Genomic DNA, 115,343 nt, shown 5'->3' with positions numbered 1-115,343 from the left:
CCCAATGTTTCAACGGTGATTGTGAAGGTTACCGTATCCCCGTCATTTACCGTATTCAGGTCAGCGTCTTTTTTCAGTACGATATCCGGGTCACAGTAATAGGCGGTCAAGGGTTGGGAATCATACGTACACCCTCCTTTGGTGACACGAACATAATAATCACCTGCATCGGTGGGTGTATAGGTGGCACTATTGGCACCGGCGATCATGCTCCCGTTTTCGAACCATTGGTAATCGTCGAAATTTGGGTCTACGACCTCTACTTGTGCAGTAGGAAGGCATCCACCTCCCGTAACCTGAAGGTCTACTTCGGGAACTGTATCGAAACCTGAGAAATACCCGGCGATACCCCTGGCACCGTTAAACCCAATGAAGCCTACTGCAATAGGACCTGTTGATTGAACACTGACATCCCCGGTCAAATTGGGAATATAAAAGGTTTTCCATAAACTTGTTCCTGCTACGGTCGAAGCAGTTGGCAGTGTTACCGGTCCAGAATCGTCGGTAACTTGAATATTGGCATCAGGGGTAGAGGTAGAAGCAATTATCGTTACCCCTCCAGAAAGGGTGAAGCCTGCTACATCGGTGATATCGGGAATATTGTCCATTACATCGGGTAGAAGACAGTTTACGGGAGCGACAAAATTCAATCCTTGGGTGTAAATAGCACTAGAACCCGCCATACATTGATATGCATAGGCATCTTTTGAAGTAGTAACATACATATTGGCTCCTACAGAATTGGAAGAATAATAGCTGCTAGGTATTTCAAAATAATCCCCATTGTTAATTGTGGCAATAGGTGTTGTGGAGCCGTTTACATATATTTCAGTACCGGTTTGGGTACCAATGATTATTGGGAATTCTGTTTCACCACCAGTTCCGCCATTACCTCTAACAAACACATATTCCTTACCTAATTTGTTTTCGGGCACTGGTTGGTCTATACCCGCATCCCTATTGGATGAGTTAGCTTGTCTACCATAATTCAGGGACCCATTACTTATTACAATGTTCTTGTCTGCTACTATCGAAGCACCGATCCAACCTTGACTTTGAGCGGTACTGAACGTATTGCCCATGTAGGCCTCGAATACAAAGGATTCATTTTCATTTAAAATTATTTGGTAGGAGTCGTCAGTTATCCCCGCTTGATTACTGCCCAACCGAAATACGCAATCTGTATCATAACCTGATAAGGTTACAGTGGTGTTATTTTCCGTGGCCATGATTCCCAAGGTATTGGATTTTGATATATGTGTTCCCAAATTTGGGACACCGCCCCACTTAAATTTGGTACCCATGGCAGCCCTACCCTTTGAGGTTAAAGAAGCGGCTTGTGAACCCGAAATACCTCTATAATTTACATAAAACTCATCACCACTGGGAGCTTCAAACCGTAACCCGCACCCCTTTAATACAACACCTGTGCTGTCATTTACAACCAAAGTTATGTTGTTGTCGCCATTGGCTAAGTTATACGTGACCGGTGTTGTTTTGGATAATGAGAAAGTTGTGAGTGGAGTGTTGGATGTTCCCAAATAAGCATTTACGGTGAAAGCAGTAGTTTCCGGAGTGGATAAATATACGGCTTGCTGTTGGATAGCCTGATTATTCCCACCCTGTTTTAATGGGGGAAGATAATGTAGATCACTCAACTGGGAATATCCCATATGAACAAAAGCCAATAGAAAAAAGGAAACAAAAAACCTGAGTTTCATTTTCATGCACTTCAAAACTTTAATCTTAATAGTTACTCATTGTACTAAATAACGGTGCTTTTACAAGGAGTGCAATTATTAGTTGTGAAACGTTGTATTGCTGTTGTAAATGCATTGTAAGTATTGTTTAGAAAAAAACCTAAGGCAGTTTTTTTGATACTGCCTTAGGGATATTTTTTCTTATAATTTAGCGATACAAGGTAAAGTGACCTACGAATTCCCTTTCGTCCGCTTCACCGTTTAATTTGATAATATACCAATAGTCACCTGTTGGTAATTCAGTATTGTTATAAAGTCCGTCCCAACCATCTTGGTTATCCTGGAACCTGTAAACCTTACGGCCATATCTATCAAAAATATGAATATAGATATCAGGGTATATCTCGATGTTGATCGGTGCCCAAATATCTTTGGTACCATCTCCATTCGGAGTAAAGAAGTTGGGTATCTCAATATCAATGAACTCCATATAAATTTCCTGGGTAACACTACAACCGTTTTCATCGGTAACACGAACTTCATAAGTATCGGTTCTATTGATCATGTATGTGTTGTCATTACCATTGTCCACACCATCAAAATAGTAGGTGTATTCTTCTTTACCTCCTGTAGCAGTGGCCGTGATTTCGTTAATGCCTTCTTGTGTTACTACAAGTGAAAGGGGTGCGTATTCAATAACTTCAAAATCAAATGTACGTATACAGCCATTTGCATGCGCTATTGTAACATAATGGTCACCAGCAGACATATTAGCGAAATCAGGTTCAAGAACAAAGTCGGCCGGATCCGTTGAATCCAATGCATAAAGCACATCATCACCAACGCTTTCATCTTCTAGGGTTATACTAAGGCTATTGTTGGGAGTATCACCGGTACATTCATATATGACCTCTGTCGTAGCATTAAGGTTAGCGCCAACTTCAACAGTAATTATGTCATTGGTTGAACATCCGTTGGCATCTTTTACAAATACAGTATAAAAGCCTGCCGAAAGGTTTTCATATAACAGTTTGTCTTCAACAAAATCACTTGATTCGTTTGAATTTAAACTTGTGAAATATGGTGCCGTTCCTCCGGTAATATCCAAGGTGATCGAACCATCACTACTCTCGAAACAAATTTCGTTCTGTACGGTGTAATCCATTTCTAAGGTAGTTGGCTCCGTTATGGTAAATTCAATCACTTCATAACAACCAAGACTGTCTTGGGCAATTACCGTATAATCCCCGGGACTTAATTCATCAAATGTATTCTCCTCAACAAATTGATTTAGATTTGGGGAAATTGCATACAAGTAATCCCCTGTACCTCCACTTAAATTAATGGTAATACTACCATCGTCCTCACCATTACAGGTGACATCCGTAATATCATAATCCAGTGCTAATGGTATAGGTTCATCAATAATTATGGCATTGGAGACGATTTCACAATCCCTACTTTGGACCCTTACATAATATGTTCCACTAGGGAGGTCCGCAAAGGTTCCATCGGTTTGGTTTGCCCTTATTTCGGTAGTGGATGCAGCATCTCCAAATAAAGCATATTGATAACTGCCAAGACCACCATCCGCGTTTGCTATTATCAATGCGGAACTATCCCCTGAGCAATTAACTTTTGCCGCTGTGGTATCCACGGTCATGGTCAAATCTTCGATAGCGTTTACTGCTATTTCGTTGGAAATAACAGAGACACAATTATAGTTGTCCTTAATGTAATACCTATAAGTGCCAACAGGCATGTTCTGGAACAAATTGGTGTCTGATCCATTGATTTCATTCATGTTGTTATAGGTAATGCCATCCTCACTCCATGTATAAGGAGCCGTTCCGCCAGAAGCAATAAGCAAAAGGTCTGCTCCTACAAGGCAACTATTCGGGTTTTCCGTGATTAATATGGCATCGACATCCGTTGGTTCTACAATTTCAACAATCGTAGTTTCAAATGAACAACCTATATCATCGGTTACACTAATGCTATAGAAGCCTGAGCCAAGTTCAGTAAAGTCTGGGCTCGTTTGTAAAGCAGAATTGCGCAACAATGTGGTACCTGAAATGTCATCATACGTATTAAGGCTGTAGCTGTAATTCGGGCTTATATTTCTTGTAGGGTCAATAATAAAAGAAATCGAAGCGTCTGTATCTCCAGTACATACTAATGTAGTATTCGTAACCGTACCTGTTAAGGCATCTGGTTCTACGAGCTCAAAGGCATCTGGAAATATTTGGGAACAACCAAGCGCATCTGTCACCTGTACATCATAATGACCAGCTTCCAATCCTTGGAAAAGATTCGTATTCACTTGAAGGGCATTGTATGTGGAACCTGTTGTGACGTTGGTTAATACAATATCATATAAAGCTTTACCTCCAAGCGGGTTAATGTTTGCTGTTCCTTCATTATTGGAACAACCTACATTGGACGTATCTATCGTATCCAAGGTTATTGTGGCAGAAGGTGTCGTAATCGTAAATGTACGCTCTTGACTACATTCCGGGAATGCAGCCTGTACCGCCCTAACAATATAATTACCTGCTGCTACTGGTATCGTTGCAGACGTTCCTGTTCCGGAGAAAGTACCTTCATCATCTATTCTGGCAGTAGGCGTGCCATCTGCATTTAAAACTTCCCAGTCAAAATCACCTGTATAGGTGGCATCTGCAAAGGTTATTTGTATGCTACCGTCGTCACCGAAGCAAACAACATTGGACAATACATCAACATTTATATCGAACGTATTGGGTTCTTCCACAACATGTTCTGTTATGATCGAACATCCCGTCGTAGTATTTGTTATTTGAATGGTATGGGTCCCGACCTGCAGATCTGCGAAAATATTTGATGTTTGGGTCGTTCCAGAAGGTAATAGCCTATACTCGTAATTTCCAGGATTCGACGTATATGTGTTATTGTTTGTTACAACATCTACCCTTATTTCTTCACCGGTATTCGTAGTAGCGCAACTGATTTGGGTAATTACATGCGTTGAAGCGGAAATGAAGGGGTCATAAGGATCCACGGTAACTGTTTGCTCGCTACTACATCCATTGTCATCAATAACACGAACGATTACATCACCACCGGCAAAATCAGTATAGTTATATGTAGCGGTTAATCCACTCTGTAAGATCGTACCTGAGGCAAAATCTTCAAATTCATATCGGGAATATGTTAAACTACCGCCTGTCAATGAAGATTCATCCAGGGTGATTATAGCATTATTTGTTGTGTTATCCGATGTACAACCAAACTGGGTTACAGTTGGCGTAGTAAATGCGATTACATTTGGCTGATCTACTACTATTGATGCCCTAGTAGTTACACAACCGTTAGGTCCTGTTCCTATAACATCATAAGATCCTGCAGATAAACCAGAGAACGAATTTGTAGTGGTGTCATATGTAGCTACATTGGGAACCAAAGAATATGATAAAGGATTATTTCCATTATTGACTTCTGCGATTTTAATAACTCCATCTGTTCCACCATTACAAGTTACATCTGTTGGTGTAGCGGTAAAGTCTGGCTGTATTGCCGCAGGCACCACAACTGTAAATACACGCTCACATTCCGGGTTCGATGTATTTGTGTCATATATGGTAACCGTATAGGTTTCAGCATTGGAAATCATCTCAGTAGCATTAGTTGTAAATGGAGTCAAAGAAGCTATAGGATTTCCTAAAGAATCTTCAATCTCATAAGCATAATTACCGGAACCAGATGATGCACTAATCAATATTTCTGCGTCATTGGTACAGCCCAAACTTTCTTCTAAAGTAGCCGTAGCCTGTAATGTAGGATATACTTCAGTTGTGTGTGAGTCTGTACAGCCATTACCATCTTTTACGAAAATGGTATATGTGTTAACAGCTACATTTGTAAAAACACCACCATTGTCTACATAAGTAGAGCCCCCATCAATCGAATACAATAAGGTTGAAGAATCGCCCACTGTGGTATTAACGGTTATTGTTGGCGATGTGCTACAATTATCAACTACGATACTATCAATGGTCGGGTTAGCAGCTAAAGACATGTTAATTGTTCCTAAGGGATACTCACAACCATATTGGTCACTGATACTTACCGCATAATCGCCTCCTACAGAACCTGCAGGAATTTCTAAAGGATTATCTGGTGTGCCAGTAGCAATTACTGTTGCAGAAGGATCTGTAAGCGTAAATGTATAGGTACCTCCGCCACCTGTGATGCCTTCTACTGCAATAAGTCCAGGACTAGCGCATGTAATATCTTCTAATTTGTTTAAAGTAGCTGAAATAGGGTCTAATTCTTCCAATAATAGATTTTCCGATGCAGAAATACATGTATCGGTAACACCATCTATTTCGGTAATCTGAATAAAGTATTCTCCTTCATCCAAAGTGTTGAAAGTTAGGGTGTGAGGGGAAGTGAAAGGGACATTTCCACCACTATCGGTTACTAGAGTTGCAGTTCCACTGGACATGTCATATAATTCCCATCTGAATTCTACTCCAAATGGACTTTGGTTGTCAGTAATTGTATAGGTAATATTTCCGTTGGATGCTCCAGAACATGTTGGTGAGGATGTAAAATCTATTTGTAAGGGTAAGGGATCAATAATATCATTTACATTTTTATCACTTTGTCTTACACATCCATTAAAGTCTTTCACATAAAAGACATACGTTCTTCCTGGAACCAAGCCCGTCCAAGTATGATTACCGTAACCCGCAGCAACGGTGACCGCAGTACCTGATGAATCATCTACTGTACCACCAGCAATCCATGTTGCGGTAGTGGGGTTAAAGTTAGCAGGATTATCAGAGTAAGCATACTCATAACCTGGAGTACCTTCTGAACCTTGGACTTTCACTTGTAATTCATTACAGTCAACCACAATAGCAGTTAACTTAATATCTAAATCGTCTAAAGGATAAGGGATAGTGAACCTTGGGAAATCGGTTTGACAAATAGTATTGCCGAAGCCATCAACTGTCCTCATGGATGGCAATACATTTTCCCCAGACAAGTATCCTGTGATAACATCCGAAGTACCGGGAACTGAATTATCCGCAACCCAAGTATTACCACCATCTGCACTGAACTCTATAGTACCTAGGGTTGTTGGGTAGTTAAAAAACTCAAAACCATATTCGTTAGCATCCGTACTAGCACAAGAAGCAGGTAGCACACCTCTGTACTCACCGATTAATTCATCAGGATTATTAATGGTTACATTAGGGGTTGATGTAACCGTACAGCCACTTGCGTCTGTAATGTTAATCGTATAATCTCCCGGATTTAAGTTGTAAAATGTTCTAGAATTACTTATTACGTTAGTAACTGTTTCATTAGAAGCGCCAGCGTTATCTATATCTATAATTTCATAGGTATATGGTGCAATGCCGGATGTTACTTCTACCTCAATTGTTCCTAATCCGTCATGACACTCTGGGTCTGTCGGCGTTGCTGTAAAAATCAAGGGTGTAGCAGGGTTTACAGTTACCGTTTCCATAAATTCACAATGTGGGTCGGCTGCACCGTTGTCCCACACATAAACATCATATGAGCCAGCATCTGCCGCTGCAACTGTAAATGAACTTGTACTACTGAAATCTACTGCTGTTACAGGGGTCGTTGTCGGAACAAAGGCGTATGCTAAGTTTCCATCACCACCACTGGCAGTAACCGTAATGTTACCATCTCCACAAGAACTAACATCCGTAACGTCTACCGTAGCATTTAAATTTGGCTGAATCACAATTGTTTCTATAGATGAGGTACAACTATAAGCATCGCTTACTTCTACATCATAACTTCCATTCGGTAAGCCTGAAAAAGTATAAGTGGTATCGGTTGTTGGGTTAGGGGTCTGCCATGCACCACCATTTATCCTGAAGGTGTAGTCACCATTACCCGAAGTTACATTAACGGTAATCGTAGCATTGTTCGCTCCATCATAACATGTTGTGAATGATGTGTCAAAACCAATGGTTTCGGGAGCTGAGACCGTTACCGGAGCTGTTGATAATACCTCACAGCCATTCGCATCTTTTATACGTATCAGGTAATCTCCGTCGGTAACGTTGTTAAAGATGGTACTGGTTTGATAGGTAACCACGGCAGTACCTGAAGTATCCTCCAATTGGTATTCGTAACCAGGAGTACCACCAGTTGCCGAAGCTTCCAAGGTTGCACCAGTGTTGAAACATGTATACTCAGCCTTTTGTTGTAAATCGGGAACTATAGTTGCCGGAGCTGTCAAAGTTACAGATGTGGCCGAAGTTGCCGTACAAGTATTATCGCTTACCTTACGAACCATAATGTCATAGGTTCCGTCCGCCAATGTTGAAGGTGTGGTAAAGATGGCCGTTGATTCTGCGGCCCAATTCGTACCGCCATCGGTAGAATATTCATAACCGGTGACCGTATCGAAATTCTTCACTTCAAAACGGATACTACCATCACTAGTACCATTACAAGTTGGGTTTGTGCTACCTAAAATACTTACACTGAATTCTTTGTTATCCTCCACAACGATTGTCAAATCCTGTGTGGTTTCACATACTTCAGGAATTTGGGAAGCCTGAATATCGTCCAAGACCAAGAAATTCCCATTGTCGCTATCCAAGTTGGTACGTAAGACAACACCAACGACGGTGTTTGATCCAGGATTGAAAGTTACTTCTCTTAAATGCCAGTCATCGGCATCATTGTTTTTAGGTATTGCCGTAGTAGCGGTACTGTTGATTACGTTACCTGAAGCATCTATAAGCTCTACAAGTACTTCAGGGTCGTTACCTGATGCACTGTTGATTAAAATATTGTAGGCATAAAAGGAGATGGTAATATCTTGGTTGGCCAAAACATCCAATCCGGTCCTGGACCATAAGACGTTATTGTTGCCAGCCGAGGTACTTACCCCTATGGCCATGAACCTGCCATCCGTTAAACCGGTACGGTCGTTAGGGCTTCTCCATGAGGTATTGGGGTTGGTAACGGTATTGGTCACTGCATATTCACCATTGACCAAAATACCTGCGGGGCCTAAGTTGCAAGCGGTGTTGGAGCCATCTTGCGGTTCAAAACAATATCCAGGGCCTATTTCTCCAATTTGAGTGGTTATACCTGTTCCAAAGTTTTCTAGGAATAAGGTGCTCTGGGTGGGTGTTATGGCGCTTGAATAGCCTATGGTCACTGTATGAGACCCGGCATTTACATTGTTGAACACATTACTGTCCTTAGGGGTATTCGTAGTACTGTCAATTGTGTAGGTGTAATCAAAGTCCGTGGTATTGCTCGGTGTAACGGTTATTGTTCCAGATCCATCACAAGCATAATCGATTGCGCTATCGAAACTTGGGTCGGCAACAGGGGCATCAACCGTTATTTCCATATCATATGTACAACCTAAATTATCTTTTATGGATAAATTATAGGTGCCAGCTGTTAATCTTTGTTCATTTACGCCGGTATATGACGAACCACCATCAAAACTATAGGAGTAAGGAGCTTGTCCACCATTGGCATTCAATATTTTCACTAAAGCTCCCGAAGGGTCGCAGGAGACATCTTCCACAATTGCCGCCGAAGCAGTCAATCTAAATGGTTGGTCAATCTCATACGTTAATGTTTCGGTACATCTTGATGTTGATGTACCACTGGAATCCCTTACTGTAATGGTATAAGATCCCGCATTCAAGTTATAAAATACATTTGTAGTTTGGAAAGTGGTACCACCATCCAAGCTGTATTCATAAGGTGCCGTACCTCCGTTTGCTGTAATTGTTAAACTCGATGTTGAAGAATCTGCACATACAATATCTGTGTGGGATGCGGAAATGGTTACTGGACCCAAATCTTGTAGGGTGACACTATTTGAAAGTGTACTACAACCATTATCATCAAAAACGATAAAAACATATGCTCCGGCATCTGTACTGTCGGGAAACAAAAAGTCATTAGTGGTTTGTAATTCAGTTGTCGGAACGTCATCCGCACTTGCGTATAACTCAACTCCATCTACACTCCATATGGCCATGTCGTAATCAGGATCTGGGTTTCCACCATTTGGTGTTAAGGTTATCAAGCCTGAATTACAAGTAATGTTTTCTGTAACGCTTGCAGATAAAACCAAGTCGGGGTATTCATCAACCGTTATGTTTTGGGTGTCTGTACATCCGTCTTCCGTTGAGGTAATTACAATATAGTCACCAGGAGGAACGCTATTAAAGGTAAAGGTGTTATCGTCAATCGCGACCTCTTCTTGAAAGAATGTTCCCGCGCCACTATTGGTGCCGTCATCTAGACGAAGTTCGTAACTATAATCAGGCAATACATTCAAGGCTTGTATTGAAATTGTTCCAAAACCAGTACAGTCGGCAAGGGTGGATTCAATATTTACTTGGTAATCCATTTCTTGGATACCGATATCCTCGGTTTCAAAAATACATGCATTATCAATCGGGTCTCCAGATATTGGGTCTAGGGTTGTGATCTGTACTTTATAAGTTCCACTGGTCGTAATATCGAAATTAGGTCCATTGTTGTCTGAAAAAGGTATTACGATATTATTGGTAGTGGCATTTACAAGTTGATAACCATAACTAGAACTTGGATTTGTAATTCTTATGTTTCCAGAAGTGTTACATAAGATATCCGAAGAAATATAATCGATATCCAATGTGTTTTTGAAAACATTGAAGTAAAAACGACTGAAGCAACCATTTTCATAATTGATCACTACTCTATATTTACCACTATCGGTTACGGTATAATTATTTTGAATGGCAAGGTTTGTCCATGAACAACCGGAGTTGGTAGTGGCGCAATCATCACCTATATCCGTACAGCTTGTTTCATCCAGTAGTTCCCACACGATACTTTCTGCATCGGTTATCCCTAATTGCAATGTGGCTTCATCATTTTCCCCACATAGGAATATATGAGGCATTTCACTACCGTCAATGGAACAGGATACGATTTCCCCTTGTAAATCATTATCTGTATTTACGTCTGAGTTTACTTGATTGAAGTATGTGATTATAGGGTTGGTCTGAGTGGATCCAAAACGTTCCACTGTAATAAGTTCAACTAAGTCGGCACATCCTGTAGCGCCACTTTTTTCTACAATGTAATTACCGATTTCAGTAATTACCAATGTACTCGGGTCACTATCGCCATCATTAATTGGTGTTTCCGTTGCATCTATTTGACCGTTACCATTGGCATCTAAGGCCCATGTGTACGTTGTAAACCCGGAACCTGCGGTCAAGGTGGCGAAATCACCACATAATTGTACGGTTCTAGCTGTATTACAGTTTTCTAAGTCAGTTAATAAACTATTCGTTGCTACGGCCGGAGTTGAACTACAACTTGGGGTATTCGTTGATCCCGGTTCGTCACTGAAAGTGTTGGTATTGGTAACCCCTTGATAGGTAGAATATGCCAGGTTCTCTATGGTTTCGGAACATGCATTTACAAATGCGGAACAGTTTGATGAAAGTGTTACCGTAATACGGATAGTGTATTTAGGGTCATTGACTTCCACAAGGTTGTCCGGTATTTCAAAAGTAATGATGTTGTTAACCGCATCATGACTGTACGTTGCAAAGTCTAAAGCGCCACTAGTATCAATATTATCAACGGTTACATTGGCTGGCAATACATCTCTAATCGTAAAGGATGTAGCATTGTCATTACCGGTATTTTGGAAACGAATTACATAATCAAAGGTTTCGCCAAGGCTAATATCCTGTCCGTTTATATCATTACCGCTCAAATCTTCGGTGGTGTTTTCCAAGTTGATTTCAGGTGAGGTGACCAGGGTATAAGACGCACCGATTACAGCTCCGGTATTCGAATCGACTACAGGGGTGCCCGTACCATATTCTCCACCATCATCACCATCTGCACTGTTATCTTTATAAAACTCATCGGCATCGGTACAACCATTATCATCACTGTCCAAATCGAGATTGTTTGGGTATCCATCACCATCTGAATCAATACAAGTCTCAGGAACTAGAATGTTTATTTTTACATCGTCGATGAAATTACCGATAGAAATACTTCCATTGGCCGTAGATACGGCTTCAAAAACGAAAACGGTATTCGTTTGACCTACAGGTACGGTATAGGTTCCTGAATATAGCACCCAAGCCGTGTTGTCCGTAGTCATTGTTTCTTGTACGGTGGCACTGGCAAGATCCGCCCCGATTCTCAATTGCATCACATCGGTGCCGGCTCTACCCCTGTGTCTTACCGACCAGCTCATTTCGGTACCTGGTGTTAAGCATAAGTTTTGGTATAGGGCACCATAATTATTGGCGTTAAGTTCTACGTGTTGGTTGCCATCATAGGAATTTACTCCCGAGTACCCTGATTCCCAGATTTCAATTTTCTTATCGGTTGCGGTTGAAAACCATCCAGGAACACTACTTTCATCAAGAATCGCCATATTTGAAATGTCCGGGTCTTCAAAACTTTCGTTCACTATGGATTCAAAACAAAACGCACCTTCGCATTCATCACTATCATAAATACCGTCATTGTCGTCATCGACATCCACAATATCCACTACACCATCATTGTCAAAATCGTTGTGTACAATAATATTGGCCGACATTATATCTTCCGTGATATTTTGATCAACTTGGTCCTGTGTATGGGTAACAGTATTGGTGACGTTGATCAATGGTGCTATGTCAATTTCATCACCCACTACTTCAAGCTCTAAAAATACAGGCTCTCCAGGTTCGAGGGTTCCAATATTCCAAACTGTGCCGTTCCAGGTTCCCGTAGTAGTAGAACCTTTGACAAGTGTTAAACCGGCAGGAATGTTATCTGTTAGTTGTAAGTTGGTAACAGGTTCAAAGTTTTGATTCTCCACCCTAATTGTAAAAGTCGCGGTCTCCCCTTCAACGATTTCGGGCTTGTCCACTGTTTTATTTACAACGATATCCCCTTCACAGTAGAAAATTGTAATGGCTTGTGAATCGTAGGTACAAGGTCCTTTTGTTCCTCGAACATAATAGTCGCCCGCGATTGTTGCGGCATATTCGAATGTATTGGCCCCTTCAATCAATTGGCCGTCAAAAAACCATTGGTATGCATCAAAATTATCATCTGAGGCCTCGAAAATGGTCGACCCAGCGAAACAATCCCCCGCTGTACCCCCATTAATTTCAAGGACTACTTCTGGTACAGTATCAAAACCTGAAAAATAACCCGCCACACCTTGGGCCCCGTTATATCCAAAAAAACCGATAGCCATTGGCCCGGTTGATGTTACGCTGATGTCACCATCTAGATTTGGAATAAAGAATGTTTTCCAATCATCGGAACCTGCCACTGCATCGGATGCTGGTTTGGTGATTTCCACCCCATCTTGGAAAACCTTAATGTTTTCATCCGGGGTATTTACCGATGCGGTAATCGTTAAACCTCCGGTAACCGTGGATCCGGCAATGTTACGAATGTCCGGGATATTGTCCATTACATCTGGCAAAAGACAGTTTACGGGAGCAACAAAATTCAGTCCTTGCGTGTACAAAGCACTTGACCCTGCCATAGATTGATAAGCATATACATCTTTTGATGTTTGTACAAGCATATTTGCACCTACTGTATTAGAAGAATAATAACTGCTCGGTATTTTATAGTACTCACCATCATCTATCGTTGCTATAGGTGTAGTACCACCATTTACGAATATTTGTGTGTTATCAGCGATGGCAATGACAAGTGGAAATTCCGTATACCCGTTCGAATTACCATTACCCCTTACGAAAACATATTCCTTACCAAGTCTGTTTTCAGGAACAGGTTGGTCAATACCGGCATCCCTATGGCTTTGGCCAGATTGACTACCGAAGTTGATCATCCCGTTACTTATAACTATATCTTTATCCGAATCGATCGATGCACCGATCCAACCATCCTCATGTGCTGAGGTCGGAGAAGTACCGATATAAGTTTCAAAAACAAAAGACTCGTTAGCATCAAGTGTTATGGTATAAGAGTCAGCAGTTATACCGGCCCTGTCGCTGCCGACCCTAAATTCACAATCAGAATCATAACCTGATAATGTTACCGTTGTATTATCCTCAGTTGCCATGATGCCCAAGGTGTTTGATTTAGAAACATGACTACCTAGGTTCGGAACACCTCCCCATTTAAACTTGGTGCCCAAGGCTTGTCGGCCCTTGGCAGTTAAAGAAGCTGCTTGTGAACTGGATTTCCCCCTGTAGTTTACATAGAATTCTTTACCACTGGGAGATTCAAATCGTAAACCACTATTGTCAAGAACGATCCCGGTATTACCATTGTCTACCAATGTAATGTTATTGTCCCCATTACCCAATGTCCAAATCACCGGATTGAGATTGTCAATATTAAAAGTGTTTATGGGAGAAGTATTTGTACCTCTGTATACATTTACCGTAAACGCGGTTGTTTCAGGAGTTGACAAATATATGGCTTGGTTCTGTATCCCTTGATTATTTGCCCCTTGCTTCAAAGGTGGTAGATAATGAAGGTCACTTAACTGGGCAGAAACCTTAATGCTTGCTAAAAGGACAAAAAGAAAAAGGAGAATACTCCTTTGATAGTTTGGTTTGGTTATAATGCTTGTATACACGAGGATATGGAATTTATACTTTACTACGAAAAAACCACCTTTTATTGGGATTTGCAGATAATTGTTGCCAATCAAAAAAAACAATAGGTAAACGCTCTTATCGGTGTGGTTATAGATTTGACCATAGCCTGAAATGTTTGGTTTAGCACAGCATATGTTTTTTGTATCTTTAAACCAAACAAAGGCTATGACAGAAGAAAAATTAATGTCGAAGAAGAAACCGGCCTATCCGGTCAGTAAGGCGTTGGATGCTTATTTGGAAAGATATAGTAGAAAAATAGTGATACCCATTTGTTATGACGATTTACTGCGTTTTATAGGTTCAGTTGTAGTTTATGACTCCAATGATGAGGACACCCTTTGGGTAAGGGTGTATTATAATGAATATGACCGTCAAGAAATAGATACGAGTTTAAAACGGGTGTATTCACTTTTGCTTTCAGATGGTAGTGGACATATTGATCAATATTTGAATGTTGATTCGGTTGATTACTGTACTTTCGGTAATTCCAAACCTTTTAGAATTAAGGTAAGGAACGTGCTCAACGATAACTTTACTTATTTCTACGTGAAGAAGGCAGATGCTTCCAGAATCTATGGTTTGGAGTTAGAGCATATGCTTTCCCCATATAACCTCAATTTTTTGGTTTATGAAGATACCTTGATCGAGGAGCATATTGCCGGCATACCCGGTGATGTGTTCATTAAGGAAATGTTGCCCAAATGCACCGAAACGGAAAAAGCCCAATTGGCGAAAGAGTTCGTAAAGTTCAATGAGCGTTGTATGATCAGGTTGTTGGGTGACATGCGTTCTTATAATTATGTTATCGTGGCCACTCATGATTTTGATCATGTGGTCTATAGGATCAGGGCCATAGATTTTGACCAACAGTCTTTTGAAGGCAAATTGAAGGTTTATCGCCCGCAGTTTTTCAAAGAGAATTTTCAAATGGTGGAGTTGGTTCGAAAGAAATTGCTCAAAGATTCCATTGATCAGTATAAGTTAGAGGAAAGATCTATTGTCGCCAAACGTATTTTGAGTTCGGGAAACCGAATTAAATTATTGGATAAAGTATGTAAAAAGGACGTAATATCATTGCCGGAAAATGTAGAAATGCTAAAAGGTCAGATTTACGAGCTTACTAAAGATATACAATTTAAAAAATGTACTACCATGGGTGAAATCCTGGATCTGGCCTTGGATTTTGTCAAGCGAAACTATAAGGGGGTAAGTATGAAGCAGATCCTAGAGCACAAGATCAAAATATAAAATGGTATCATATCCCAAATAACAATATTAAAACACATGTTAATTTGTGTCTTTTTTATTATTTGGGATTTTATAGTTTAAAAGGTCTTAGCTTTTTTCCTCTTTATTGAAGTAGACCAGATAATAATACATTTGTCTTTCCTCATCCCATCCTTTTTCAACGAACTTTTCTGCTGACTCCGGATTTATAAAGTCCATTTTTATTTGGATATTGGTGTCCAGATTAATGACGTTCTTTATCTTTTTTCGTGCATCGGATACCGCTTTATTGGCGATGTCGAATGTTGATACATCCTCTATACTGTATTTAGGTCCTTTCTCGACCTTATAGTGTTTAAATTCAGGTATAAGTTCCGGGTTCTCAAGGACCTCATTTAAAAAGTTGGTTTCTTCAAAAGCATCATTTTTGGCAAAGTGGTTAACCGCCTTGTTCATGAAGAGCACCTCTTGTTGTTTGTCTTCTGCGGGTAAAACGACATCCTTTGCAAAATTCTGACAGAATTTAAGGTAGTTCTTAGTATAGAAATTTTCATCGGCAAGGGCATCAACATCCAAGAAATTCTCTAACCAATATTTGGCATCATAACGGTTACTGTCAACAGAAAGTACCTTATAGCCTTCTTCTTTGTTGACATTGAAAATAAGACAGCCTTTGTCCAATTTATTAATATTGATCCCTTGCTGTACCACAAGGTCCAAATTGCTTTCCCTTTCTTCGAATTGAAGAAAATCTTGCTTTAATTCGCTCTTGAAAATACCTACTGCATCTACTTTTTTGTTATCCAGTACAACATCGGATAAATAGGCAACATATACTTCCCCGCTTTTTATATGTGGATGGTTTGATTGATCAAAAAGATGTGTTGCAATTCTTTTCGATTGATCGTGCACACATGCTGGATCATTAAAGATTTCAGTGACTATTTTATGTATTTCATTAAACTCCACGTCTACTTCGTTGGTAAGTTTAAAGTAGTTTTCTTCTTTTTCCCTAAATGGTTTAAAAAAATATTCTTTTAATAGTCCAGTCGTCTCATCATTTAGACTGAAAGGTTGGGCAGATAAAAATATACCTTCATTTTTATTCTTATTGCCTACTCGGTGCAAAGAAATACTTTCGATATGGGTAGGGTATAGGTTTATCATCGTAATTAAGGATTAATGGTTAAACGTTGTTTTTTGTGGGTAGATCGTTAGATATGAACGGATAGGAATTTAGTTCCAGTTTTCATCAAAATCAAGATCATCGTAGTTTTCAAAAGTGTCATCAAAATCGAAGGCCGTGTTTTCAGCCTCGAATTTTTTTTCTGGTGGTGATTCCGGTAATTCCCCAAAACTGAAAATTACATTCGGGTATGCCCGTCCCGCTTCATTCTCTGTAATATCGGCCAATTCAACAAAGAACGTCCACATATTCAAAAAATCATAAACGTAAATCAACTTGGGGGTTTTTTCGGTAAGAACATCCTCTAAAAAGGTTTCGTTCATCAATCTAACGTCATCCCCCCCTTCACTCATATCAAAAAGAGCGATTTCCTCATCCTGTTTCCAGTCTTCATCACAGGTATAAAAAGAAGCCATTTCAGTACCTAGAAACCCGAATGACTGGGCAATGGTGTTATGGAATTCTTCCATTGAATTATGTGCCTCAATTTCAATATCCCTAAAGATATCCTCATTGGCGTCCAAGATAATCCGGATTTTATATATCATTGACTCTAATTTTTGAAAGAGAGCAAAGTTACAAAGTTTTATGACTTCTATCCGCATTATAAGATTCCAATACCAAATAGAATTGGATACCGAATAAAAGAGAGGCCAAAACCAAATGCATGGTCTGACTCATAAAAGGAAAATCCCAATAGAACATGGCCATACCCGAAATAACCTCAATAAGAAGAATGCTCAATACCCAATTGATTTTGGTAAGGCCCAAATTCAAATTGTAGATTCTGTACGCTAAATAAAGATTGAACAAAACCACCAAAATGGAAAATGAACGGTGAACATAAAATGCAATAAGCGGTTTTTGCAACCATAAGTTTTTGGCCGATTCACCTACAAGCTCAACTTGCTCATCCACAAACTGCCTAACTTGTGTGCCTAAAACTATTTGAATGAGGGTTAATACAAAAACTATGGATAGCAATACCATGGTTTTAGAATCGAACCCATGGTTTTTTGGTTTGTCTTTTGATATGAAGATTAGATAAAGTAGCATGGCAACAATCAGTAATGCCATGACCATATGCACTGTAATCCTGATAGGTTCTAGTACAGAATAAACAACTGTTGCTCCTAACCAAGCCTGGAATCCCATGCCGAAAACCACTAGCCAGGATAAAAGGGTTATCCTTTTTTTACTTTTCCAATATCCGAAAGAAATAAAAGCCAATACCAAGGTGGCCAAACCAGCTAAAGCCCCGAAAAGACGATTAATGAATTCTATCCAAGTGTGCCAAGGGTTAAATTGGGCGTAGTCATGTTTCGTATAGGGTTCCCAATGATCCAAATTAAGCTTATCGCTACTGGCAAAATCCTCTTTTGCAACTTGTAATGATTCGTTCAGGATTATTACCTGTCCTTTTTGGTATACTTGTCCAGGTTTCCATTGTAGTTGGGATTCTTCAGTAGGTGGTATTAGATGACCAAAGCATTTTGGCCAATCCGGACATCCCATTCCACTTCCGGTCATACGAACAACAGCACCTGCAATTATGACCAAATAAACCAATACCAATGTGATTTTAGCTATTGAATGGTATTTTTTGAACATGTGGTAGAGTTAAGGACTACAAAATTAATGTTCTTTTCCAATTTTCATATACATTGAAGGATAATCCTATAAAAAAAGGGGCCAAATGTGCCCCTTTTTATTCTACTTATATCTGTTATTCTATGACAACAAATTCAGACCGCCTATTGGCTTGGTGTTTGACTTTTGAACAAGGTACGTTATTGCTACATTCATTCGTCAATTTGGTTTCACCAAATCCTTTTTGAGCCAATCTATCAGGATTTACCCCTTTTTGGATAAGATACTCTATGGTCGAATTCGCCCTTTTTTGGGATAGGCTTAAATTATAACTATCAATGGCCCGTGAATCTGTATGTGAACTTACTTCTATTCGTACTTCAGGGTATTCATTCAAGAAGGTGATGTTTTTCTGTAAGCTTGTTTCAGCATCCTTTCTTACATTAAATTTGTCAAAGTCAAAATATATCGGTTCAATATTCAGATATGATATAAGTTCGGTATTAATTGGGGTTTTTCTTGTCTTCTCCAAAGCAAGGTCAACACCTGAAGTATCTTGGGCTTCTAAAGTGGTAAATGTTTTATCACCCGTTTCATAATCCGATTTAGAAGCTACGATTTTATAGTCGCTACCTACACAATTGCCCTTAACCTCGAAAGAACCATCCGTTTTCGTTTCGGTAACAATTTGATCGTTACTGTCAAAAATAACTACATCTGCACTATAAAGCGCATCACCGGTTTCTTTGTCATAGGCCAAACCCAACATAAGTTTATCACTTATTTGAAAGCCGAACAAAGCACTTACAGCGGCGTCCCATCTATAGGAAGCACCAAGCGTAAATTTATCGGTCGACATAAAATTCGCGGAAACATCTATTTGTAAGGGTGCTCCTTGTACGGTTTTTACAATGCGGCCGGTTTAAATCGATGGATTGTAGTAATATTTACTTTTGGGAATATTGAAAAAAACTATTCGGATATTGGATTTAAACCTAATTCTTTTGCCTTGGTTAGCATGAATTCTTTTGCGGCCTTATGGTCGTTTGGGATTTCTCCTTCAAGAATCGCTTCCTTGATCGCAGCCTTGATAATGCCTATTTCCTTAGAAGGTCTTAGGTTAAAGGTTTTCATTATTTCTTCCCCTGAGATGGGTGGTTGAAAGTTTCTAACATGGTCGCGTTCTTCAACTTCTATGATTTTCTCTCGAACGATCTTGAAATTGTTTTTGTACTTTTTCTGCTTTTTTGTGTTTTTGGTGGTAATGTCGGCCTCACATAGTGTCATAAGGTCATCTACATAATCACCTGCATCGAAAATAAGTCTGCGAACTGCAGAATCCGTTGCGAATTCTTCGGCCAGGACAATAGGCCTGGAACTCATCAAAACCAATTTCTGGACGTATTTCATTTTGTCGTTTAAAGGAAGACGCAACCTTTTAAATAGTTTAAAGACCATTTTTGAACCCACAAATTCATGGGCATGGAATGTCCAACCGATTTTTTTATGGAATTTTTTAGTAGGCGCTTTCCCAATATCGTGTAATAGAGCGGCCCATCGTAACCAAAGGTTGTCAGTTGTTTTGGATATGTTGTCAACCACTTCAAGGGTATGCCAGAAATTATCTTTGTGGCGCTGGCCGTCAACTTCTTCAATACCTTCCAAGGCGGTTAATTCGGGTAGGATATAATCCAGAAGTCCGGTTTTGTGCAATAGGGATAAGCCAATGGACGGCTTTTTGCTAGCGATTATTTTATGGAGTTCGTCAACGATTCGTTCTTTAGACACAATCTGGATTCGATCTTTATTTTCGGTTATGGCCTGCAACGATTTCAATTCGATAATAAAATCCAATTGCGTGGCAAAACGAATGGCTCGCATCATGCGTAATGGATCATCGGAATAGGTTATTCCAGGTTCTAAGGGGGTTCTGATGATTTTGTTTTCCAGATCGGCTATTCCGTCAAAGGGATCCAAAAGATCTCCGAAATTTTTGCTAGAGAGAGAAAGGGCCATAGCATTTATGGTAAAATCACGACGCTCTTGATCCTCTTGTAATGTGCCATTTTCTACAACGGGTTTTCGACTATTTCGGTCATAGCTCTCTTTACGTGCCCCTACGAACTCCAACTCCATATCACCATACTTTATCATGGCTGTTCCGAAGTTCTTGAAAATTGATATTTTAGGATTTCCTGATAGTTTTTGTGTTACTTTCTTTGCTAATTCGATTCCACTACCAACGGCCACAACATCAATATCTTTGGGGTTGCCTCGTTGAAGAAAATAGTCACGTACAAAACCACCAATAACATAACAATCGACCCCAAGCTCATCTGCTGCCTCTGAAAGGATTCTGAAAATCGGGTTTTGTAGCGCTCGCTTATGGTTTTGTTGTGGCATTTTTGAAGGCATCTGGACTCCGCTTAATATTATAGCGAATACTGTTCGTTACTTACTCCCGGATTATTTTAACCGTTCCATCATTTCCTAATTTGATAATCGATGAAGGTGGTCCGTTTTTTTTATCGTGGTGCAAATTTACGATATAGGCGACACCTTTTAAAATAGGGTCGCCGATTTCATCGAAACTACGTGGGGTGGCTTGGCCCGCTAGATTTGCTGAAGTTGAAATAATTGGTTTTTTGAATTTGTTGATCAAATACTGACAAAATTTGTCTGAAGCTACCCGTATGGCCATGGTATTGTCTTGGGCAATGGCATTTTTTGCCAAGCCTATAGGGTTGTCATAGATGATAGTCGTAGGTTTGGTCGCTAAATCTAAAATGTCGTATGCAACATCAGGTATGTTTTCTACATGTCTTTCGAGCATGGCATCATTGGCTACCAAACAAATCAGAGCTTTGGAATCTTCACGTTGTTTTAATTCATAGACCTTTTTTACTGCGTTTTCATTCGTGGCGTCACAACCAATGCCCCAAACCGTATCGGTAGGGTAAAGGATGAGCCCACCACGTGATAGGGTTTCGATACTATTTTTGATCTCGGCACTAAAATCGGAACCCATTTATTTTTTATATTTTAGTTTCACCCTTTGTACATTTTCGATGTCCAAAATATCCTTTTGTTTATAAGTTAGGGCCTTGAACGTGGCTTGTAGGTCTCGACATAGTTTTCTAAGTCCCATTGGCTCCAATGAAGCTGAATGATCCGTGCCTTTCCACGTGCGGTCCAAGGTAAAATGCCTTTCTATAATGTGGGCACCTAATGTGTATGCGGCGATATCAACGGCGATGCCAAGATGATGCCCCGAAAAACCAATACTTTTTACTTTGGATTCGTATTTTTCTTTTAGTTTTAGAATATCAAGTAAACAGATATCCTCAAAAGGTACCGGGTAACCAGAGGTACAATTGTAGATTACTAAATCTTTATTTCTTTTGCGTTCGGTAAAAAAATCTACTAGGATTTCAATCTCACTTTTAGTAGTCATTCCAGTAGAAATATGAATTTCCCCTTTGTAGTTTTTACAAAGCCAATCCAACATTTCGAAATGGTTGTTACAAGCAGACGGGATTTTTATGAAATCGGGATTGAGACTTGCAATTTCCTCTGCTGAGGTTGTATCCCATACTGAAGTCGAATATGTAATACCGACTTCTTCACAGTAATCCTTTAAAATTCCGTGCTGGTCCAGGTCAAATTCCAAAAACTCTCGATGTTCACCATAAGTGTTGCCATAAGAATTGGCAGGATTAGGATGCGGTGTATTGTATTGTTGGTCTGTTAACAACTCTTTGTTGTTTCTTTTTTGAAATTTAACAGCATCTGCATTTCCGAATATTTTGGCCATGTAAATCATTTCTTTGGCGATTTTCATGTCACCTTTATGGTTACATCCAATTTCAGCAATAATATAAGGTTTCTTATAGTTCATCGAATCTTTGATTATAGTTTATTATAAATTCAGAAGCTTCTCTAATGGCTCCTTCGGCAGATTTATGGTTAAGTGTTATATCTGCATGGTATTTGATTGGCTTGGTGGCGTTTGAAGGGCAAAAAGACCAACCGCATCTTAACATATTGCTCAAGTCGTTAATGTCGTCCCCTATATATGCGATTTCTTTAGGGGATATATTTTTTTCGGTACAGATTTTTTCTAAAAAAGAATACTTGTCCTTTACTCCAAGATAAACATTTTTTATTTTAAGCTTTTTCATTCTTTGCTCCACGACCTTTGAATTTTCGGAAGTCATTACCATAAGTTTTACGTTATGTTGTCTTATGATTTCAAGCCCCATGCCATCTCGCATATCAAAAGTCTTGGAGAACTCACCATCTTTACTTATAACAATTTTTCCATCAGTGAAGACCCCGTCAACATCAAGGATTAAATAGTTTATTCTTTGGGCCGATTTAGAAGTCTTGAAATTTGAGATAAGCAATTGTTCTACTAACTGCCAATCTGTTTCAGAATCAATCTCTACTAATGTATCTTCCGACATTTCTAATATACCTATGTTACCACTAAGTCTGTTCTTCGATTTTAATAGAGACGTTTTTTTAGTGCAATAAACCGCCCCGTTCTCAATGAGTAATCCATCAAAATCTTGTCTTCTAGGTCTTTTGTTATAATCATAGTTAAGACTGTTTCCGTCTTTTGACCAAATGAATCTGTGTGTTTTTACAACACTCAGAACAGCATCCAAGTTATTGTTTGTAAGCTTCGCCAAGGCTTGGTTTATATCGGCCCTTTTCGTAAGGGGGGAAGTTGCCTGCAGCAAGCAAAATATATCAAATTCATTATTGATCATAGAGCTAAACTCCATTATTGCATGCTCGGTTGAGGAGGTGTCAGATGCATTTTCGGCAGAGCGCTTTACACAAGAGACTTTTGGAGACCATTTAAAATGCCGGTCAACGTAATCGATAATTTCATCATCATCCGTAAAGACAAAAACCTTATCTAGATTTGAAAATATTGCTTCTGTAAGTACCCAAGTGAATAAAGGTCGACCTAATAGTTTTTTTTTGTTCTTGTTCGGAATACCCTTAGAATTTTTCCTTAATGGTATAAACCCGATTTTATTGTTTGTTTGACCCATGAATGTTGTTTTGAGTGCTAAAAATCACCTGGACTTTATTGCCTTTGGATTTAACTTAAATGAATGATTTATTTAAATTGATTCACCGTTTGCTTAATTTTATTTTTCCATCTTTTTGTAGTGTAATAATCACTGAATTTATCACCTACGATATACTTTTCACCAATGATATCGATATTATTGATCGAAGTAGAAAAAAGTGTAAACCCCTTGTCGAAATAAACGTCTTTACCAAGGGATAAAATTTCCAAAGGAAAACTTCCGCCAAAGATAGTTATACTTTTAAAATACTTACTGTAATCCGTAGTTTCCCTTGGGTGCATCTTTAAAACAATGTGAAAACCGTCTTCAATTGAAGTAATGATTTCTTGGTAAATAGCGATCTTGTCCGTTTCTGAGGCTACAATATTGTTCTCTGAAATGGGTTGGGTAATAATTATGGCGTTTTTGCCAGGTTTTAAATCGGAAATGGGTTCGAACGCAAAAGTATAGAACACCTTTTTTTTGGCTTCATTGTTTAAGTTCGCTATGACTTTCAATGCATTTAGTTCCTTTGTTTTTTTACGAAGTTTTTTTGGTAATTTATTCGGAAATTGGGCATAAAACGTTTTGATCCTACGGTCATCCCCACCTTCCAGAGGTTTTTTTGTGATGTTGTTTCTTAAGAAAATCTTCCACGATGTATGTATTTTTCTGTAGTCCCGGGCGCCGTCCTCTATACCGTGAAAAGATTTTTTCGGATACTTATATAAAAAGTAACTCTTAGCTGAGCATGGATTGGAAACTATGATTTGGCTTTCAGTTATAAAAGATTCTTCTTTAACCAATTCGGGCATTATCTTTTCCATATAAGGTACTATCGAGTACCTCCTGAAAAAAAGGGAATTGATTTTTCCTATACCCTTTTTCTGAATATCAAAAGTTGGGATTAGATATACTTTTCTAAAAAAATGGGATTCTAGAAATGGTATCATTTTTTTGTCAATACCCTTTCTGTCCAATAAAAATAAAATGTTGTCGCCTACAGCGTTCACATCATAATTTGAATCTTTGAGGATATAGATGATCGATAGATAAATGTGGTATATTGAATTTGAAACAAAAGTCCTTTTTATAGTATTGTCCATATGTATTATTGGGGAGTCTTAAATATGTTTTGTTATCAAAGAAATACATCAATTTAATATATCGATGCCATGGTTTATTGATGTTGATTTAATTTCATCAAGGTCATTTAGCCTATTAAAAAAGGTTTTTGGTGAAATTTGAACGTGAATTGATTAAAACGCACATGAATTTATGATGTTCATGGGCAAAGATATATATTAAACTTTTATATTTTTGCAAGATGATTTCGAAGCAGACATTGACCCCGAAAATATCAATAATAATTAGCACTTATAATTCCGAAGATTGGTTGCAAAAAGTGCTTTGGGGATTTGATTGCCAAAGCTTCAAGGATTTTGAAGTAGTCATAGCCGATGATGGTTCCGGGCCAAAAACCAAGGAACTTTTGGCCAAAATGTCGGAGGAAGTGTTTTATCCTATTGTACATGTTTGGCAAGAAGACGAAGGGTTTCAGAAATCCCGAATTTTGAACAAGGCAGTAGTTGCGTGTGAAGCGGAATATATTATTATGACCGATGGTGACTGTATACCAAGGGAAGATTTTGTCCAGGTACATTATATTAATAAGGAGCCTGGATATTTTATTTCCGGAGGTTATTATATGCTGCCAATGAATATTTCCAAGATAATCGATAAAGATGATATAGAAAAACAGAACTGTTTCAATATTCAATGGTTAAAGGAAAAAGGTATCCCAAAAACTTTCAAGAACAACAAACTTACGGCAAGAGGGTTCTTATCAAAGATTTTTAACACCTTTACTCCGACCAATGCTAGTTGGAATGGTCATAATTCATCCGGTTGGAAAAAGGACATTGTAAACGTCAATGGTTTTGATGAACGAATGCAATACGGTGGTCAGGATAGGGAATTGGGTGAGCGTTTGTTTAATTTCGGTATTAAATCCAAACAATTGAGATATAGTGCCGTTTGCGTGCATCTAGATCATAAAAGAGGATACAAGACCCCGGAATCAATAGCGAAGAACATGGAAATAAGAAAAGAAACTAAAAGTAAGAAATTGGTTTGGGCACATCATGGCATTACTAAGTAGTATGCCAATTCATTCTTTTTTTCCAAACGTTTTAGTTCTTTACAGTATTCTAAAACCCCCAAAGCGTTTAAATGGCTGATTATAAAACCTTTTTTTCCATCTAAAAATCCAAGACGCAAAAAGAAATGGTTAAAAAACTTCCATGTTGGTTTGGCCAAAAGTATAAAGTAATTGAATTTCTTCTCACGATAAAATGCTTCTTTGGCCTTTAAACGACCATAACTTAGCATTTTACCTTTGTAATCTTCGTAATTCTTATAGCAGTAGTGGGTTAACCTTTCTGTGAAAATTCCAGATTTTCCTTCAACCACAAGGGTTTCATGAACTATTTTCTTGTCTGAAAACTTGGCTTTGCTTTTTCTGAATAAGCGATAATTCTTGTCGGTTTGCCAGCCACTATAACCTAGGCGTTCATTCTGAAACATAAAATCCCTGTAAAACCAATAAGCCGCAATATCATTTTCAGTTTCAACCTTTAAGGAGATTTCATTTTTTAATTTTTCGGAAACGACTTCGTCAGCGTCCAAAAATAAAACCCAATCATTACTTGCCTGTTTTAAGGCAAAGGATTTTTGAGCTGTGAAATTCGAAAATGGGTGTTGGATTACCTTCACCTTTGGATGGTTTAAAAGATACTCATACGTACCATCTGTGCTATACGAATCCACTACGATAATCTCATCTACAAAAGAAATGGATTCGATACATCTTTCAATGTAACCCACTTCATTGTAAGTAATTACTAAGGCAGTTACTTTTTTTTTGGCTATTGGCATAGGTTCGATTTTATTGGGTGGTTAGACCAATCGATATTTCTAAGTAACAGAAAAAAAACGAAAATAGTATGTGAAATACCTAAAATTCCTACAAATTTTCCTGTTTGGCCACAAAAGTACATATTATTTGAGTTATTCGTAATTGGATAAGGCCGCTTGAATCAATATATTTATTAACAACTAAAAAAACAAAAACCCTACTCTTAAGTAGGGTTTTGTAATTATAAATTTTTATGTAGGATGTTAGACCGCTACATCGTACTCACGAAGCGCATCGTTCAATGATGTCTTTTTATTGGTACTCTCCTTTCTTTTTCCAATGATCAAAGCACAAGGTACTTGAAAGTCACCTGCAGGGAATTTTTTAGTATAACTTCCTGGGATAACGACAGATCGGGTAGGAACAACACCTTTTGTTTCTACAGGTTCATCACCTGTGACATCTATAATTTTCGTGCTCATGGTCAAAACTACATTTGCGCCTAAGACGGCTTCTTTTTCTACCCGAACACCTTCGACAACAATACAACGTGACCCGATAAATGCACCATCTTCAATAATTACCGGAGCGGCTTGTAAAGGTTCGAGTACACCTCCGATACCAACGCCACCACTTAAGTGTACGTTCTTTCCGATTTGGGCACAACTACCAACAGTGGCCCATGTATCGACCATAGTGCCTTCATCTACATAGGCACCGATATTTACATAACTGGGCATTAAAATGGTCCCGGGTGAAATATATGCGCCATGTCTTGCAACGGCATGGGGAACGACACGAATGCCTTTTTCCTTATATCCTTTTTTTAATGGGATTTTATCGTGGTATTCAAAAATACCCGCTTCCAAGGTTTCCATTTTTTGAATGGGAAAATACAATACAACCCCCTTTTTTACCCATTCATTGATCTGCCAACCGTTTTCACTAGGTTCGGCACAGCGTAGTTCGCCGGCATCCAATAAATCGATTACTTGTCTAATGGCTTTTTGGGTAGCGGCCTCTTTCAGTAATGCCCTGTCTTCCCATGCTTTTTCTATTGTCTGTCTAAGTTCAGTCATTTTGCTTCTTAAAATTTTGACAAATATAAGGGCAGAAACCTTAATTGATCCTGTGTTTTTATAGTTATAACAATTTATGGTTTATTTTTGCCAAAAACTTGGATTTGGGAAGAATCGTTGCTTTGGATTATGGGAAAAAACGGACTGGAATCGCAATTACAGATGAATTACAGATAATTGCTTCTGGGCTTACTACCGTAAAAACCCCTGAACTCATTGCTTTTTTGAAAAAGTATGTTTCCGATGAGAATGTTGAGCGATTTGTGGTTGGGGAACCCAAGCAAATGGATTATACCCCTTCTGAGGCAGAGGAGTTGATTACACCTTTTTTAAAACATTTAGGAAGAACATTTCCCGATATTCCCATCGAGAGGCAAGATGAGCGTTTTACTTCAAAAATGGCTTTTCAGTCCATGATCGATGGAGGAATCAAGAAAAAACAACGCAGAAACAAAGCGTTAATCGATGAAATAAGTGCAACCCTGATTTTACAGGCTTATATAAATAGAAAATAAATGGTATTACCTATTGTCGCTTATGGTGACCCCGTGTTACGTAAAGTAGGAAAGGAAATTGAAAAGGATTTTCCCAAATTGGATGAATTGATCGAAAATATGTGGGAGACCATGTACAATGCAAGTGGAGTAGGATTGGCTGCTCCGCAAATAGGCTTGGCTTTGCGGCTTTTTATTGTCGATGCCACTCCCTTTGCTGAAGATGATGAACTCACCGAGGCCGAGCAAAACAGAATAAAAGGATTTAAGAAAGTGTTCATCAATGCCAAGATAGAAGAGGAGACAGGTAGCGAATGGAATTTTAACGAAGGTTGCCTTAGTATACCTGATATACGTGAAGATGTTTCCCGTAAGGATACGATTACCATTACTTATGTAGATGAGAATTTTAAGAAGAATACAGAAACCTTTGATGGGGTATTGGCAAGGGTCATCCAACATGAATATGATCATATTCAAGGGATCTTGTTCACCGATAAGTTATCCTCTTTGAAAAAGAGATTACTTAAAGGTCGATTGGCCAATGTATCCAAAGGAAAAGTAAATGTGGAGTATCGTATGCGATTTCCGAATATGAAAAAAGGCAGATAATTTAACGTAGTTATTTGTCTAAATGTAGCATCTTTGCAACTGAAATTTTTTTAAGGAATGAGTTTAGAGAAAATATTATCAATAGGAGGAAAACCTGGTCTATATCAATTACTGACCCAGACCCGTTCAGGTTTTGTGGCTGAATCGTTGTTGGATAATAAACGTATTACCATAAGTGCACATAGCAATGTTAGTGTATTGTCAGAAATAGCGATATATACCTTGGAAGAAGAAATACCCTTAGGCGAAGTATTTCAAAAGATACTGGTCAAAGAGAAAGGTGGTAAGACCGCGATTGGACATAAAGAGGATAAGATTAAATTGGAAGAATACTTTTTCGAGGTGTTGCCCAATTATGATGAGGACCGTGTATACCCAAGTGACATAAAAAAAGTGATACAATGGTACAATATTCTTCATGAGAACGGAATTACCGAATTTATAAAGGATACGGATTCTGAGGATTCCACGGAAGAAGAATAAAAAAGATTACATAGAAATATTAAAAAAGCCCTGACCTTATTAAGTCAGGGCTTTTTGATTTAAATAAGTCCTTGGGTACTTAGTCTTTCTTTATTTCTTTATAACTGTATTTGCTCTTTTTCCAATCGATCAATGGAGATGCATAATATTTGACATCCATACGGTCCAGATAGGGGGCTTGGTTGGCCAAGCGTAGCTTGTAGTTTTCCCAATTGCGATTTTCCTTGGATGTCCAGCTGAGTTCGGAATAACCAATAACGCGCGGGAATGCCAGATATTCCAATTCACCCATATTACTGATGGTTTCTGACCATAAAGGAGCCTCAACACCGAGAATGTTCTCCATGGGTATACCCTCGTATTCCTCGGGTGTCCAAACATAAGCGGAATCGACAGGGATATACGCTGCCCAGTGCAGCCCATGTTTTGAAAGGGTGTCATATTGCATGTCCAAATAGGCCCTTTTAGCAGGAGAGAGAATGATCTTCATGCCTCTTTTAACCGCCTTTTGGGCATTGTCTCCACTAGACCAATATTGTGATATGGAACTGGAGTCAACTTCGGCAGAAGCGATTTCATCCCAGCCGATCATTTTTTTTCCGTGCTTCTGTACAATTTTCTCTACTTTTTCAACAAAATGGATATAGTCGTTTTTTTTGGTGACGTGGCTTTCATCACCACCGATATGAAAATAGGGGCCAGGAGTTATTTCGGAAATCTCACGAACAACATCATCGATAAAAGCATACACCGTATCCTTTCTCGTGTCAAAAGTGCTAAAACCTACTCGTGTACCTTCATAAAGTTTAGGGGTTTTACCATTTCCGTTTAAAAATGGATAAGAGACCGATGCGGCATTGGTATGCCCGGGCATATCTACTTCAGGTATAATGGTCATATGATGTTTGGATGCATAGGCAACGATTTCTTTATAATCTTCTTGGGTATAAAAACCACCGGCTTCACCACCGACTTCCGTGCTTCCACCGATTTCGGTCAATTTCGGCCAAGATTTTATTTCGATTCGCCACCCTTGGTCATCGGTCAAATGTAAATGCAGGATATTGATTTTATAGTAAGCCAAAAGGTCTATGTATTTTTTTACGTCGTCAACACTGAAGAAGTGCCTGGCCACATCGAGCATTGCCCCTCTAAACCCAAAAGTTGGGTTGTCAACGATTTTTCCAGAAGGTATTGGCCAAATTCTCTGCTCTGCCAGGGTGTCATTGCTTTGCTCGGGAATAATCTGCCGTAATGTTTGGATTCCCCTAAAAGCACCTTCTGCGGTATTTGAGTTTATGATAACCGAATCCGGATTAATATAAAGCTCGTAAGATTCGGGTGCGTTAAGTTCAAGGCTATCTGATCGGTTTATGTAAATGATGCGCTCAATAGGATTGGTTCCTGCCTCATTCACCGGAACATCCAAATCTATTTTAGCTTTGATCTTGTCGGCCAAAAACTGTCCAATTTCAAAAAAACCTTCATCCTTTTGGTTGGTGTAGATAGCTGTATGGCGATCTAAACCAAAGGCTTTGTTCGTCGCAATTATCTTCAGTGGCTTTGGAATGAGGTTTTCTTTTGACAAATCGGTAGGTGGAAAATCAATTTGTTTTTTTTGTTCTTTCTGGCAAGCCGTAATGATTGCACTGATAAATAATACGGTCAAGACTCTCGTTACAATGGATCTTATCATAATGCTATTTCTAAATCTAATATTAACTTATTGGTCTACAAATGGTTTTAATGTGGAATACCAAATTTCATATCCTTTAGGGTTCATATGTAATCCGTCTTCGATAAATAAGTCAGGGATTAATTTTTTACTGTTTAACATGGGGTTCCAGATATCCGCATAACGTAATTGATCATCTTTTTTGCATAACTTTTTGAATTTTCGATTCAAACGTTTGTAATTGCGTTTTAAGAACCATCTGGATAGGCTGGGCTTGGTTGAAATAATAATAATTTGGGTCTTGGGATTGTTGACCTTGATTTTGTTTATTATCTGGGTCATCGTTTTCATTATCGCCCTTATTTTTGTTCCTGAGGCAATATCATTGTCACCTTCATAAATGAGTATTTTGTAAGGATTGAACCTAGTGATCAATTCGTCGGAATATGCCAATAGATCTTTGGCTTGTGACCCTCCAAATCCTGTGTTGACTATTTGATGTTCAGGAAACCGGTCTTGTAGATCTTTCCAGATTCTAATGCTGGAACTGCCCGTAAATAATACCGTTTCGTTACTGGGATTCCACAGGGTGTCGTATTTTTTTTGAATAAGTGCCACTTCATTTTCAAAAGGAGCGGAATCTTGGGAATTCCCTAAAAAGGCAATGAAAATAAAAATTGAAGATATCAAAAATCTCATTCCGGTAATTTGATTCCTAAAGATAGGTCTATTCTTTTAAAAATTAGATACGGAGCAATCCAATTTATCGAAAATATCCCAAAATCAAGAGGGGAATTAATGTAAATGCCGTTTGTGATTTTAAACTGATTCTAATTGTAATACCTCTTATGAGGGAGTATTTTGAAATTGGCCTTATATTTTCTATGGTTAAGAAAAAAATCCCCGCTTCATTCTATTTTATTGATCTAGAAAGCTTTAACTTTCTAGTACTATTCAAAACACAATTAATTTTAATCTAAAATTCAATTATCATGAGTGATTTAGCGGAAAAACTTGCTAAGCTTAAAGACACTGCAGAGAGTCAGTTGAAAGAATGTGGAGTTACTGATATTGACCAAGAACTATTGGAAACCTTAGTGAATCGTTTGCGAACAATGATCAACAACAAGGACGCTACATTGGTTTCTGGCAAAGATGCTTCTGAATTGGAAACAGTTCGAAGGAATTTCGTGCAAAAGAAACTTGGTATAACCGACAAGGAAAAAGCCATGGCGGCCATTCATAAAGTAGCCGAAAAAATGTCCGGAATCAGGATGAAAAGTAGACCTGCTTTTTATTATCTAGTACAACAGGAATTAAGTTAAAACGTAATTAAAGGGTTTTAATATAGGCAGTCTATATAAGGCTGCCTTTTTTTATAGGGTTGATATCGACCTTGAATGAAAATGTATGTTATTGAGTTGTTTTACACACGTGATTTACTTCTTCTCATTCTTTTGGGCCCATACCAGAGCCAAAATCCGGTAATCGTAAAAAGAAGAAGGGCAATACCCATTATTGAGGTGTAAATAACTTTTATCAATCCGCCCGAGGTATTAAAATACTTATCCAGAATAGAGCCATCGTGAATGTTCTCGATAAAATCGCTATATCTTTTGTCTACATGCAGAACATCTCCGGTAGCACCATCGAGCTGAACACCCCAAAAATGGTCGGTAAAAACGAACTTAACACTCCCTTTTTCCTTTCTTATGTCAATTCTGTCTATTTCTGTAGATATATTGGTTGATACTGAATCTCGAAGTACCAGTACGGCTTTTGTATGTAAACTATCAATAGGTAACCATTCTTTCAAATTGGTAGAAGTGCCCTTATAAGTGTCGGGGATCAACATGCCATTACTGTGTTTTTTCCAACCTAGAAGGAATCCGGTTACCGATATAAAAAAGAAAAAAATGAACAATGTGGCACCCGTGATACGGTGAATTTTTCGAAATATTCTTAAGGTCCGGGCTTGTTTTATTCTTTTATTCGGTTTGGTCATGTTTTCTTTCTCGGTAATCAATTTGGGATTGGGTGTAAACTTAATTCTTTTTTCTAATGGTGACCGCCTTGTGATTTGGTGAAGGCACAAAAATATGGTTTTGGGATGAACCGAAAAAACACGGGCCTAGAAGCCTGTGTTTTTTTAAGTAAGAGCTCTTTTCATTTAAATCTATCCTGTCGCTTTCAGGTAATATTTATTGCGTAACCAGAATGATACCCTAACCAATAGGATTAAGGCAGGAACCTCAACCAAAGGCCCAATGACCCCTGCAAAAGCTTGTCCAGAGTTTAGGCCAAAGACCGCAATGGCCACGGCAATGGCCAATTCAAAATTATTGCCCGCTGCAGTGAAAGCAACAGAGGCTGTTTTGTCATATTCCGCTCCCATTGCCTTAGTAAAGAAAAAGCCAATAATGAACATAAGGCTAAAATAGACAAGAAGCGGTATGGCTATAATAAGTACATCCATAGGGATTTGGACGATTAATTCACCTTTAAGAGAGAACATGACCACAATTGTGAATAATAGGGCGATCAATGTCAAAGGGGAAATAGTTGGAATGAATTTTTTCGTATACCATTCCTCACCTTTGAGCTTAACCAATAGTAATCTACTTAGAATACCCAATAAAAAAGGTATGCCCAAATATATCGCTACGCTTTCTGCAATAGTTCCGATAGAAATATCAACGATGGCCCCTTCGAACCCAAAATAGGGAGGAAGAACGGTAATGAAGATCCAGGCATAAAAACTGTAACCGAATACTTGGAAAATACTGTTCAAGGCTACCAATCCTGCGCCATACTCGCTACTGCCTTCTGCAAGATCGTTCCAAACAAGGACCATGGCAATACATCGGGCCAGACCAATTAAAATAAGTCCTACCATATATTCCGGATAATCCCGTAAAAAGGTAATTGCTAAAATGAACATTAAAACCGGCCCGATAATCCAATTTAATACTAGTGAGATGGACAAGATCTTGGTATTTCTAAAAACTTTTGGCAAAAGAGAATAATTCACCTTCGCCAAAGGAGGGTACATCATTAGTATCAAACCGATGGCAATGGGGATATTCGTGGTTCCACTACTGAAAGAATTTATAATATCGGGAAATGTAGGAACAAAGTAACCAATACCAACTCCTACGGCCATGGCGATAAAAATCCAAAGGGTTAAATAACTGTCGAGAAAGCTCAATTTTTTATTATGTGCCATTTTTAACAATTGATTTGGGAGAAAACATAAAATAATTCGGTGGCGATTTGAAGGCTTCTTTCAGTATATTCTTCGGCCTGCTGTGGGGTATTGTCGAAAGCCTTCGGGTCTTCAAAGGTTATGGGGATTCGCTTTTCCGCACCAGCGATAAAAGGGCAGCCCCCATCAGCTTGTGAGCAGGTCATGATTGCTGCAAACCCAGATTTCGGATTGAATTCACTATCCAATTTTTTTGAAAATCCGATGACGGGGTGTTCGTTAGCGGCATATTTAATACTATAGACCGGATTTGCCTCTTGGGAAAGTTGCTCAATTTCAAAACCTGAATTGCGTAATGTTTCAGCTACCATAGGAAAAAGGGCCGTAGCCTCTGTGCCTCCGGAATAGCATTGTACATTGGATATACCAAAATGATATGCTAGGGTTTGTGCCCAAATTTGCGATAAATGGCTTCTGCGCGAATTGTGTGTGCAGATAAAGTTTATGCGTATTGACTGGTTATCGTTGGCCTTTGATTGAATAAAATCGATCAAGGGTTGTAGGGTTTCTTTTCGTTCGATGGAAATTGTGTCGATGTCGAGCGTTGAAACAATTATCGCTATCTTTTCGAATACGGAATGTGTGGTTGTCATTTTTTATTCTGTTTTACCATTAACAGCAACCGCTATTTGGGTTGCATGATTGTTTTGCTTGAATTTCAGAAAGGTTTATTTTTTCTTTTTCTTGTGGAGTCCCATGTTTTTCAGCATAGACCGTAATACTGAAAATACCGGTTTCACCTTTATTAAAGGTTTTCACCTCTTCTGGGGAAAGATATTTGCCCAAGATATCTTCGGGAATTACTATAGGTTTTTCTTTTTGGATCGTTAAGTTTTGAAAACCTTGATCGATCATTATTTGTAGGTATTCTTTTTTCTGAATCGCACCTGCAACGCAACCGGCATACATTTCGGCATCCTCGCGAAGGGCATCTGGAAGTTCGCCGACCAAAACTATGTCGGAAACACTAAAATGCCCACCGGGTTTTAAAACCCTGTACATTTCGGAAATTACTTTTTTCTTATTGGGAACAAGGTTCAATACACAGTTACTAACAATCACATCGGCAATATTGTCGCTTACGGGCATATCATCAATATCACCCGTTCTGAACTCTACATTGTTATATCCCAATTTTTCAGCATTGATTCTTGCTTTTTCGATCATGATCGGAGTAAAGTCTATTCCGATTACCTTTCCTTCCGCTCCCGTTTCATGTCTAGCTACAAAACAATCATTTCCAGCTCCTGAACCTAAGTCGATAACGGTATCCCCTTTTTTGATTTTTGCGAATTGTGTGGGAAGTCCGCAACCTAGTCCCAAATCGGCTTCTTCGGCATAACCATTGGTTTCTGAATAATCGTCCATCATAATATTGTATACCTTATTTGATGGAGTAGTGGCCCCGCAGCATGAAGATGCATTTTCAGCTTTACCTTGTTCTGCGATTTTTGCATATCGTTCCCTAACGATATTTTTCAATTCTTGTTCTTTTTCCATGTATAATATGTTATTGCGATAAATCGATTGATTAATAAAAAAATATCAGCAACATTTTTTGTTGGCGATATCCTGGTCTAAGAATTGTAACATTACTTTCTTCATATTGGTCCAATTTTCTTCATCGATACAATAGCAGATACTTGTTCCCTCTACATTACCCTTGATTAATCCTAAAAGTTTCAATTCTTTCAAATGTTGTGAAATGGTAGGTTGGGCCAGTCCTATCTCTTCTACCAAATCCCCACAGATACAGCCTTCGATTTTAAACAAATGTTGTAAAATCGCTACTCTTGCAGGGTGTCCAAAAGCTTTGGAAAACAATGCGATTTCATTCTGAAGGTCAGTGAACATTTCAGTTTTCGTTAGTCCCATTTTTTTATTTTATAAGTTCATTGCAATATTACGATTATATATGAAAAGGGCAAAAACTATTGAACTTTTTAACTCATCTTGTTGGTTTAACTCTTCCGTTTGGTAATTAATACTACTTATACCTCTCAACAAAGCGTTTTAAAATAATCTTGGGTATCGGCGTATCGGTCTTTTTAATACGGGTGATCAGATTATTAGCTTCTTTTGCAGGGAAATAACCATGGTTTTTGTAGATATTTATACGTAATATAAATTCGTTGGCATCGGCCTCGGGATGGAATTGGGTTGCGTAGATATGCTGTTTTACCCTGAACATTTGAACAGGACAGGTTGCTGAGGTAGCCAAAAGTATTGCTCCTGGAGGTGTGTCCTCACATGCTTCTTTATGGCCTACCAGGGCGGAAAAAGTCTCAGGAAGGTTTTTGAGGAGGGGGTCTTCCTTCCCTTCTTCCGTAATCCTTACCTCAACGCTGCCTATTGGTTCTGAAAAGGTAGTTGAAATGGCGGCTCCACAATAATTACCCAAAAGGCCATTGCCGGAACATGCCCCAAGAAAAGGAAAATCCCTGTCAACAACATCATCGAATAAGGTGTTGAAGAACGCTTCTATGTTTTTCTGGAGGATGCCCTTTTGGTTGTTGGCAGTGCTAATGTCAAACGGACTGCCCCCTACAATGATTCCTGTATAATCGTTCAAGTCAATTACTGGAATGGCTTTTTCCAAGCGAATACGCTCTACATCATTGGGACTCAATCCACCCACCTGCAAAATGGCATTAAACTCACTATCGGCGGTTTCATCTTCTGGACGAAGCTGTAAAATAAGCAACTTTTTCAATAGGCTCCCTTTACATTCATATCCAGAATATAAACCGAATTCATGGCTGTAATAAAGAGCTTATTATGTTCTTTGCCACCGAAGGTTACGTTCGCTGTCCATTTTTGGTCAATGGGGATATGGAGGATCTTATCGCCTTTTGTATTGAAAACGGTAACGCCATCGCCTGTGAGATATACATTTCCTTTGTCGTCCAATGTCATTCCATCGGAACCCATGGCGGTAATAAGTTTTTTATCGGTTAGACTACTGTTCTCATTAATCGTATAGGAATAGGTCTTATCGTCTCCGATGTCCGCAATATAGAGGGTTTTGCCATCAGGGCTCCCGATAATGCCATTAGGGCGAACAAAACCATCGGCAACGATACTAAGGTCCTTTCTGTCCGGGGTTAGATAATAAACCCTACTGGCTGCTTGTTCCGGTTCCTCATGTGTCCACCATGGTCTTTTATAAAATGGATCCGTGAGGTAGATTCCACCTTTGGGGTCGATCCATAGGTCATTGGGGCCATTCATTTTTTTATTGTCGAAACCATTGACCAAGACGGTTATATTCTTTTGTTCGTCAATGTGCCATAGTTCGTTCTTTTCATCGGCACAGGCGATAAGATTACCCTCATGGTCAAAATAGAGTCCGTTTGAACGTCCTGAGGGTTTTAAGAAAACTTCCAAGGTGTTATCACTTGCAGACCATTTAATGATTTGGTCGTTGGGTTGGTCGGTAAAAAACACATTGCCTTCCTTGTCGGCAGCTGGACCTTCGGTGAATTCATAAGCAGATGCGATTAAAACAGGTTTCGCGTCATTGGCTATAATCGAATTTTCTTGGGAAGTGGCGGAAAAGCACCCAAACAAAAGAAAAAGTAATCCGTACAGCATACGGGAAGAAAAGATTTTAAAGGTTTTCATCGTTTTTTATTTAACAGGATGGTAACTCACAAATGCCAATTTTTGGCTATCGGGTGACCAAGAAGGTACGTTTATGGTTCCCTGACCTCCGAACAACTTCGCCAAGATAATTACTTCCTTGGTTTTTAAGTTCATCAATCGGAGCATAACATCTTTATTGGGAGGGTGTGCACCTGCCGGCACATCGGTATTGAACGTGACATAAGCTATCCATTTACCATCGGGAGAAGGGTGGGCAAACCAATCGTTGTAATCGTCCGTTGTAATTTGCTCCTGATTGGATCCATCGGTTTTCATTCGCCAGATTTGCATGGTACCCGTTCGTGTGGAATTGAAATAGATATACTGGCCATCAGGGGAATAATCCGGGCCATCATCGAGTCCTTCGGCATCAGTCAGGCGTGTTTCTTTTCCTCCTTTGAAGGGAATGGTATAAATATCATAATTGCCGTTGCGTTCGGCACAATAGGCCAAAATTTTCCCATCGGGAGACCATCCATGCCAGTATGAAGGGGCTAGAGGAGTGATTTTCTTGGGTTTTCCTCCTTCAATAGGAAAGGAATAGATCATTGAGTTTCCGGTTTCCGTTTGGTCACTGATGACCATTTGCGTACCGTCCGGGGATATACCATGGTCATTATTGATCCTTTTGGCAAATCCAGTTGGGATCATTTGCGGTGTACCTCCTTCAATATTGATTTTGTATAGAAGTCCGTCACTATTATAAATCAATCTTTTCCCATCCGGTGTCCAATTGGGGGCTTCGATATGGCTTTTGGTATGGTATATTTCACTTCGGTTCAAGGAAGCAATATCGAGGATTTCCAAGCTGCTTTCAACCTTCGTGACCGTATCGATTGCCTTTAAGTTTTCCTTGATCACAACGTTCTTGAATTTTATGGTTTCAAGAACTTCATTGTTGTGGGAACAAACCCCTAGGCCTACATAAAAAGGGGATGTGATCTGCAGCCGCAATGAACCTCCGGATATTTCCATTTCATTTTCGGAAGAACCAGTGTACATGGTAAAATAGTCCCCGACTTTTTTTAACTGGATCATATCGGGTGCAAGTGCATTGCATTTTATTTCATGGGTCATCCCGTCCTTGGTTTCCCTGAACTGCATTGAGGTAAGTCCGTCACCATGAACGGCAACATCAATGTAAGCGGAGTTAGGGTCAAGGTCTTGACGTATTATTAAACAGGCCTTACGGTGGGGGTCTACCCCTTCATCCATCATTTCAATGAGGGAGGAGAGCGATACGTTTCCAGACATTTTTTTCCAAACAAAGTGAAATTCATCCGTATTGAACCACATATTGGTTCCACTACCCGAAATCGTATAGGTATTATCTGATTCACTATAACTTGCCCATCCGGCATGGTGCACATTGCCGATATCATTGTGGCCATCAAAAATTCCCAACTCATTGGTCGATGGTGATTGCCCAGATGCCACGGTAGTGAAAATAGCTAAGAGTATTGGATGAAAAGGTTGAAGTTTCATTGTTTTGATTTATAATGGATTTACAGCATATAAGTTAGTTAAAAAATGTGTGCTTAAGCCCTAAGTAATAAACTAATTGTATTCGTACTTTTGCCAAAAGCAAATCAATGAATTCTAGAGCACTTCAATTAAAGGCATTCGATCGTTTATTGACCATAATGGATGAACTTCGTGAGCAATGTCCATGGGATAAAAAGCAGACTATGCAAACATTGAGGCATCTTACCATTGAAGAGACCTATGAATTGGGAGATGCTATTCTAGAGGATGATTTGGTAGAGGTTAAAAAAGAATTGGGCGATGTTTTGCTCCATATTGTTTTTTATTCTAAAATAGGATCGGAGACCAATGACTTTGATATCGCTGATGTTTGTAATAGTATCTGTGAAAAATTGATAAACAGACATCCCCATATTTATGGTGATATTACGGTAAAGGATGAGGAGGAAGTAAAACGTAATTGGGAAAACATTAAACTAAAGGAAGGCAAAAAAAGCGTTCTGGAAGGTGTGCCCAAAGGTTTGCCGGCTTTAGTGAAGGCCAATCGTGTTCAGGATAAGGTCGCTGGCGTAGGTTTTGACTGGGAGAAACCCGAACAAGTCTTCGAAAAAGTACAAGAGGAACTTTCTGAATTGCAGGAGGAAGTGAAATCAGGAAATCCCGATAAAATGGAGGCTGAATTTGGCGATGTATTGTTCTCGATGATCAATTATGCCCGTTTTCTCAATATTAACCCAGAGAATGCCTTGGAGCGTACCAATAAGAAATTCATTGGTCGTTTTCAATACTTGGAGTCCAAAGCTAAAGAAGCAGGTAAGTCTTTAAAAGAAATGACCCTTGGTGAAATGGATGTTTATTGGGAAGAGGCAAAAGGCATTGATAGAAAATAGTTGTAGACTCCTTGTCAATGAAAAGAGGGGAACGTTCTCTTCATTTGAATTAAATCATATAGCTACTTCAGCATAGGAAAAAATATCTGAAATGGTCTTTATTGGATCCGGTCTGTCCGGTAATAAAATACCTTCTGGGGTAACTGCGTTATCATCATGATTGTTTAGATAACTGTTGAAATCACCTTTGACCAATCCGTAGAGTGTTTCGGCTACAAGTTTACTGCCAACATATCCTAATCGATTTCCATCTTGCTGTACTTTACTTTCTTGTAATACATAATACCACAAGGGTGTTCTAGCAGTGAATCCTGAATCATAAAGCACACATTCTTGTTCCTCATTGAGTCCCTCTACCAGTTCCTGATGTGTTAAGGGCGTAATCCGCATAGCTTCTGCAACAGCTTGTCCCACCGGGATGCTCAACATATAACCTCTTAACAGGTTTCTTTGTGTAAGGCTCGCAAGTACATTGGGGGGCATTGGTACACCTTCACCAAGTACACTTAGGTCAAAAAGTCCCTTCGCAATAAATGGATCTATCTTTCTTGCAAGATTAGTTGGTGTAGCATTGTTGAAGCTTGAAAAATTAGACCATTTCACTACATTTTCAGGCTTTAATTTTCCAGTTCCATCTACAAGGCCATTCATGCCGGGGCCTAGAATTTCCATGATTTTCTTGGATGTGGTATCGTTGATTTGATAAAAAGGACGAATCATGGAATGTCCGAACCTAAATCCTGCTACAGAAAATTCCAAAGGCATGAAGGGGATATGGGTATTGAAAAAGAAAGGTCCATTGGATGTTACATCGCTAACTACTGCCGAATCACAAACTTGTAAGAGATAGTCATTCACAACTACATATTGATAGGCCCATCGTGTCAATTGTCTTGCTCTACAATAAGCTTCATGGTTACTTAAGCCAGGTTCAATCGCTGTATTGATCTTATTGAATAGTTTAATGAATACACCATGCAATTGACTCACAATGAGGTTTTCGTCATTTCTGGCGTCGGCGATGAGTGCTTTTTTGTTATTCCTTCTTAAATCAAGATATCCCGAAGGGGAGTCCTCTATAAATAAATTGAGGCTGGTATTGTTGAACAGTTTGTCAGCTTGGGCTGAATATTTTGAATTAAAACTTGGACCTTCACCGAAAAGGCTATCCAGATCAAGTTGGGGCCTCCTTCCGTTTTTCAGATTCGCTACTACTTCCCGAGGGTGTAACGGCTTTATTTTTTCCGGTTCATCGAGGTTTTGAAATTCAGAATCGCGGTCTGTTCTTGCGGTAATATCATGATCGATAAATTGACCTAGATAGGTGTATACCGCTGGGATTGTGGAATCAAGATTAACTTGTGGGTCTGATGGACTCCCCATATCGGCCATCATTTCACCAAGTTTTTTCAAATGTTCAATGGTTTTACAACCTTCTGGTAGCAGATGGTCGTTGCAATTGGAAAGGTATTCAAAGATATACCCAAAATTAGTGTCGTATAAAATTTCGGAGCTCTCTTTGGTACCAACGATGTGTGATACATTGTTCAACATAAGTACTTTTTTAGGGTTAATAAATAAATTAGGTATCCTTAAAAGTAGGGTGTAACTGATTTAAAAAAGTAGGAATATGTGTAAATTGTAGGGTAAAGTGTATGATTTTCAGTCATTTATAAGTTAATTGTTCTTTCCCTTTGATTGGAACGGGTAGAAATAAGGTCATCTAATTATTTTGATAATAATTTAATGGAACCAACTATCTTTGAAAGTTCAAATGAATATTTTGTTCAAACAATACACCAAAGAATTTAAATATAATATTAGATTATCGGTGCCGGTTATACTGGGTATGCTGGGGCATACCTTTGTAGCATTCGCTGATAATATTATGGTCGGACAGTTAGGAACGGCTGAACTTGCAGCTGTTTCACTGGGAAACAGTTTTGTTTTCATAGCCATGTCTTTCGGTATTGGTTTTTCCACGGCGATAACGCCTTTGGTCGCAGAAGCCGACGGGGGAGGAAATAAATCAGATGCGAAGAGTGCTTTAAAGCATGGTTTGGTTTTATGTACGGTGTTGGGGTTGTTGCTTTTCGGAATCATACTGTTGCTAAAGCCATTGATGTATTTAATGAAGCAGCCACCAGAGGTGGTTGAATTGGCCATGCCTTATCTTGATCTGGTAGCCTTTTCTTTGGTCCCTTTGATCATTTTCCAAGCTTTTAAACAATTTTCAGAAGGTCTTTCACAAACAAAGTATCCGATGTACGCCACTATAATTGCCAATGTGGTGAATATTACCTTGAATTATTTATTGATTTTCGGCTCTTTCGGGTTTCCTAAAATGGGTATTATCGGGGCGGCGATAGGCACATTGGTTTCCCGGTGTATAATGGTTTTGTATATCTGGTTTTTATTGAAGGGGAAAAAGAAATTCCATGATTATGTAACAGGGTTCAATTTCCGAGAGATTGAAAAAAAGGTGATTCAAAAAATCATAAGTTTAGGATTCCCTTCTGCATTACAAATGTTATTTGAAGTGGCCATTTTCACGGCTGCAGTTTGGTTGAGCGGAGTATTGGGGAAAAATGCGCAGGCCGCAAATCAAATAGCGTTGAACTTAAGTAGTATGACCTTTATGTTCGGTATGGGACTTGGGGTTGCAGCAATGATTCGTGTAGGTAACCAAAAAGGCTTGCGGAGTTTTAAGGAATTACGACGAATTGCCCAATCCATTTTTTTATTGACCCTAATTGTGGAAGTTGTATTCGCCGCTTTGTTCTTATGGGGTAGGCATTGGTTTCCGACCATTTACCTCGATGTCGATGATGCCCAGAATATGGCAGACAATACCGAGGTGATTTTCCTCGCGGCCCAATTGTTATTGGTAGCTGCTTTCTTTCAGATTTCTGACGGAATACAGGTTGTGGTATTAGGAGCCCTCCGTGGTTTGCAAGACGTGAAAGTACCCACATTGATCACATTTATAGCGTATTGGGTCATTGGTTTCCCAATTTCGTTTTATTATGGATTATATACAGACCTCGGGAGTACGGGTATTTGGATTGGGTTGCTAACAGGTTTGAGCGCATCGGCGATTATGTTGTATCTTCGATTTAATTATCTAACCAAAAAATTGATTACAGATTAATACATAAATACATGGAACTACCAAAATTCATTTTAGGTGATAATACCGATCTTCCCAACGCCATATTCGTAATACATACTGAATATCCTAGGTTCATTATCAATCTTGAGGATGATGAAGTGGAATGGTTTGAGGATTTTGTCAAGGAAGATGAGAAAGACCTGGAATACGAGGCAGAAAGCCTTATCGAAGCAGCTACTGCTTTTTATGACCGTGAAGTGTCCCGCTACCAAGAATAATTCCTATGCTCGACGAACTTATACAGCTGGATAAGGAAGTGTTTCTTTTTCTCAATGGCTTGGGAACCCCGACTTGGGACGGGTTTTGGATGTTCATAACCAATAAATTGAGTTCAATTCCTATTTACCTCGTACTGCTCATTTTAGCATACCGCCAATTAGGATTAAGAAAGATGTTCGTTGTATTGGCCACCGTTGCCATTTTGATATTGGTCAGTGATCAATTGGCGAATTTCTTTAAATATGGGGTTCAACGGCTTAGGCCTTGTTATGATCCAGAGGTTAGTAGCCTTATGCGTTTGGTCAAGGATTCCTGTGGTGGCAAGTTCGGGTATTTTTCTGCCCATGCTGCCAACTCATTCGCGGTGGCCTATCTCTTTACTTTTTTATTAAAATCGAAATTCAGGTTCATAGGAATCTTTTTATTCCTTTGGGCATTGATGGTGGCATATAGCCGAATATATATTGGAGTACATTTTCCGTTGGATGTGTTCACGGGCATCGTTATAGGTTTAGGTATGAGTTGGTTATTTACAAAGTTGTATATCTTTGCACTTCATAAATTTCAATTATGATTTCAAATACCAGATATTGGTTTTTGTTGATTCTTATAGTTCTGGTATATGTTGCCGGAATGTTCGTAACCCTTTTTGAAAACGATTCGGCACAGTTCGCTGTTATGGCCATGCGTATGGTCCAGGAGAATGATTTTTTGAGCCTTTTCAAAGGTCCGGAAGAATATTTGGACAAGCCGCATATGCATTATTGGTTGGCGGCTCTATCCTTTAAGATTTTCGGTTTACATGATTGGGCCTATAGAATACCTGGAATATTGGCGACCTTATTAGGGGCATATAGCTGTTTTGGCTTAGGCCGGTTGCTTTACGATAATAGGGTAGGGAAGATAGCAGCCTTGATTTTTATGACCAGTCAGACAATCGTATTGGGAGCTATTGATGTTCGTACCGATGCCGTGTTGACCGGTTTTGCGGTTTTCGCCATTTGGCATTTGGCGGCCTATATTGAAAAAAATTCCCTAAAACATATGGTTTTGGGTGCTTTTGGGGCTGCAATCGCATTTTCAACCAAAGGACAAATCGCACTTTTGGTCATTGGCCTACCTATACTCTGTCATTTGGGTTACACTCGAAAATGGAAAATGTTCCTTAATTGGAGGGTAATTATAGGACTATTGGTTTTTGCCCTTTTCATAACCCCCATGTTGTATGCGTATTATCACCAATTTGATTTGCATCCAGAAAAAATCATAAGGGGTAAAGGCAATAGGAGTGGTCTCTTCTTTATATTCTGGGAACAGAGCTTTGAACGTTTGAGTGGGGAAGGTGTAGGTAAGAACAGTAGTGATTATTTTTTCTTTTTCCATACCTTCCTTTGGGTGTTTCTACCTTGGACCATCATTGGTTTGGTGGCCTATTGGCAAAAGGCCAAATCTATGGTGAAATCGAAATTCAAGTACGTGGCTGGTCAGGAATTTTTGACTTTGGGAGGAATTACATTGATTTTCATCATAATCAGTTTTGCGCAGTTTAAATTACCGCATTACCTGAATATTACCATACCATTGTTCGCTGTGCTTTCCGCTGGGTATTTATTCGGTTTGTATACCGATAAGAAGAAAAAGCTGAAAAAGATATTGTTGGGCTTTCAGTATTTTATTCTCGGAGTAGTATTCATCGCCGCTATTTTGATCTATTTTTATGTGTTCAAGACCGAGTCGTGTTATAGCTATATCTGGCAATCGGCCATAGGTGTTTTCATCATTTATTATTGCCTAAAGCATGAGTTTTATTTTTATAAGATAATTACGATAGGAGCGATAAGTTCCGTTCTGTTAAATGGGGTATTGAATATGCATTTTTATCCTTCGTTGTTGGAATACCAAGCAGGATCAACCATGGCTAAGACCATTGAGAAGAATAATATAGACACGGATAATATTTATAAGATTTCCCAAGCACATACATGGGCGTTGGATTTTTACAACCAAGAACCGGTAAAAATTGCATCGGTAGGTGATTTAAAATATCGCAAGGATATTTGGGTGTATGCCAGCGACAAGGAATTGGATATACTGAAGGATTCCGGTTTCGATTGGGATAGGCAATTGACCGAAAAACAATTTCGAATAACGAGGTTGCAGGGCAAGTTCCTAAATCCCAATACCCGAAAGAAAGTACTCAATAAAATGCATTTGGTGCATATTTATTGATCTGCCGTTTTCAGTTTTATTTTTTTAAAGTGATAGAATATTCCGAAAAGTGAAACCAAAGCGGTGATCAGAAAGAACACCATACTTACACTTATCGATGTGTTTTCATTTAATGCGAGAAGGGTCGCCCCATAAAAGAAGGTCACTTCACGACTTCCGATACCACCTATCGTCAACGGTAATACCGATACGATTGATGAGATTAAAAAGATGAAGAGGTAAGGAATGCTGTTCGTATCGATTTTAAGGGCCAGTAAAATAAAAACTACACAGATCAATTGGGCCAATTGTACTAGTGCGGATAGACCAAAAGATTTCCAAAAAACAGGTAGGACAAAATTGAAAAAACGTTTGTTAAGGAACCAAAAAACTACAATCGATAAGACACTTAGTATCCCTATGGGAATATCGTAAGTGTTGAGCCAAGTGTTCTCCAAAAGTATTCCCAAAATACAAGCGTAGATAAATAACAATAACAAGCCACTAAGTCTGTCAAGCACCAGCACCGAAACGACTTTTTTCGTACCCACTTCGAATTCTTTTTTTATAAGGTATCCCTTGTAGGCGTCACCACCTATTCCGCCAGGAAGAAAAAGGTTGTAGAACATGCCCAAAAGGTATAATTCAAGATTGCTTTTTTGGGTGAGTTTTACGCCAAGCTCGTGAAAATACAGATTAAGACGAACAGATGCCAAAATCTTGGATGTTATAAAAAATAGAATCGCCGCGATTAAATAAACAAAGTCCGATTTCTTTACAATCTGAAGAACTTCTTTAAAGTCGACCTTCGTAAAGATGAAATAGATAAGAATTACACTTATGGCAATTTTAGCTATTGTTATCAGTTTTTTACGCAATCCCGTCTCCAACCGTTACTTTTTTAATTCTGTAAGGTCTTTTCTTTTGTGACTCGTAATAAGTGCGTATTAGGAGTTCCATAACAATACCTATGGTAAAGACCTGGATGCCTGCTAAAATGAACATTAGTCCGAAAATCAAAAGCGGGCGTGTCCCGATATCTTCTCCAAAACCATATTTTACAATAAGTAAGTAAATGTTTATCCCTACTCCCAAAAGAATCATCAAAAAGCCGAAAATTCCGAATAAGTGAATCGGTCTTTGAAAATATTTTCGGATAAATAGCAGTAACATCATGTCTGCCACGACTTTGAAAACACGCTCCAGTCCGTATTTTGAGACCCCGGCATTTCGGGCATGGTGTTTTACGGGTACTTGTTTTATCTGTGCGCCTTCCAAATGGGCTAGTAGGGTTATGAAACGGTGCATTTCCCCGTAAAGGTTCAAATCTTTTGCTATATCCCTTGTGAATACTTTTAGGGCGCAACCATTATCTTTTATGTCCAATTTGGTAACCCTCCGAACCAAGAAATTGGCAATCTTTGATGGAATTTTTTTGACCAAGGAGTCTTTTCTCTTTTGCCTGATTCCGGTGATTACATCATATTCATCATTTACGGCATATGCCAACATTTCAGGAATATCACTAGGGTCATTCTGTAAATCCCCGTCCATGGTTATGATATATTCCCCTTCGGCATAATCTAACCCAGCTGCCAAGGCCAGACTTTGGCCATAGTTTTTCTTTAGTTCAATTAGATGAACCTTGTCATCATTCATGTTTTTGACCACCTTACGGGTATCGTCTGTAGAGAAGTCGTCTATGTAGATGATTTGGTATTGGTAACCAACAAGACTTTCATGGATCTTTTGGGTCAATAAGACCACGTTATCCTCTTCATTATAAAGAGGAACAACAATAGAAAGTAAAGAATCTGTGATAGGTTGCATGCCGTTGATTTATGATGGCGCAAATTTATGCTTTTTATTAGTGAAACCCTATTCTCCCCATTTATCTTTAAAAGGGTGGGTCAAATGAAAGCACTTGATCTTCTTAGGAAATAGATTCATACCCGTAAATTGATGTCTTTTAAGGTCTTGTTGGAATTGCCATGTTTAAATTATTCATTAATGGGCACTTCTATTCTGGTTCTGTCCCATGAAAGAACAAGGTATAATTGTTCGCTGTCCTCGAATGTAATGGAGAGTTGTTCTTGAACAGTGGTCGTTTGCTCTGAAGGTACTTCGACTACAACAACATCGGTTTCAGGGTTTCTTGTCGTTTCCTTACCGCCACTTAGGATGGTAACACCCCAATCGGGGATTTCACTGTTGAAGATAACCTTCCAGCTATCCTTTCCGGGTTGGGTCCAAAAAGAATATGTTCCTGCAGCTAGGGTTTTGTCAATGATCTTAATGTCCTTGGCCGTACTGAACGTAGTTGGTTCATTGGCACCTGTACGCCATACTGCATCGTAGGGAACCAGTTCGCCGAAAATAATACGGTCCTTTTTAAAAGGTCCTGAATAATTGATAGAAAGGTCCATTCCGTTTTTTGTATAGGAATTCGTGATTTCTGGACTATTTTTTTTGGTCTGCTCTTTCATATATGGCATGCCGACAAAAATGACCAAGGCCACCAATGCTATTAGGATCAGTACAATCCATTTAAATTTTTTCATCTTGATGTTTTTTGAAATCCCTTCTAAGTTACTAAATCAAACTTAAAGACAGATGCATTTCGATAGGTTTCATTGGGCCGAAGCACACTACTGGGGAAATTGGGTTGATTGGGGGCGTCTGGAAAATTCTGGGTTTCGAAACAAATGGCAGGGAAATCCTTTGGTGTATAAACGACCAATCCACGTTGGTTGGTGTTTACTTCCATTGAAATTCCTGATTTTTTGGAATATACCATAGCTGCGAAACTGCTCTCGTCATTTGTGGCAAACGGAGTATCAAATCTCGTTTTTCCTATTTGACGCTCGGAACTAAAATCTTTTTCAGTACCCTTTACTGGTATTAATTTCCCCGTTGGTAATAGATTTTTATGGGTCTCTACGATTTTAGGGCAATTCAGTTTAAGAAAATAATGGTCAATGCTGTTTTCACCGTCCAGTTTAAAATAAGAATGGTTGGTCAGGTTAACGACTGTTGAAAGGTCGGTCTTGGCCTCGTGGATAATGTAAAGCTCGTTGTTCTTTATTTTGTAGGTTACGGTGGCTTTTAAATTTCCGGGGTAACCCTCCTCTAAATGTTTGCTGAAGTATGAAAGCCGAACAAAGGGTTCATCTCCATGGTGTACTTCTTCAATTGTCCAATATTTTTTACCGAAACCTTGTCGGCCACCATGTAAATGAATACCATCAATGGTCGGCAAAAGGTAGTTCTTGAAATCAAGGGTGAAACCACCGTTGGCGATACGTCCGGCATATCTTCCTACGCATGCCCCTAAAGAAGCCGTGTCGTAGGGATATTTACTCGGAAAGTCATATCCTACGACCACATTCGTATATCTGCCTTCATCATCTTTCACCAATAATTTTTGGATAATCGCTCCATAATCCAATACGATCAAGGTGATGAAAGGGTTGCTTATCGTAACTTGTTTCAAGAAAATTGAATTTTAAGTAGCAAAATTAACTGTTTTTGCAACATTGACCTATTAATATCGTCCTTAGGGAAACAAACGAACAAAACCAACACCGAGCACATAATGTTTCATATTGATGTGGTAGAAAAATGCAAGGCCAATAACCGGAAGGCCCAAATGCAACTTTACAAACAATATTGTGAGGGCATGTTCTGTGTGGCCATGCGCTATGTTCAAAATGCGGACGATGCCGAGGATGTTATCCAGGAGGCATTTATAAAAGCATTCCAGAAAATACATCAATTTAAAGGAGAGGTAACTTTTGGGGCCTGGTTAAAAAGGATCGTCATAAATAAGAGTATTGATTTTTTAAAAGCCAAACGACAACGTTGGGTGGAGTTGGATGAGAATATGTTAGAGATTTCAAGAGAAGATGATTGGACTGTAGATAATGAAATCGGCATTGATCAAGTGAAATCGGCAATAAGCCAACTGCCCGAGAAATATAAATATGTAGTACTGATGTTCTTGATCGAAGGTTTTGATCATAAAGAAATCTCACAAGTTTTAAAGTTGACCGAGACCACTAGTAGAACACGATTATTACGGGGCAAAAGCTATTTAAAAGAATTATTAAAAGAAAAGACCAATGGCACAAGACCTTAGAAAGTTATTCGAAGAGGAACAACGTAAAGAGCACTTTGTTATGAACAGGGGGCATGAGAAACGGTTTATGGATCGTTTGGATAAGGAGCTCGGGAAAGATAAGAAACCATCCTTCTTTTTTCTCAAGATTGCCGCCACCCTTCTTGTCTTAATAGGTTTGGGTACTATGTTTTTTATCCAAGGAAACAATGCGAACATTCCCACTACGGTTGTAGATAAGAACACGAATGTAGAAAATAGGAGCGGTATTTCTTTAGGAGACCTTTCCCCCGATTTAAAAAAAGTCGAAAGTTACTATGTGGCCCATATTAACCTGGAATTGGCAAAATTGGCGGTTTCCGATGACAATAAGGAGGTCGTGGATGGTTATATGGAACGTTTGGCCGACCTGAATTCGGAATATAAGAACTTAACGACCGAGCTCAACCAAATCGGACCTAATGATCAGACCATTTCCGCACTTATAAAAAACCTACAGTTGCGCTTACAATTATTACAACAATTAAAAATGAAGTTGAACGAATTACAATCATCAAAAAACGAGCAGTATGAAACCAATGCAATTTAAATCGATTGCCATGATTTTTCTCCTAATAACACTGGGGATTTACGGGCAAGAAAAACAGAAGACCATTAATGAAGTATTCAATGTTAATCAGGAAACGGTTCTCGATATCAATACCAGTAATGTAGATATTGAATTCGAGACTTGGAATAAGGACCAGATTGCCATAACGGCGACCATTGAGCTCGATGGGGCAACGGAAGAAGAAGCATCCGAGTACTTTGATCAAGATGCTATCGAAATTGTCGGTAACAGTAAAAGGGTATCTATTACAACCGGAGTTGAAAACACCTGGTTTTTTAAACACTCCGTTGGTGGATTGGAGCATCTTAATATAGAGATTCCCGATTTTGAGTTTGAGATGCCCGAAATTCCAGAAGTGCCGGAGATGCCAGAAATGCATTTGGATTTATCCGATATGCCGATGCCTCCTGTCCCCGAGGTTGAGTTTGATTATGAGGCTTATGAAAAGGAGGGTGAAAAATACCTTGAAAAATGGCAAAAGAAGTTTGAAAAGGGTTTTGATAAGGAATATGAGAAAAAGATGGAAGCATGGGGAGTTAAGATGGAAGCAAGGCAGGCCGCCATGGCAAAACGCCGTGAAGCGATGATGGAGAAAAGGGCCGAAGCTCACGAAAAGCGAATGGAGGTTAGGGAAGAGGCCATGGAAAAACGTGCTGAACAAATGGAAAAGCGGGCAAAAGAGATGGAAGAACGCCGAGAACGGATTATTGAAAAGCGGGAATTGCATGCAAATGAACCCCATATTTTTTATTATTCCACCGATAGGGGCAATAAACGGTTCAAGGTGAAAAAGACCATTAAAATTAAAATGCCGAAGGGAACAAAGATCAATATGAACGTACGCCATGGAGCCGTGAAATTAGCAGAGAATACAAAAAACATCAATGCAAGGTTGTCATATTCCACTTTATGGGCCACGACCATAGATGGGGAAGAGACCACGATAACCACTTCGTATTCCCCAGTGCAGGTAGAACGATGGAACTATGGGTTGTTACAGACTTCCTATTCTGAAAAAGTGGATTTGAACGAGGTGCTTAACTTAAGGTTGAGCACCACATCTTCGGATGTTACGATTCATAGGTTGTTGGAATCTGCGATAATCGACAATAAAATGGGTCCGATTAAGATAGACTGGGTTTCCAATGATTTCAAGGATATTGATATATCCTTACAGAATGGCGAGTTAAGGTGCAATTTGCCAAAAACCGATTTTGTGATTGCGGCAAAAAGTACGCGTTCTAAATTAACGTACCCCCAAAACCTAAAGTTGAACACAAGAAAAGAGAATAATACCGTTTTTTACGAAGGATATCAAAAGAAGGGGAATAGTGCCCGATCAATAAAAATCAATTCAAAATATAGCGATGTGGTTTTAAAGGAATAATCACCATTAGCTACGTTTCAAAATCAACCCAAATCTATCTTATAAATTTCCTATTCCCATACTTCATCCAATAAGAACCTTTCATTAAAGCGCTTGAACACTAGGAAGTTTTTTCCAATGTACGATTTCTTCGTTATACATGGCATCAAGTCCCATTTGAACACAAATTGCGGCATTCGCCCCTGTGGTAATGTTGGAAACCGGATCTGTATTGTTTTGAATACTATCCCTAAAATCATGTAATGCCTGTTTACTAGCATCCTCATGTTCAATATTGAGTGCATAGCCTTTTCCTTCATCCCATTTTACGGTAGCTCCGGAAACACCATCTACTTCGCCCAATTCTTTATTTTTCTTTCCTTCAGGGTAAAACCAAGCTTTGGCATAATCCAGGACAATGGTTCCTTTGTCACCTATGGCCTTAATTTGATAACCGTCCATGGCATTACTGGTTAAGCAAGTAAAGGTGGCTTTTACACCACTGGGGTAGGAGTATAGCAGGTGGATGTTGTCATAGGTTTCGCGCCCATCTTTCCAATAATCAACGCCACCCATTCCCACAACTTTATCTGGTGTGGATTCGGTTACCCAATTTGCAAAATCGATTTGATGTGAGCAAAGCTCAGCGGCCAATCCGCCTGAGAATTCACGGTACATTCGCCAGTTTATCGCGCGTTCCAATTCAGGACTGGGGACTTCCCGTCTCCAATTCCCGTTTCTGTTCCATTGGCATTCAAAGGCGGCGATCTTGCCGATCATTCCTTTTTTTATCATTTTGACCACATGGGTATATAATCTTGAGCTGTGGTATTGATGTCCCGTCTGGAATATCTTGTTAGAGGATTTCACTTTCGCGGCCAGATGTTCAATACCGTCGTATCCTTTCGCCATTGTTTTTTCACAATACACATGTTTGCCGGCATCCAATGCGTCCATTGCGATTTTTGAGTGGGTATTCAAAGGGGTAGAGACCAAAACGGCATCAATATCGGGATTGTCCAAAAGCTTGCGGTAATCCTTATAACCTTGGGCTTTTCCTTCAACTTTGCTAAGCCCGTTCTCTAAACGGAATGGCAGGGTGTCACAACAGGCGATAACATTGAATTTGTCCAATTCATTTATAAGTGGCGTAAGTCCTGTTCCTCGGTCACCAGTACCGATAATCCCAATGTTTACCGTGTCATTGGCACCCCTGAAATTATTGATGTTTCCGAATATCGATGACGATGTGGCCACTGCTGCAGTCGCCAAACTACTTTTAACTACAAATTCCCTGCGTTTCATGTATTACAATTTTGCTTAAATGCTTTTTGAAATTCCTTTTTCCTGTTTTATATACCTTTTGATTACTTAAAGCATCAGGTTTTACTGATTGTTATTTTGTTTTATTTGGTTATGAAGAATTTTTATCCATTTTAGAATGAATGAAAAAGGGCGTTTCCATTTCTGACAGATTTAGGTCGGGTGATTTGGGTTCGTGGTTTTCCATCGGAGAATCAATGATTGATGCCTTAAAGGTAGTGGCTTAAACTCAAAAATAAAAAAAAGCGACCCGTTAAAGTCACTTTTATATTCATTCAGGTAAAACTGGTAATTCAATGTCCTCCTTTTTTCATCAATTCGGGATATTTTGCTTTGAACCTTTTGTATCTTGGAATGGAAATATTGATGATATAAGGGTTGTTCGGATTTAATTTTTCATAATCTTGATGGTAATCTTCAGCGTCATAGAATTTGCGGAATTTTTCAACTTGTGTGACTATTGGTAAATTGTATACCTTATCTTTTTTCAATTGCTCTATATAGTTTTCGATAATCTTTTTTTCTTCCTCATTGGAGTAAAAAGCTATGGAACGGTACTGGGCGCCATGGTCGGGTCCTTGGCGGTTTAGTGTTGTTGGGTCATGGGAACCGAAGAATACTACGACCAAGGTATTAAAATCGACAACTTTTGGGTCGTAATAAACCTTTACGGCCTCTGCATGGGTGGTAAGTCCGCGACCAACTTGTTCATAGGTAGGGTTTTTTTCGCTTCCACCGGAATAACCGGAAATAACTTCTTTTACACCTATAACATCTTCATAAATGGCTTCTACGCACCAAAAACAGCCGCTGGCAAAATAAGCAACTTCATATTTTTGTAGATCATCAGGTGTTGGTTTACTTATTGTTTGGGCGTTGGGAGCGTCATGTGCTTGTTTACTTTTCTTTACGTTGGATTCACAGCTGGTAGAGAATAAAATGGTAAGTGTCAAAAGGATCGATTTAATCATAGTGTATCTTTTTTTTCTTTAGTTGTTGAATTTGATGGTAACTTACAAAGTCAAGATTCATTGCAGCAATGCCATAGTATGTTCAATCAAAAATCTCTTTGAAAAAAGAGGTCATTGCATGCCACGATCGCTTATTGGATTTTGGTTGAAAAAACAACCCTTTTTCGGGGAATTTGGCTTTGGGGTTCGTAAAAGCATGCCCTGTACGACCGTAAACATGAACACTCCAGTCGGCAGCAAGTCCGTTCATCTCTTGGGAGAGTTTAACCATGTCATCGGGTAAGGCCATAGGGTCTTCCCAGCCATGTAATACGAGTATCGCACTTTTTATTTTCTTATTCGGATGTGGGTTTGGGGGATCCAACAGTCCATGAAAACTTATAACCCCTTTTATGTCGGATCCTGAACGGGCAAGATCCAAAACACATTTGCCACCGAAACAGAATCCTATAGCTCCGATTTTTGAAGCATTCACCATCCCGTGTTTTTTCAATGTCTTGACCGCCAATAACATTCGGGATAGTAATAATGGCCTGTTTTGGTCAAGTTCATCCATTAGTTTTTGTGCCTCTTCAGGACCGTTGGCCCTTCGTCCTTTGCCATAATTGTCTATGGCGAACCCAACATAACCTAATTTGGCCAATGCTTCGGCTTTTTGAACTTCAAATTCTGATTGGCCACTCCACATATGGGAAACCAAAATGCCCGGTTTTTGTTCCGTATACGAATCATCCCAGGCAATGACTCCTTCAAATTCATTGTTCAGAGCATCTTTATAGATTAGCTTTTCCTTTATGATCATGAAATTGGTTTTTAAGAGAGTGAAATATAGAATAAAGTTGTTTTTATAGGCGTTGGTTTTTTCTTAAAAAATCGATGTTTATTACGTTTTTTTCAGTCAATTATGTTATAAATTTCTTAAAATCAGGATAAATAGGGGTATTGTTCATGAATACTTAATAACTATTTTGGTAATTGTTATGTTTTGGATATTTTTTGCTGTACGTTCGGCCTTTGTTTTACGACTACTATGCTACGGTGAGAGAAGTATGGAGAAAAGGAAGCACCTAACATTAACTTAGAATTTAATTAAAATTATGGGAAGACCCGCAACGAAACCGACGGAATTAAGAGACGGCTTTTATATAGAAATCAGAAATAGAGGATCAAAGACCGGAGTTAAAATCCGACGAGATACAAAGGAACAAATGCTTATGGCCATTAAAGAGTATGAGGCATCAAAAGATGTGGTTGTTATAGGCGAAGTAAGTAAAGGTAAGATTTTGGACAATGCGGTAAAATAAGACCGGTTTTCATTTCTTTATCGGATTTTCAAAATCCCGATCCATTAAAAAACCCCTTTAAATTACAAAGTATCAAAAATTGATTTTAAGTGCTGTGATGTTCAATGGACATTTTCAGCACTTAATCCTTTTTGTGCTATACCGAAATAAAGTGTATCGGTATTCATTCTAGGATATATGCACTTCCTCTAATAGCTTTAGTTTTGTAAGCCTAATATTTCCTTAAAAGGGAAGCGAACTTTTGTGGTTTATTCTGAATGAACACGATTTTCCGGAGCATTACATTTAGAGTGCCATTCGAGAATTTAAATGGTTTATGTTTATAACACCTTAGAATATCGATGAGATGGATTATTCGCTTAAAAACAGTGATTTTTTGCTTGTATTGTTCGATGAACGGCATGTAAACATCGATAAACGGTAATTGTAGAATTTGTGGTTTAGGGGTAAAGTTAGGTATTTCATCGATATTTGAGCCTTTCATCTATGAAATGCTACATTTAATCGAATAATTGGATGTAAAAATGGGGTATGTGGGTTTTCTAGGTAACCAAACTTACTATAAACTATGCGAACCCTTTTCTTACTTATAATCTTATTATTCACAGGGTCTATATCCTTTGCCCATTGTGTAGGTCCTGTTGATCAAATGAAAACAATAGAAGAGGGTTCTTCACTAACTTATTCAAATTTGACCAACGTGCAAAATCTGGTTTCCAATGTTGAGAGAACTAGACTAAGGCATCCGAAAAAGAACAATGCTATAGGTATATACAGGTTTAAGCATACTAAAGTGAAAAGGGCACTTGCCTTTAGGGCTAAAAAGGATAAGCCATTGTTGGCCTAAACCCAATAGATTTATATTGGGAAATTATAGGTCATACATACTTTCAGAACTTGTAATTTATCCTTTATTCAAACTATTGTTTATTATCCATTGGGCTTATCAAGAAAATGACGATACAGTGATTTTTTTTTAAAGCTTGTTCACTCCATATAAACTGAGAATCGATGGGACTTAATGATCCCTCAATGTAATCCAGTTTAAAGTCCCATTGGATTTTCAAAAAACACAAATCGTTGGAGGTTAGTACCAAGGTATTTCACTTCTTTCCAAGAATTTTGGGATAACTTTTCTTCCATAATACCTGCTAAAGGTATATTTAAACTATGATTGGAAATTAGGGGAAAGCCTAATTGACGGATGTGTTGTTCTTTATTTCCGTTTCCCAAAAGGTGTTTTTACTTTTATCCTTCCATAGGGTTATAAATGTTTTGATTTATAGACCTAATGAAAGTTTAGAGGGTTTTATAAATACAATTTTAGTATTATCCTATTTAATGTATTTACATACATTCTTTTTGGATTTTTTTGTCCACTGATGAATAACAAGTAATAACAGAAAGGCCGTACTATATTTAATGATGAGATCGATTTTTAATAAGTCCTGTAAGAATAAAAACAATAACGCTGGCGGCAAAAATCATTGATGCATTTGCGATAAAGTAAATAAATGGTTCCATGGGTTCTCGGTTTTTGATTAGCAATAGATCTTATAGAGGGGATGTTTTTAAGGTAAATTAATAGCTGTTCGTTGATTAATCGATCGCAATTGTATGAATTGTTGTTCTTATTGTATAAAATGTAAGAAAACGATAACCTTTTTTATACCCCATCTCTAAATTATACTACGCAATTTGATTTTTTAAAGTTTCCCCAGAAGGTATGATGATATCACTTTTCAGGTAATTATGGCAATTGAATTCAAGATTCGTATTATATTATTTTAACGGTTTTTATATCAGCCCTTGTAAAAAACCACTCACGAATACCGATTAAAAGACTATTTGTTCGGTAAGGCGTTTCAGGTGTTGAAAACGTTTGTCGAACATTTTGTGCACTTCACCCATTCTTTTTCCGATAGCCGAAAAATAAGGTGTTTTCACCGTTTTGTGAACCTGCCTCAGTGTCGTTTGGAGTTAAATTTATGTAACCCAAGTCGATATTATGAAAGCTATTTTTACCTTGATTTTCGTTCTTTTTTTCGGTCTTACCGCTTTTGCTCAAAACGCCGATGACAATGTTACAGTGGAACCTATTAAAATGGATATTGTTTTGGATAGTGGGATTATCGTTATTGATTCTGCTAAGGAAAATAAAATCACTTCGGAAAAAAGTGTTGCACGTTTATATAAATTCAAAAATTCCAGAGTAAAGAAGGCTTTGGCTTTTTCAACGAAAAAAGACAGACCTAAGTTGTCTTAATACGTTAGGGTTTTTATTGAATACAAGAAAGTTCCCCTTTTTTAATTTTTAACCTAAAATATAAAGCTTATGTTACTTTTTATTCTTTTGCTTCCGGTTGCTTTGTTAGTGTTGAATATGGTCATATTCCCTAAAACAAAAGGTTTTTTGCAGCCATTGAAAGTACGTGTTAAAAAATAGCTTTAACCGTTTTACAATGCAGCAATTAGTAACAGCTAATCATCTGCCTTTTGTTCGTAATTCCCATTTGGTTCTTGGCTCACATCGTAAATGTTGAACGTTACATTTACTTAAAAATGTGAACCGTGTACAAAAGGGCAACAGATGGTGCTTGTTTCATGGGCTGTCATTAAATGCACTTTTAGGGAGTTACGGTATGGCTCCTTAATAGAAGGGTTAATAAAATTTTGTTTTTACATAAGTATAGGGTGTTTTGGTATAAGAGCCATTGTAATTATTCCCTTGATGGGACTTCTATTTTATCTCCCAAAAACAAGGCATTCAAGAATAACCGGTTCGTCCCATACCAAGAACCCCTGAAATTTGGATTGTCGGCAAAGAGTATTACCCTGCCCGACCCAACTTTACTCACGATAAGTGATGCCGATGGTTTAACATATTGCTCCATATTTTTTGTGGTAAGAAAACCATCCATATGAGGTTCCTTCGCATATTTCCCAACAGTTGCATATTCATTTTTACTTGGCGTCAACCAGACCGTATTGTTTTTGTAAACAGGAATGGCGTTGTCATGATAGCCGAAGGCCAGAGGGTGGGTAGTGTCAATATCCATCTTCAGTATAACCCCACCTACACTTTCTTTACCTAAATTTTCGTCGGAATCTACATAAGGTTTGCGGGTAGCGATCGCTAGCGTGTCTTTTTCAGGTTTCGTCAATTTTTCTTTGACCAATTTTTTGTCAATGGCCCATTTAGAGGCTGTGCCGATGGTTATCAATGTATTGCCTTTACCTACCCAAGTTTTTATTTTATCCTGTTGCTTATCGGTAAATTTATATTTACCCGAAACCATTACTAGGGTTTTGTACGAATCCAACTTCATTTTATCAAAGTTACGCATGGGTATTTTGGATATCGGCATATGTACCCTTTTATCCAATAAATGCCAAACCTCCCCAGCTTCATATGAGCGAACCCCATCGCCAATAAGCATTGCGATCTTTGGTTTTTTTATGGGTGAAATAAAACGGCTTCCTAAGTCGATTCCTTTTAAGTTGAACCCTGAATTTACACCGAACATTGGAACTTGAAACTCTTTTTGCGCCGCTTGTACCAGTTTATATATGGCATCGGCATCCTTTTTTTGCAAGCTTACGGGAATGACCAAAGCGCCATAATTGAACGATTTGGAATCTGGGCCCACTTTTGCGGTAAAGGGTTTAAAAGACGACGATATCGTCAATCCATTTTTTTGAAGGTAATTCAGTGCGGCTGGGGCATTGTAATCATCCCAATCGATAATATAGGCATAATTGGATTTTTGAACGGGAGAAACTTGGATCAGGTCTTTTGTTGTAGTGATTCTGTCTCCTAAATTCAAGCTGGTTGTGGGCTTATACTTCATATTATAGTAATTACCTACAGACCATGCAGAAGCGTCATAATAAACACTGTCTCTATATTTGGAATAGGTCTCGAACATGGTTTGTACCATTCTATACTGTGGTTGTTTAGTAGGTACCACATATGCATCGTTAGATTTATATACTTCTATATTATGTAATAGTAACTTGTCAATGAAAGCCTTGGTTCTATTTTGGTCATGTGCATCGTTAAAAGTATATCCCTTGATTTTACTTTTACTTGCCCTGGAAATGGCACTTTTAAAGAAGTCTTGTTGGTATTTTCGCATATAGGCCTTGTTTTTAACCGCGGTTTTTACCGTGGTTATGCCCGAGGTGTATTGGTTGCGGATCGTGAACGGAAATGTAATTTCCCCAAAGGCAGTTGTTTGCTTATGCCCACGAGAGCTGGCCTGTTCGAACAAAAGACCCAACCCTCCTTGAAGATCGGGATAAGACGACCCATAACCGGGATACGTGCCGTCAAAGGCCTCCTTGGTAAAATAAAAACTACCGATACTGTCCAAAGCCTTGGCAAATTGTTCCCCGAACATATTGTTGAGGTCCTCATAATTTTCTTTGGGCATTATCGGATCTAAGGATCCATTGGCTTTCATGGGCTCAAAGAAATAGGTGCTTTGTGTGCCCATTTCGTGAAAATCGGTAACCACATTAGGATACCATTCATGGTACCATGTTAATTTACCCCTGCTTTCAGGGTTAATGCCCAATAGCCAGTCCCGATTAAGGTCAAACCAATAATGATTGGTACGACCACCAGGCCAATACTCATTATGCTCGGCATCCTGCGGGTCGGCCACAAGTGGATTTCCTTGGTAGGAATTGGCATATTGGGTATGACGATCACGACCGTCGGGATTGATTGTTGGGTCGATGAATATCACGGCATTATTTAAATATCCCAATATTTCCGGATTGTTTGAAGCGGCAAAAGTATATGCCGTTAATAAGGCAGCTTCAGAACTGGACGGTTCATTTCCATGTACATTATAAGCCAGATTGATGAAAATAGGGACATCATCGTAGTTTGAAGCATTGTTGTCAGGGTTTGTGAATGCCAAATGTTGGCGTTTCAATTCATCAAGGTTTGATAGGTTTTCCGGACTTGTAATGGTTAGGATAACCAGTTTTCTACCTTCATGGGTCTTGCCATAATAATGAATGGAGGCCCTGTCGGATACTTCCGCAAGTTTTTCCAAATAGGCCACTATTAAATCGTGCCGGGTGTGATGCTCTCCAATACCATATCCTAAAAATTCTTCGGGTGAAGGTATATCGGCATTGAAAGGATGGAATTTTTTGAAAAAGTAATCTTGACCGTAGAGTGTAGAACCACAAAACAGCACCAAAAGGAGTAATTTTTTAAGCATGGAAGGTTTTTTAATTAGTTCCTTAAATATAAGGAATAATAAGAAAAAAGAACCCTATGGTCTTTAATACCGCGGTATTCACAAAATTAGGGGTAAACCTTAAGCAACTGCATTAAAATGCTTGCCTACTTCGTAGAATTTGATAATGTAGTTTGTTCCTTTTTTCGTAGTATCCTTGATGATGCTCCCTTTAAGTTGGCGGGCAAGGTTGTGGATTAGTTTTAAACCAAGTGATTTGGTGGTTTTGTGATCAATGGTATCCGGGAAACCTACACCGTTGTCACCGATTCTTAGTTCATACCCATTCTCTTCGCCTTGCTCGATCGAGATGCTTATTTCCCCATCTTTTTGATTGCTTATGCCATATTTCAGGGCATTGGTAATTGCTTCGTTTATCAAAAGCCCCAAGGGTATGGCCGTATCAATACCTAATTTAATATCCGGTATATCTATATTTAGTTTTACTTTGTTATCGGCACCTTTTAAAGATCGTATTAGAAATTCGCTCAATTCCTGTACATAGGATTTATATTCTATTTTAGATAGATCATCGCGCATATACAGCATCTCATGCACCATTGCCATTGAGATAACCCTGTTCTGACTGCTTTTGATGATGTTTTTCATTTTCTCATCCTGTATGCTTCTTGATTGCAGGCTTAAAAGACTGGAAACGGTTTGAAGGTTGTTCTTTACCCGATGATGTACCTCGCGGAGCAAAGTTTCCTTTTCTTTGATTCGTTTTTCAATCTCATTTCTAGATTTATAAAGATTGTGGTGGGCCTTTAATAGGTTCTTGCCTAAAACCCCACCCAAAAGATAGACCGAAAAAAGAATACTGAATAGGCTAAAGAGATCTCTTGAGGCTTCCGGTACGGCATTGAAAGTGAAAGTATATGCTGGAAGGGTTTCCAGATACATTAGACATACGATCGTCAGGTTTAAGTAAAGGTATATCTTCCCGTATAGTTTTGTGGTTACATAACCGGTGAATACGATAAGTGCCAAAACGAATATAAAAGGGCTATTGATCCCTCCGCTGTAAAGTGTAATGAAAGTGCCACAAATTAATCCGATAATTGAAGTGATATTATAGGTGACCGTTATGTTGTTATGTAATTTAAAGGCTAAGGTGTTCAAAAGGTTGACAACACCAAATCCAAAAAAAGCATAAGGTAATATTTCGTTGATATTAAGGGTGTAAAGGCAAAGGAATCCAAAAATGATGGCGAATATTGAGGAGAAATAATTTACCCTCAATGTTAATTTGACTTTATCCACTAAGCGATATTCATCTTTGACGGGCATTTTCATAATCGAAACTTTTGGCTCTTTAATAGTGAATTACGATCTGGTAATGAAAGGTAATCCCTATTGGATCAGGGTTATTTATGGTAAATCTAAATATGTTTTGGGTTTAAATCAACATCAAACACGAAAATTAAGCTAGAGTGATCGATTTTAATTTAAATTATTTAACCGAATTACCATTATTGAGGGGGCGTACTTTTTTTGTAACCAAAAAAAAGCGACCGATAATGGTCGCTTGTAATTTTGTCGAATTAGGTATCAATCTTCTGTCAAGACCCATTCCCCTTTATCAAGTAATGGTTCGGCTTGTTTATACTTGACGGTTTTGCTTTGACCCGACATTACATTTTTTATGGTAACGCGTTCGTTACGTCCTATCTTAGGGCGCTCACGAACTATGGTTTCCGTTATTTGTGGTCTTTGTCCTTGGGTTTGGCCTGCGGCCCTGTTTTTAGCTGCCAATTCGTCGCTATTGGGAATTTCTTCCTTGCTGGTCTGTAAGTTTTCTTTTGGTCTTCTTAAGTTACCCGCATTTTGAATTTCATTCGGATTCTCAGTTGGTAGTTCTCCTTTGAACAAGAAAGAAACAACTTCTTTGTTGACTTTATCGATCATTTCCTTGAAAAGTTCAAATGCCTCGAACTTGTAGATCAATAAAGGATCTTTCTGCTCGTGAACGGCCAATTGTACCGATTGCTTCAATTCATCCATTTTACGTAAATGCGTTTTCCAGGAATCATCTATGATCGCTAGCGTAATGTTCTTTTCAAAATCGGTGACCAATTGTTTACCGTCAGATTCATAGGCATCTTTTAGGTTGGTCACTACATTCAAACTTTTTATTCCGTCGGTAAACGGAACTACGATACGTTCGAACTTATTGGAGTTGTCTTCGTAGACTTTCTTTATTACGGGAAATGCTGTTGCGGCATTTCGCTCCATCTTATCTTGATAGAATGCGTAGGCGCCCTTGTAAATGGCATTGGCAATCTCAGGAACGGTCATTTTTCCAAACTCTGCCTCGCTTATAGGGGAGGTGATAGAGAAGAACTTGATCAACTCAAATTCAAAGTGCTTAAAGTCCATCGCACCTTTATTGGTTTCAGCAATAACTTCACAGGTGTCATAGATCATATTGGCGATATCCACTTTTAAACGTTCACCTTGTAGGGCGTGGCGTCTTCTTTTGTATACCACCTCACGCTGAGCGTTCATAACATCATCATATTCCAATAAACGTTTACGAACACCGAAGTTGTTTTCTTCAACTTTTTTCTGGGCACGTTCAATAGATTTTGTCATCATGGAGTGTTGTATGACCTCACCGTCTTCCAAGCCCATCTTATCCATCATCTTTGCAACACGATCAGAACCGAATAGTCGCATAAGGTTATCTTCCAAGGAAACATAGAATTGAGAACTTCCTGGATCACCTTGACGACCGGAACGACCTCTTAACTGTCTGTCTACACGTCGGGAATCATGACGTTCTGTTCCTATAATGGCCAAACCACCGGCTTTTTTAACTTCATCGGTCAGTTTAATATCCGTACCACGACCCGCCATGTTGGTTGCTATGGTAACCACCCCAGGATTTCCGGCTTCAGCAACAACATCGGCTTCTTTCTTATGTAATTTCGCATTCAATACATTATGTGGTACTTTTCGGATGTTAAGCATTCGCGATAATAATTCTGAAATCTCAACTGAAGTCGTACCGATCAATACAGGTCTACCTGATTGTGACAATTTAGTGACCTCCTCGATAATGGCATTATATTTTTCGCGCTTTGTCTTATAGATCAAATCGTTTCGGTCATCTCGTGCAATGGGACGGTTTGTAGGTATCTCCATGACATCCAACTTGTAAATTTCCCAGAATTCCCCAGCTTCGGTAATAGCGGTACCTGTCATACCTGAAAGCTTTTTGTACATCCTGAAATAGTTCTGAAGGGTAACCGTGGCAAAGGTCTGTGTCAAAGCTTCGATCTTTACATTTTCCTTGGCCTCAATGGCTTGGTGTAAACCATCTGAATAACGACGACCGTCCATAATACGACCGGTCTGCTCATCAACGATCATTACTTTGTTGTCCATGACCACATATTCCACATCTTTTTCAAAAAGGGTATATGCCTTTAATAATTGGCTCATGGTATGTATACGCTCACTCTTGATCGTAAAGTCCTTAAATAGTTCTTCTTTGAGTTCGGCCTCTTTTTCAATCTCCAGGTTTTGTTTTTCGATCTTAGCTATTTCGCCGCCAATATCCGGCATTACGAAGAAATCCCTGTTTTGTTCCCCTGAGATATAATCGACCCCTTTATCGGTCAATTCAATTTGATTGTTCTTTTCATCGATAACGAACAATAGGTCTTCATCTACCTTGGGCATTTCCCTATTGTTATCTTGCATATAGAAATTCTCGGTTTTCTGCAATAATTGCTTTATACCTTCTTCACTTAAATATTTTATCAATGCCTTATTTTTAGGCAAACCTCTGTATACACGAAGTAAAAGGAATCCGCCTTCTTTGGTGTCACCTGCAGCAATAGCTTTTTTTGCCTCGGCCAATACACCGGTCAAATGTTGTCTTTGTTTTTGTACAATATCGTTGACCTTTGGCTTAAGCTCGTTAAATTCATGACGGTCACCTTCCGGTACCGGTCCCGAAATGATCAAAGGGGTACGTGCATCATCGACCAAAACTGAATCGACCTCATCCACAATGGCGTAATGATGCGGTCTTTGGACCAGGTCGGCGGGTGTATGCGCCATATTATCCCTTAGGTAATCGAAACCGAATTCGTTATTGGTGCCGTAAGTGATATCCGCGTTGTACGCAGCCCTACGACCTTCAGAATTGGGTTTATGGTGGTCTATACAATCTACTGAAAGACCATGGAATTCGAATATCGGGGCCATCCAGGCACTATCCCTTTTAGCCAGATAATCGTTCACCGTTACCAAGTGTGCACCATGGCCCGATAAGGCGTTTAGGTACATAGGTAGCGTAGCGACCAAAGTTTTACCTTCACCAGTCTGCATTTCAGCGATTTTGCCTTGGTGCAAGGCGATACCACCGATCAACTGTACGTCGTAATGTACCATATCCCATGTGACTGCCTTCCCGGCGGCATCCCAAGAGTTTTTCCAAATGGCCTTATCGCCATCTAAAGTAACATAGTCCTTGGTGCCGGATATTTTTCTATCGAATTCTGAAGCGGTAACTTCCAAATTTTCGTTTGCAACGAACCGCTTTGCCGTTTCCTTCACTACGGCGAATGCTTCTGGCAGGATATCGTTCAATGTTTTTTCGGATATTTTATAGGCCTCGTCCTGTAGTTTGTCTATCTCGGCATAAATGTCCTCGTTTTTGTCAATATCGGTTGAGGCATGCACTTGCTCGGTTAGTTCGGCGATCTTATCATCCAACTCCTTGCGGTCGGCCTTGATCTTTGCTTTGAATTCATCTGTTTTCGCCCTTAGTTCATCTAGGCTTAAACCTTCTAAAGCAGCTTCAAATGACTTTATTTGTTTAAGAATGGGTTGTAGTTCCTTTACGTCTTTTTTTGATTTGTCGCCGACAAATGCCTTAAGTACTGAATTTAATAAACTCATATTTCTTCCTATTATGGTATTGAAAGTGACGGGAAGCGTCTGCTTTCTATATTTTTATCTCCTTTATTTTAAAAAATAACCTTTTAAAGGGTTGTTGCAGGGGTAGGGCAAAAGGTGTTCCAATCTTTTGAACTTATGGGTGAAGACCTATTTTACTGCCAAATTTACCGAGAAAAATCCCAATAGGTTTTATTTTTCTGCGAAGTTAACATTTTGAATGCTAATTTCTTCCTTTTTGTATGGCCAGTGATGATAATATATTCATAAAAAAAAGTCTCCGAAGAGACTTTTTGATACATTTAACTTGTTTAATATTCATCCTCGTTCCAGAGGTAATCTTCTTCTGTAGGGTAATCTGGCCAAATTTCTTCGATGGACTCGTAAATTTCACCACCCTCTTCTTCCATAGACTGCAAATTTTCTACGACCTCTAAAGGGGCACCCGTTCTAATTGAATAATCGATTAGTTCGTCTTTTGTTGCCGGCCAAGGTGCATCACTCAAATATGATGCTAGTTCTAAAGTCCAATACATTTTAATAGATGATTTTAAATTTTTGCAAAAGTAATTTTTATCTTGAAATAGCCAAGATTTTTTACAATTATTTATGCTATAATAGTTTGATAACGAAGAAAATCGGAAATTATTAGTCCTTTTTTTCAGGAATCCATTTGATTTCCTTCGCCTTTAAGTCATTGGTCAACTTTCGTGCCAAGACAAAAAGGTAGTCAGAAAGTCTATTTATGTAAGACATCACATTCTCATCAAAAGGTTCTTTTTCGAAAAGTTCGGTGGCCATACGTTCCGCTCTACGACAAACCGTTCGTGCTATATGACAGTATGACACTGTTGTATGTCCTCCAGGGAGTATAAAATGCGTCATGGGGGGCAAGGATTCGTTCATTACGTCCATCTCGTTTTCCAAAAGTTCAATGTCCGAATCGTTTATTCTAGGAATGTTCAAGCGCTCTTTTCCGTTTTTTAAGAGGGCCTTATCTGGGTCGGTGGCCAAAATTGCCCCCAGTGTAAATAGCTTATGCTGTATAAGGGTGAGAAGGTTTTTGGTGTAAGGGTCTATTTCCTGATCCCGGATAAGGCCTATCCACGCATTCAGTTCGTCGATGGTGCCATAACTATCTATCCTTATGTGGTTTTTAGAAACCCTAGTGCCCCCAAAAAGGGCCGTAGTTCCTTTGTCACCTGTTTTAGTGTATATTTTCATAATGTACAGTATTGTTCTTAGGGTTAATTTTCTTTTTCCTTTCTGTCTTCACGGCGATAATCTTCCATGAATTTTTTTGATTTTCGCTTTTTTGATTTGTTCCTGTTCAACATCAAGAAAAACAAATAAATGATTACAAGAATCCCTAGAACTGTATAAATCGGATATTCCATAATTTTTAACTTAGATAGCCTTTCAAAAGTGGATTGGAGGTTCTTTTCTCCACATTGTTCGGCAATAAGGTAATTTCAATGATAAAGTTACGGGTTTAAATTCTAATCTTAAAATGTTCCTTTGCTTGTTCTTTCCTGAAAAATAGGGCGCCGCAGTTGAACATATCAACCGAAACCGTTACGTTTTCATTTTGTTTGAAAACTTCCCAGTCCTGGGTATTTTTCTTGTTTTTATAGAGGTCCCTAATTAGGACCATCGTGTCGTTATGATATGTTTTTTCCTTAATGATCAGTGTAAATAATTCATTGTTAGGTGAATCCATGAAGATGAGGTCTTCCGGTTGGTTGAATTTGATTTGCGGGAATGACTTAATTATCAAATTTTCAAGGAAAGGATCTTTTGGGACAATTCGAATATTTTCAACCTTAAAATACGCAAGGCTCTTGAGTAATACTTTTATATACTTAGGTCCTCTGATTTTAGATTTTTTATACAGGCATTTCGTAACGAAGTTATAAATGAAAGGTGAATGTACACCATGCTGGTTAGTGGCACTAAAAAGAAATTTGATATAGCTGATAAATCGGTACAAGATATGTTTTTTGGGGTGTTTCAGGATTATTCCATCATGGCGGAAAGTTCAAACCAACGTTCGGTCTTTGTTTCTATGGCTTCCGAAATTTCTTTCAGTTCTATGGATAACGCATCTATGTCTTCGCCCGTAAGACCGCTATCGGTGAACTTGTGTTGTACTTTTTCTTTCTTCTCCTCCAATCGTTGAATTTCTTTCTCAAGCGATTTATATTCTTTTTGTTCCAAATAGGAAAGTTTGCTACCGCTACTTTCCTCTTTCCATGAATTCTTTGGGCTATTGTTTTCAATGATCTTGTCTTTTTCCGATCTGCTTTCGGCCACTTGGCTATCCTCATAGGCTCTGTAATCAGAGTAGTTGCCTGGAAAGTCCTCGATAACCGTATCACCTCTAAAAACAAATAAGTGGTCAACGATCTTGTCCATGAAATAACGGTCATGGGATACTACCATAAGACACCCGGGAAAATCTAAAAGGAAACTTTCTAGAACATTCAGGGTCATGATGTCCAGATCGTTGGTAGGCTCGTCCAAAATCAGGAAGTTAGGGTTCTGGATAAGGACGGTACATAAGTATAAACGCTTACGTTCACCACCACTCAGTTTTTCGACAAAATCATATTGCTTCTTACGGTCGAACAGAAAACGTTCCAACAATTGTTGGGCAGATATTTGTTTTCCTTTTTTTAAGGGAATATAATCGCCGAACTCACGAATTACATCAATGACCTTTTGGCCCTGCTTGATCTCGATACCTTTTTGGGTGTAATATCCGATTTTAATGGTGTCCCCAATAACCACTTTACCACTGTCCGGTTGGTCTGCTCCCGAAAGAATATTAAGAAAAGTAGACTTTCCGGTACCGTTTTTCCCGATAATGCCAACCCGCTCACCTTTGGTGAAAGTATATTCAAATTGGTCTAAAATCGGTTTGCCGGGAAAAGATTTCGATATTTTGTGAAGTTCCAGGATCTTACTCCCGATGCGCTCCATGTTTATTTCCAATTGTACCTCATGTTCAATGCGGCGTTGGTGGGCTTTTTCCTTTATGGCTTGGAAATCATCTATTCTCGACTTTGATTTTGTTGTACGGGCCTTAGGTTGCCTACGCATCCAAGTCAATTCTTTCTTAAACAGCAACTTTGATTTATGCTGCTCAACAGCCTCTTGTTCCAATCGGGCTTCTTTTTTTTCTAGATAATAAGAATAATTACCCTTGTACGGGTATAGTTTTCCCCCATCGAGTTCAATGATCTCATTACAAACACGTTCCAAGAAATATCGGTCATGCGTAACCATGAACAGGGTTATGTTTTCCTTGGAAAAGTATTGTTCCAGCCATTCGATCATTTCCAAGTCTAAATGGTTGGTAGGTTCATCAAGAATCAAAAGGTCGGGTCTGTTGATAAGTGCATTGGCAAGTGCCAAGCGTTTTTTTTGCCCTCCGGAAAGGAGTCCCACTTTGGCATGTATGTCCTCTAGCTTAAGTTTAAAGAGAATCTGCTTGTATTGGGTTTCAAAGTCCCACGCATCATAGCGGTCCATAGCCTCAAAGGCCTTTTGGTAGGCTTCTGCCTCCTCAGGGTTTTCAAGGGCCTTTTCATAGGCCAGAATAACTTTAAGAATGTCATTGTCAGAAGCGAAAATAGTTTCTTCAATGGTTAGGTCAGGATTCATGTCAGGTTCCTGTTCAAGAAAGGAAACGCGGGTTCCCTTACGGTAATTCACCAAACCGGAGTCAGGCACGTCCTTACCGGAAAGTATATTCAGAATCGAGGTTTTCCCGTCCCCGTTCTTAGCGATCAATGCAATTTTCTGATCCTTGTTTACCCCAAAGGATATGTCTTCAAAAAGGACTAGTTCACCATATGATTTTGCTATATTTTCAACAGAGAGGAGGTTCATATTTTAGAAATGGGGTTTTGTTGGTTTTTATATCCGTATAGAAATGAATACCGGGTGCCCAAAGCCAATAAAATCGGAATAAGCACTGGTGAAAAAATCTGGACCTTCAACAGCCATAATATTATAACTGCAAAAATTAGTACTATTAAGAATAGGAAGTATTTGAAAGCCCATAATGGGAGTGGCTTTTTGCGACATACCATAAACGCGAATATCAAATTCAGGGGAAAGGCCCATAGGATGTTCAAATTATTGGCCGTTGCCGAATGGTCTGTTAAAAACCAAAGGAAGAAGATGACGATTCCCGCAATTCCAGTTAAAAGGAATAATACAAAGTCGATACTTTTGGTTCTACGGTTTTTCTTAAAATCCAAAACTGTTAAGGTAACCACGATAATCAGTAATGCCAGGGTCCAAAACAAGGGTGTACTTATAAAACTGCTTTTGTGTTCATGGGGACCGGGTTTGTAAATGCTTGTTTCTTTGGGTGCAATGGGCTTGTTGTCCAATTGGGCACTGTTCAATTGTTGCATTATATATTGTGGCAAGAACATATGTTCTTTAGGTGTGGCAACATCATCGATAACCGCACCGAGGGCTAAGTCAATACCGAAAGAGGACCATGAATTAAGTGGCATATTAAGGCGAATAAGCTCACGATGGGTGTACTGTTTATCTAAAAAACCTTCATTGAACACCAACTTTTCATGGTATACGGAATCTAGAACATCCCAAATTTTGGTAGCGCAGTTGTTATAAAAGAAATCATACGGGTAGGCCCTGTTTTCAGGAAGGTAATTGTTCTCCAAAAATTGGAGCAGTTCATTCCTTTCAAATTGGCTGAGTTGTAAAACCTGTTCGTTTACCCAACGTTTATCATTTTTGTATTCCCGTATGAAATTGGAGAACTGTTGGCGGGCCAGCATGTAATCCAATTTACCTTGTGCGAACTTTACATAAAAATTATCCGAATAAAAATCGAAAACGCCATAGTTGTATACCACATCTATACCAATGGCTGGGTCCTTAACCCTAAAAGCACTATGGCCAAAGGTCGAGTATAATTGGTCGCCCGGCCCACAGGTCAGTACGCTAATTTTAGATAATGGGGTCAGTTCCGGAGTTTGGGAGTGTGCCACCAGTGATGTCAAAAGCAAAAGGAATGTAACGAACCTTTTAAACGGCATAATTTGTTATTAAGGATTTACGGTGGCAAATATCTGAATAAATTGTTTAGAAGTAGGTTTTATGTTAACGGTTCTTAATTGGTTGAATCGTCATTACCGATTTCAAAGGGCAAATGCTTTTTTGTTATTTTTATAAGTGCTACCGATGTCTTATTTATTCCAAGGTGTTTATTATTTGAATGGGCCATCGGACAAGCTTTCATGAAATTTGTATTATTTTTACATAAACAACTTTTCATGAAACGTCATATTCCGAATTTTATCACTTTAATGAATGTTTTTTGTGGAAGTGTGGCCGCTGTATTCGCTGTTTTGAACCAGTTGGAACTCGCCGCATTTTTTGTTTTCATGGGAATTGTACTTGATTTTTTCGATGGATTTGCAGCTCGTATCCTAAATGTAAAGAGTGAATTGGGATTACAGCTAGATTCGCTCGCCGATGTCATCACCAGCGGACTTGTACCCGGAATAGTAATGTTTCAGTTATTGGGAATGTCTATGAGTGGAGGTTGGAATGTGAACCTCTCTTCTGAAGCGGCTCATGATACTTTCTGGGTAGGCCTTAAAGTTGCCCCTTTACCTTTCTTGGGGTTTTTGATCACCCTGGCATCTGCCTATCGTTTGGCCAAATTCAATATAGATGAAAACCAAAAGGAATCTTTTGTAGGATTGCCTACGCCGGCCAATGCTCTATTGATTTTGTCCTTACCCTTGATATTGCTCTACCAGAACAATGATATTTTGAACGGTATCATTCTGAATCAATGGTTTTTAATAGGCATAACCCTGTTAAGTGCATATTTGTTGAATGCCAAGATCGAGTTGTTCGCCCTAAAATTCAAGACTTGGAATTTCAAGGATAATTCACAACGTTATATTTTCCTTATCGTGAGTCTTGTGCTATTAATGACCATGAAGTTTTTGGCCATACCCGCGATTATTGCCTTTTATGTTTTAAGCTCTGCAGTCGGAAATATTTCCAGCAAAATTTAAATGGACTAAAAATCCAACTTCTTTTTACGTAGCTCAAAGTTTTGACCTAGGTATACTTTACGTACCATTTCGTCGGCTGCAAGGTCTTCGGGTACACCGGATTTTAAGATACCACCTTCGAACATCAAATAGGAACGTTCTGTAATGGCCAAGGTTTCCTGTACATTGTGGTCAGTGATCAATATTCCGATGTTCTTGTCTTTCAAATGGGCAACGATACGCTGAATATCCTCAACGGCCACAGGGTCTACCCCGGCAAAAGGTTCATCTAAAAGAATGAATTTTGGGTCGGTAGCCAAGGCCCTTGCGATTTCCGTTCTTCTGCGCTCCCCACCGGAAAGTAAATCGCCCCTGTTTTTTCGAATATGGCCAAGACCGAATTCCTCAATGAGCGATTCCATTTTCATTTGTTGTTCTTTTTTGCTCAAGTCTGTCAATTGCAAGACACTAAGGATGTTCTTTTCAATGCTCAGTTTTCGAAAGACCGAAGCTTCTTGGGCTAAATATCCAATACCGTTTTGTGCTCTTTTGTACATAGGGAAATTTGTGATTTCCATATCATCTAGATAAATATTTCCGCTATTGGGCTTTATAAGACCCACGATCATGTAGAACGATGTTGTTTTTCCTGCACCATTGGGGCCGAGAAGGCCAACGATCTCACCTTGGTTTACTTCTAGGGAAATACCTTTTACAACTTGTCGCCCACGATAGGCTTTCATTATATTATCTGCTCTGAGCTTCATATACGACTATGGATAAAATCAAACATTACTCCCCAAATCTAAATTTAAATACTGGGTGTTGGAATCTTCTTTACGGTTTTTTAACCTTTTTTATTTTTATTTGCGGCCAATTTGGCTTCCTTTTTTGCTTCGGACTTCAATACCATTTTAGATATATAGATGCTTACTTGGTATAGTATAAGTACGGGTACAGCCACTATTATCTGGCTTGCTACGTCTGGTGGTGTGATCACTGCCGATACGATCAACACGATAACCAAAGCGATCTTCCGGTATTTTTTCATGATTTCCGGAGTAACCAATCCTATTTTGGTCAAAAAGTAGATTAAAATGGGTAATTCGAAAAGTATACCACAGGCGATTACCGAAGATCGTACGGTGGCGATATAAGATCCTATATCGAATTCGTTCAGAACCAATTCACTTACTTGGTAGGTTCCCAGGAAGTTGATTGAAAGTGGTGCAACAACATAGTAACCGAAAAGTACACCCAAGAAGAACAAAAACGAGGCGATAAGGATAAAACCTCTGGAGTTCTTACGTTCCTTTTCGTACAATCCCGGACTGATGAATTTCCACATTTCATACAGTACATAAGGAAACCCAACTATGAAACCGGCCCAAATAGAGGTCCAAATATGTGCTGAAAATTGCCCCGCCATTAAACGGCTTTGAATGGTGAATGGCAGTTTTTCGGCACAAAAAGCCGAGTCTATGCCAAAGAAGGTTGCAATGTCGCAAAACAGGCGATAGGTTGGGAAATCCATTTTTGAAGGTCCAAAGATAACCGTATCAAAAATGAAACTTCTCATTACGAAAGCTACGATTCCTATTAGCACAATCGCAAAAGTACTTCGGATCAAATGCCATCTCAATTCTTCAAGATGGTCAAGAAAAGACATTTCGTTTGGACTCTTTGCAGCGGTTTTTGCCATTATAGTATGCCCTCGTTAATTAAATTATGTAAATGAACAACGCCTTCGTAATTGCCATTGTCAACAGCCAATAATTGGGAAATTTCATTCTCCTGCATTAGCTCAAGAGCTGTAATGGCCAGCTTTTTGGTTTCTATGGTTTTAGGACCATGTGTCATGATATCCTTAGCTTTTAAACCGTTTATGTTCTCGTATTTGTTCAACATTCTACGAATATCCCCATCTGTGACAACACCTACAAGTTTTCCGTTATCGATTACGGCCGAAACGCCCAACATTTTTTCTGAAATCTCCACAATGACCGTGCGAACGTCTGTTTCGATGTCTACTTGAGGTTTCATATTGGTCTGTACAATATCGCCGACAGTAAGGTAAAGTCGCTTTCCTAATGACCCGCCTGGGTGGTATTTGGCAAAATCTTTACTGCTGAATCCCTTTAGCTCTAACAAGGAAATGGCAAGGGCATCTCCCATGACCAATTGGGCCGTGGTACTTGTTGTCGGTGCCAAGTTGTTGGGGCAGGCCTCTTTCTCTACATAGGTATTCAATATGTATTTGGCTTGTTGTGCCAGAAATGATTCGGTATTGCCGGTCATCCCGATCAATATGTTTTTACCTCTTTTTATCAAGGGAACAAGCATTTTGATCTCTGGTGTATTCCCGCTTTTGGAGATACAAATAACCACATCTTCATCTTGTATGGTGCCTAAATCCCCATGTATCGCATCACCTGCATGCATAAAAACCGCCGGTGTACCCGTGGAGTTCAGGGTGGCGACTATTTTTGTGGCGATTATGGCACTTTTGCCAATGCCCGTAATAATAACCCGGCCTTTCGATTTCAAAATATGGTTTACCGCTAGTGCGAAATCCTCATTAAGCAAATGGGCCAAATTTCCAATGGCCTTACTTTCCGTCTCAACGGTCTTTCTTGCTATACTAAGTATGGTGTCAGAATTGTTCAAGGTATATTTTAGGTTAAGGATTGTAATCCTAAAAGAATGTCATATATTTAAGTTTACAAAATTACATAAACTATATTTTATAGAATAGTTATGTTTTAAAGGATGTTAGGTCATAATTTGTTTCATAGGCCAAAACACCTTATCTTGATTAAATATTGTATGATGACCTTAGGTCATTGAATTAAAAAAATAGATGGCAAAACAGGCAATGGGGCTTAATGATATGGATATACACGCCTCGTTAAAAAAGTATTTTGGTTTTTCCCAATTCAAGGGGCTCCAAGAAGATGTGATCAGTAATATCGTTCAAGGAAATAACACTTTTGTTATAATGCCGACAGGTGGAGGTAAATCGCTATGTTACCAATTACCGGCTTTAATGCAAGAAGGTACCGCTATTATCGTCTCCCCTTTGATCGCTTTGATGAAAAACCAAGTCGATGCCATTCGTGGCATTTCCGATCACCATGGCGTAGCCCATGTACTTAACTCTTCCCTGAATAAAACAGAGGTTAAGCAAGTTAAGAGCGATATAGAGGAAGGTATAACCAAGCTACTGTATGTGGCTCCGGAATCACTTACTAAAGAGGAATATGTAGATTTCTTAAAGTCGCAAAAAATTTCCTTTGTAGCGGTAGATGAGGCCCATTGTATTTCTGAATGGGGGCACGATTTTAGACCTGAATATAGGAACTTGAGGACCATTGTTAGTCGATTGGGGGAAAATATCCCCATTATTGGTCTTACGGCCACGGCTACCCCTAAGGTCCAAGAAGATATTATCAAGAATTTGGGAATCAACGATGCCAAAGTTTTCAAAGCTTCGTTCAATAGGCCCAATCTTTTCTATGAAATACGACCTAAAACGGCCAATGTGGATGCCGACATCATTAGGTTCGTAAAACAGAACGAAGGTAAATCCGGTATTATTTATTGTTTAAGTAGAAAACGGGTAGAAGAACTTGCCCAGGTGTTACAGGTTAACGGTATCAGTGCGGTTCCCTACCATGCAGGTTTTGATGCCAAGACAAGATCAAAATACCAGGATATGTTCCTTATGGAAGATGTTGATGTGGTCGTTGCGACCATCGCGTTCGGGATGGGTATAGACAAACCCGATGTACGTTTTGTTATACATCATGATATTCCTAAAAGTATAGAGAGTTATTATCAGGAAACCGGCCGAGCCGGTAGGGATGACGGCGAGGGGCATTGTTTGGCATTCTATTCTTATAAGGATATTGAGAAGTTGGAAAAATTCATGTCAGGTAAGCCAGTCGCGGAACAGGAAATCGGGAATGCACTTTTGCAAGAAGTCGTTGCCTATGCCGAAACTTCCATGTCCCGAAGAAAATTCATGCTCCATTATTTTGGGGAAGAGTTCGATGAGGTGAACGGGGATGGTGCCGATATGGATGATAATGCACGAAATCCGAAAGAGAAGCAAGAGGCCCAGGACGATGTGTTGAAGGTCTTGCGTACTGTTGAGGAAACAAGTGAAAAATTTAAATCCAAAGAGATTGTAAAAACCATAATTGGGCAGGTCAATGCCTTGATCTCTTCACACAAGGCCAATGAAAAATCGGTTTTCGGTATTGGGGCAGACCAAAGCGAAAACCACTGGATGGCACTAATACGTCAAATGTTGGTCGCAGGACTTATAAAGAAGGAAATAGAGTTATACGGTATTCTTCATTTAACCGATAAAGGGAAAGAATTTCTGGCCAAGCCCGTTTCTTTCATGATGACCAAGGACCACGAATATAGTAAGGAAAGGGATGAAGCCATTGTAAGTGCCTCTAAAGGTGGGGGAGTGGCCGATGAAAAGTTGTTGAAACTCCTAAAATCCTTACGCAAAAAACAAGCCGATTCATTAAGTGTACCTCCGTTTGTGGTGTTCCAAGATCCATCATTGCAAGATATGGCCTTGAAGTACCCTATTTCAATGGAGGAAATGTTGAATATTTATGGGGTTGGGGAAGGTAAGGCTAAAAAATACGGAAAGCCATTTATTAAGGCCATCGCGACCTATGTTGAAGAAAATGATATTATTCGACCAGATGATCTTGTGGTAAAAAGTACCGGGGCAAACTCCGGTCTAAAACTTTATATTATCCAGAATGTGGACCGTAAATTGGATTTGGAGGATATTGCCTCTGCGAAAGGACTTGAGATTCCTGATCTTATAAAGGAAATGGAACAAATCGTTTATAGTGGAACTAAGTTGAATATAGGTTATTATATTGATGAGGTTTTGGATGAGGACCAACAGGAAGAGATCCATGATTATTTTCTTGAAGCGGAAACTGATAATCTTGAAGATGCCATGCAAGAGTTCGATGGCGAATACGAAGAAGAGGATTTGCGGTTATATAGACTCAAATTCATTAGTGAGGTTGCCAATTAAATAGTCCCTCACATTATAAAATAAAAAACGCCCTGATATCTTCAGGGCGTTTTTTTATCCGTTCATATTTTATTCAAGGAGCAGGGCTTCCAGCGGCTTTGTTCTTTGATTTTTTAAGCTGGCGTTGGATTTTCTTGATGGCAGATTCTATAGATTTTTCTGGTTCAATAATGTTGTATTCGCCCCAGAAATCAGGGTCTGCAAAACCTACGGCCTCATCGCCCAAGATAATCGAGGTTTTAATTCTGTCCCTAGCCTTCGGCATTTCGTTGGTTAGGTTCTTTTCCCAATCGGTTACGGCCATTTCACAAGATAGGCTGTAAACTGAATTGAAGAGTTTTTTGTCCCAATCTATTTTGAATTCCAATAGTACATTGCTGTAACCATAATACCATTTGCCGTTTTTTTCCCGATAATCGACCCTATAGGCTATTTTATTGGGCCATACCTTGGCGTTTGCGGGTTTTTTTCTAACGAATAGTTTGGCAGCCTCGTATTTGTCGGTGATATTCAAAGAGTAAATAGCGCTGGTAAGTATCTTACGTTCGGCATCGATAAATAATTGGCCTTTATATAACTGTTCCGCAATACCCGGTTTTTGGGTAAAATTGATTACAAATATCCGGCGATCATCCACACGGGTTGAACGGTCAAAACTGAAATTGTACATACCAAGTGATTTTTCCTGGAAAATATATTCCGGATACTTCATTATATCCACATAAAGAGCGTTGAACGGTCCTCCTTGCAATTTAAGGGCTACGGTATCAAGTTTGTTGTAATCAGTGCTTTTACGGGCTTTGTATAGCTTAACCCCATCTTTTTTATTGGAGTTGTAAGGAGATTTGTAAATGTTTACTACAGCCTCGGAAAGGGAAACGTTTTTCTTTCTTTTTTTTATGGTCTCCCTATAAAAAGCGGTCATTAAAGTAGGGTCACTGAAGTAATTCTGTCCTCTACCTTTTAAGGTTTCCCGAACTAATTCCTCGGCATCCTTAGGTACGCTTAAGCTTACTTCCCCAAGCATTTCAACGAATACATCCAAATAAATCTTGTTGTTCTCTTCTTTGAATTGGGAAAGGGGGATAGATTTGTTTTTGTAGCCTAAGAAAGCCACTATGACATTGCCTTCCTTCATTGATTCGGGGACCTTTAGGGCAAATTCACCTTCGGTATTAGAAATTGTGCTAATATTGGTGTTTTCTACCGTTAATGTGGCAAAGACCAAAGGTTTTTTAGAGTCCGAATCCATTATTTTGCCTTTGTATTGGTCAAAACCGATTTCTTGCTCTTGATCCTCTTGTTGAAAAAATGCCGATGCCTTAGGAGTGCCTAACGAACCTATAAAAAACAGGGCGAAAAGGATATGTTTGAGTGTCTTCCTCGATATTTGATGTGTATGATTCCTCATGATTGACAATTTTATGTTGAGTCGTTTAATGAACTTATACAAGTTAATGATATTTAGGTAAATAAGTTGTTAAAAATTGATTATAATCAATGGGTTAAATGCGTGTTCGTTACTATTTTAAGACATTTGCCTAAAGATTCATAATTAAATATGGCCAGACAATGACTTTCGTCAGTATGTCTTAGCACTCGATATAAAATGAATAGCATTAATCATGGGGTTTTCTGAGAAGCCCTAATGGATTGTCTATTCTATGTTCAAGAAATGTCGTCATGCGTTTTAGAGGAAGAAGAAACAAGCCTGTTTATTTCCTTCAATTCTGCCTGGGTAAGATCTCTCCATTTTCCTACGGGAATATCCAACTTAACATTCATGATTCGAATGCGTTTGAGCTTTTTTACGTCGTATCCCAAATATTCGCACATGCGGCGAATTTGTCTGTTTAGACCTTGTGTAAGTATGATTTTGAATTGGTATTTGCCAAGACTTTCAACTTCACATTTACGCGTAACGGTATCCAGGATCGGTACGCCATTGCGCATTTTATTCAGAAAATCTTGTGTTATCGGTTTGTTGACGGTAACCAAATATTCTTTTTCATGATGGTTTCTCGCACGAAGTATCTTATTTACGATATCACCGTCATTGGTTAAGAAAATAAGTCCTTCACTAGGTTTGTCCAGTCTGCCAATCGGGAAAATGCGTTTTGGGTAGTTGATAAAATCTATGATATTGTCTTTTTCGACCCTAGTATCGGTGGTGCAAACAATTCCGATAGGTTTGTTAAAGACGAGGTATACGGGTTGCTCTTTCGGTTCCGATATAAGTTCCCCGTCGACGCGCACTTCATCCCCAGGTACGATTTTAGTTCCCATTTCGGGGACCGAACCGTTAATGGTGACCCTCCCCTGGTCTATTAGTTTATCCGCCGCCCTTCGGGAACAATAGCCTACTTCACTTAAATATTTATTGATTCGTGTTTGTTTGGGTGCTGACATTTGTGCCGTTATTATTTAACAATACAAATTTAGGCTTTTCAATCCCAAAAATCAGGATTCCTTTTTCGACATCATTTTTAGGGTGAAGCCCCCTATTACCAATATAACGATTGCCATAACAGACCAAAGCCAGATTTTGTTTTCGAATAAGGGGGCTATTTGTTCTATTCCGTTTTTTGGGATATGTATTTCGGGACCAAGGTCAACCCTGATCAATGAAGTAGGAATGCTTTTTGAAGTGTGCACAATATCATAGTTTGGTTTTTGGGCGTTTATATTGCCATAGACCAAAAAATAATCCCTTTTATCTGTAAACCTTACCGTTAAATAATGCTTATAGCCTTTTATTGACATGTTGGTTATGTTCAAGGACTGATTGTCATGGTCGTCAATAATGATCCGTAGATTTTTGGCCATTACCGAATTAATGTTGAATTCATTTTTTTCGATGGAGTTCAGGGTTCCTCGGAAAAGTGTACGGTAGGTGAATTTTATTCCTTTGTCAGTGGGGACACTGTCTTGGGCATATTGAACCTGAAAAGAACGATAATAGTCATAATCATTGGGGATGTCCAAGTTCAAAAAGCTGATAGGCTGTCGTTGTTTGAGGGCAATCTGAACTATGGTCTGCTTTTTTTCCTTGTTTCGGGAAATTTCATAATCCCCGATTTCGGCCATGTTGTATTGGGCTTCAATTGTTTCGTGTAAATATATTTTGGCATCAAGTAACTTGGGAGCCACATCGCTTTTGAATGAAATTCGGTAGTAACGGTATTTTGAATTAGGGAACTTTAAATGCGAAAAACGAAAATCGGTCTGCTCATTTTTTATGGATAGTATGCGGGAGTCCTCAAGAATCGTGAACCACTTAGATTGTTCTTGACTGCCTTCAAGCTTTACTTTCCAATCAAAATTTTCATTTTTGAAATTCAATGAGATTTCATTCAAGGTTTTTGTGGTAGGTACTTCGAAAGTGAAATAATGGGTATTGGCCCTAATGGCTGTATTGATCAAAGAAAAAACTACTTCTTTTTGAACGTGCTTTTCCTTTTTTACATTTAATAGGTATGGGGCTTCTATAGTGTCTTTTGTTGAGACACCATAAATTCGAAGATCCGATAAATTGTCAGATAACCCATTAAAAACAGAAGTTGGCAACTCTAGGGTGTGCCATTTTTCCGTAATACCTGAAATCTCCCTCTTTTCACTATAATCCCCAATTTGGGCAAAGGTTGTGCCGCTGATAGTGAGTAATATTGTAAGAAGAAGTTTAGTTCGTTTCTTCATCGGATATTCTGTTTTTGTACTTGTTGTATAAAAATGATATGATCAACAACAAGATACCCAAAGAAACAAAAACTATGGTTTTGGAAATGGTGTTGAGTGATGCGATATCGTAGAAAAATAATTTGATCAGGGTAAAACCGAAAAGAATCATGGCCACAAGGCGTAAGAATTTTTTGTTTTGCCAAATACCCAATATGACCATTAGTAAAGCGTATGATCCCCAGAGGATACTAAGACCTAGTTTATAACTCTGGTGTGATCCGGCCATATGCATCCAATGTAATAATTCACTACTGGCCACCCATAAGATGGTCATATGGAGTAAGATCTCGAATGGAATCTTAAAGTTTATTTTAAGGAAGGGCTCTCGAATCAATTTATAGAGGCTCACCAATAACAGGGTCAAAAAAGCAAAGGCAATATACCGTATCGTAATGTTGAAGAAACCTATTTCGTAGTATTCCGATAAGTTCTGATCAATATAACTTTCCCTCAATTCACTTAAAGTATACAAGCCCATGGTCAAGAACACAAAAATTGCGAATAGACCAGCAGTGAGCGAAACTATACCCAAAACTCGATTGTGGAGTTTCTTAATATTCGCAAAAATCAAAATTGAAATGAATAATAGGGAGTAATTAATTAGCCAAATGTTGCCGGTATCCCTCAAGTCGGTATTGTGCTTAAGATAGTCGTACCCATTTTCCTCAACTATAGGTATTTCGGAGCCTATGTACAATGTTTCCCAATAATATTGTATTTCTAAGTAGAAACCCATGAACAACACAAAAAGCAATATACTGGGTATGGCAAATGACATGATTTTTTGTATCGTATTATTTGGGGCTACTGTATTTTCTTTCTTGGTGTTTGTGTTCAACCAATTAATAAAGCTAAAAGCCCCAACGAACAACAATGAGCTTAGAAAAGTCATATTTAGGACAGGTGACATCCCTTGGTCAAGGCCTATATTATCAAAATAGCCCAGTGTCCAATCATGGAATAAACTGAATAAGGCCAATATCATGAGCGGATAAGACAGGTTCTCATAAACGATAACATTCTTCTTACGGCCTATCCAAAATAGTAAAGCGGCTTCAAAGGCCCATAAAAGGGTTACCCAGTTGCCGTCTAGTTGTATGGGGATGGCGATGGTCAAGAAAACCAACACTAATCCCGAAACCAAATAATACAGGTTATTATCGGCCAATTTTTTCTTGTGGATAATCAAACTGACCATAAAATGTAATATGGCGTTGCCGAGTGCAAATACACCTAAAAGTTGTTCCCCTGTCTCGCTTTCTGAAAGCAGTCCGTAACCCAATCCAAAAAATATGAACGAGTTGGACAAGAGTAAGACAATATCCGATTTTTTGAATTTTTCGGACGCTTTCAGTTTATATGATAAAAATGTAGCATAGAAAATAAGAAAGAAAAGGAGGGAGAACATCATTGCTATCGTACGTTGTTCGTTATAGGCATAGGAGAACGCCAGCCAGCTGCCAAAAATCAACCAAGTAATGATAAACGATGAATAATATAGGGGCTTCCAATATTTTTTATAGGCTATGAAGAGGATTCCTATATTGATTATGGCCATATAGCTAAAAAGAATCTCTGGACTGCCAGAGTCGTTGCTTAAAAGAAAAGGTACCGCATAAGCACCAACGAGCCCTATATGCGCTATGATCTGTTTGTTGTAATTCAGGGAGGCAACAACGCCGAAAACCGTAAAAATGAGCATGAGGATAAAAGTCATGATCTGCGGGAACAGCCCATAAAAACTATAGGCGGCAAAAGTTATGAAATATAGGATGGCAAGGGCTCCACTGACCAGAACGGCACTGTAATTTTCATATTTTACCTTTAGTTTAATGCCAAAACCGAGTAAGCATAAACCGGCCAAATAACCTAAAATGATTCGCGTCAACGGACTTATCAAATTATTGTCTATTGAATATTTGGCGCCAATGGCCACCCCTAAAACAGTGATGATTATGCCTACTTTGTTTATCAGGTTCTCACCAATGAATTTTTCCCAATTCGATTTTGTCTTTGGCTGCTTGAAAATACTGATGGGTTCTTCTTGCTTTGGTCGTGGTGCATCAATAGGTTCTTGTAGGTATTCCTTAATAGGTTCTTTTGTAGGGGAGTTAGCCATTTGGGGCTGTTCTTCCTTGGTCGGCGATGGGTTGATCGTCCCAACCTCTTTTATGCCGCCTCCGGCTTTTTTCAATGCCTCTATTTCCCGATAAAGGGACATGAGTTCTTTGGCAAAACCTTCTTGCTTGCCCAGAAGTATTTCTAATTTATTATTGAGCTCTTCAATGCGATTATTTTGGTCTGGCATATAGTGGATTTACTTACCCTAAAATACGTAAAATACTGGTTTCGGTTTAAGGCTAACAATCTAACGGTAATATCCTGAATTTATTGATAAAGTCTTAAGTAATGCGACTAGGTTTTGTTTGGTGTAGCCTATTTATTTTTTGCAGATACTTCAAATGAATGGATTTCCTGGCCCAATGCCGCTAAGAAAGGAATGCCGATATGGTCATATTCATACGTGTTGTCATTGAAAATTTGATTGCTGTTAACCAGTAGGGTAGCAGTGAGTAAAAATTCAACATTGTTTTTTCGGTCATTGATGTATGCACAATCCGTCAATGTGCCATATGCATAACCAACCTTGTTGAGAATATCTATGTTTTCGGGCATTTTCGACTTCTTGTCACCGAACATGAAGAACTTTACATAACTGTCATAGAATTCCTCGGAATCATATCCGGCCTCTTTAGGCAACAATTGCATGGTTTTGAGTAAAAATTCCCGTTGATCGGAACTTAAATCGAATCGTTCGTTTTCTTTGAAACAGTTAGGAAAAATAAGTCTTTTCAAAACGTTGTGTTGGGCATTGATCGGGTAATGGTTTTTTAAGCCAAAATCAAAGGGTTCATGAATCAATTCGTTTTCTTCGTAATAACCGATTCCTTTTTTAATACCATTTAGTTTTAGAGGAATGGCAGACGTATTCACGGTTTTTTCCAACATGGTCGTAGTACTGTCATTCAAATATACGATCAATGGTTTAGTGGTGATTTCATAGGGTTCGTCAGTTGACAAACGGTGTGAAATACGAATGGAGTCCAATCCTTTTTCCTTCAAGGATTTGTTGATGAAATCCTGACCTAAAAATTCGAATAAGCGATTATTGGCGGCATTGTCACTTACTACGAATATTTTTGTGATATCAGCTGCGAATGTGGTTTCGATCGTATCCCCTTCTACATAATAGTGGGTGTCCTTGTTAAGTAAATCCATTTGGTTCAATTTCTCCAATGCTAAAACTGCTATGGGTAATTTAACCGTACTGGCAGGATAGAAGTAGTTGTTGCTGTTCACTTGAAAACCATTGTCTTCAAAAATCACACTGTCCTTGGTCCTTTTTATTTTGGTGAATTTAATTTGGACCTCATATCGTTGTACGCTATCAATGATATTTTTTATTCTTGGGTCATTGGAATTCAATGCATAATCAAGGGCATTCTGGAATTGAGGTTTTTTTTCACAGGCACTTATAAGGCTAAAAAGGCATAAAAGGGATAGTAATTTTTTTGTCATTGTCGCCAGTGTTGTCTATTCTTGGAATACTTCTGCACGATGTGGTTTTAGGGAGTCCCGAACCTTGAGCATATCTGTTTCCTCTACAACCATATAGGCTAGGCTATGCATGTCATTGATTGTCTGGTGCCCAGTAATGTTAGGTTCAAATTTTTCCAGAATAATATATTCTTTTAAATGTATTTCATGGTGTTCTGCCGTTTTTGCGCCGGTTGGACCCCGAAAATCCCAGATAAGTTTAATTTTTCTGTTCATAAAGCTTTGTGCTGGTAAAAGATTTATATGTTCATTGCTCTAAATTACTTCTTTTTGGATAGTTGGTCTAGCTTTTTGGTTTTTCTACATAGAAATTGGGTTTAAGGTCTTTTTCCTTGAAAACGATTGTTGGGGAGTAGAAGTTTTAGGAATTGATATTGGTTTTTTCGATTTGACTGGTATTTATGGTTTTAGGTTTATAAAATGTGTTAATGAAAGCCTATATACCTTGTTTAACATATAGTATTTATTATTTTTGCAGGATGCATTTTAATTTCAAAATTACTCGATTGGTCAAATTTTCATGGGTGCTTTTGGCCATTTTTATTGTGTCATGTAACTCTTTGTTCAAAGAAGGTCACGATGAAGAGCCAATTGCCAGAGTAGGGGAATTGTATTTGTACAAAGATGATATAGCTCCGCTTTTGACCGCCAATATGAGTAAGGCCGATAGCACTTCTTTTGTAACTGATTATATCAATAATTGGGCATCTAAGCAATTGTTGCTTTCAAAGGCAAAGATCAACCTGTCCGAAGAGAAACTTGCCGAATTCGATGCTTTGGTGAATACTTATAGAACGGATTTGTATACCAGGGCGTATAAAGAGGCCTTGGTTCAACAAAGCAGTGATTCAGTTGTTAGCCAGGCGCAATTAGAGGCATTCTATGAGAAAGAAAAAGAGAATTTTAAACTAAAGGAAAAATTGATCAGCCTAAGGTTTGTGCACTTGCCCCTTCAATTTATGGATAAGGAAACGGTTGTTGGTAAATTGAAGAATTTCAAGAAAGATGATATTAAGTATCTTGATTCCATAGGTGTGCAATTCAAAAAATTGAATTTCAACGATTCCATTTGGGTCAGTGCCTCCAGGGTTCGAGAAGAAATACCCCCATTGACCCTTGAAAACCAAGATAGATACTTAAAAAAATCACAATTTTTTGAATTGCAGGATTCATTAGGGGTATATTTGGCAAAGATTACGGGAGTGTTGGAAATCAATGATGTTGCTCCCTTATCCTATGTGGAACCGTCCATTCGACAAGTACTTCTCAATCGCAGGAAATTGGACTATATTCGAAAATTGGAAACAGAAATAATAGATGAAGCTATTAAAGAAAAAGAATTTGAAGTCTATGTACAAGACAACTAAGATCACCCTTTTATTATTCGTATTGTTCATATCGGGAAATACCATAGCACAGGTTACCGATGAAATCCCCGATACGCAAATAGAGCCGCCACTTCCAGAATTACAGGCAGATAAGGGCGTTGTAAAAGATTCAATCTCCAAATTCAAAAAGGTTAAATTAGATGGTATTGCAGCTGTTGTGGGGGATTATGTGATTTTGGAATCGGATATCGAAAAAACCTTGATCGATCTTAAGAATCAAGGAGCCATGTCAGAGGATATCACCCGTTGCGGTTTGTTGGGTAAATTAATGGAAGATCGTTTATATGCCCACCAAGCGGTCCAGGATAGTTTGTTGGTTTCAGACGATGAAGTAAGTTTAACCACTGAAAGACAGATCCAATCCTTTGTGGCACAAATGGGTTCTATGGAGAAGTTGTTGAAATTCTATAAAAAGGAAAATGAGGCAAGTTTAAGGGAAGATATCAATAAGATCAATAAACTTCGTATGCTTTCGGAAAAAATGCAGAACAGTATCATTTCCGAAATAGAGATCACCCCTGAAGAAGTACGTCAGTTCTTCAATAAGATACCAGAAGATGAACGGCCGGTTTTCGGTGCGGAAATGGAAATCTCCCAAATAATTAAACAGCCAAAGGCAACTGAGGTAGACAAGCAAAAGGTTATTGATAAACTGAACGCCATTAAGGCAGATGTAGAGGAGAATGATGCTAAGTTCAGCGTAAAGGCCATTTTGTACTCCCAAGATCCTGGGTCTAAATCAAAAGGTGGTTTTTATAGTATTACCAAGGATACTGGTTTTGATAAAACCTTCAAAGATGTTGCATTTAGTCTTCAGGAAGGTGAAGTTTCCGAACCTTTTGAGACCATGTTCGGTTTTCACTTGATCTATATTGAAAAAATAAGGGGGCAAGAGTTGGATTTACGCCATATCTTGATTACTCCGGAAATATCCCAAGAAGCCTTGGACAGTGCTAAGAAAGAATTGGATACCATTAGAAAGCAGATAATGGATGGTAAGTACTCTTTCGCGGATGCCGCTAGAAATTTCTCCGATGAAAAAGAGACGAAATTCGATGGTGGGTTGTTACGTAATCCGATTACTTATGATTCCAGGTTTGAATTAACCAAAATGGACCCAACCCTTTATAATCAAGTCAGGAACTTAAAGGACAATGAAATTTCATATCCTATATTGGAACAGGATCCAAGAGGTGGTGGGCCCAAGTACAAAATCTTGAAGGTCACCAACAGATATGATGAACATGTCGCGGATTTTGCCAAGGATTATACAAGGATACAGCAGCTGGCATTGACGGAAAAGCAATATAATGCCATTAAAAAATGGATGGCCGAACATATAGAAGAAACCTACATTAGCGTAAATGAAGCCAATAAAGGTTGTGAATTCGCAAATAATTGGGTTAAGGAATAATTTGGATGTCAGACGTAGCCGCAATTAATAATCTTGTACAAAAACATGCAGCCCTTAAAAAGGAAATAGCAAAGATTATTATAGGTCAACAGGAAGTGATCGATTTAATACTATTGTCCGTTTATACTGGTGGGCATTCTTTATTGATCGGTGTGCCCGGGTTGGCAAAGACCTTAATGGTAAATACGATTGCCCAGACTTTGGGACTCGATTTTAAAAGAATACAGTTTACGCCCGATTTAATGCCCAGCGATATCTTGGGGAGCGAAATCCTGGATCAGAACAGGAATTTCAAATTTATAAAAGGACCTGTTTTTTCCAATATCATACTTGCAGATGAAATTAATAGGACCCCTCCGAAAACACAGGCTGCATTGTTAGAGGCCATGCAAGAAAGAGCGGTTACCATTGCAGGTCATCAACATAAATTGGAATTACCCTATTTTGTATTGGCTACCCAGAATCCTATTGAGCAGGAAGGGACTTATCCTTTGCCAGAAGCCCAATTAGATCGTTTTATGTTCGCCATTGAACTAAAATATCCATCCATAGAAGAAGAGGTAGCTGTAGTTAAGGCGACCACTTCCGATGATACGGTGGCGATAAATGCGTTATTTAACGCGGAAGAGATTCTAGAGGTCCAACATCTTATACGCCGAATACCCGTGCCTGACAATGTGGTTAATTATGCAGTTACCCTAGTGAACAAAACAAGGCCCAATCTGGATACGGCACCTGACTTCATAAAACAATACCTTGATTGGGGAGCGGGTCCAAGGGCTTCGCAGAATTTGATTTTAGGGGCAAAGGCCCATGCGGCAGTTAATGGAAAATTTTCGCCCGATATAGAGGACGTACAAGCCGTTGCCATGGGAATTCTTCGTCATAGGATCATAAAGAACTATAAGGCAGAAGCTGAAGGTATATCCGAAGAGGATATCATTAGGAAGCTTTTTTGATTTTGTTTTCTACATCGCTTATATCAATTGAATACTTTTCAATGTTTTTTTATTTAAGTTGCCATTGTTATTGGCAAATGATAAAAATCATATTAATCCTTAAATAAAAATTTTATTTGCGAGGCGGATTTTATTAATTTCGCTGAATTACTTTAATTCTAAATATTCAATATAATGGCGTTTGACATCGAGATGATCAAAAGTGTTTACTCCAAAATGGCTGAGCGGGTTGATAAGGCCCGTGAAATAGTCGGTAAACCACTTACCCTTTCTGAGAAAATTTTATACTCCCACCTTTGGGATGGTGAGCCTTCCACGGCTTTTGTTCGCGGTAAGGATTATGTAGACTTTGCCCCTGACCGTATTGCTTGCCAAGATGCGACCGCGCAGATGGCTTTATTACAGTTTATGCAAGCAGGGAAAGCCAAAGTTGCTGTGCCTACTACGGTACATTGTGATCACTTGATCCAAGCGAAGAGTGGTGCTACTGCAGATTTAAAGATTGCAAATTCAACCAGTGCAGAGGTATTTGATTTTTTAGAATCCGTTTCAAATAAATATGGAATCGGTTTTTGGAAACCGGGAGCAGGGATTATACACCAAGTAGTCTTGGAAAATTATGCCTTCCCTGGAGGAATGATGATCGGTACCGATTCACATACCGTTAATGCAGGTGGATTAGGAATGGTGGCCATTGGTGTCGGTGGTGCGGATGCTGTTGATGTAATGGCCGGTATGGCATGGGAATTGAAATTCCCAAAATTGATCGGGGTTAAATTGACAGGAAATATTTCCGGTTGGACGTCTGCCAAGGATGTCATTTTAAAAGTTGCCGGAATCCTAACGGTTAAAGGAGGAACGGGAGCAATTATCGAGTATTTTGGTGAAGGGGCGAAAAACCTATCTTGTACCGGTAAAGGTACCATCTGTAATATGGGTGCTGAAGTAGGGGCTACCACCTCAACTTTTGGTTATGATGATTCTATGGAGCGTTACCTAAGGGCAACCGATAGAAACGATGTGGCCGATGCAGCTAATGCAGTTAGGGGTTATTTGACCGCTGATGATGAGGTTTATGCAAATCCCGAACAGTATTTTGACGAGATCATAGAAATTAATCTTGATGAGTTAAGACCACATTTGAACGGACCTTTTACTCCCGATTTAGCTACGCCAGTAGGTGAATTAGGTAAAAAAGCCAGAGAGAACGATTGGCCACTTCAAGTAGATTGGGGATTGATCGGATCTTGTACCAACTCTTCTTATGAAGATTTGTCCCGTGCCGCATCAATAGCAAAACAAGCTGTTGATAAAAAAATAAAGCCTAAATCAGATTTTGGTATAAACCCAGGGTCTGAACAAATTAGATATACAGCTGAGCGTGACGGACTTCTTGAAACTTTCGAGAATCTAGGAGCGACAGTTTTCACCAATGCCTGTGGACCATGTATCGGTCAATGGGATCGTAGTGATCTTAAGGGGGAAGAGAAAAATACGATCGTCCACTCGTTTAACCGTAACTTCTCAAAAAGGGCAGATGGTAATCCAAATACCCACGCATTCGTTGGTTCACCTGAAATGGTCGCTGCCATCGCAATTTCCGGAAGATTGGATTTTGATCCCATGCACGATACTTTGATCAACGAAGATGGTGAAGAAGTTAAACTAGATGAACCAATGGGTATAGAATTGCCACCTCAAGGTTTTGCTGTTGAGGATGCAGGTTATTTAGAGCCCGATGAGGATGGTTCAGGTGTTGAGGTAAAGGTAAGTCCTACTTCAGAAAGGTTGCAATTGTTGGATCCTTTCGTGCCAATTACTCCAGAACAGTTACAAGGGATTAAATTATTGATAAAGGCATTCGGTAAATGTACTACAGACCATATTTCCATGGCCGGACCATGGTTACGTTTCCGTGGGCATTTAGACAATATCGCAAACAACACCTTGATTGGGGCCGTCAATGCCTTCAATAAGAAAACCAATTTTGTCAAAAATCAATTGACCGGGGAATACGGTGGGGTACCCGATACCCAAAGAGCTTATAAAGCCGCAGGTATTAAATCAATTGTTGTGGGTGACCATAACTATGGGGAAGGTTCCTCAAGGGAGCATGCAGCCATGCAGCCTAGACATTTGGGAGTTGCTGCTGTTTTGGTAAAATCATTTGCAAGGATCCATGAGACCAACCTTAAGAAACAAGGTATGTTGGGATTGACATTTGCCAATGAAAGTGATTATGATTTGATCCAAGAAGATGATACTTTCAACTTTGTGGATATTGCTGACTTTGCACCAGGAAAACCGTTGACCATTGAGGTGGTTCACGCAGATGGTTCAAAAGACACGATTATGGCAAACCATACGTATAATGATTCCCAGATAGGATGGTTTAAAGAAGGTTCTGCCTTGAACGTTATAAAAAGGGAGAATGCTGCCTAATCAATATACCATCAAAGGTAAATTGGTTTTATTTCGAAAAATAACTTTTTAATTGATAAAAACTCCCGATTTTAATCGGGAGTTTTTTAGTTTTGGATAAATCCCCATATAATGAAAATCAAGAGAAAAACCGTTCTTAACATCTTACTGTTTGCCATTGTCCTATCTTTCTTCGTTACTCCTTTAGGGCACTTTGGAAAGGTTTTTTTGAATCGTCTTTTTGCCTCTACACCGGACATAATCAACGAAGATAGCAGAGAGAAGATCACATCGTACAACTGGAAACTTAAAGATGCCGATTGGGATTTCTTTGATTTTGGACAATCTAAGGGAAATGTGGTTTTCATCAATTTTTGGGCATCTTGGAAACTACCCTCTGAGGCAGAATTCAATGGTATTCAGAAATTATATGATGAATATGGGGATCGTGTTGATTTTTATATCATCACCAATGAAGAAAGACAGCCCGTTGAAGAATTTATGCGGCTTAAAAATTTTACATTTCCCATTACCTACCAGATAATCGGTGAACCGGCCCCATTGGATATTTTGGAGCCGCCTGGTTCTTATATCATTGATAAAAACGGTTATATAGTTGTTAAGGAAAGTGATATAGCGGATTGGGATTCGAAAAAGGTAAGGGAATTGTTGAATGGCTTAATAAAGTAAGACTCCAATGAAGTTCAAAAAAATAAAATGGTTGAATATAATAATCATTTTAGGGATAGTCGTATTACTATTTACTCCCATTGGGCGTTATGCCCGTGGTTTTGCAGGTAGATTATTGTCTTCCGGTTCGGCAGTTGTGAAACGCGAATTGAATTTGGTTGTTGATGATTATAACTGGGAACTGACAGGTTTGGATGGTCATAGTTTTAATTTAGAAGAAGCAAAAGGTAAGGTGGTTTTTATAAATTTTTGGGCAACTTGGTGTCCGCCTTGTATTGCTGAGATGCCAAGCCTTCAAAAATTGAATGATCGTTATGGGAACAAGGTCTTTTTTTTGTTCATTGCCCAAGATGATCGTGATAAGGTTTCCGAATTTATAAAGAAAAGAGGTTACGACTTGCCTGTTTTTTATTCCAATTCCGATGCTCCCAGTTTACTTTCTTCCAAGACATTGCCCACAACATATGTTTTGGATAAAAACGGTAAAATAATTGTAGCGCAATCCGGAGCTGCCGATTGGGACAGCGAAGAAGTGCATAAAGTCCTTAATGGGTTGTTAGGGCAATAATTTATTTCTTTTTAAAATATTTAAAGGGTACGAATAACATCCCGAAACATTCCCCATGTTCTTTTCCTAAATGTTTGTGGTGCATTTTGTGCGCCCTTCGAACACCTCTTGAATACCAATTGTTCGCATTTCGGAACATTTTAAAGCGCTGGTGTATAAAAATATCATGGACCATAAAATAAGCAGCGCCATAGGCCATTATCCCAAAGCCAATAGGCCAACCATACCAGAAATCGGTATTCGCCCCTGCGTAGAAAAACGACATGCTCACTACGGCATAGAAAATGAAAAAGGCATCATTACGTTCAAACCAGGAATCATGGTCTTTTTTATGGTGGTCTTTGTGGAGACTCCACAGAAAGCCATGCATAATGTATTTATGGGTGAACCATGCCATGAACTCCATAAAACAGAAAACAGCTAAAAAAACACCTATGCCTATAATTATATTCATCTTAAACCAAATTTAGTTTAAAATTGACATAAGACTTCGCTAAAAGTCCGAATTTTTGGTAATCAGGAACCCTAATGCGCACTTGACGAATTAAGGAAGACGGAGTATTTTCCAACTTGCCCAATAATCTATTATAATATTTGTAAGCCGTATATACCCCTAATTTAGCTTCCCTAGGTAGCTGTTGGATGCCTGCATAGCTTTTTTGGAAATCTTGCTTTATTTCGTTTATGATTCTAGTTTTCGATTCTTCATCCAACTCATTTAAATTGGTGTTTGGAAAGTAAGAGCGGTGCAAGACTTCGAAATCCGCCTTTAAATCTCTTAGAAAATTCACTTTTTGAAATGCCGAGCCCAAAGACATTGCCGCATCTTTGAGTTGTTCGTACTTCTCAGTGTCCCCCTTTACAAAAACCATTAAGCACATAAGTCCGACCACGTCGGCAGAACCATAAATATAATCTTTGTATTCCCTTTCACTGTAATAGGTGTTCTTGGTTAGGTCCATTCTCATACTTTTCATGAATGATGCCACCAAATGATGTGGAATGTCATATTTATGATAAGTATGTTGAAATGAATTTAAAATTGGGTTTAAACTGATTTTGTTCGTTAGGGCAGCTTCAAGACTTTTTTCAAAATCATTTAAAAGTTCTTCACTGTTATATTCATGAAAGCTATCGACGATTTCATCTGCAAACCGTACAAAACCATAAATATTGTAGATGTCGGGGCGTATCGATGCTCCCAACATTTTTGTGGCAAGTGCAAATGAAGTACTGTAAGTCTGGGTAACGATCTTACTGCAATCATAGGATACCTTATCGAATAATGCCTTCATAATTTGCGTTATTTTTTATTTGTGATTAATTCAGAGACCAATTTACCAGAGATCAAGGATGGTGGTACACCGGGTCCTGGAACGGTCAACTGACCTGTGAAATATAAATTTTCAACCTTTTTACTTTTTAATTTTGGGCGTAAAAAAGCAGTTTGGGTCAAAGTATTTGCCATGCCATAGGCATTGCCTTTATAAGAATTGTACTTTTCAATGAAATCATTGACGCAGAACGACTCATAAAACAAGATGCCGTCATTTACCTTTTGCCCTGTCCTTGTTTCCAATCTGTCCATGATAAGGTCAAAATATTGTTTTCTCAGTTCCGGTGTATCTTCCAAACCAGGAGCAATGGGAATCAGGAAGAAACCGGTCTCAGAGTTTGGTGGAGCCATGGTCGAATCGGTTATTGAAGGAAAATTTGCATAGAACAAAGGCTCCTTTGGCCATTTTGGTTTGTCGTAAATATCGTATGTATGTTGCTCAAAATCAGTGTCGAAAAATAAATTATGATGTTCTACGTTTTTCAATTTCTTATTAAAACCCACGTAAAACAATAGAGATGAGGGGGCAAATGTTCTTTTGTCCCAATAATTTTCACTGTATTGTCTGTATTTTTTATCTAGTAATGTTTCTGAATGATGGTAATCGGCTCCGCTAAGAACAAAATCAGCATCAATATCAACTCCGTTGACCGTAATACCTATGGCTTTACCATTGTCGACGCGAATTTTTTCAACAGGATGGTTTAGATTGAAATCCACTCCTAATTCTTCTGCCAAGGAATGCATGGCTCTAATGATTTCGTACATTCCGCCTTCTGGGTGCCATGTGCCCAAACCAAAATCGGCGAAATTCATAAAACTATAGAAAGATGGGGTGTTGCTCGGTTTTGCCCCCAAGAAAAGCACCGGAAATTCTAAAGTGGATATCAACTTAGGGTTCTTGAACTTTTTTCGGACTTCCCCACTTATCGTTTTAAAAAATTGGTCTACTTTGGTAATGGTGTCCTTTGTAACTAATTCAAAGGGAGATAACCCAGGTTTCAATACGACCTTATTGATTGCGATATCATAGTTTTCTTGGGCATTGGATATGAATTTCCTTAAATGAACGGAACTCCCTTTTTCTATTCTTTCAAATTCAGTACATATTTTATCCATCGTATCCCCAATGGTTATCGTTTCGTCTTCGAAAAATATTTTATAGGCCGGACTTAATTTATGTAAGGTATAGTAGTCACTTGTTTTTTTTCCGAAATCGGAAAAGAACTTATCGAATATATCGGGCATCCAATACCAACTTGGTCCAAGATCGAAGGTGAATCCTTCCTTTGTCATTTGACTTGCCCTACCTCCTACGGATTTGTTTTTCTCGTAGATAGAAACATTATATCCCCATTTTGCCAAATAGCAAGATGCAGATAAAGAGGAGAAGCCTGAACCGATAATGACAACTTTTTTGCTCATTTATATATTAGTTTGTACTGTGGTTATTGCACCTTTTTTATCAATTCTTCTATAGAATCGAATATTTTTATGTTCGGCGCCAAGCTCTCTGTATTCAAAAGCTGTGTTTGTCTACCCATTAACCAAACTTCACAAGAGGTATCTTTTAAAATGGTATTGGACAGTTCATCAATATATTTGTATATTTTCTCCTTTGGGGGGGAAACTGTGAAGTAAGATATAAAATAAATGTTCTCAACGAAACCGAAAAGTTCTTCCAAATTGTCCAAAGGTATAGATTGTCCTAAGTATATGGTTTTGTAACCATGTAAGATCAATTCGTAATTCAGGTATAGTAACCCTATTTCATGTATTTCTCCTTCAGGAAGGTATAATACGAAAGTTTTGTTGGTTTTTACAGGTAGATTCAGTTGTAATTTTTCGATATTGACCTGTATTTTTTGTTTGATCAAACCCGTAATAAAATGCTCATGGGCAGGGTTTATGGTATCGGTTTGCCAGAGGAGGCCTAATTCGGTCAGCAAGGGGATAAAATAATTCTTGAAAATATCCCGGAATGAATGGTCTGCCAATAAATTGTTGAATGTGAGTGCGAATTGGGTTTGATCAAAATTGATCATGGCCATTTTAAATGTATTCAGCACATGGTTCTTACTGTTTTGAACGGCTACTATTTCTTGAACCTTAACAGGTATTTCGGATTCTTTCAGGTCTGCTATCTTAGAAATTTTATACCCGTTATTATACAAAAGTGTAATGTTCAATAACTTCTGTAGACTGGCAAGACTATAGGTTCTTATGTTCGTAGATGTTCTTTCAGGCGAAAGTAATTCATGTCTTTTTTCCCAGATTCGTATGGTATGGGCCTTTATTCCCGATAGGTTTTCTAAATCCCTAATGCTAAAATGTTTTTTTATATTGTTCATCTTTATAGAAAAAAGTTTAAACAAATATAAAATTTATTTAATACGAATGTTAAAAAGGAAAGTTAAATTGTTTAAATAGTGTTTTTTATAACCTTTAATATCAAGAGTAAAATGGATTGTAAAAGTTATTGGTATTATTAAAAAAGAAACTGGCAAAGTCACTTTTTATAAAAGATATAGAGTAGTTCGAACTTTTTCTTTTTCGGCTATATGGCGGTTTGGTCCTTCTTTGACATTTTTTGATTGTCCTTTGTAAAAAGTATCGAGATCCTCTGAATAAAGTATGAAAGTGAAGTATGTCAGACATAAAAAAAGCTTCCCGTAGCTTGGGAAGCTTTGTGCCCACGACTGGAGTCGAACCAGCACGTCCTTGCGAACACTACCCCCTCAAGGTAGCGTGTCTACCAATTCCACCACGTGGGCATAAAATTGGTCTGCAAATATAGGAAGGTGCAATAGAAGATAAAATTTATTGACGTTTTTATTTTATCCATCTGATGATGTAGCATTCGCCTGCGTCGACCAAAATCCCTTCATCTCGTACCTCGATTCCCGGTCTTTCGGAAATGCTACATCATCGCAGCGCTATGACAGATTGCCATCGGGATAGGATGAGAGGTCACTGGCCAATAACGCCGCTTCGGCTTTTCAACGCAACATATCAATACGCTATATGCAATCTGGTACACATGATTTTATTCCCAATATAGCCGAAAACAAAAAATGTTTTCCCTATATTTCCATAAAATAACGTGGACTTCACATAGCGCTGCGAAGAATTCAAGAATCAAGATGGTAAATGTCCTTGATCAGTAGTAGGTTAGAATCTTTACTGTCCTTTGATTTTAGGTCGTAGCGGATATGCAAAGGCGTTCCTATTGGACAATGATAGTAGATAATCCAAGCATCCCCTTCCTTAACACCGATGCAGCCGTTTGAATAGGCCTTTTCCAAGGTTTTCGGGTTTGTGGTTGGGTGTATTAATTGCCCGTTTCTTACGCCGTTTATCTCAGTTTCTATCCATGGAATTTGTGGCATTAATGTGGTCTTCCCATCATCCCTTCTGGTATATTCGAATTTTTTCCCATCCACGGGATTGTAGAAGTCCGGGTTCCTTCTAAATCCTACAATATGTCCGTAACCGGTTTTTGTCCTAAGGTCTGTAATCCGATCACCCATTTTTAAATATCTACTTCTGTTTTGGCCTATTCTGACCGGTAAAGAATGTAGCATAACCGAATCTTGATAGATCCGTAATTTAAACTCCGGTAGGTTAATGTCGATACTTGTACGGGCAAATGATGATAGAATAAGTTCAGCTTTATGGGCATCAGGGACAATTATTGTGTCGTAAGGCCGTAAAACTACCATCTTTTGTTGATCATAAACAAAAGAATCTTTTTTCTTCATGTAATAATAATCGGTATGGGAAAGAGTGTCGATAATCCATGGATTGGCCTTTACAAGCAGGTGTTCTGAAAGTGGGTAATCGGTAAGGCTGTCATAAGCCGTAACAAGGGAGTCCATAAAATTAAAATATCCGGCAATTTGAATCGTATCAGTAATCAGAATGCGTGCTACGTATTTTGGTTTTTCGAATAAGGCTATGGCCTTAAAGGTAGATTCGACCTTTTTAACGGTTCTGATTTCCAGTATTTTCGCTATTGTTATGCTAATGAGGAGTAATAACAATAAGGAAAGGGTATATGTAAGTTTTTTGGTCATTTGGTCAATGTTGTTGGGGTTCTTTTTATGGTTTCATGTTTTTATTCAAGTGTTGCGTATCATTAATCACATAAAATCCCATGTTCATGAGCTCTTTTCTTACCCTGTCAAGAACAGTATGTTGGGTGTAATCAAATGATATCAGTCCATCATTTATATCAACCTCTACATTATAAATGTTTTTAAGGGTAAGAAGTCTTTCTACGATTTCTTTGGCATTTAGTTCATGGGCCGTATGTTGAATTTCGAAAGTTGTTCTCATGGTTTCTGTATTCTGTAACGAAGTTATTTTAAGTTAAAATTTCTTGAAATGAGCTATATCATTAGTAGGCCGAAATTAATTCGACCTAAATAAAGGTATGACCGTGGTCATTTAAGAAATGTATCATTACAAGTAAATTTGATAAGTACCTTTTAAGAACATCAACTGAAATGGCCTATGTACATCATACATCCGAAAAGCTAAAACAGTTCTTTATAGAAATAGGGGAGTTGTCCTATTTTGCCATTCGGTACTTTAAGGAATTTCTGAAACCGCCGTGGGAATTCAAAGAACTGCTGCGACAATGTTATCACATGGGAAACAGGTCGCTTGTTCTGGTTGGTGTAACCGGTTTTATCATCGGTTTGGTGTTAACCTTGCAATCGAGGCCAACTTTAATGGAATTCGGTGCTGTTTCCTGGATGCCCAATATGGTGGGCATATCTATTGTTAGGGAAATAGGCCCGGTTATTACGGCCCTGATATGTGCCGGTCGAATTGCCTCTGGGATTGGGGCCGAATTAGGGTCAATGCGCGTAACAGAACAGATTGATGCCATGGAAGTCTCAGGAACCAATCCCTTTAAATATTTGGTGGTAACACGAATAACGGCGACCACCTTGATGCTACCGTTATTGGTAATTTTTGGTGATATGGTTGCCCTATATGGTTCGGCTTTGGTAGAAAACCTTAAAGGTGACGTTTCTTTTCAGCTGTATTTCAATACGGTTTTCGATGCCTTGGAATTCGGGGATTTGATACCGGCAACCGTTAAGTCTTTTTTCTTTGGATTTACGATCGGTCTAGTGGGGTGTTACAAAGGGTATTATAGTAAAAAAGGAACGGCAGGGGTCGGTGTCGCCGCAAATACGGCTGTGGTGACCGCATCATTGTTGCTTTTCGTAGTGGATTTTATAGCAGTTTTCGTATCGGATATTTTTTATGATTTATGACATGGATGAACAACATAACATTGCTAAGCAAAAAATGTCAAAGGATAAGCCCGAAGCAGTAATAGAGATTCGTGATCTATGCAAGAGCTTTGGCGATAACCATGTCCTGAACGGGTTTTCAATGACGCTTTTTAAGGGAGAAAACCTAGTGGTCATGGGAAAATCGGGGTCGGGAAAATCAGTGATGATCAAATGTTTGGTGGGGTTAATGTTGGCCGATAGCGGATTTCTTGCGGTTATGGGCAAGGAAATAAAAACTTTGGACCGAAAAACATTGGATGCCCTACGCTCGGATATCGGTTTTTTATTTCAAGGTAGTGCATTGTATGATTCCATGACCGTTCGGGAAAATTTGGAATTTCCGCTACGTAGGCATAAAGAAAAGTTGGGCAACATAAAAGATACCCTGCCATTGGTGCATGAGGCTCTGGAAAATGTGGGGTTGGCGCATACTATGGATCTTATGCCATCTGAACTATCAGGAGGAATGAAAAGGCGAGTGGCTTTGGCAAGGACATTGATCTTAAAACCAAAGATCATTTTGTATGATGAGCCAACCAGTGGGTTGGATCCCATAACCTCAAAAGAGATCATTCAACTGATGCGAAATATTCAGAAAATGTACGGCACTTCCTCATTGATCATTACACACGATGTGGATTGTGCTAGGGTAATATCGGAACGTATGGTGCTTTTGGTCGACGGGGTTAATTATGCGGAAGGTACTTTTGATGAATTATCAAAATCGACCGACCCAAAAGTAGAAGCGTTCTTTAAAAAGTAAAGTCATGGCAAAAACAACGTTGGAAAATTTAAGATTGGGAATTTTTGTGGTAATAGGCACGGCCTTACTGGTTGTTGCTGCCTACTTGATCGGAAACCGACAAAATATGTTCGGTAAAACCTTTACGATCAGTGCTGTTTTCAATAATGCAAACGGACTCCAAATAGGGAATAATGTTCGTTTTTCAGGTATCCAAGTTGGTACGGTAAAGGATATTGAAATGTTGAACGATACGACCATACAGGTTTATATGGTCATTGATAAAAAGGTGCAGCGACATATTAAAAAAGATGCCGTGGCCACTATCGGTTCCGATGGGTTAGTGGGTAGTATGATCCTTAATATCCTACCGGGAGATGGCATAGATTCAATGGTTGTAGAAGGGGATGAGCTGGAATCTTACAGTCGAATCGCCACCCAAGACATGTTGAGCACACTGAATACCACTAATGAAAATGCAGCTATTTTAACATCCAATTTGGTACATGTGACCCAAGCGTTGACCAAAGGGAAAGGCACCATGGGGCTATTATTGAACGATACACTTTTGGCGACCGATTTAACACGAACTATTGCCCACTTAAAAAATGCCAGTCTAAATGCCGATCAAACCATACGAAAACTGAACGTTCTAATGGATCAGATCGATATGGAACATAGTGTGGCCGGTTTACTTTTGACCGATTCGATCAATGGGGACAAAGTTCAAAACTCACTTACCAATTTGGAACAGTCCAGTGAAGAGATGGCCAAAATGATCAAGAATTTGAACCTGGTCGTTGATGATGTAAAAGATGGGCAAGGTACGGTGCATTATCTGGCCAATGATACAGTTCTGGTGAATACTTTGGATAATACTATCAAGAATATAGAAGAAGGGTCCATAAAATTCAATGAGAATATGGAAGCTTTGAAACATAATTTCCTTACCAGAAGGTATTTTAAGAAGTTAGAGAGAAAAGAACAAGAAATTAAAAAAGACTAAATATCATGGGACAAAACCCATGAGTATATAAAAACAAGGACAAATGGACTATTACTTTAGTAAAATGCTATCTGGTACTACTTTTGAGAGTGCAATAGAAAAAATAACGAATGCTTTGAAAGAAGAAGGATTTGGTGTACTTACCGAAATTGATCTTAAAGCAACCTTTAAGAAGAAACTGAATGTTGATTTTCCAAATTATAGGATTTTGGGAGCTTGTAATCCCGAATTTGCCCATAAGGCCCTATTGGCTGAAAATAAAATAGGGACCATGCTCCCTTGCAATGTTATTGTACGGGAAACAGAGAAGGGGGACATAGAAGTTGCCGCGGTAGATCCCATTGCTTCAATGACAGGGGTCGGAAATTTTGATTTGGCGACTATCGCAGAAGAAGTAAGGGGTAAGCTTAAAAAAGCAGTAGAAGGTTTATAGTGCGCGTATTTCGGCAATTGCCTTTTAGCTGGTTTTGTTCTGCCCTGATTAAGATCATTACAGGGTTATGGTGTTGGTCGTATTTTTAGAGAATCGCAAGTTGATTGCGTACCTATCTTAACTTAAATCTAAAATCATGAATCCACTGTATCTGTTTTCGATTATCATCGTACTATTTCTATTGGCCGGTATCCGAATAGTCTATGAATACAAAAGGGCGTTGAAATTCCGATTCGGAAAGTATGTAAGAACGCTTCAACCTGGTTTTCGATGGATCATTCCACTTGTCGAGACCATTCAGGTGGTCGATGTCAGGGTCATAACCATTAATATCGTTTCTCAAGAAGTTATGACAGAGGACAATGTGCCATGTAGTATCGACGGAGTAGTGTTTTTTAAAATAAGCGATCCCGAGAAAGCCGTTTTGGAAGTAGAGGAGTATAATTTTGCCATAACCCAACTTGCCCAAGCGGCATTGCGTGATGTATGTGGTAAGGTAGAACTGGATACGATTCTCTCCAAAAGGGAAGAAATGGGCAAGAACATCAAATCTATCGTTGAGACCGAAACCCATCATTGGGGCATTGAAATCATAGATGTAAAGATCAAGGATATTCAATTACCCGAGAATATGAGAAGAATGATGGCCAACCAGGCTGAGGCTGAACGATCCAGAAGGGCAAGGGTCATTTTGGCGGAAGCAGAAAACCAAGCGGCAGCAAAACTTTTGGAAGCCGGACTTCAAATCGATAAATCACCATCAGCCATAAAATTGAGGTTATACCAAACTTTATCGAATATTGCTGCGGAAAAAAATTCTACCATACTATTTCCATTTCCTGAAGAAGTCTTACCTAGGCCAAAGAAAAATGAAAATTAAGGTTTGGCCTTTTATTCCATTGGTTCATCCGATGGAAAGATTATAGGTCGTGGGTAAATTTTGGTCAATTGGCAACAAGAGCTATTCTTTTATACTAACGGTGATCGATGCTCCTTTTTCATCCCCAAGGACCATAACTGAAACGTTTTCTTTTTCAGCGGCAAAATGAATTCCGGAGCCAGCTATTGTTGTGAACTTGATAGTGAAGTCTTTTTCTTCCAAGTTGTCCTTGTACGCTTTGATATTGTCTTGGTTTACATCTTCAAATAGGATTGTCCAGCTTTTACCGCCAATCATTTCCTGGGTGTTTACCACTTCAATTTTGCCCGAGGTGAATTCGGGTACATGGCTAGGGATGTCATTTGGCCAATTTTGGGCAGTGGCATCGGTAGTGAAGGTTCCTTCATCGGTTTTAATTACGATTTTTTCATCATCCAAATCTACATCTGCGTCTTTGCCAATAGATTTTTCGATAAGCTTTTCCTGAGTTTTTTCCGCAGCTTGCTTGCAGGAAAGGAATAGGGCCATTGTTGATAAAAGAAAGGCCATGGATACCAATACCTTTGTTGAATGTGATAACGGATTTTTCATGAATATGGTTTTATATGAATGTGTGTTTTTTAAAGGAGATAATAGCTAAAGCGACTTTGTAGTTGGATTTTGATTGTGTTCTTAAGTAGTGTTTAAAGGTATTCCTGGAAAAGCGGGTTAGTGAATTTTATAGCTGGGTATATTCTGGTGTAAGCAAATCACCCAAAACTTTATTAGCTAAAATTAATTGGGTGCTTTGCTGTTTTTTGTATAAGTAAAAGCATGGTTTCAAAAGAATTAATGCTCTTGTTAAAGAGCTTGACTACAAGTAGGAATTTAATTTTTTGGTTTCCCATTTGTTGTCTTTCGTTTTGAATATCAGAAGGTCATCACCGAACAATTTGGCCCTTAATTCGGGAGTTTCATATCTTCTTTTGGCGGTCAAAATGTGTTCCCTTTCACATATGGGCCATATTATTTCACCGTTTGTATTTACGACTACTTCTGTAAAGATATAATCGATTACACCTAGTTTAATTTCATTTTGTCCTTGGAACGCCTCCCGAACATAGATACCGACCGCATTTTTATGATCGAATTCCGTGATATTCAGGTACTCGGGTTCTATTACGGTTTTACCCGTTTTATCAATGAATCCATAGAAAGGGATATCGTTCACTTTTAGTTTTTGGATCATACATAGCCCGTTTTTGAATTTCGGATATCTAATACCCAAAACACCCTCTTTGCCTGGGTCGGCATTTGTATTCCAGACCAAGTCATCCCTGAAATCAATGACAAGTTTGGCACTTTCGTCGATAAAGCCCCATTGGTCGCCTATACGTACTGCTGCCATACCCTCACTAAATGGGGCTATTTCATCGTATGAGGTGTTTTCTGTCTGCGCGTGTACTGCTATGGGAAAGACCAATAGCAATATAAGAAGTGAGTTAATTATTTTCATGTTGTTATATTTTAAAATTCGAATTCTTAGAACATGATATTGGAATAGATCATGGTTTTCAAATCTTTGGGCAATCCGTCCCTAATATCTTCCATTTCACCTAGTGATATATATTTTCTCAGTAAGATAAAAGTGGTGTCTATATACTGTTCTGCAACATCATCGCTATATTCAAAATCGTTGATGGCCGAAACACCATCATGTTTTCTGACCAAATCAATGAAATCGGCCATTTTTTTTATTTTGGGACGTTCCTTTCTAATCGTCCACCCATTTACGTAGACGGCTTTTAGGAACATAGGGAATTGCGCTATAAGCTGTAAAGATTCCTCGACAGGGATAATATCCCGTAGGGCATGTAAAATAGAAGATAATATTCTACCTGCTTTATCGGTGTCTTGGCCAAGGTTCATTTCCTTGGTATAGTTTTTAAGGAAGGTGTTGCCTTCTACTGCGAATTGATTGAAGTTTAGTGCCATGATCATGCTTTTTAGGATTGCATAAAGTTGGCAACTAATAGATTAATCGGAAATGACCTAGGTCATTCCAGATGGGTTATTTTAAATCGGAATTATTTGGTTTTGTGGTGTTTAAGTAATGTTCAGGGCTATCTCTATCATTTCGTTGAATGAGGATTCCCTTTCTGCCGCCGTTGACTGCTCCCCGGTAACCAAGGAATCTGAAATGGTTAGTATCGCCAGGGCCTTTACATTGTGTTTTGCCGCAAGGGTATAAAGACCGGCCGCCTCCATTTCAACACAAAGAACACCATATTTGGCCCATAGTTTATAGGCTTCCTTGTCATCTTCATAAAACTCATCTGCAGATAGGACATTACCTGCTTTGATCTGGATATTCTTTTTTCGGGCATATAAGCAGGCGTTCATGAATAGTTCAAAATCGGCAGTGGGTGAGTAATCGGCATTTACGAAACGGGAATTGTTTATTCCCGATGTGGTAGAAGCCGCCATGGCCAAAACGATGTCACGGATCTTGATGTCTTTTTGGTAAGAACCTGCAGAGCCTACCCTGATCAAGTTTTTGGCTCCATATTCACTGATCAGTTCATTGTAATAGATCATGGCCGATGGTATGCCCATACCACTACCTTGAACAGAGATTTTCTTGCCTTTATATAAGCCGGTGTAACCTAACATTCCGCGCACTTGGTTATAGCATATCGCATCATCCAAGAACGTTTCCGCAATCCATTTGGCACGTAAGGGATCGCCTGGCATTAATACTGTTTCTGCGATGTCTCCCTTTAATGCTTCGATGTGTACGCTCATATTCGATATTATTAATTTGTTGCTGCGATTGCAATTCCGGATGAGGTGCCTATTCTGGAAACCCCCAAAGAAATATATTTCAGGGCAGTAGCCCTATCTTTTACTCCACCTGAGGCCTTTATTTTTGCCTTGTCACCAACTACTTCCTTCATCAACTTTACGTCTTCGAAAGTAGCTCCACCAGTACCGAAACCAGTAGAGGTCTTAACGTAATCCGCTTTTGCCTCAACGGCCAATTTACAAGCCTTTCTCTTTTCCTCTTGGGTCAAATAACAGGTCTCGATGATCACCTTTAGGACTTTGTTCCCAATGGCTTGTTTTATTTTGGATATTTCCTGTTTTACCCATTCCGACTTACCTGATTTTAACCAGCCGACATTAATGACCATGTCAATTTCATCGGCCCCGTTCTTTATGCCTTCTGAGGCCTCAAAGACTTTTGCTTCAGTACTCATGGATCCAAGAGGAAAGCCGATGACTATGGCAAGTTGCACCTTGCTGTTCTTCAATTGTTCTTTAGCCAATTTGGTATAGCAGCCGTTTACGCAAACTGCTTTGAAACCATTTTCTTTGGCCTCTTCGCATAATTTTTCAATATCGGATGGTTGTGCGGTCGCCTTTAATACGGTATGGTCTATATAATCTTTGATTTGCATGGGAATGAAATGTTTTTTTAATCTGATGGCTCAAATGGAATCCAACCCCAAAGATACAAATACAACCATGATGTTTTCTATGATATTGGTCATTAAAATTCTTTATGTGATTGGCTGATTCATATCATGGACAAACTTTGATTTAGGCTTTACTTTTGGTTATAATAAAGGTGTTTTTTATGAAAACAATACTCATACCTACCGATTTTTCAAAAAATGCATGGAACACTATTGCCTACGCAATGGAATTTTTGAAAGAGGAACGTTGTACCTTTTACTTTCTACATACCTATACACCAGCATTCTATCGAATGGATTATATAATCGGGGGACCTGAATTCAGTGCAATACCGGATAAGGGGGTAGATGATTCGGTACAAGGGTTGGAAAGGACCTTAGAGGCCGTAAAAGCAAAATTCAATAACCCCAAACATATATATAAAACCATTTCGGCATTTAACGAACTGACCGATGAGATCAGTGACCTGAACATAAAAAAAGATATAGACCTAATCATTATGGGTACCCAAGGGGCCTCGGGGGTTAAAGAGATTTTTTTGGGTACCAATACGGTTCATGTGATAAGAAAAAGCAAGGTGCCGGTTCTTGTGATTCCTTCAGGATATTCGTATCAAGGAATTAAACATGTATTGTTCACAGCGGACTATATTTCGGATTATGATAGGAACCAATTGTATGTAGCTATAGAAATCGCTAAGATGTACGATGCGGAAATCACTGTCTTGCATATAAAAGAGGAATATGATCTAACAAAGGCCCAGGAAGAGAACAAAGCACTTCTAGGTCTTTATTTGGCCCAGATTCCCCATGTTTTCAAAGAAGAAAGGGGAACTTACATGCCAGAGGCCATTATCGATTATTTAGACCGGAACGATTATGAACTGCTTGTCATGATGAACAGAAAACATTCCTTTTTTGAACGAATGATGAAAAGACAACATGTTGACCAAGTAGGTTTTCATGTTCAGATACCGTTCTTGGTTATACCAGATGTTACGAAAAACACCAAAAAGTCCTTACAATGAAAACCGTTCTTTTACCCACCGATTTTTCAGACAATGCATGGAATGCCATTTTCACAGCCCTTAAAATTTTCGAGACTGCGGATTGTAATTTTGTGCTATTGAATTCATATGAGCCTAAAATCACGAACCTCTTGGGGAATAAGAGCAAAGAACGGTTGGGTGTTATTTATGATTCCCTATCAAAAAATTCTAAGGCACAGCTTAAGAAGACCATGGAATATTTGAACACGCACCACGCAAGAAACAACCATAGTTTTGAGTTCGAGTCCATCTCGAACAATTTGGAAAGTGCCATCAATGAAGTGGTAGGTGAAAAAGACGTAGACCTTATTGTCATGGGTACAAAGGGTGCTACCGGTGCCAAGGAAGTTTTTTTGGGCAGTAATACGGTTCGGGTCATAAAAAAAGTACGTAAGTGCCCCATAATTGCCGTTCCTGAGGATTATGACTTCAAAAAACTTAAAAAGGTGGTCTTTCCTACAGATTTTACACACACTTACCTTAAGCGGGAACTTAGGCCTTTGGTTGATTTGGTCAGTTTATGGAAGGCCGAAATATACATTCTTCAAATCGCCCAGGAAAATAAATTGGGCGAAGACCAAAGGGAACATATGAAAATGCTGTCCAAATATTTAAAAGGTGTGGATCATAGCTTCCATACCTTTGAGATGTGGAACAATGTCTCGGAAGCCACAGCGGAATTCGCTAAAAAAAACAATGCTGATTTTATCGCCCTAATACACTACCCACATACATTTATGGAAAAATTGACAAGGGAACCTGTTGTTCGAAAAATAGGTTTTCACACTAAAATACCTTTGCTCATATTACCGGATATTTAGAATTGTTGGTTTCATGTAGGTTTAATTTACTTCTTGTTAAAAAAGGTAATATTATTCTATTGATTTATGGGATAAAGTAATGAAATTCGTTAGTTTACATAATAAATAAGGTAAATTTCTTTAAAGGTTAGAGAAATCTTAAATTTGCCATAAATTTTATCATTGCTAATGAGCAAAGCGATTTATATTGCCACTACGGAGCCAAATAGTGGTAAATCAGTAGTTTCCTTAGGTTTAATGCAAATGCTTCTAGGGAAAGCGGCAAAAGTAGGTTATTTCAGACCTATTATAGATGACTATCCCAACGGGGCCAAAGACAATCATATTACAACGGTGATTTCCTATTTTAATATTCCCATGGAATATGAGGATGCCTATGCCCTTACCCGGAGTCAGGTAAACGAAAAGAATAATAAGAACAAAGAAGACGAAGTTCTCGATGCGATCATTGAGAAGTACAAGGCGATTGAAAAACGCTTTGATTTCGTTCTCGTTGAAGGTACCGATTTTTCCAGTGAAGGTTCGATCACCGAATGGGACATAAACGTTCTTATGGCCAAAAACCTTGGTATACCCACCATCATTTTAGCGAGCGGCGTTGGTAAGACCTTAGGTAAGTTGGTGAACAACCTTTATATGGCCTATGATTCTTTTAAGGATAAAGGTGTCGAGGTACTTATGGTGGTTGCCAATAAGGTGCAACCAGAAAATATTGAAATCGTTAGAAAAGGCCTTAAAGCCCAATTGCCGGATAATGTTCTGATTGGAGTGGTTCCTATGAACCCTGTTTTAAGAAACCCGACCATAAAGGAAATTGTTGAGGTGTTGGATGGGGAAGTGCTCTTCGGCGAAGAATATTTAAATAACCAAGCCGGTCATTTTGGGGTCGGGGCCATGCAGCTTCGAAACTATTTGACCCATTTGAAAAAAGATGGACTGGTAATTACACCAGGGGATAGGGCAGATATAATCCTTGGGGCGCTACAGGCAAACCTATCGGCGAATTATCCGAATGTTTCTGGTGTTATATTAACCGGAAACTTGGTGCCAGAGGATTCAATAATAAAATTGATCGAAGGTTTATCGGATATCGTTCCTATAGTTTCGGTAAACCAAGGTACATTTTCGATTACCAACAAGATAGGTGCCATTAAACCACGTATCTATGCGGAGAATTTACAGAAAATAACCGCTTCTATCAATGATTTTTCCAAACACGTTCCCGAAGAAGAGCTTGCTGAAAGGTTGATAACCTTTAAGGCAAAGGGTATTTCTCCCCGAATGTTCCAATACAACTTGTTGAGCAGGGCAAAATCGGATATTAAACATATTGTACTGGCAGAAGGTCTTGATGAACGTATATTGAATGCCACAAAACTTTTGGTAGATTCAAATGCCGTTAAGATTACCTTGATTGGGGATCCAGAAAAGATAAAAGAGAAGGTTTCCCAAATGGACCTGGATTTGGATTTAAAAAAGGTCAATATAGAAGATCCGACTTCATCCGAACATTTTAATGAATATGCAGAAGAGCTTTATAGGCTTAGAAAGCATAAAGGGGTTAATTTGGCCATGGCCGAGGATTTAATGGAAGATGTTTCCCACTTTGGTACCATGATGGTGCATAAAGGCCATGCCGATGGTATGGTTTCAGGAGCCGTGCATACCACAAAACAAACCATTCTTCCTGCATTGCAGTTGATCAAGACCCGCCCGGATGTATCCGTCGTTTCTTCGGTCTTTTTCATGTGTTTGGAGAATCGGGTAACAGTATATGGGGATTGCGCCATTAACCCTAACCCTACCGCGGAACAATTGGCAGAGATAGCAATTTCCTCCGCAGAGACCAGTACTGCTTTCGGAATAGAACCGAAGGTAGCCATGCTTTCATATTCATCTGGGGATTCAGGTGTAGGGGAAGATGTGGATCGTGTGCGTAGGGCTACCAAAATAGCGAAAGAAAGACATCCTGAACTAATACTTGAAGGTCCTATTCAGTATGATGCGGCAGTTGATGCCAAGGTAGGTAAGGTTAAATTGCCGGACTCCAAGGTAGCAGGTGAGGCCACCGTATTTATTTTTCCGGATCTGAATACAGGTAACAATACGTATAAAGCCGTTCAAAGGGAAACAGGGGCATTGGCCATTGGTCCGGTTTTACAAGGACTCAATAAACCTGTAAACGATTTGAGTAGGGGATGCACCGTAGACGATATTTTCAATACGGTAATCATAACGGCCATACAAGCACAAGATTAATCCAGTAAAAAATAATAATGAAAGTTTTAATATTGAATTCGGGAAGTTCATCGATTAAATTTCAATTGATTGAAATGCCCGAAGAAAGAGTGATCTGTTCTGGACTTGTGGAAAGAATCGGGTTGAACGATGCCGTAATTACCTATAAAACGGATGTGGATAAATATACGCAGACCCTAGCCATTGAAAACCACCATGTTGGTTTGGAAATGGTCGCTGCATTTATCATGGATCCAGAAAAAGGGGTTGTAAAGGATGCGAGTGAAATTGAAGCCGTAGGCCATAGGGTGGTTCACGGTGGCGATGCGTTCTCGGATACCACACTCATAACCTCAGAAGTAAAAGATAAAATAAAGCAATTCGAGAATTTGGCACCGTTGCACAATCCCCATAACCTAAAGGGTATTGAAATTGCAGAGGATATTTTTCCAAAAGCGAAACAGATTGCGGTTTTTGATACGGCCTTTTTCCAGACCATTCCCGTAATGGCCCGTAAATATGCCATACCAAATAAATTCTATTCGGAGCATGATATAAAAATGTACGGCTTTCATGGTACCAGCCATAAGTATGTGAGTGAAAAAGCCAAAGAATATTTAAAATCTTCTACACGTAATATCATTTCCGTTCACCTAGGTAATGGCTGTAGTATTACTGCCTTGAAAGATGGCAAAAGTATTGATCATAGCCTCGGGTTCGCACCGAGTAACGGTCTGATCATGGGGTCACGAAGTGGTGATATAGACCATTCCTTGATTTTTTACTTGGTAAATGACCTAGGGTACGATTTAGATACGGTAAATAAAATGCTTATCAATGAAAGTGGTATGTTGGGCCTTACCGGTTATAGTGACCTAAGGGATATTGAAGCTGAGGCAGAGAAAGGAAATAAAGAATGTCAACTGGCACTTGATATGAATGTTTACCGAATCAAAAAATATATGGGTTCATATGTAGCGGCTCTTAACGGTTTGGATGCCATTATATTCACAGCTGGTATAGGTGAGAATTCTGACTATATCAGAGGCCATGTGTGTAAGGATATGGATTATTTCGGCATTGCCTTGGATGAAACCAAAAATGGGGTAAGATCAAAGGAAATTCGTGAAATAAACTTGCCAACTTCAAAGGTTAAGGTTTTGGTTATACCTACCAATGAAGAACTTGAGATTGCCAAACAGAGTTATGAACTACTCCATTCTTAAGTAGCTTTATTTTTTATTCCGTAAAATACCTAAATACCCCCATGAAGGTTCAATTACTTCGTTTGGGGGTATTTTTATTGCTTCTTCCACGGTTGGCATTGTGCTCTTCGTGATATTTACGAATATTCTCCTCTTGATAATTTTTTACGCGTTCGTACCTGTGACGTGTCAAGTCTATGTTCCTATATCTGGGAGGTAGTTCCCTACGCCTCACCCAGACTCCACCATCCAAGTACAGGTATGTTTGGGCCGATAGGTCATAATAAACGCTGAATTCAGGAAAATAAACATAACGTACGACCTCTAAACGATTGGGGTAAAACCAATTGGGGGGACGATAATTTGGCCTTGATGAAATTACTACAGGGCCACAACTGAACATAAACAACAGTCCTAACAAAATGCTAAACTTTTTCATGATATTTACTTTTCTACCTTAAAATAAATCCATGTAGGGTTAAGAAGTAATGATCTACATCATTTAGATGTAAAATCCCATGAGCAGTGGGCCAAAGAAGCCTGTCAGAATGATTTAAATCATTCCGATTTGATAAATGGAGCCCTACATTCGTTATCGTAATTCAATATTCACCTTAAATATTTTAATCATGACAAACGATAGTGGAAACATCATGTTGGCCTTATTGACAGGAGCTGCGATAGGAGCAGGGTTTGGAATACTTTATGCACCTGATAAGGGTACTAAAACCCGTGAGAAAATAAGAGAAAAAGCTTTGGATACCACACACGAGATCACTGAACGTGTTACCCATGCCAAAGACGAACTGACTAAAACCGCCAACGAGAAAAAGGTTGAGTTCGAACAAAAGTTAGAGGACACTTTATCCAATATGAGTTATAAGGCCGATGATATCATCGCGACCTTGGAACGTAAGTTAGAAGAATTGAAAAAGAAAAATGCACAACTTCAGAAATAACAACATATGGGTTTTGATGATTTAAAGAAGGATCTAATAGAGGCCGATGTCGATATTAGGTCCTATCTAGAGAACAGCGAGGAATATTTTAAACTGAAAATATTCAAGGCCCTAATGCGGGCGGTAACTTCATTTACCCATTTTTTTCTTTTAGGGGCCCTTTTGGTAATGGGTCTGTTTTTTATTTCCCTAGCCCTTTCTTATGTCATCGGTGATGCAATGGGAAATACACTTTACGGCTTTTTCATTGTTGGTGCTTTTTATCTGGTGGTAGCTGTCTTATGCTATATTTTCAGGGGAAGGTTGGATCGCCCCTTACTCCGAAAATTCTCTAGATATTATTTTGAATAAAGTCAAAAGTACCCTATTTGGTATTCGAGACCCAAAAAGGTTTCAATAGCAATGGAATGGGTAAATCGATACGTTGTGGTAAATCATGAATTAAGAGTTTGAACAGATGAAGGAATACAGGTCTTTTACAGAAATAGATAGGCAATTGAAAATATTGAACCTTCAAAGGGAGATAGATTTGGAACACTTTAAATTAAGCCTGAATCGATTTAGAACCGATTTATATCCTACACAATTATTGGGAGGGTTCAAAGGGATAATACAAAAAACCGTGATTACATTTATTTTACAGAAGTTGCGAAAAATAAGGCGGTAGAAATTCGTCGGTTATCCATATACTCCCGCACCTTTCACAATTTAGATTCAAATACAATTGTAAAACTATTGACTTTCAATTTTTACAGCCGTATATTTAGTCTCTTGGCTAAATAAATGGTTATGATATGAATATTGGATTGGCGCTATCCGGAGGCGGTGTTCGAGGGATTGCCCACATCGGCGTAATAAAAGCACTGGAAGAACACGGTATTTCTCCCAATTATATTGCCGGGACAAGTGCTGGGGCCATAGTGGGAGCTCTATATGCCAATGGTAATTCCTGTAAAGAGATACTCGATTTCTTTAAATTGACCGATGTTTTCAGCATCAACAAATTTGCCCTTGGTAAACCCGGGATCATAGATACCGAGAAGTTGTATGATAGTTTTAAGGTGATTTTAGGGACCGATGATTTCCATGTCCTGAAAAAACATTTATATATAACCGCAACCAATATTATCGACGGTACGTTACATATTTTCAATGAAGGTGAGCTTATTAGACCAATTTTGGCCTCAGCCGCATTTCCTGCAGTATTTACTCCAATTCAAATAGGGGAAGACCATTTTATAGATGGCGGAACTTTGAATAATTTTCCCGTTGATCTGATTACGGAACAATGTGACAAGATCATTGGGGTTTACGTGAATCCGTTCGAGAAGAAAAACATTAAAGACCTAAAACATTCTTTCAGCGTTCTGGACAGGGCCTACAAGATACGATCGGCCCATGATTCCATATCAAAGTTCAAAGATTGCAGTGTGGTGATCAGTCCTAGGGAATTGAAGAAAGTAGGTACTTTTACCGTAAGGGATATGGATGCCGTATTCAATTTGGGTTATGAGGCGGCCATGGCCAAATTAACCAAGGAAAAGGTAGCTGAGATTCTTGGGGAATGGAAAGATCCCCGTGATGGTAAAAAATAAAACCCCTAATCCCATTTACTATAATACATGGACGCTTTTAGATTGGGAAAAGGGGCGTGATAGAAACAATCGTTGAAACTATCCTATTTCAACAACTTTAGGTTTGTGTTTTTTGGCAACCTCCTTTTTGTCGAGTTTAAAGCTTAAAATACCATCATTGTATTTCGCTTTAATTTCTTCATCCTTCACATTCTCTGGTAATTGTAGTGATCTTTCGAAGGCATTGTAACTAAATTCCCGACGGGTATAATTATCTTTTTCTTCTTCGTCTTCGGAAGTTTTTTCCGCAGAAATGTTCAAACAGCCATCATCAATGGTAATATTGAAATCTTTTTTGTCAAAACCGGGCGCTGCCAGTTCTATTTCATAATGGCCTTTATTTTCCTTTATGTTAAGGGCTGGTTCCCCTTTTCTTCCATTCCAAAAATCATCATTTATTAATCCTTGGTTCCAAAATCCCTTGTCGAAAAAATCCTCCATATCAAAGAAATCAGAGGTAACTAGATTTCGAAAAGGTCTCTTTTTGTTGAATTTTACTAGTGACATAATACTTTTTTAGGTTAAACATTCATTTGAACACAAAATTAATGGTGATAGGGAAGGTAAGGAATGATGTGGGTCAGTCGCACAAGGTTTTTCAATACTGATCTTTATCATTTTATTCGGTGATAAATGATGGTAGATTTAAGAAAGTGAAAAATGATTGTTAATTTCTAAAACAGCACATCATGATAGTAAAACAATTGGCCCAGCATAAAGAAGAGAACGATTTTGAGCAGTTCTATACTAAAATATCGACCTTGGAACCCGATTTAAAAAAATTTATGTCAAGAAGTTTAAAGGCTGCAGAGAACCAGGCAGCTGTTGACAGGGGGTTCTATAACGCAGATGAACTCTTAGATGAGATTTACCTTGAGGTTTTTAAGGAGTTCGCGGATTATATGGATGCAGATAAATTAAAAACCATTCTTTTCTCAAAAGCCATCCAGAAAATCGAGGAAAAAAAGATCATAGAACAGGAAACCCCAGAGTATGTAAGTACGGAGAAAATGCTTAAGGACGAGATGAATGCCTTGGATGAAAAATTTACCACACAGGCAGATGGAGATTTGATATTGAACACCGAACTTGATGACATCTCGTATAAGCAAACCATGGAGCGTCCGAATAAATTGATTTTGGATACTACCTTGGAAGAACAATTGATCAAGAAGTTGGATATTGACGATTCCCTTTTACCTTCAATGGAAAGACGTACCACTTTTGGTGCCCTATTCAATAATATTCCTCCAAGAAGTAAGTCCGTTTTAGAGCTGTTCGCCTTTGGTAACCGTAGTGAGCGTGAAATTTCTGAAATTTTGGAAGTGCCCGAAACCATTGTGATCAGTACGGTTAGGAAGCTTAAAGAACGATTTAGGCTTATAGAATAGATTTGTTGGGCCTTGTGCCAGGGTTTATAGATTTGACGTTCCGAAAATAAAAAAGGGAGGCCCCACGCCTCCCTTTTTAACTTTATAGATCCTCTTCCCCAAGAGGATCCTTATCACATACTCATAAGACAAATGTATAGGTCTTCCCAAGTTGGGGGTAACGTTATAACATTGAAAATTGCCACAATCGATTAAAACGGTTTTTAAAATTATTCACAAGTGATAGCTATTCTTCTTTCCCTTCAATAATGAAAATTCAGGGTCGGTAAAATTTGGTGAATCCCATGGATTTTATTTAGGTCAATTATAAAATCCATAACGTCAATGGCTAAGGGAGTTTACTTCTAAATTTGGGTATAACCTTAAAAATAAATATTATGCAAAGTACAGAAACCGCCATTGGCATTAAAAAAGACAATAGAAAAGAAGTAGTGAAAATGTTGAAGCAGCTACTTTCAGATGAGTATATCATGTATACCAAGTATAGAAACGCTCATTGGAACGTTGAGGGTCATGATTTTCATAGTAAGCATGTCTTTTTTGAACAAGAATATGGCAAGTTAGAGAATACGATAGATAAAGTCGCTGAACGTATACGAATGCTGGGTTTTTATGCCCCAGGAAGTATGCAACAGTTTTTGGAGCTATCCGAACTAAAGGAAAACGGACCCACATCAAACGATAGTATAAGTTTTATGGAGGTGTTATTGGAAGATCATAATACTATTATCAAATTCATTAGGGAAAGTATAGGGGAGAATGCCGAAGCGCACAATGATGAAGGTACGGCAGATTTCATAACCGCTATAATGCAAATGCACGAGCAAATGGCCTGGATGCTGCGCTCTTCATTAAAAACCTTTTCATAGTCTAAAGCTTATCATTACAAAAAAAAACAGCATCAAGGAATTTTCCTTGCTGCTGTTTTTTTACCCATACTCTTTTTAATTTATTATAGCCGTTAAGTTGATAATGGTATAGCGGTATATCCTAATTTCAATGGGCACTGGGCCTTTTAATCATGATGAACGCCTACTCAACCAGTATTCTTTTTCTGACCTTTGTGTTTAGATGTAGAACATGTATGTAAAAAAAAAATCCGTCGGTGAGACGGATTTTTTTTGATTTTGCTTGAATGATTTATTATGCCGATAAAGCGATTTCGTTTTGATTGTCTTGATAGTATTTTGGACTACAATTATACTTTTCCTTGAATATTTTGGAAAAATAGCTTCTACTGGTCAATCCTATGGTGTAAACGATTTCCGAAATATTTAGGTCCGTAGTACGGATTAGGTTTTCGGCTGTTTCTATACGTACGTTTCTTATATAATCAGAAACGGTTCTATTGTGTAATAATTTAAAACCTTCCTGCAACTTGGCGGGTGACATCCCTGCTTTTTTGCTCAATCCCTTCATACTGTATTTTCGCTCGGGATAGTTTTGGATAAAATCTGACAACTCTTTAACCATTTCCATTTCATTCTTACTTAATGA

The 115,343-nt window shown here is 38.8% G+C and carries 104 protein-coding genes and 1 tRNA gene (2 of these 105 cut by a window edge); 40 read left to right on the top strand and 65 right to left on the bottom strand.

Annotated features, from left to right (window positions below; translation table 11 throughout):
• Together R3X28_RS12215 and R3X28_RS12210 are read right to left on the bottom strand one after the other, a co-directional pair.
• On the bottom strand, positions 1 to 1,727 hold the 5' portion of the coding sequence (locus tag R3X28_RS12215) for a DUF11 domain-containing protein (protein ID WP_317664596.1). Its footprint begins 340 nt before the window's first position; 1,727 of the gene's 2,067 nt are visible here — the first part of the coding sequence; it begins with the start codon at positions 1,725 to 1,727; its stop codon lies beyond the left edge, outside the window.
• 181 nt (positions 1,728 to 1,908) lie between these two features.
• Positions 1,909 to 14,343 (bottom strand): T9SS type B sorting domain-containing protein, encoded by a 12,435-nt coding sequence (locus R3X28_RS12210; protein ID WP_317664594.1) that lies wholly within the window; start codon positions 14,341 to 14,343, stop codon positions 1,909 to 1,911.
• 187 nt (positions 14,344 to 14,530) lie between these two features.
• On the opposite strand from R3X28_RS12210, the gene R3X28_RS12205 reads away from it, so the two are divergent.
• Positions 14,531 to 15,613, top strand: coding sequence for a hypothetical protein (locus tag R3X28_RS12205; protein ID WP_154366207.1), 1,083 nt, complete (start codon positions 14,531 to 14,533; stop codon positions 15,611 to 15,613).
• Positions 15,614 to 15,700: 87 nt separating this feature from the next.
• Here the strand turns inward: R3X28_RS12205 and R3X28_RS12200 are convergent, their stop codons facing one another.
• From R3X28_RS12200 to R3X28_RS12160, 9 genes are all read right to left on the bottom strand, one after another.
• Positions 15,701 to 16,759 (bottom strand): nucleoid-associated protein, encoded by a 1,059-nt coding sequence (locus R3X28_RS12200; protein WP_317664592.1) that lies wholly within the window; start codon positions 16,757 to 16,759, stop codon positions 15,701 to 15,703.
• Between the two features lie 69 nt (positions 16,760 to 16,828).
• On the bottom strand, positions 16,829 to 17,326 hold the full coding sequence (locus tag R3X28_RS12195; protein WP_317664590.1) for an IS1096 element passenger TnpR family protein: 498 nt from the start codon (positions 17,324 to 17,326) through the stop codon (positions 16,829 to 16,831).
• Positions 17,327 to 17,354: 28 nt separating this feature from the next.
• A complete protein-coding gene (locus tag R3X28_RS12190) occupies positions 17,355 to 18,389 on the bottom strand; it encodes a COX15/CtaA family protein (protein WP_317664589.1) in 1,035 nt (344 codons plus the stop codon).
• 115 nt (positions 18,390 to 18,504) lie between these two features.
• Positions 18,505 to 19,281, bottom strand: coding sequence for an OmpA family protein (locus tag R3X28_RS12185; protein ID WP_317664745.1), 777 nt, complete (start codon positions 19,279 to 19,281; stop codon positions 18,505 to 18,507).
• A gap of 59 nt (positions 19,282 to 19,340) precedes the next feature.
• Positions 19,341 to 20,783 (bottom strand): CCA tRNA nucleotidyltransferase, encoded by a 1,443-nt coding sequence (locus R3X28_RS12180; protein WP_411556611.1) that lies wholly within the window; start codon positions 20,781 to 20,783, stop codon positions 19,341 to 19,343.
• Positions 20,784 to 20,823: 40 nt separating this feature from the next.
• On the bottom strand, positions 20,824 to 21,396 hold the full coding sequence (locus tag R3X28_RS12175) for an L-threonylcarbamoyladenylate synthase (protein ID WP_154366220.1): 573 nt from the start codon (positions 21,394 to 21,396) through the stop codon (positions 20,824 to 20,826).
• On the bottom strand, positions 21,397 to 22,266 hold the full coding sequence (locus tag R3X28_RS12170) for an N-acetylneuraminate synthase family protein (protein ID WP_154366222.1): 870 nt from the start codon (positions 22,264 to 22,266) through the stop codon (positions 21,397 to 21,399).
• On the bottom strand, positions 22,256 to 23,434 hold the full coding sequence (locus R3X28_RS12165; protein ID WP_317664587.1) for a cytidylyltransferase domain-containing protein: 1,179 nt from the start codon (positions 23,432 to 23,434) through the stop codon (positions 22,256 to 22,258). The genes R3X28_RS12170 and R3X28_RS12165 overlap by 11 nt, the downstream gene beginning before the upstream one ends.
• 68 nt (positions 23,435 to 23,502) lie before the next feature.
• Positions 23,503 to 24,561, bottom strand: coding sequence for a glycosyltransferase family 52 (locus R3X28_RS12160; RefSeq protein WP_317664585.1), 1,059 nt, complete (start codon positions 24,559 to 24,561; stop codon positions 23,503 to 23,505).
• A gap of 221 nt (positions 24,562 to 24,782) precedes the next feature.
• Between R3X28_RS12160 and R3X28_RS12155 the strand changes: the two genes are divergently transcribed.
• Positions 24,783 to 25,616, top strand: a complete 834-nt coding sequence (locus tag R3X28_RS12155; protein WP_317664583.1) for a glycosyltransferase family 2 protein — start codon at positions 24,783 to 24,785, stop codon at positions 25,614 to 25,616.
• Here R3X28_RS12155 and R3X28_RS12150 read toward each other — a convergent pair.
• A complete protein-coding gene (locus R3X28_RS12150) occupies positions 25,598 to 26,392 on the bottom strand; it encodes a glycosyltransferase family 2 protein (RefSeq protein ID WP_282054295.1) in 795 nt (264 codons plus the stop codon). The genes R3X28_RS12155 and R3X28_RS12150 overlap by 19 nt on opposite strands.
• 243 nt (positions 26,393 to 26,635) lie before the next feature.
• Positions 26,636 to 27,451, bottom strand: coding sequence for a 2,3,4,5-tetrahydropyridine-2,6-dicarboxylate N-succinyltransferase (locus R3X28_RS12145; RefSeq protein ID WP_317664581.1), 816 nt, complete (start codon positions 27,449 to 27,451; stop codon positions 26,636 to 26,638).
• Between the two features lie 104 nt (positions 27,452 to 27,555).
• Between R3X28_RS12145 and ruvX the strand changes: the two genes are divergently transcribed.
• The 3 genes from ruvX to R3X28_RS12130 are packed head-to-tail and all read left to right on the top strand — an operon-like array spanning position 27,556 to position 29,040.
• Entirely contained in the window at positions 27,556 to 27,966 is a 411-nt protein-coding gene (ruvX, locus tag R3X28_RS12140) for a Holliday junction resolvase RuvX (RefSeq protein ID WP_154366234.1), read from the top strand.
• Positions 27,967 to 28,557, top strand: coding sequence for a peptide deformylase (gene def / locus R3X28_RS12135; RefSeq protein ID WP_154366236.1), 591 nt, complete (start codon positions 27,967 to 27,969; stop codon positions 28,555 to 28,557).
• 57 nt (positions 28,558 to 28,614) lie between these two features.
• Positions 28,615 to 29,040, top strand: a complete 426-nt coding sequence (locus tag R3X28_RS12130; RefSeq protein ID WP_154366238.1) for a DUF5606 domain-containing protein — start codon at positions 28,615 to 28,617, stop codon at positions 29,038 to 29,040.
• Between the two features lie 79 nt (positions 29,041 to 29,119).
• Here the strand turns inward: R3X28_RS12130 and R3X28_RS12125 are convergent, their stop codons facing one another.
• Both R3X28_RS12125 and R3X28_RS12120 read right to left on the bottom strand, forming a co-directional pair.
• Positions 29,120 to 30,736: a family 20 glycosylhydrolase gene (locus R3X28_RS12125; protein ID WP_317664576.1), complete on the bottom strand. Its 1,617-nt coding sequence runs from the start codon at positions 30,734 to 30,736 to the stop codon at positions 29,120 to 29,122.
• A gap of 27 nt (positions 30,737 to 30,763) precedes the next feature.
• Positions 30,764 to 31,414 carry a GDSL-type esterase/lipase family protein gene (locus R3X28_RS12120; RefSeq protein WP_317664574.1) on the bottom strand — a complete coding sequence of 217 codons (651 nt, stop codon included), beginning with the start codon at positions 31,412 to 31,414 and terminating at the stop codon, positions 30,764 to 30,766.
• 293 nt (positions 31,415 to 31,707) lie between these two features.
• On the opposite strand from R3X28_RS12120, the gene R3X28_RS12115 reads away from it, so the two are divergent.
• The gene (locus R3X28_RS12115) at positions 31,708 to 32,040 is read left to right on the top strand and encodes a DUF2853 family protein (RefSeq protein WP_282054289.1); all 333 of its coding nucleotides are present in this window, start codon (positions 31,708 to 31,710) and stop codon (positions 32,038 to 32,040) included.
• 101 nt (positions 32,041 to 32,141) lie between these two features.
• Here the strand turns inward: R3X28_RS12115 and R3X28_RS12110 are convergent, their stop codons facing one another.
• The 8 genes from R3X28_RS12110 to R3X28_RS12075 form a co-directional block, all read right to left on the bottom strand.
• Entirely contained in the window at positions 32,142 to 32,720 is a 579-nt protein-coding gene (locus R3X28_RS12110) for a PepSY-associated TM helix domain-containing protein (RefSeq protein WP_317664571.1), read from the bottom strand.
• A 171-nt stretch (positions 32,721 to 32,891) separates the two neighbouring features.
• A complete protein-coding gene (gene arsB, locus R3X28_RS12105; RefSeq protein ID WP_317664569.1) occupies positions 32,892 to 33,941 on the bottom strand; it encodes an ACR3 family arsenite efflux transporter in 1,050 nt (349 codons plus the stop codon).
• 2 nt (positions 33,942 to 33,943) lie between these two features.
• Positions 33,944 to 34,573: a low molecular weight phosphatase family protein gene (locus R3X28_RS12100; protein ID WP_154366251.1), complete on the bottom strand. Its 630-nt coding sequence runs from the start codon at positions 34,571 to 34,573 to the stop codon at positions 33,944 to 33,946.
• Between the two features lie 19 nt (positions 34,574 to 34,592).
• Entirely contained in the window at positions 34,593 to 35,480 is an 888-nt protein-coding gene (locus R3X28_RS12095) for an arsenite methyltransferase (RefSeq protein WP_154366253.1), read from the bottom strand.
• A 45-nt stretch (positions 35,481 to 35,525) separates the two neighbouring features.
• Positions 35,526 to 35,855: an ArsR/SmtB family transcription factor gene (locus tag R3X28_RS12090; RefSeq protein ID WP_154366255.1), complete on the bottom strand. Its 330-nt coding sequence runs from the start codon at positions 35,853 to 35,855 to the stop codon at positions 35,526 to 35,528.
• A 112-nt stretch (positions 35,856 to 35,967) separates the two neighbouring features.
• On the bottom strand, positions 35,968 to 36,693 hold the full coding sequence (locus tag R3X28_RS12085) for a glutamine amidotransferase (RefSeq protein ID WP_317664568.1): 726 nt from the start codon (positions 36,691 to 36,693) through the stop codon (positions 35,968 to 35,970).
• Positions 36,690 to 37,604: an SMP-30/gluconolactonase/LRE family protein gene (locus R3X28_RS12080; protein WP_317664566.1), complete on the bottom strand. Its 915-nt coding sequence runs from the start codon at positions 37,602 to 37,604 to the stop codon at positions 36,690 to 36,692. The genes R3X28_RS12085 and R3X28_RS12080 overlap by 4 nt, the downstream gene beginning before the upstream one ends.
• 6 nt (positions 37,605 to 37,610) lie before the next feature.
• Positions 37,611 to 39,110 (bottom strand): TolB family protein, encoded by a 1,500-nt coding sequence (locus R3X28_RS12075; RefSeq protein WP_317664564.1) that lies wholly within the window; start codon positions 39,108 to 39,110, stop codon positions 37,611 to 37,613.
• 107 nt (positions 39,111 to 39,217) lie between these two features.
• Between R3X28_RS12075 and mazG the strand changes: the two genes are divergently transcribed.
• Positions 39,218 to 40,000, top strand: coding sequence for a nucleoside triphosphate pyrophosphohydrolase (mazG, locus tag R3X28_RS12070; RefSeq protein ID WP_317664563.1), 783 nt, complete (start codon positions 39,218 to 39,220; stop codon positions 39,998 to 40,000).
• Between the two features lie 54 nt (positions 40,001 to 40,054).
• Here the strand turns inward: mazG and R3X28_RS12065 are convergent, their stop codons facing one another.
• Positions 40,055 to 41,554 (bottom strand): heme peroxidase family protein, encoded by a 1,500-nt coding sequence (locus R3X28_RS12065; protein ID WP_317664561.1) that lies wholly within the window; start codon positions 41,552 to 41,554, stop codon positions 40,055 to 40,057.
• A gap of 220 nt (positions 41,555 to 41,774) precedes the next feature.
• Between R3X28_RS12065 and R3X28_RS12060 the strand changes: the two genes are divergently transcribed.
• The 4 genes from R3X28_RS12060 to R3X28_RS12045 are packed head-to-tail and all read left to right on the top strand — an operon-like array spanning position 41,775 to position 45,620.
• Positions 41,775 to 43,151, top strand: a complete 1,377-nt coding sequence (locus R3X28_RS12060) for an MATE family efflux transporter (RefSeq protein WP_317664559.1) — start codon at positions 41,775 to 41,777, stop codon at positions 43,149 to 43,151.
• An 11-nt stretch (positions 43,152 to 43,162) separates the two neighbouring features.
• Entirely contained in the window at positions 43,163 to 43,390 is a 228-nt protein-coding gene (locus R3X28_RS12055; protein WP_154366265.1) for a hypothetical protein, read from the top strand.
• A 5-nt stretch (positions 43,391 to 43,395) separates the two neighbouring features.
• Positions 43,396 to 43,965, top strand: coding sequence for a phosphatase PAP2 family protein (locus R3X28_RS12050; RefSeq protein ID WP_317664558.1), 570 nt, complete (start codon positions 43,396 to 43,398; stop codon positions 43,963 to 43,965).
• Positions 43,962 to 45,620 carry an ArnT family glycosyltransferase gene (locus tag R3X28_RS12045; protein WP_154366269.1) on the top strand — a complete coding sequence of 553 codons (1,659 nt, stop codon included), beginning with the start codon at positions 43,962 to 43,964 and terminating at the stop codon, positions 45,618 to 45,620. Before R3X28_RS12050 ends, R3X28_RS12045 begins: the two co-directional genes overlap by 4 nt.
• On the opposite strand, the gene R3X28_RS12040 is transcribed toward R3X28_RS12045, so the two are convergent.
• From R3X28_RS12040 to R3X28_RS12025, 4 genes are all read right to left on the bottom strand, one after another.
• Positions 45,614 to 46,489: a lysylphosphatidylglycerol synthase transmembrane domain-containing protein gene (locus R3X28_RS12040; RefSeq protein WP_317664556.1), complete on the bottom strand. Its 876-nt coding sequence runs from the start codon at positions 46,487 to 46,489 to the stop codon at positions 45,614 to 45,616. The two genes, R3X28_RS12045 and R3X28_RS12040, sit on opposite strands and share 7 nt — an antisense overlap.
• On the bottom strand, positions 46,470 to 47,429 hold the full coding sequence (locus tag R3X28_RS12035; protein ID WP_154366273.1) for a glycosyltransferase family 2 protein: 960 nt from the start codon (positions 47,427 to 47,429) through the stop codon (positions 46,470 to 46,472). Before R3X28_RS12035 ends, R3X28_RS12040 begins: the two co-directional genes overlap by 20 nt.
• Positions 47,430 to 47,599: 170 nt before the next feature.
• Entirely contained in the window at positions 47,600 to 48,160 is a 561-nt protein-coding gene (locus R3X28_RS12030) for a DUF2911 domain-containing protein (RefSeq protein WP_317664553.1), read from the bottom strand.
• A gap of 23 nt (positions 48,161 to 48,183) precedes the next feature.
• A complete protein-coding gene (locus R3X28_RS12025) occupies positions 48,184 to 49,092 on the bottom strand; it encodes an aldose epimerase family protein (RefSeq protein ID WP_282054274.1) in 909 nt (302 codons plus the stop codon).
• Between the two features lie 102 nt (positions 49,093 to 49,194).
• On the opposite strand from R3X28_RS12025, the gene R3X28_RS12020 reads away from it, so the two are divergent.
• Genes R3X28_RS12020 through R3X28_RS12010 form a run of 3 tightly spaced genes read left to right on the top strand, consistent with a single transcriptional unit; the run spans position 49,195 to position 51,713 of the window.
• Positions 49,195 to 49,737: an RNA polymerase sigma factor gene (locus R3X28_RS12020; protein WP_154366278.1), complete on the top strand. Its 543-nt coding sequence runs from the start codon at positions 49,195 to 49,197 to the stop codon at positions 49,735 to 49,737.
• Entirely contained in the window at positions 49,721 to 50,305 is a 585-nt protein-coding gene (locus R3X28_RS12015) for a hypothetical protein (protein ID WP_317664546.1), read from the top strand. Before R3X28_RS12020 ends, R3X28_RS12015 begins: the two co-directional genes overlap by 17 nt.
• A complete protein-coding gene (locus R3X28_RS12010; RefSeq protein WP_317664544.1) occupies positions 50,286 to 51,713 on the top strand; it encodes a DUF4097 family beta strand repeat-containing protein in 1,428 nt (475 codons plus the stop codon). The genes R3X28_RS12015 and R3X28_RS12010 overlap by 20 nt, the downstream gene beginning before the upstream one ends.
• A gap of 84 nt (positions 51,714 to 51,797) precedes the next feature.
• On the opposite strand, the gene R3X28_RS12005 is transcribed toward R3X28_RS12010, so the two are convergent.
• The 3 genes from R3X28_RS12005 to R3X28_RS11995 all read right to left on the bottom strand — a co-directional run bounded on the left by R3X28_RS12005 (position 51,798) and on the right by R3X28_RS11995 (position 54,788).
• Positions 51,798 to 52,997 (bottom strand): Gfo/Idh/MocA family oxidoreductase, encoded by a 1,200-nt coding sequence (locus R3X28_RS12005; RefSeq protein WP_317664542.1) that lies wholly within the window; start codon positions 52,995 to 52,997, stop codon positions 51,798 to 51,800.
• A 311-nt stretch (positions 52,998 to 53,308) separates the two neighbouring features.
• Positions 53,309 to 53,986: a peptide-methionine (S)-S-oxide reductase MsrA gene (gene msrA / locus R3X28_RS12000; protein WP_317664540.1), complete on the bottom strand. Its 678-nt coding sequence runs from the start codon at positions 53,984 to 53,986 to the stop codon at positions 53,309 to 53,311.
• Positions 53,987 to 54,068: 82 nt separating this feature from the next.
• Positions 54,069 to 54,788, bottom strand: a complete 720-nt coding sequence (locus tag R3X28_RS11995) for a dienelactone hydrolase family protein (protein WP_317664538.1) — start codon at positions 54,786 to 54,788, stop codon at positions 54,069 to 54,071.
• A gap of 295 nt (positions 54,789 to 55,083) precedes the next feature.
• Here R3X28_RS11995 and R3X28_RS11990 point away from each other — a divergent pair, with 295 nt between their 5' ends.
• A complete protein-coding gene (locus R3X28_RS11990; RefSeq protein WP_154366291.1) occupies positions 55,084 to 55,290 on the top strand; it encodes a hypothetical protein in 207 nt (68 codons plus the stop codon).
• A 568-nt stretch (positions 55,291 to 55,858) separates the two neighbouring features.
• Positions 55,859 to 56,137 (top strand): hypothetical protein, encoded by a 279-nt coding sequence (locus R3X28_RS11985; protein WP_154366292.1) that lies wholly within the window; start codon positions 55,859 to 55,861, stop codon positions 56,135 to 56,137.
• Positions 56,138 to 56,334: 197 nt separating this feature from the next.
• On the opposite strand, the gene R3X28_RS11980 is transcribed toward R3X28_RS11985, so the two are convergent.
• On the bottom strand, positions 56,335 to 56,523 hold the full coding sequence (locus R3X28_RS11980; RefSeq protein WP_317664536.1) for a hypothetical protein: 189 nt from the start codon (positions 56,521 to 56,523) through the stop codon (positions 56,335 to 56,337).
• Positions 56,524 to 57,298: 775 nt separating this feature from the next.
• On the opposite strand from R3X28_RS11980, the gene R3X28_RS11975 reads away from it, so the two are divergent.
• Positions 57,299 to 57,556, top strand: coding sequence for a hypothetical protein (locus tag R3X28_RS11975; protein ID WP_317664534.1), 258 nt, complete (start codon positions 57,299 to 57,301; stop codon positions 57,554 to 57,556).
• A gap of 454 nt (positions 57,557 to 58,010) precedes the next feature.
• Here R3X28_RS11975 and R3X28_RS11970 read toward each other — a convergent pair whose 3' ends face one another.
• The 9 genes from R3X28_RS11970 to R3X28_RS11930 all read right to left on the bottom strand — a co-directional run bounded on the left by R3X28_RS11970 (position 58,011) and on the right by R3X28_RS11930 (position 70,540).
• Positions 58,011 to 60,530 (bottom strand): M14 family zinc carboxypeptidase, encoded by a 2,520-nt coding sequence (locus R3X28_RS11970; RefSeq protein WP_317664533.1) that lies wholly within the window; start codon positions 60,528 to 60,530, stop codon positions 58,011 to 58,013.
• 99 nt (positions 60,531 to 60,629) lie between these two features.
• Positions 60,630 to 61,844, bottom strand: a complete 1,215-nt coding sequence (locus tag R3X28_RS11965) for a sensor histidine kinase (RefSeq protein WP_317664531.1) — start codon at positions 61,842 to 61,844, stop codon at positions 60,630 to 60,632.
• Between the two features lie 255 nt (positions 61,845 to 62,099).
• The gene (secA, locus tag R3X28_RS11960; RefSeq protein WP_154366301.1) at positions 62,100 to 65,462 is read right to left on the bottom strand and encodes a preprotein translocase subunit SecA; all 3,363 of its coding nucleotides are present in this window, start codon (positions 65,460 to 65,462) and stop codon (positions 62,100 to 62,102) included.
• 308 nt (positions 65,463 to 65,770) lie between these two features.
• Positions 65,771 to 65,995 (bottom strand): DUF2795 domain-containing protein, encoded by a 225-nt coding sequence (locus R3X28_RS11955; protein WP_013994285.1) that lies wholly within the window; start codon positions 65,993 to 65,995, stop codon positions 65,771 to 65,773.
• 112 nt (positions 65,996 to 66,107) lie between these two features.
• Positions 66,108 to 66,683 (bottom strand): cob(I)yrinic acid a,c-diamide adenosyltransferase, encoded by a 576-nt coding sequence (locus tag R3X28_RS11950; protein ID WP_154366303.1) that lies wholly within the window; start codon positions 66,681 to 66,683, stop codon positions 66,108 to 66,110.
• A 23-nt stretch (positions 66,684 to 66,706) separates the two neighbouring features.
• Entirely contained in the window at positions 66,707 to 66,856 is a 150-nt protein-coding gene (locus R3X28_RS11945; protein WP_179955080.1) for a hypothetical protein, read from the bottom strand.
• A gap of 95 nt (positions 66,857 to 66,951) precedes the next feature.
• Entirely contained in the window at positions 66,952 to 67,179 is a 228-nt protein-coding gene (locus tag R3X28_RS11940; RefSeq protein WP_317664524.1) for a hypothetical protein, read from the bottom strand.
• A 296-nt stretch (positions 67,180 to 67,475) separates the two neighbouring features.
• On the bottom strand, positions 67,476 to 69,353 hold the full coding sequence (locus R3X28_RS11935) for an ABC-F family ATP-binding cassette domain-containing protein (protein ID WP_154366307.1): 1,878 nt from the start codon (positions 69,351 to 69,353) through the stop codon (positions 67,476 to 67,478).
• Entirely contained in the window at positions 69,350 to 70,540 is a 1,191-nt protein-coding gene (locus tag R3X28_RS11930) for a DUF4105 domain-containing protein (protein ID WP_317664521.1), read from the bottom strand. Before R3X28_RS11930 ends, R3X28_RS11935 begins: the two co-directional genes overlap by 4 nt.
• A 237-nt stretch (positions 70,541 to 70,777) precedes the next feature.
• On the opposite strand from R3X28_RS11930, the gene R3X28_RS11925 reads away from it, so the two are divergent.
• The gene (locus tag R3X28_RS11925) at positions 70,778 to 71,533 is read left to right on the top strand and encodes a CDP-alcohol phosphatidyltransferase family protein (RefSeq protein ID WP_154366311.1); all 756 of its coding nucleotides are present in this window, start codon (positions 70,778 to 70,780) and stop codon (positions 71,531 to 71,533) included.
• A gap of 5 nt (positions 71,534 to 71,538) precedes the next feature.
• Here the strand turns inward: R3X28_RS11925 and lptB are convergent, their stop codons facing one another.
• The 3 genes from lptB to R3X28_RS11910 all read right to left on the bottom strand — a co-directional run bounded on the left by lptB (position 71,539) and on the right by R3X28_RS11910 (position 74,179).
• Entirely contained in the window at positions 71,539 to 72,279 is a 741-nt protein-coding gene (lptB, locus tag R3X28_RS11920; RefSeq protein WP_317664519.1) for an LPS export ABC transporter ATP-binding protein, read from the bottom strand.
• Between the two features lie 80 nt (positions 72,280 to 72,359).
• Positions 72,360 to 73,214, bottom strand: a complete 855-nt coding sequence (gene tatC / locus R3X28_RS11915) for a twin-arginine translocase subunit TatC (protein ID WP_154366315.1) — start codon at positions 73,212 to 73,214, stop codon at positions 72,360 to 72,362.
• Positions 73,214 to 74,179, bottom strand: a complete 966-nt coding sequence (locus tag R3X28_RS11910; protein WP_317664517.1) for a KpsF/GutQ family sugar-phosphate isomerase — start codon at positions 74,177 to 74,179, stop codon at positions 73,214 to 73,216. Before R3X28_RS11910 ends, tatC begins: the two co-directional genes overlap by 1 nt.
• 193 nt (positions 74,180 to 74,372) lie before the next feature.
• Here R3X28_RS11910 and recQ point away from each other — a divergent pair, with 193 nt between their 5' ends.
• The gene (gene recQ, locus R3X28_RS11905; protein WP_411556610.1) at positions 74,373 to 76,586 is read left to right on the top strand and encodes a DNA helicase RecQ; all 2,214 of its coding nucleotides are present in this window, start codon (positions 74,373 to 74,375) and stop codon (positions 76,584 to 76,586) included.
• 73 nt (positions 76,587 to 76,659) lie between these two features.
• Here the strand turns inward: recQ and R3X28_RS11900 are convergent, their stop codons facing one another.
• The 6 genes from R3X28_RS11900 to R3X28_RS11875 form a co-directional block, all read right to left on the bottom strand.
• Positions 76,660 to 77,997, bottom strand: a complete 1,338-nt coding sequence (locus tag R3X28_RS11900; protein WP_317664515.1) for a carboxypeptidase-like regulatory domain-containing protein — start codon at positions 77,995 to 77,997, stop codon at positions 76,660 to 76,662.
• Positions 77,998 to 78,254: 257 nt separating this feature from the next.
• Positions 78,255 to 78,995, bottom strand: coding sequence for a 23S rRNA pseudouridine(2604) synthase RluF (gene rluF, locus R3X28_RS11895; RefSeq protein ID WP_317664513.1), 741 nt, complete (start codon positions 78,993 to 78,995; stop codon positions 78,255 to 78,257).
• Positions 78,996 to 79,046: 51 nt separating this feature from the next.
• Entirely contained in the window at positions 79,047 to 80,282 is a 1,236-nt protein-coding gene (locus tag R3X28_RS11890; RefSeq protein ID WP_317664512.1) for a DUF3999 family protein, read from the bottom strand.
• Entirely contained in the window at positions 80,266 to 82,632 is a 2,367-nt protein-coding gene (locus tag R3X28_RS11885) for a DUF2339 domain-containing protein (protein WP_317664511.1), read from the bottom strand. The genes R3X28_RS11890 and R3X28_RS11885 overlap by 17 nt, the downstream gene beginning before the upstream one ends.
• Positions 82,633 to 82,760: 128 nt before the next feature.
• Positions 82,761 to 83,903, bottom strand: a complete 1,143-nt coding sequence (locus R3X28_RS11880; RefSeq protein ID WP_317664510.1) for a serine hydrolase — start codon at positions 83,901 to 83,903, stop codon at positions 82,761 to 82,763.
• A gap of 15 nt (positions 83,904 to 83,918) precedes the next feature.
• Positions 83,919 to 84,158 carry a hypothetical protein gene (locus R3X28_RS11875; protein ID WP_154366329.1) on the bottom strand — a complete coding sequence of 80 codons (240 nt, stop codon included), beginning with the start codon at positions 84,156 to 84,158 and terminating at the stop codon, positions 83,919 to 83,921.
• 290 nt (positions 84,159 to 84,448) lie between these two features.
• Between R3X28_RS11875 and R3X28_RS11870 the strand changes: the two genes are divergently transcribed.
• The 6 genes from R3X28_RS11870 to R3X28_RS11845 all read left to right on the top strand — a co-directional run bounded on the left by R3X28_RS11870 (position 84,449) and on the right by R3X28_RS11845 (position 91,382).
• Positions 84,449 to 85,309 carry a peptidyl-prolyl cis-trans isomerase gene (locus tag R3X28_RS11870; protein WP_317664508.1) on the top strand — a complete coding sequence of 287 codons (861 nt, stop codon included), beginning with the start codon at positions 84,449 to 84,451 and terminating at the stop codon, positions 85,307 to 85,309.
• Positions 85,260 to 86,744 carry a peptidylprolyl isomerase gene (locus R3X28_RS11865; protein ID WP_317664506.1) on the top strand — a complete coding sequence of 495 codons (1,485 nt, stop codon included), beginning with the start codon at positions 85,260 to 85,262 and terminating at the stop codon, positions 86,742 to 86,744. Before R3X28_RS11870 ends, R3X28_RS11865 begins: the two co-directional genes overlap by 50 nt.
• 5 nt (positions 86,745 to 86,749) lie before the next feature.
• Complete coding sequence (locus R3X28_RS11860; RefSeq protein WP_154366331.1) at positions 86,750 to 87,703, top strand: AAA family ATPase; 954 nt, start codon at positions 86,750 to 86,752, stop codon at positions 87,701 to 87,703.
• A 174-nt stretch (positions 87,704 to 87,877) separates the two neighbouring features.
• Positions 87,878 to 90,145 carry an aconitate hydratase gene (locus R3X28_RS11855; protein WP_317664504.1) on the top strand — a complete coding sequence of 756 codons (2,268 nt, stop codon included), beginning with the start codon at positions 87,878 to 87,880 and terminating at the stop codon, positions 90,143 to 90,145.
• 111 nt (positions 90,146 to 90,256) lie between these two features.
• Complete coding sequence (locus R3X28_RS11850; RefSeq protein WP_317664502.1) at positions 90,257 to 90,814, top strand: TlpA disulfide reductase family protein; 558 nt, start codon at positions 90,257 to 90,259, stop codon at positions 90,812 to 90,814.
• A 7-nt stretch (positions 90,815 to 90,821) separates the two neighbouring features.
• Positions 90,822 to 91,382, top strand: a complete 561-nt coding sequence (locus R3X28_RS11845; RefSeq protein ID WP_317664500.1) for a TlpA disulfide reductase family protein — start codon at positions 90,822 to 90,824, stop codon at positions 91,380 to 91,382.
• A gap of 1 nt (position 91,383) precedes the next feature.
• Here the strand turns inward: R3X28_RS11845 and R3X28_RS11840 are convergent, their stop codons facing one another.
• From R3X28_RS11840 to R3X28_RS11810, 7 genes are all read right to left on the bottom strand, one after another.
• Positions 91,384 to 91,836: a sterol desaturase family protein gene (locus R3X28_RS11840; protein WP_154366339.1), complete on the bottom strand. Its 453-nt coding sequence runs from the start codon at positions 91,834 to 91,836 to the stop codon at positions 91,384 to 91,386.
• Position 91,837: 1 nt separating this feature from the next.
• Entirely contained in the window at positions 91,838 to 92,677 is an 840-nt protein-coding gene (locus tag R3X28_RS11835; RefSeq protein ID WP_154366341.1) for a phytoene/squalene synthase family protein, read from the bottom strand.
• Between the two features lie 8 nt (positions 92,678 to 92,685).
• Entirely contained in the window at positions 92,686 to 94,143 is a 1,458-nt protein-coding gene (locus R3X28_RS11830) for a phytoene desaturase family protein (protein ID WP_317664497.1), read from the bottom strand.
• Between the two features lie 23 nt (positions 94,144 to 94,166).
• Entirely contained in the window at positions 94,167 to 95,069 is a 903-nt protein-coding gene (locus R3X28_RS11825) for a MerR family transcriptional regulator (RefSeq protein WP_317664495.1), read from the bottom strand.
• A 339-nt stretch (positions 95,070 to 95,408) separates the two neighbouring features.
• A tRNA-Leu gene (locus tag R3X28_RS11820) sits at positions 95,409 to 95,492 on the bottom strand.
• 357 nt (positions 95,493 to 95,849) lie between these two features.
• Complete coding sequence (locus tag R3X28_RS11815; RefSeq protein ID WP_317664493.1) at positions 95,850 to 96,794, bottom strand: L,D-transpeptidase; 945 nt, start codon at positions 96,792 to 96,794, stop codon at positions 95,850 to 95,852.
• A gap of 25 nt (positions 96,795 to 96,819) precedes the next feature.
• Positions 96,820 to 97,056 (bottom strand): hypothetical protein, encoded by a 237-nt coding sequence (locus R3X28_RS11810; RefSeq protein ID WP_154366349.1) that lies wholly within the window; start codon positions 97,054 to 97,056, stop codon positions 96,820 to 96,822.
• 170 nt (positions 97,057 to 97,226) lie between these two features.
• On the opposite strand from R3X28_RS11810, the gene R3X28_RS11805 reads away from it, so the two are divergent.
• From R3X28_RS11805 to R3X28_RS11785, 5 genes are all read left to right on the top strand, one after another.
• Positions 97,227 to 98,009: an MlaE family ABC transporter permease gene (locus R3X28_RS11805; RefSeq protein ID WP_154366351.1), complete on the top strand. Its 783-nt coding sequence runs from the start codon at positions 97,227 to 97,229 to the stop codon at positions 98,007 to 98,009.
• A 34-nt stretch (positions 98,010 to 98,043) separates the two neighbouring features.
• Entirely contained in the window at positions 98,044 to 98,793 is a 750-nt protein-coding gene (locus R3X28_RS11800; RefSeq protein ID WP_282054243.1) for an ABC transporter ATP-binding protein, read from the top strand.
• Positions 98,794 to 98,797: 4 nt separating this feature from the next.
• Positions 98,798 to 99,778: an MlaD family protein gene (locus tag R3X28_RS11795; RefSeq protein ID WP_317664488.1), complete on the top strand. Its 981-nt coding sequence runs from the start codon at positions 98,798 to 98,800 to the stop codon at positions 99,776 to 99,778.
• Positions 99,779 to 99,821: 43 nt separating this feature from the next.
• Complete coding sequence (locus R3X28_RS11790; RefSeq protein WP_317664486.1) at positions 99,822 to 100,211, top strand: DUF302 domain-containing protein; 390 nt, start codon at positions 99,822 to 99,824, stop codon at positions 100,209 to 100,211.
• 136 nt (positions 100,212 to 100,347) lie between these two features.
• A complete protein-coding gene (locus tag R3X28_RS11785) occupies positions 100,348 to 101,091 on the top strand; it encodes a slipin family protein (RefSeq protein ID WP_317664484.1) in 744 nt (247 codons plus the stop codon).
• A gap of 81 nt (positions 101,092 to 101,172) precedes the next feature.
• Here the strand turns inward: R3X28_RS11785 and R3X28_RS11780 are convergent, their stop codons facing one another.
• From R3X28_RS11780 to deoC, 5 genes are all read right to left on the bottom strand, one after another.
• Positions 101,173 to 101,682, bottom strand: coding sequence for a hypothetical protein (locus R3X28_RS11780; protein ID WP_317664482.1), 510 nt, complete (start codon positions 101,680 to 101,682; stop codon positions 101,173 to 101,175).
• Between the two features lie 262 nt (positions 101,683 to 101,944).
• Entirely contained in the window at positions 101,945 to 102,586 is a 642-nt protein-coding gene (locus tag R3X28_RS11775) for a WG repeat-containing protein (protein WP_317664480.1), read from the bottom strand.
• A 26-nt stretch (positions 102,587 to 102,612) separates the two neighbouring features.
• Positions 102,613 to 103,065 carry a DUF2267 domain-containing protein gene (locus R3X28_RS11770; RefSeq protein ID WP_154366365.1) on the bottom strand — a complete coding sequence of 151 codons (453 nt, stop codon included), beginning with the start codon at positions 103,063 to 103,065 and terminating at the stop codon, positions 102,613 to 102,615.
• 111 nt (positions 103,066 to 103,176) lie between these two features.
• Positions 103,177 to 103,875 (bottom strand): purine-nucleoside phosphorylase, encoded by a 699-nt coding sequence (gene deoD / locus R3X28_RS11765; RefSeq protein WP_154366367.1) that lies wholly within the window; start codon positions 103,873 to 103,875, stop codon positions 103,177 to 103,179.
• An 11-nt stretch (positions 103,876 to 103,886) separates the two neighbouring features.
• Complete coding sequence (gene deoC / locus R3X28_RS11760; protein ID WP_317664478.1) at positions 103,887 to 104,531, bottom strand: deoxyribose-phosphate aldolase; 645 nt, start codon at positions 104,529 to 104,531, stop codon at positions 103,887 to 103,889.
• Between the two features lie 179 nt (positions 104,532 to 104,710).
• On the opposite strand from deoC, the gene R3X28_RS11755 reads away from it, so the two are divergent.
• The 4 genes from R3X28_RS11755 (at position 104,711) to R3X28_RS11740 (ending at position 109,883) form a co-directional block, all read left to right on the top strand.
• Positions 104,711 to 105,577 carry a universal stress protein gene (locus tag R3X28_RS11755; RefSeq protein ID WP_154366371.1) on the top strand — a complete coding sequence of 289 codons (867 nt, stop codon included), beginning with the start codon at positions 104,711 to 104,713 and terminating at the stop codon, positions 105,575 to 105,577.
• Positions 105,574 to 106,419: a universal stress protein gene (locus R3X28_RS11750; RefSeq protein WP_317664475.1), complete on the top strand. Its 846-nt coding sequence runs from the start codon at positions 105,574 to 105,576 to the stop codon at positions 106,417 to 106,419. The genes R3X28_RS11755 and R3X28_RS11750 overlap by 4 nt, the downstream gene beginning before the upstream one ends.
• Before the next feature lie 168 nt (positions 106,420 to 106,587).
• Positions 106,588 to 108,678: a phosphate acetyltransferase gene (gene pta / locus R3X28_RS11745; protein ID WP_317664473.1), complete on the top strand. Its 2,091-nt coding sequence runs from the start codon at positions 106,588 to 106,590 to the stop codon at positions 108,676 to 108,678.
• Positions 108,679 to 108,695: 17 nt separating this feature from the next.
• Positions 108,696 to 109,883: an acetate kinase gene (locus R3X28_RS11740; RefSeq protein WP_317664471.1), complete on the top strand. Its 1,188-nt coding sequence runs from the start codon at positions 108,696 to 108,698 to the stop codon at positions 109,881 to 109,883.
• A gap of 49 nt (positions 109,884 to 109,932) precedes the next feature.
• Here the strand turns inward: R3X28_RS11740 and R3X28_RS11735 are convergent, their stop codons facing one another.
• A complete protein-coding gene (locus R3X28_RS11735) occupies positions 109,933 to 110,301 on the bottom strand; it encodes a hypothetical protein (protein ID WP_317664469.1) in 369 nt (122 codons plus the stop codon).
• A 190-nt stretch (positions 110,302 to 110,491) separates the two neighbouring features.
• On the opposite strand from R3X28_RS11735, the gene R3X28_RS11730 reads away from it, so the two are divergent.
• The 4 genes from R3X28_RS11730 (at position 110,492) to R3X28_RS11715 (ending at position 112,416) form a co-directional block, all read left to right on the top strand.
• On the top strand, positions 110,492 to 110,821 hold the full coding sequence (locus R3X28_RS11730; protein WP_154366382.1) for a YtxH domain-containing protein: 330 nt from the start codon (positions 110,492 to 110,494) through the stop codon (positions 110,819 to 110,821).
• Between the two features lie 6 nt (positions 110,822 to 110,827).
• On the top strand, positions 110,828 to 111,172 hold the full coding sequence (locus R3X28_RS11725) for a phage holin family protein (protein WP_154366384.1): 345 nt from the start codon (positions 110,828 to 110,830) through the stop codon (positions 111,170 to 111,172).
• Between the two features lie 106 nt (positions 111,173 to 111,278).
• Positions 111,279 to 111,488: a DUF6327 family protein gene (locus R3X28_RS11720; RefSeq protein ID WP_154366386.1), complete on the top strand. Its 210-nt coding sequence runs from the start codon at positions 111,279 to 111,281 to the stop codon at positions 111,486 to 111,488.
• 127 nt (positions 111,489 to 111,615) lie between these two features.
• Complete coding sequence (locus tag R3X28_RS11715) at positions 111,616 to 112,416, top strand: patatin-like phospholipase family protein (protein ID WP_317664466.1); 801 nt, start codon at positions 111,616 to 111,618, stop codon at positions 112,414 to 112,416.
• Between the two features lie 78 nt (positions 112,417 to 112,494).
• Here the strand turns inward: R3X28_RS11715 and R3X28_RS11710 are convergent, their stop codons facing one another.
• Positions 112,495 to 112,962: an Hsp20/alpha crystallin family protein gene (locus tag R3X28_RS11710; protein WP_154366389.1), complete on the bottom strand. Its 468-nt coding sequence runs from the start codon at positions 112,960 to 112,962 to the stop codon at positions 112,495 to 112,497.
• A 182-nt stretch (positions 112,963 to 113,144) separates the two neighbouring features.
• Between R3X28_RS11710 and R3X28_RS11705 the strand changes: the two genes are divergently transcribed.
• Together R3X28_RS11705 and R3X28_RS11700 are read left to right on the top strand one after the other, a co-directional pair.
• Entirely contained in the window at positions 113,145 to 113,846 is a 702-nt protein-coding gene (locus R3X28_RS11705; protein WP_154366392.1) for a hypothetical protein, read from the top strand.
• Between the two features lie 377 nt (positions 113,847 to 114,223).
• Positions 114,224 to 114,715 (top strand): DNA starvation/stationary phase protection protein, encoded by a 492-nt coding sequence (locus R3X28_RS11700; protein ID WP_317664464.1) that lies wholly within the window; start codon positions 114,224 to 114,226, stop codon positions 114,713 to 114,715.
• 274 nt (positions 114,716 to 114,989) lie between these two features.
• Here the strand turns inward: R3X28_RS11700 and R3X28_RS11695 are convergent, their stop codons facing one another.
• A protein-coding gene (locus tag R3X28_RS11695; RefSeq protein ID WP_317664462.1) for a helix-turn-helix transcriptional regulator crosses the window boundary here: on the bottom strand, positions 114,990 to 115,343 show its 3' end. The gene runs 678 nt beyond the window's last position; only the last 354 of its 1,032 coding nucleotides appear in the window; the start codon falls outside the window, past its right edge; the stop codon is at positions 114,990 to 114,992.

It is taken from the genome of Maribacter sp. TH_r10, from assembly GCF_033101095.1.
GTDB lineage: Bacteria > Bacteroidota > Bacteroidia > Flavobacteriales > Flavobacteriaceae > Maribacter_A > Maribacter_A luteus.
This window is presented reverse-complemented; position numbering and strand designations above follow the sequence as displayed.

What these genes read in the sequence shown, in the direction of transcription:
- R3X28_RS12205 (WP_154366207.1), top strand. Translation starts at nt 14,531, where the DNA reads ATGACAGAAGAAAAATTAATGTCGAAGAAGAAACCGGCCTATCCGGTC.
- R3X28_RS12200 (WP_317664592.1), bottom strand. Translation starts at nt 16,759, where the DNA reads ATGATAAACCTATACCCTACCCATATCGAAAGTATTTCTTTGCACCGA.
- R3X28_RS12195 (WP_317664590.1), bottom strand. Translation starts at nt 17,326, where the DNA reads ATGATATATAAAATCCGGATTATCTTGGACGCCAATGAGGATATCTTT.
- R3X28_RS12190 (WP_317664589.1), bottom strand. Translation starts at nt 18,389, where the DNA reads ATGTTCAAAAAATACCATTCAATAGCTAAAATCACATTGGTATTGGTT.
- R3X28_RS12180 (WP_411556611.1), bottom strand. Translation starts at nt 20,783, where the DNA reads ATGCCTTCAAAAATGCCACAACAAAACCATAAGCGAGCGCTACAAAAC.
- R3X28_RS12175 (WP_154366220.1), bottom strand. Translation starts at nt 21,396, where the DNA reads ATGGGTTCCGATTTTAGTGCCGAGATCAAAAATAGTATCGAAACCCTA.
- R3X28_RS12170 (WP_154366222.1), bottom strand. Translation starts at nt 22,266, where the DNA reads ATGAACTATAAGAAACCTTATATTATTGCTGAAATTGGATGTAACCAT.
- R3X28_RS12165 (WP_317664587.1), bottom strand. Translation starts at nt 23,434, where the DNA reads ATGGGTCAAACAAACAATAAAATCGGGTTTATACCATTAAGGAAAAAT.
- R3X28_RS12160 (WP_317664585.1), bottom strand. Translation starts at nt 24,561, where the DNA reads ATGGACAATACTATAAAAAGGACTTTTGTTTCAAATTCAATATACCAC.
- R3X28_RS12155 (WP_317664583.1), top strand. Translation starts at nt 24,783, where the DNA reads ATGATTTCGAAGCAGACATTGACCCCGAAAATATCAATAATAATTAGC.
- R3X28_RS12150 (WP_282054295.1), bottom strand. Translation starts at nt 26,392, where the DNA reads ATGCCAATAGCCAAAAAAAAAGTAACTGCCTTAGTAATTACTTACAAT.
- R3X28_RS12145 (WP_317664581.1), bottom strand. Translation starts at nt 27,451, where the DNA reads ATGACTGAACTTAGACAGACAATAGAAAAAGCATGGGAAGACAGGGCA.
- def (WP_154366236.1), top strand. Translation starts at nt 27,967, where the DNA reads ATGGTATTACCTATTGTCGCTTATGGTGACCCCGTGTTACGTAAAGTA.
- R3X28_RS12130 (WP_154366238.1), top strand. Translation starts at nt 28,615, where the DNA reads ATGAGTTTAGAGAAAATATTATCAATAGGAGGAAAACCTGGTCTATAT.
- R3X28_RS12125 (WP_317664576.1), bottom strand. Translation starts at nt 30,736, where the DNA reads ATGATAAGATCCATTGTAACGAGAGTCTTGACCGTATTATTTATCAGT.
- R3X28_RS12120 (WP_317664574.1), bottom strand. Translation starts at nt 31,414, where the DNA reads ATGAGATTTTTGATATCTTCAATTTTTATTTTCATTGCCTTTTTAGGG.
- R3X28_RS12115 (WP_282054289.1), top strand. Translation starts at nt 31,708, where the DNA reads ATGAGTGATTTAGCGGAAAAACTTGCTAAGCTTAAAGACACTGCAGAG.
- R3X28_RS12110 (WP_317664571.1), bottom strand. Translation starts at nt 32,720, where the DNA reads ATGACCAAACCGAATAAAAGAATAAAACAAGCCCGGACCTTAAGAATA.
- arsB (WP_317664569.1), bottom strand. Translation starts at nt 33,941, where the DNA reads ATGGCACATAATAAAAAATTGAGCTTTCTCGACAGTTATTTAACCCTT.
- R3X28_RS12100 (WP_154366251.1), bottom strand. Translation starts at nt 34,573, where the DNA reads ATGACAACCACACATTCCGTATTCGAAAAGATAGCGATAATTGTTTCA.
- R3X28_RS12095 (WP_154366253.1), bottom strand. Translation starts at nt 35,480, where the DNA reads ATGGAAAAAGAACAAGAATTGAAAAATATCGTTAGGGAACGATATGCA.
- R3X28_RS12090 (WP_154366255.1), bottom strand. Translation starts at nt 35,855, where the DNA reads ATGGGACTAACGAAAACTGAAATGTTCACTGACCTTCAGAATGAAATC.
- R3X28_RS12080 (WP_317664566.1), bottom strand. Translation starts at nt 37,604, where the DNA reads ATGAAAACCTTTAAAATCTTTTCTTCCCGTATGCTGTACGGATTACTT.
- R3X28_RS12075 (WP_317664564.1), bottom strand. Translation starts at nt 39,110, where the DNA reads ATGAAACTTCAACCTTTTCATCCAATACTCTTAGCTATTTTCACTACC.
- mazG (WP_317664563.1), top strand. Translation starts at nt 39,218, where the DNA reads ATGAATTCTAGAGCACTTCAATTAAAGGCATTCGATCGTTTATTGACC.
- R3X28_RS12065 (WP_317664561.1), bottom strand. Translation starts at nt 41,554, where the DNA reads ATGTTGAACAATGTATCACACATCGTTGGTACCAAAGAGAGCTCCGAA.
- R3X28_RS12060 (WP_317664559.1), top strand. Translation starts at nt 41,775, where the DNA reads ATGAATATTTTGTTCAAACAATACACCAAAGAATTTAAATATAATATT.
- R3X28_RS12055 (WP_154366265.1), top strand. Translation starts at nt 43,163, where the DNA reads ATGGAACTACCAAAATTCATTTTAGGTGATAATACCGATCTTCCCAAC.
- R3X28_RS12050 (WP_317664558.1), top strand. Translation starts at nt 43,396, where the DNA reads ATGCTCGACGAACTTATACAGCTGGATAAGGAAGTGTTTCTTTTTCTC.
- R3X28_RS12045 (WP_154366269.1), top strand. Translation starts at nt 43,962, where the DNA reads ATGATTTCAAATACCAGATATTGGTTTTTGTTGATTCTTATAGTTCTG.
- R3X28_RS12035 (WP_154366273.1), bottom strand. Translation starts at nt 47,429, where the DNA reads ATGCAACCTATCACAGATTCTTTACTTTCTATTGTTGTTCCTCTTTAT.
- R3X28_RS12030 (WP_317664553.1), bottom strand. Translation starts at nt 48,160, where the DNA reads ATGAAAAAATTTAAATGGATTGTACTGATCCTAATAGCATTGGTGGCC.
- R3X28_RS12020 (WP_154366278.1), top strand. Translation starts at nt 49,195, where the DNA reads ATGTTTCATATTGATGTGGTAGAAAAATGCAAGGCCAATAACCGGAAG.
- R3X28_RS12015 (WP_317664546.1), top strand. Translation starts at nt 49,721, where the DNA reads ATGGCACAAGACCTTAGAAAGTTATTCGAAGAGGAACAACGTAAAGAG.
- R3X28_RS12010 (WP_317664544.1), top strand. Translation starts at nt 50,286, where the DNA reads ATGAAACCAATGCAATTTAAATCGATTGCCATGATTTTTCTCCTAATA.
- R3X28_RS12005 (WP_317664542.1), bottom strand. Translation starts at nt 52,997, where the DNA reads ATGAAACGCAGGGAATTTGTAGTTAAAAGTAGTTTGGCGACTGCAGCA.
- msrA (WP_317664540.1), bottom strand. Translation starts at nt 53,986, where the DNA reads ATGATTAAATCGATCCTTTTGACACTTACCATTTTATTCTCTACCAGC.
- R3X28_RS11995 (WP_317664538.1), bottom strand. Translation starts at nt 54,788, where the DNA reads ATGATCATAAAGGAAAAGCTAATCTATAAAGATGCTCTGAACAATGAA.
- R3X28_RS11990 (WP_154366291.1), top strand. Translation starts at nt 55,084, where the DNA reads ATGGGAAGACCCGCAACGAAACCGACGGAATTAAGAGACGGCTTTTAT.
- R3X28_RS11985 (WP_154366292.1), top strand. Translation starts at nt 55,859, where the DNA reads ATGCGAACCCTTTTCTTACTTATAATCTTATTATTCACAGGGTCTATA.
- R3X28_RS11975 (WP_317664534.1), top strand. Translation starts at nt 57,299, where the DNA reads ATGAAAGCTATTTTTACCTTGATTTTCGTTCTTTTTTTCGGTCTTACC.
- R3X28_RS11970 (WP_317664533.1), bottom strand. Translation starts at nt 60,530, where the DNA reads ATGCTTAAAAAATTACTCCTTTTGGTGCTGTTTTGTGGTTCTACACTC.
- R3X28_RS11965 (WP_317664531.1), bottom strand. Translation starts at nt 61,844, where the DNA reads ATGAAAATGCCCGTCAAAGATGAATATCGCTTAGTGGATAAAGTCAAA.
- secA (WP_154366301.1), bottom strand. Translation starts at nt 65,462, where the DNA reads ATGAGTTTATTAAATTCAGTACTTAAGGCATTTGTCGGCGACAAATCA.
- R3X28_RS11955 (WP_013994285.1), bottom strand. Translation starts at nt 65,995, where the DNA reads ATGTATTGGACTTTAGAACTAGCATCATATTTGAGTGATGCACCTTGG.
- R3X28_RS11950 (WP_154366303.1), bottom strand. Translation starts at nt 66,683, where the DNA reads ATGAAAATATACACTAAAACAGGTGACAAAGGAACTACGGCCCTTTTT.
- R3X28_RS11945 (WP_179955080.1), bottom strand. Translation starts at nt 66,856, where the DNA reads ATGGAATATCCGATTTATACAGTTCTAGGGATTCTTGTAATCATTTAT.
- R3X28_RS11940 (WP_317664524.1), bottom strand. Translation starts at nt 67,179, where the DNA reads ATGGATTCACCTAACAATGAATTATTTACACTGATCATTAAGGAAAAA.
- R3X28_RS11935 (WP_154366307.1), bottom strand. Translation starts at nt 69,353, where the DNA reads ATGAACCTCCTCTCTGTTGAAAATATAGCAAAATCATATGGTGAACTA.
- R3X28_RS11930 (WP_317664521.1), bottom strand. Translation starts at nt 70,540, where the DNA reads ATGCCGTTTAAAAGGTTCGTTACATTCCTTTTGCTTTTGACATCACTG.
- R3X28_RS11925 (WP_154366311.1), top strand. Translation starts at nt 70,778, where the DNA reads ATGAAACGTCATATTCCGAATTTTATCACTTTAATGAATGTTTTTTGT.
- lptB (WP_317664519.1), bottom strand. Translation starts at nt 72,279, where the DNA reads ATGAAGCTCAGAGCAGATAATATAATGAAAGCCTATCGTGGGCGACAA.
- tatC (WP_154366315.1), bottom strand. Translation starts at nt 73,214, where the DNA reads ATGGCAAAAACCGCTGCAAAGAGTCCAAACGAAATGTCTTTTCTTGAC.
- recQ (WP_411556610.1), top strand. Translation starts at nt 74,373, where the DNA reads ATGGCAAAACAGGCAATGGGGCTTAATGATATGGATATACACGCCTCG.
- R3X28_RS11900 (WP_317664515.1), bottom strand. Translation starts at nt 77,997, where the DNA reads ATGAGGAATCATACACATCAAATATCGAGGAAGACACTCAAACATATC.
- rluF (WP_317664513.1), bottom strand. Translation starts at nt 78,995, where the DNA reads ATGTCAGCACCCAAACAAACACGAATCAATAAATATTTAAGTGAAGTA.
- R3X28_RS11890 (WP_317664512.1), bottom strand. Translation starts at nt 80,282, where the DNA reads ATGAAGAAACGAACTAAACTTCTTCTTACAATATTACTCACTATCAGC.
- R3X28_RS11885 (WP_317664511.1), bottom strand. Translation starts at nt 82,632, where the DNA reads ATGCCAGACCAAAATAATCGCATTGAAGAGCTCAATAATAAATTAGAA.
- R3X28_RS11880 (WP_317664510.1), bottom strand. Translation starts at nt 83,903, where the DNA reads ATGACAAAAAAATTACTATCCCTTTTATGCCTTTTTAGCCTTATAAGT.
- R3X28_RS11875 (WP_154366329.1), bottom strand. Translation starts at nt 84,158, where the DNA reads ATGAACAGAAAAATTAAACTTATCTGGGATTTTCGGGGTCCAACCGGC.
- R3X28_RS11865 (WP_317664506.1), top strand. Translation starts at nt 85,260, where the DNA reads ATGAAGCTATTAAAGAAAAAGAATTTGAAGTCTATGTACAAGACAACT.
- R3X28_RS11860 (WP_154366331.1), top strand. Translation starts at nt 86,750, where the DNA reads ATGTCAGACGTAGCCGCAATTAATAATCTTGTACAAAAACATGCAGCC.
- R3X28_RS11855 (WP_317664504.1), top strand. Translation starts at nt 87,878, where the DNA reads ATGGCGTTTGACATCGAGATGATCAAAAGTGTTTACTCCAAAATGGCT.
- R3X28_RS11850 (WP_317664502.1), top strand. Translation starts at nt 90,257, where the DNA reads ATGAAAATCAAGAGAAAAACCGTTCTTAACATCTTACTGTTTGCCATT.
- R3X28_RS11845 (WP_317664500.1), top strand. Translation starts at nt 90,822, where the DNA reads ATGAAGTTCAAAAAAATAAAATGGTTGAATATAATAATCATTTTAGGG.
- R3X28_RS11840 (WP_154366339.1), bottom strand. Translation starts at nt 91,836, where the DNA reads ATGAATATAATTATAGGCATAGGTGTTTTTTTAGCTGTTTTCTGTTTT.
- R3X28_RS11835 (WP_154366341.1), bottom strand. Translation starts at nt 92,677, where the DNA reads ATGAAGGCATTATTCGATAAGGTATCCTATGATTGCAGTAAGATCGTT.
- R3X28_RS11830 (WP_317664497.1), bottom strand. Translation starts at nt 94,143, where the DNA reads ATGAGCAAAAAAGTTGTCATTATCGGTTCAGGCTTCTCCTCTTTATCT.
- R3X28_RS11825 (WP_317664495.1), bottom strand. Translation starts at nt 95,069, where the DNA reads ATGAACAATATAAAAAAACATTTTAGCATTAGGGATTTAGAAAACCTA.
- R3X28_RS11815 (WP_317664493.1), bottom strand. Translation starts at nt 96,794, where the DNA reads ATGACCAAAAAACTTACATATACCCTTTCCTTATTGTTATTACTCCTC.
- R3X28_RS11810 (WP_154366349.1), bottom strand. Translation starts at nt 97,056, where the DNA reads ATGAGAACAACTTTCGAAATTCAACATACGGCCCATGAACTAAATGCC.
- R3X28_RS11805 (WP_154366351.1), top strand. Translation starts at nt 97,227, where the DNA reads ATGGCCTATGTACATCATACATCCGAAAAGCTAAAACAGTTCTTTATA.
- R3X28_RS11800 (WP_282054243.1), top strand. Translation starts at nt 98,044, where the DNA reads ATGTCAAAGGATAAGCCCGAAGCAGTAATAGAGATTCGTGATCTATGC.
- R3X28_RS11795 (WP_317664488.1), top strand. Translation starts at nt 98,798, where the DNA reads ATGGCAAAAACAACGTTGGAAAATTTAAGATTGGGAATTTTTGTGGTA.
- R3X28_RS11790 (WP_317664486.1), top strand. Translation starts at nt 99,822, where the DNA reads ATGGACTATTACTTTAGTAAAATGCTATCTGGTACTACTTTTGAGAGT.
- R3X28_RS11785 (WP_317664484.1), top strand. Translation starts at nt 100,348, where the DNA reads ATGAATCCACTGTATCTGTTTTCGATTATCATCGTACTATTTCTATTG.
- R3X28_RS11780 (WP_317664482.1), bottom strand. Translation starts at nt 101,682, where the DNA reads ATGAAAAATCCGTTATCACATTCAACAAAGGTATTGGTATCCATGGCC.
- R3X28_RS11775 (WP_317664480.1), bottom strand. Translation starts at nt 102,586, where the DNA reads ATGAAAATAATTAACTCACTTCTTATATTGCTATTGGTCTTTCCCATA.
- R3X28_RS11770 (WP_154366365.1), bottom strand. Translation starts at nt 103,065, where the DNA reads ATGGCACTAAACTTCAATCAATTCGCAGTAGAAGGCAACACCTTCCTT.
- deoD (WP_154366367.1), bottom strand. Translation starts at nt 103,875, where the DNA reads ATGAGCGTACACATCGAAGCATTAAAGGGAGACATCGCAGAAACAGTA.
- deoC (WP_317664478.1), bottom strand. Translation starts at nt 104,531, where the DNA reads ATGCAAATCAAAGATTATATAGACCATACCGTATTAAAGGCGACCGCA.
- R3X28_RS11755 (WP_154366371.1), top strand. Translation starts at nt 104,711, where the DNA reads ATGAAAACAATACTCATACCTACCGATTTTTCAAAAAATGCATGGAAC.
- R3X28_RS11750 (WP_317664475.1), top strand. Translation starts at nt 105,574, where the DNA reads ATGAAAACCGTTCTTTTACCCACCGATTTTTCAGACAATGCATGGAAT.
- pta (WP_317664473.1), top strand. Translation starts at nt 106,588, where the DNA reads ATGAGCAAAGCGATTTATATTGCCACTACGGAGCCAAATAGTGGTAAA.
- R3X28_RS11740 (WP_317664471.1), top strand. Translation starts at nt 108,696, where the DNA reads ATGAAAGTTTTAATATTGAATTCGGGAAGTTCATCGATTAAATTTCAA.
- R3X28_RS11735 (WP_317664469.1), bottom strand. Translation starts at nt 110,301, where the DNA reads ATGAAAAAGTTTAGCATTTTGTTAGGACTGTTGTTTATGTTCAGTTGT.
- R3X28_RS11730 (WP_154366382.1), top strand. Translation starts at nt 110,492, where the DNA reads ATGACAAACGATAGTGGAAACATCATGTTGGCCTTATTGACAGGAGCT.
- R3X28_RS11725 (WP_154366384.1), top strand. Translation starts at nt 110,828, where the DNA reads ATGGGTTTTGATGATTTAAAGAAGGATCTAATAGAGGCCGATGTCGAT.
- R3X28_RS11720 (WP_154366386.1), top strand. Translation starts at nt 111,279, where the DNA reads ATGAAGGAATACAGGTCTTTTACAGAAATAGATAGGCAATTGAAAATA.
- R3X28_RS11715 (WP_317664466.1), top strand. Translation starts at nt 111,616, where the DNA reads ATGAATATTGGATTGGCGCTATCCGGAGGCGGTGTTCGAGGGATTGCC.
- R3X28_RS11710 (WP_154366389.1), bottom strand. Translation starts at nt 112,962, where the DNA reads ATGTCACTAGTAAAATTCAACAAAAAGAGACCTTTTCGAAATCTAGTT.
- R3X28_RS11705 (WP_154366392.1), top strand. Translation starts at nt 113,145, where the DNA reads ATGATAGTAAAACAATTGGCCCAGCATAAAGAAGAGAACGATTTTGAG.
- R3X28_RS11700 (WP_317664464.1), top strand. Translation starts at nt 114,224, where the DNA reads ATGCAAAGTACAGAAACCGCCATTGGCATTAAAAAAGACAATAGAAAA.